The sequence below is a fragment of the Microbacterium sp. R1 genome, assembly GCF_015159725.1.
Lineage (GTDB): Bacteria > Actinomycetota > Actinomycetes > Actinomycetales > Microbacteriaceae > Microbacterium > Microbacterium oxydans.
In genome coordinates, this window is record NZ_JADDUD010000001.1 from 278419 (window position 1) to 393495 (window position 115077).

At 69.2% G+C, this 115077-nt stretch carries 100 protein-coding genes and 1 pseudogene (2 of these 101 cut by a window edge); 54 read left to right on the forward strand and 47 right to left on the reverse strand.

Annotation, left to right across the window (positions count from 1 at the left end; all coding sequences use genetic code 11):
* Together ILP86_RS01370 and ILP86_RS01375 are read left to right on the forward strand one after the other, a co-directional pair.
* A protein-coding gene (locus ILP86_RS01370) for a hypothetical protein (protein WP_218867275.1) crosses the window boundary here: on the forward strand, positions 1 to 296 show its 3' portion. The gene continues 532 nt to the left of window position 1, outside the view; the window shows 296 of its 828 coding nt (coding positions 533-828); its start codon lies beyond the left edge, outside the window; its stop codon occupies positions 294 to 296.
* A complete protein-coding gene (locus ILP86_RS01375; RefSeq protein ID WP_193761203.1) occupies positions 293 to 1162 on the forward strand; it encodes an alpha/beta fold hydrolase in 870 nt (289 codons plus the stop codon). The genes ILP86_RS01370 and ILP86_RS01375 overlap by 4 nt, the downstream gene beginning before the upstream one ends.
* Here the strand turns inward: ILP86_RS01375 and ILP86_RS01380 are convergent.
* Positions 1159 to 2004, reverse strand: coding sequence for a helix-turn-helix transcriptional regulator (locus ILP86_RS01380; RefSeq protein ID WP_113681051.1), 846 nt, complete (start codon positions 2002 to 2004; stop codon positions 1159 to 1161). The genes ILP86_RS01375 and ILP86_RS01380 overlap by 4 nt on opposite strands.
* Positions 2005 to 2044: 40 nt before the next feature.
* Positions 2045 to 3946, reverse strand: coding sequence for a heavy metal translocating P-type ATPase (locus tag ILP86_RS01385; protein WP_193761204.1), 1902 nt, complete (start codon positions 3944 to 3946; stop codon positions 2045 to 2047).
* 166 nt (positions 3947 to 4112) lie between these two features.
* On the opposite strand from ILP86_RS01385, the gene ILP86_RS01390 reads away from it, so the two are divergent.
* Entirely contained in the window at positions 4113 to 5042 is a 930-nt protein-coding gene (locus ILP86_RS01390; RefSeq protein ID WP_227750888.1) for an endo-beta-N-acetylglucosaminidase H, read from the forward strand.
* A 16-nt stretch (positions 5043 to 5058) separates the two neighbouring features.
* On the opposite strand, the gene ILP86_RS01395 is transcribed toward ILP86_RS01390, so the two are convergent.
* Genes ILP86_RS01395 through ILP86_RS01410 form a run of 4 tightly spaced genes read right to left on the reverse strand, consistent with a single transcriptional unit; the run spans position 5059 to position 11496 of the window.
* Positions 5059 to 8340: a glycoside hydrolase domain-containing protein gene (locus ILP86_RS01395; protein WP_193761205.1), complete on the reverse strand. Its 3282-nt coding sequence runs from the start codon at positions 8338 to 8340 to the stop codon at positions 5059 to 5061.
* Entirely contained in the window at positions 8337 to 9269 is a 933-nt protein-coding gene (locus ILP86_RS01400; protein WP_227750889.1) for a carbohydrate ABC transporter permease, read from the reverse strand. The genes ILP86_RS01395 and ILP86_RS01400 overlap by 4 nt, the downstream gene beginning before the upstream one ends.
* On the reverse strand, positions 9266 to 10153 hold the full coding sequence (locus ILP86_RS01405) for a carbohydrate ABC transporter permease (RefSeq protein ID WP_058632343.1): 888 nt from the start codon (positions 10151 to 10153) through the stop codon (positions 9266 to 9268). Before ILP86_RS01405 ends, ILP86_RS01400 begins: the two co-directional genes overlap by 4 nt.
* A gap of 41 nt (positions 10154 to 10194) precedes the next feature.
* The gene (locus ILP86_RS01410) at positions 10195 to 11496 is read right to left on the reverse strand and encodes an ABC transporter substrate-binding protein (RefSeq protein WP_193761206.1); all 1302 of its coding nucleotides are present in this window, start codon (positions 11494 to 11496) and stop codon (positions 10195 to 10197) included.
* Positions 11497 to 11710: 214 nt separating this feature from the next.
* Between ILP86_RS01410 and ILP86_RS01415 the strand changes: the two genes are divergently transcribed.
* Complete coding sequence (locus ILP86_RS01415; RefSeq protein WP_058632317.1) at positions 11711 to 13021, forward strand: hypothetical protein; 1311 nt, start codon at positions 11711 to 11713, stop codon at positions 13019 to 13021.
* A gap of 36 nt (positions 13022 to 13057) precedes the next feature.
* Here ILP86_RS01415 and ILP86_RS01420 read toward each other — a convergent pair whose 3' ends face one another.
* Entirely contained in the window at positions 13058 to 14089 is a 1032-nt protein-coding gene (locus ILP86_RS01420; RefSeq protein ID WP_193761207.1) for a LacI family DNA-binding transcriptional regulator, read from the reverse strand.
* A gap of 159 nt (positions 14090 to 14248) precedes the next feature.
* Here ILP86_RS01420 and ILP86_RS01425 point away from each other — a divergent pair, with 159 nt between their 5' ends.
* The gene (locus tag ILP86_RS01425; protein WP_193761208.1) at positions 14249 to 17242 is read left to right on the forward strand and encodes a glycoside hydrolase family 38 C-terminal domain-containing protein; all 2994 of its coding nucleotides are present in this window, start codon (positions 14249 to 14251) and stop codon (positions 17240 to 17242) included.
* A gap of 114 nt (positions 17243 to 17356) precedes the next feature.
* Positions 17357 to 17767 carry an MmcQ/YjbR family DNA-binding protein gene (locus tag ILP86_RS01430; protein ID WP_193761209.1) on the forward strand — a complete coding sequence of 137 codons (411 nt, stop codon included), beginning with the start codon at positions 17357 to 17359 and terminating at the stop codon, positions 17765 to 17767.
* 55 nt (positions 17768 to 17822) lie between these two features.
* On the opposite strand, the gene ILP86_RS01435 is transcribed toward ILP86_RS01430, so the two are convergent.
* The gene (locus ILP86_RS01435; RefSeq protein WP_046748723.1) at positions 17823 to 18410 is read right to left on the reverse strand and encodes a hypothetical protein; all 588 of its coding nucleotides are present in this window, start codon (positions 18408 to 18410) and stop codon (positions 17823 to 17825) included.
* A 125-nt stretch (positions 18411 to 18535) separates the two neighbouring features.
* Here ILP86_RS01435 and ILP86_RS01440 point away from each other — a divergent pair, with 125 nt between their 5' ends.
* Entirely contained in the window at positions 18536 to 19768 is a 1233-nt protein-coding gene (locus ILP86_RS01440; protein ID WP_061018016.1) for a glycosyltransferase, read from the forward strand.
* Positions 19769 to 19774: 6 nt separating this feature from the next.
* The gene (locus ILP86_RS01445) at positions 19775 to 21019 is read left to right on the forward strand and encodes a glycosyltransferase (protein WP_193761210.1); all 1245 of its coding nucleotides are present in this window, start codon (positions 19775 to 19777) and stop codon (positions 21017 to 21019) included.
* A gap of 40 nt (positions 21020 to 21059) precedes the next feature.
* On the opposite strand, the gene ILP86_RS01450 is transcribed toward ILP86_RS01445, so the two are convergent.
* Together ILP86_RS01450 and ILP86_RS01455 are read right to left on the reverse strand one after the other, a co-directional pair.
* Complete coding sequence (locus ILP86_RS01450; RefSeq protein WP_193762035.1) at positions 21060 to 21563, reverse strand: hypothetical protein; 504 nt, start codon at positions 21561 to 21563, stop codon at positions 21060 to 21062.
* Positions 21564 to 21598: 35 nt separating this feature from the next.
* The gene (locus ILP86_RS01455; RefSeq protein WP_193761211.1) at positions 21599 to 21760 is read right to left on the reverse strand and encodes a hypothetical protein; all 162 of its coding nucleotides are present in this window, start codon (positions 21758 to 21760) and stop codon (positions 21599 to 21601) included.
* 85 nt (positions 21761 to 21845) lie between these two features.
* Between ILP86_RS01455 and ILP86_RS01460 the strand changes: the two genes are divergently transcribed.
* A complete protein-coding gene (locus ILP86_RS01460) occupies positions 21846 to 22820 on the forward strand; it encodes a GlxA family transcriptional regulator (protein WP_046748727.1) in 975 nt (324 codons plus the stop codon).
* A gap of 115 nt (positions 22821 to 22935) precedes the next feature.
* Here ILP86_RS01460 and ILP86_RS01465 read toward each other — a convergent pair whose 3' ends face one another.
* On the reverse strand, positions 22936 to 23640 hold the full coding sequence (locus ILP86_RS01465; protein WP_193761212.1) for an NRDE family protein: 705 nt from the start codon (positions 23638 to 23640) through the stop codon (positions 22936 to 22938).
* A gap of 68 nt (positions 23641 to 23708) precedes the next feature.
* Here ILP86_RS01465 and coaBC point away from each other — a divergent pair, with 68 nt between their 5' ends.
* Both coaBC and ILP86_RS01475 read left to right on the forward strand, forming a co-directional pair.
* A complete protein-coding gene (coaBC, locus tag ILP86_RS01470) occupies positions 23709 to 24908 on the forward strand; it encodes a bifunctional phosphopantothenoylcysteine decarboxylase/phosphopantothenate--cysteine ligase CoaBC (protein WP_193761213.1) in 1200 nt (399 codons plus the stop codon).
* Between the two features lie 127 nt (positions 24909 to 25035).
* Complete coding sequence (locus ILP86_RS01475) at positions 25036 to 27258, forward strand: ATP-dependent Clp protease ATP-binding subunit (RefSeq protein WP_082738409.1); 2223 nt, start codon at positions 25036 to 25038, stop codon at positions 27256 to 27258.
* A gap of 118 nt (positions 27259 to 27376) precedes the next feature.
* Here ILP86_RS01475 and ILP86_RS01480 read toward each other — a convergent pair whose 3' ends face one another.
* From ILP86_RS01480 to ILP86_RS01490, 4 genes and pseudogenes are all read right to left on the reverse strand, one after another.
* Positions 27377 to 29653 (reverse strand): excinuclease ABC subunit UvrA, encoded by a 2277-nt coding sequence (locus ILP86_RS01480; RefSeq protein WP_218867278.1) that lies wholly within the window; start codon positions 29651 to 29653, stop codon positions 27377 to 27379.
* Positions 29654 to 29717: 64 nt separating this feature from the next.
* Positions 29718 to 30305, reverse strand: a complete 588-nt coding sequence (locus tag ILP86_RS19525; protein WP_308431921.1) for a nitroreductase family protein — start codon at positions 30303 to 30305, stop codon at positions 29718 to 29720.
* 138 nt (positions 30306 to 30443) lie between these two features.
* Positions 30444 to 31364 (reverse strand): annotated as a pseudogene (locus ILP86_RS19530) (transporter); the annotation flags it as partial.
* A gap of 77 nt (positions 31365 to 31441) precedes the next feature.
* Positions 31442 to 32350: a LysR substrate-binding domain-containing protein gene (locus tag ILP86_RS01490; RefSeq protein WP_058631741.1), complete on the reverse strand. Its 909-nt coding sequence runs from the start codon at positions 32348 to 32350 to the stop codon at positions 31442 to 31444.
* A 147-nt stretch (positions 32351 to 32497) separates the two neighbouring features.
* Between ILP86_RS01490 and ILP86_RS01495 the strand changes: the two genes are divergently transcribed.
* Complete coding sequence (locus ILP86_RS01495) at positions 32498 to 35968, forward strand: bifunctional proline dehydrogenase/L-glutamate gamma-semialdehyde dehydrogenase (protein WP_193761215.1); 3471 nt, start codon at positions 32498 to 32500, stop codon at positions 35966 to 35968.
* Between the two features lie 107 nt (positions 35969 to 36075).
* On the opposite strand, the gene ILP86_RS01500 is transcribed toward ILP86_RS01495, so the two are convergent.
* The 6 genes from ILP86_RS01500 to ILP86_RS01525 all read right to left on the reverse strand — a co-directional run bounded on the left by ILP86_RS01500 (position 36076) and on the right by ILP86_RS01525 (position 42407).
* Entirely contained in the window at positions 36076 to 37164 is a 1089-nt protein-coding gene (locus ILP86_RS01500; protein ID WP_058631739.1) for an ABC transporter permease, read from the reverse strand.
* Positions 37161 to 38045: an ABC transporter ATP-binding protein gene (locus tag ILP86_RS01505; protein WP_058631738.1), complete on the reverse strand. Its 885-nt coding sequence runs from the start codon at positions 38043 to 38045 to the stop codon at positions 37161 to 37163. The genes ILP86_RS01500 and ILP86_RS01505 overlap by 4 nt, the downstream gene beginning before the upstream one ends.
* 96 nt (positions 38046 to 38141) lie before the next feature.
* Positions 38142 to 39314 carry a benzoate/H(+) symporter BenE family transporter gene (locus tag ILP86_RS01510; RefSeq protein ID WP_193761216.1) on the reverse strand — a complete coding sequence of 391 codons (1173 nt, stop codon included), beginning with the start codon at positions 39312 to 39314 and terminating at the stop codon, positions 38142 to 38144.
* Between the two features lie 38 nt (positions 39315 to 39352).
* Complete coding sequence (locus ILP86_RS01515) at positions 39353 to 40183, reverse strand: SDR family oxidoreductase (protein WP_058631736.1); 831 nt, start codon at positions 40181 to 40183, stop codon at positions 39353 to 39355.
* A 272-nt stretch (positions 40184 to 40455) separates the two neighbouring features.
* Positions 40456 to 41145 (reverse strand): response regulator transcription factor, encoded by a 690-nt coding sequence (locus tag ILP86_RS01520; protein ID WP_061016741.1) that lies wholly within the window; start codon positions 41143 to 41145, stop codon positions 40456 to 40458.
* A complete protein-coding gene (locus ILP86_RS01525) occupies positions 41142 to 42407 on the reverse strand; it encodes a sensor histidine kinase (RefSeq protein ID WP_193761217.1) in 1266 nt (421 codons plus the stop codon). Before ILP86_RS01525 ends, ILP86_RS01520 begins: the two co-directional genes overlap by 4 nt.
* A gap of 149 nt (positions 42408 to 42556) precedes the next feature.
* Here ILP86_RS01525 and ILP86_RS01530 point away from each other — a divergent pair, with 149 nt between their 5' ends.
* From ILP86_RS01530 to ILP86_RS01560, 7 genes are read left to right on the forward strand one after another with little or no spacing between them, the layout of a single operon-like run.
* The gene (locus tag ILP86_RS01530; protein WP_171011015.1) at positions 42557 to 42994 is read left to right on the forward strand and encodes a VOC family protein; all 438 of its coding nucleotides are present in this window, start codon (positions 42557 to 42559) and stop codon (positions 42992 to 42994) included.
* A 1-nt stretch (position 42995) separates the two neighbouring features.
* Positions 42996 to 43688 carry a helix-turn-helix domain-containing protein gene (locus tag ILP86_RS01535; RefSeq protein WP_193761218.1) on the forward strand — a complete coding sequence of 231 codons (693 nt, stop codon included), beginning with the start codon at positions 42996 to 42998 and terminating at the stop codon, positions 43686 to 43688.
* Positions 43685 to 44356: a dihydrofolate reductase family protein gene (locus ILP86_RS01540; protein WP_193761219.1), complete on the forward strand. Its 672-nt coding sequence runs from the start codon at positions 43685 to 43687 to the stop codon at positions 44354 to 44356. The genes ILP86_RS01535 and ILP86_RS01540 overlap by 4 nt, the downstream gene beginning before the upstream one ends.
* A 35-nt stretch (positions 44357 to 44391) precedes the next feature.
* Entirely contained in the window at positions 44392 to 44949 is a 558-nt protein-coding gene (locus ILP86_RS01545; RefSeq protein ID WP_179515749.1) for an RNA polymerase sigma factor, read from the forward strand.
* A gap of 51 nt (positions 44950 to 45000) precedes the next feature.
* Positions 45001 to 47859 (forward strand): LamG-like jellyroll fold domain-containing protein, encoded by a 2859-nt coding sequence (locus ILP86_RS19855; RefSeq protein WP_193761220.1) that lies wholly within the window; start codon positions 45001 to 45003, stop codon positions 47857 to 47859.
* 16 nt (positions 47860 to 47875) lie between these two features.
* Entirely contained in the window at positions 47876 to 54112 is a 6237-nt protein-coding gene (locus tag ILP86_RS01555) for an RHS repeat domain-containing protein (RefSeq protein ID WP_193761221.1), read from the forward strand.
* A 48-nt stretch (positions 54113 to 54160) separates the two neighbouring features.
* Complete coding sequence (locus ILP86_RS01560; RefSeq protein WP_061015049.1) at positions 54161 to 54391, forward strand: hypothetical protein; 231 nt, start codon at positions 54161 to 54163, stop codon at positions 54389 to 54391.
* Positions 54392 to 54678: 287 nt separating this feature from the next.
* On the opposite strand, the gene ILP86_RS19860 is transcribed toward ILP86_RS01560, so the two are convergent.
* From ILP86_RS19860 to ILP86_RS01575, 3 genes are all read right to left on the reverse strand, one after another.
* The gene (locus ILP86_RS19860) at positions 54679 to 57564 is read right to left on the reverse strand and encodes a LamG-like jellyroll fold domain-containing protein (protein ID WP_193761222.1); all 2886 of its coding nucleotides are present in this window, start codon (positions 57562 to 57564) and stop codon (positions 54679 to 54681) included.
* A 93-nt stretch (positions 57565 to 57657) separates the two neighbouring features.
* On the reverse strand, positions 57658 to 58467 hold the full coding sequence (locus ILP86_RS01570) for a Cof-type HAD-IIB family hydrolase (protein WP_061015383.1): 810 nt from the start codon (positions 58465 to 58467) through the stop codon (positions 57658 to 57660).
* 11 nt (positions 58468 to 58478) lie between these two features.
* Positions 58479 to 59339, reverse strand: coding sequence for an exodeoxyribonuclease III (locus ILP86_RS01575; protein WP_193761223.1), 861 nt, complete (start codon positions 59337 to 59339; stop codon positions 58479 to 58481).
* 227 nt (positions 59340 to 59566) lie between these two features.
* Here ILP86_RS01575 and pyrE point away from each other — a divergent pair, with 227 nt between their 5' ends.
* Positions 59567 to 60127 carry an orotate phosphoribosyltransferase gene (gene pyrE, locus ILP86_RS01580; RefSeq protein ID WP_349885036.1) on the forward strand — a complete coding sequence of 187 codons (561 nt, stop codon included), beginning with the start codon at positions 59567 to 59569 and terminating at the stop codon, positions 60125 to 60127.
* A complete protein-coding gene (locus tag ILP86_RS01585; protein WP_046746377.1) occupies positions 60124 to 61026 on the forward strand; it encodes an ROK family protein in 903 nt (300 codons plus the stop codon). The genes pyrE and ILP86_RS01585 overlap by 4 nt, the downstream gene beginning before the upstream one ends.
* Before the next feature lie 57 nt (positions 61027 to 61083).
* On the opposite strand, the gene ILP86_RS01590 is transcribed toward ILP86_RS01585, so the two are convergent.
* From ILP86_RS01590 to ILP86_RS01605, 4 genes are all read right to left on the reverse strand, one after another.
* Positions 61084 to 61320, reverse strand: coding sequence for a hypothetical protein (locus ILP86_RS01590; protein ID WP_113681204.1), 237 nt, complete (start codon positions 61318 to 61320; stop codon positions 61084 to 61086).
* A gap of 4 nt (positions 61321 to 61324) precedes the next feature.
* Positions 61325 to 61552 carry a hypothetical protein gene (locus tag ILP86_RS01595; RefSeq protein WP_113681205.1) on the reverse strand — a complete coding sequence of 76 codons (228 nt, stop codon included), beginning with the start codon at positions 61550 to 61552 and terminating at the stop codon, positions 61325 to 61327.
* Positions 61553 to 61671: 119 nt separating this feature from the next.
* The gene (locus tag ILP86_RS01600) at positions 61672 to 62820 is read right to left on the reverse strand and encodes a sugar MFS transporter (protein WP_193761225.1); all 1149 of its coding nucleotides are present in this window, start codon (positions 62818 to 62820) and stop codon (positions 61672 to 61674) included.
* A complete protein-coding gene (locus ILP86_RS01605) occupies positions 62817 to 63719 on the reverse strand; it encodes a MurR/RpiR family transcriptional regulator (RefSeq protein ID WP_058631721.1) in 903 nt (300 codons plus the stop codon). Before ILP86_RS01605 ends, ILP86_RS01600 begins: the two co-directional genes overlap by 4 nt.
* 164 nt (positions 63720 to 63883) lie before the next feature.
* Between ILP86_RS01605 and ILP86_RS01610 the strand changes: the two genes are divergently transcribed.
* From ILP86_RS01610 to ILP86_RS01650, 9 genes are all read left to right on the forward strand, one after another.
* Positions 63884 to 65431 (forward strand): ABC transporter substrate-binding protein, encoded by a 1548-nt coding sequence (locus tag ILP86_RS01610; protein WP_061015757.1) that lies wholly within the window; start codon positions 63884 to 63886, stop codon positions 65429 to 65431.
* A 66-nt stretch (positions 65432 to 65497) separates the two neighbouring features.
* Positions 65498 to 66469: an ABC transporter permease gene (locus ILP86_RS01615; protein WP_193761226.1), complete on the forward strand. Its 972-nt coding sequence runs from the start codon at positions 65498 to 65500 to the stop codon at positions 66467 to 66469.
* The gene (locus tag ILP86_RS01620; RefSeq protein WP_058631719.1) at positions 66466 to 67353 is read left to right on the forward strand and encodes an ABC transporter permease; all 888 of its coding nucleotides are present in this window, start codon (positions 66466 to 66468) and stop codon (positions 67351 to 67353) included. Before ILP86_RS01615 ends, ILP86_RS01620 begins: the two co-directional genes overlap by 4 nt.
* Positions 67350 to 68255 (forward strand): N-acetylmuramic acid 6-phosphate etherase, encoded by a 906-nt coding sequence (gene murQ, locus ILP86_RS01625; protein WP_193761227.1) that lies wholly within the window; start codon positions 67350 to 67352, stop codon positions 68253 to 68255. Before ILP86_RS01620 ends, murQ begins: the two co-directional genes overlap by 4 nt.
* Positions 68255 to 69445: an anhydro-N-acetylmuramic acid kinase gene (locus tag ILP86_RS01630; RefSeq protein WP_193761228.1), complete on the forward strand. Its 1191-nt coding sequence runs from the start codon at positions 68255 to 68257 to the stop codon at positions 69443 to 69445. The genes murQ and ILP86_RS01630 overlap by 1 nt, the downstream gene beginning before the upstream one ends.
* Positions 69442 to 69990, forward strand: a complete 549-nt coding sequence (locus tag ILP86_RS01635) for a GNAT family N-acetyltransferase (RefSeq protein WP_179515753.1) — start codon at positions 69442 to 69444, stop codon at positions 69988 to 69990. The genes ILP86_RS01630 and ILP86_RS01635 overlap by 4 nt, the downstream gene beginning before the upstream one ends.
* Positions 69987 to 71174, forward strand: a complete 1188-nt coding sequence (locus ILP86_RS01640) for an enolase C-terminal domain-like protein (RefSeq protein WP_193761229.1) — start codon at positions 69987 to 69989, stop codon at positions 71172 to 71174. The genes ILP86_RS01635 and ILP86_RS01640 overlap by 4 nt, the downstream gene beginning before the upstream one ends.
* The gene (locus ILP86_RS01645; RefSeq protein WP_193761230.1) at positions 71171 to 72298 is read left to right on the forward strand and encodes a serine hydrolase; all 1128 of its coding nucleotides are present in this window, start codon (positions 71171 to 71173) and stop codon (positions 72296 to 72298) included. The genes ILP86_RS01640 and ILP86_RS01645 overlap by 4 nt, the downstream gene beginning before the upstream one ends.
* Positions 72295 to 73923 (forward strand): ABC transporter ATP-binding protein, encoded by a 1629-nt coding sequence (locus ILP86_RS01650; RefSeq protein WP_061015772.1) that lies wholly within the window; start codon positions 72295 to 72297, stop codon positions 73921 to 73923. Before ILP86_RS01645 ends, ILP86_RS01650 begins: the two co-directional genes overlap by 4 nt.
* Before the next feature lie 44 nt (positions 73924 to 73967).
* Here ILP86_RS01650 and ILP86_RS01655 read toward each other — a convergent pair whose 3' ends face one another.
* Genes ILP86_RS01655 through ILP86_RS01675 form a run of 5 tightly spaced genes read right to left on the reverse strand, consistent with a single transcriptional unit; the run spans position 73968 to position 76860 of the window.
* A complete protein-coding gene (locus ILP86_RS01655) occupies positions 73968 to 74132 on the reverse strand; it encodes a hypothetical protein (protein WP_164734122.1) in 165 nt (54 codons plus the stop codon).
* Positions 74129 to 74707 (reverse strand): YdeI family protein, encoded by a 579-nt coding sequence (locus ILP86_RS01660; protein ID WP_046747459.1) that lies wholly within the window; start codon positions 74705 to 74707, stop codon positions 74129 to 74131. The genes ILP86_RS01655 and ILP86_RS01660 overlap by 4 nt, the downstream gene beginning before the upstream one ends.
* Before the next feature lie 3 nt (positions 74708 to 74710).
* Complete coding sequence (locus ILP86_RS01665) at positions 74711 to 75532, reverse strand: HAD-IIA family hydrolase (RefSeq protein WP_046747460.1); 822 nt, start codon at positions 75530 to 75532, stop codon at positions 74711 to 74713.
* A 32-nt stretch (positions 75533 to 75564) separates the two neighbouring features.
* Positions 75565 to 76194 (reverse strand): metal-dependent transcriptional regulator, encoded by a 630-nt coding sequence (locus ILP86_RS01670; protein WP_046747461.1) that lies wholly within the window; start codon positions 76192 to 76194, stop codon positions 75565 to 75567.
* Between the two features lie 9 nt (positions 76195 to 76203).
* Entirely contained in the window at positions 76204 to 76860 is a 657-nt protein-coding gene (locus tag ILP86_RS01675; RefSeq protein ID WP_082682592.1) for a TetR/AcrR family transcriptional regulator, read from the reverse strand.
* A gap of 81 nt (positions 76861 to 76941) precedes the next feature.
* On the opposite strand from ILP86_RS01675, the gene ILP86_RS01680 reads away from it, so the two are divergent.
* Positions 76942 to 78555, forward strand: coding sequence for an amidohydrolase (locus ILP86_RS01680; RefSeq protein ID WP_193761231.1), 1614 nt, complete (start codon positions 76942 to 76944; stop codon positions 78553 to 78555).
* 62 nt (positions 78556 to 78617) lie between these two features.
* A complete protein-coding gene (locus ILP86_RS01685; protein WP_046747464.1) occupies positions 78618 to 80063 on the forward strand; it encodes a Na+/H+ antiporter NhaC family protein in 1446 nt (481 codons plus the stop codon).
* Positions 80064 to 80078: 15 nt separating this feature from the next.
* Here the strand turns inward: ILP86_RS01685 and ILP86_RS01690 are convergent, their stop codons facing one another.
* Positions 80079 to 80378 carry a hypothetical protein gene (locus ILP86_RS01690; protein WP_046747465.1) on the reverse strand — a complete coding sequence of 100 codons (300 nt, stop codon included), beginning with the start codon at positions 80376 to 80378 and terminating at the stop codon, positions 80079 to 80081.
* Positions 80379 to 80397: 19 nt separating this feature from the next.
* The gene (locus tag ILP86_RS01695) at positions 80398 to 81666 is read right to left on the reverse strand and encodes an Nramp family divalent metal transporter (RefSeq protein WP_193761232.1); all 1269 of its coding nucleotides are present in this window, start codon (positions 81664 to 81666) and stop codon (positions 80398 to 80400) included.
* 94 nt (positions 81667 to 81760) lie between these two features.
* On the opposite strand from ILP86_RS01695, the gene ILP86_RS01700 reads away from it, so the two are divergent.
* Complete coding sequence (locus ILP86_RS01700; RefSeq protein WP_113680366.1) at positions 81761 to 82399, forward strand: TrmH family RNA methyltransferase; 639 nt, start codon at positions 81761 to 81763, stop codon at positions 82397 to 82399.
* A gap of 19 nt (positions 82400 to 82418) precedes the next feature.
* On the opposite strand, the gene ILP86_RS01705 is transcribed toward ILP86_RS01700, so the two are convergent.
* Positions 82419 to 82730 (reverse strand): hypothetical protein, encoded by a 312-nt coding sequence (locus tag ILP86_RS01705; protein ID WP_113680365.1) that lies wholly within the window; start codon positions 82728 to 82730, stop codon positions 82419 to 82421.
* A gap of 118 nt (positions 82731 to 82848) precedes the next feature.
* Positions 82849 to 84171, reverse strand: coding sequence for an MATE family efflux transporter (locus ILP86_RS01710; RefSeq protein ID WP_058631709.1), 1323 nt, complete (start codon positions 84169 to 84171; stop codon positions 82849 to 82851).
* 84 nt (positions 84172 to 84255) lie between these two features.
* On the opposite strand from ILP86_RS01710, the gene ILP86_RS01715 reads away from it, so the two are divergent.
* Positions 84256 to 84825 carry a DUF1992 domain-containing protein gene (locus ILP86_RS01715; RefSeq protein ID WP_227750891.1) on the forward strand — a complete coding sequence of 190 codons (570 nt, stop codon included), beginning with the start codon at positions 84256 to 84258 and terminating at the stop codon, positions 84823 to 84825.
* Between the two features lie 66 nt (positions 84826 to 84891).
* On the opposite strand, the gene ILP86_RS01720 is transcribed toward ILP86_RS01715, so the two are convergent.
* Positions 84892 to 85380: a DoxX family membrane protein gene (locus tag ILP86_RS01720; RefSeq protein WP_113680646.1), complete on the reverse strand. Its 489-nt coding sequence runs from the start codon at positions 85378 to 85380 to the stop codon at positions 84892 to 84894.
* Positions 85377 to 85832: a DM13 domain-containing protein gene (locus tag ILP86_RS01725; protein ID WP_113680645.1), complete on the reverse strand. Its 456-nt coding sequence runs from the start codon at positions 85830 to 85832 to the stop codon at positions 85377 to 85379. The genes ILP86_RS01720 and ILP86_RS01725 overlap by 4 nt, the downstream gene beginning before the upstream one ends.
* A 167-nt stretch (positions 85833 to 85999) precedes the next feature.
* Here ILP86_RS01725 and ILP86_RS01730 point away from each other — a divergent pair, with 167 nt between their 5' ends.
* The 5 genes from ILP86_RS01730 (at position 86000) to ILP86_RS01750 (ending at position 91398) form a co-directional block, all read left to right on the forward strand.
* Positions 86000 to 86734 carry a response regulator transcription factor gene (locus ILP86_RS01730; protein WP_193761234.1) on the forward strand — a complete coding sequence of 245 codons (735 nt, stop codon included), beginning with the start codon at positions 86000 to 86002 and terminating at the stop codon, positions 86732 to 86734.
* A complete protein-coding gene (locus ILP86_RS01735) occupies positions 86731 to 87885 on the forward strand; it encodes a sensor histidine kinase KdpD (RefSeq protein WP_082738548.1) in 1155 nt (384 codons plus the stop codon). The genes ILP86_RS01730 and ILP86_RS01735 overlap by 4 nt, the downstream gene beginning before the upstream one ends.
* Positions 87886 to 87895: 10 nt before the next feature.
* Positions 87896 to 89860 (forward strand): M13 family metallopeptidase, encoded by a 1965-nt coding sequence (locus tag ILP86_RS01740; protein WP_193761235.1) that lies wholly within the window; start codon positions 87896 to 87898, stop codon positions 89858 to 89860.
* Positions 89861 to 89970: 110 nt separating this feature from the next.
* Positions 89971 to 90936 carry a serine hydrolase gene (locus tag ILP86_RS01745; RefSeq protein ID WP_193761236.1) on the forward strand — a complete coding sequence of 322 codons (966 nt, stop codon included), beginning with the start codon at positions 89971 to 89973 and terminating at the stop codon, positions 90934 to 90936.
* 42 nt (positions 90937 to 90978) lie between these two features.
* On the forward strand, positions 90979 to 91398 hold the full coding sequence (locus ILP86_RS01750) for a hypothetical protein (protein ID WP_046747476.1): 420 nt from the start codon (positions 90979 to 90981) through the stop codon (positions 91396 to 91398).
* Positions 91399 to 91410: 12 nt separating this feature from the next.
* Here ILP86_RS01750 and ILP86_RS01755 read toward each other — a convergent pair whose 3' ends face one another.
* On the reverse strand, positions 91411 to 92853 hold the full coding sequence (locus ILP86_RS01755; protein ID WP_179515758.1) for an MFS transporter: 1443 nt from the start codon (positions 92851 to 92853) through the stop codon (positions 91411 to 91413).
* Positions 92854 to 92922: 69 nt separating this feature from the next.
* Here ILP86_RS01755 and ILP86_RS01760 point away from each other — a divergent pair, with 69 nt between their 5' ends.
* Positions 92923 to 93612, forward strand: a complete 690-nt coding sequence (locus ILP86_RS01760; protein ID WP_058631699.1) for a GNAT family N-acetyltransferase — start codon at positions 92923 to 92925, stop codon at positions 93610 to 93612.
* 19 nt (positions 93613 to 93631) lie between these two features.
* On the opposite strand, the gene ILP86_RS01765 is transcribed toward ILP86_RS01760, so the two are convergent.
* Complete coding sequence (locus tag ILP86_RS01765) at positions 93632 to 95101, reverse strand: peptide MFS transporter (protein WP_058631698.1); 1470 nt, start codon at positions 95099 to 95101, stop codon at positions 93632 to 93634.
* A gap of 116 nt (positions 95102 to 95217) precedes the next feature.
* Between ILP86_RS01765 and ILP86_RS01770 the strand changes: the two genes are divergently transcribed.
* Entirely contained in the window at positions 95218 to 96603 is a 1386-nt protein-coding gene (locus ILP86_RS01770; protein ID WP_046747479.1) for a glycine--tRNA ligase, read from the forward strand.
* Between the two features lie 119 nt (positions 96604 to 96722).
* On the opposite strand, the gene ILP86_RS01775 is transcribed toward ILP86_RS01770, so the two are convergent.
* Positions 96723 to 97679, reverse strand: a complete 957-nt coding sequence (locus ILP86_RS01775; RefSeq protein ID WP_193761237.1) for a YafY family protein — start codon at positions 97677 to 97679, stop codon at positions 96723 to 96725.
* 69 nt (positions 97680 to 97748) lie between these two features.
* Here ILP86_RS01775 and ILP86_RS01780 point away from each other — a divergent pair, with 69 nt between their 5' ends.
* Complete coding sequence (locus tag ILP86_RS01780) at positions 97749 to 98903, forward strand: epoxide hydrolase family protein (RefSeq protein WP_193761238.1); 1155 nt, start codon at positions 97749 to 97751, stop codon at positions 98901 to 98903.
* Between the two features lie 149 nt (positions 98904 to 99052).
* Here the strand turns inward: ILP86_RS01780 and ILP86_RS01785 are convergent, their stop codons facing one another.
* From ILP86_RS01785 to ILP86_RS01795, 3 genes are read right to left on the reverse strand one after another with little or no spacing between them, the layout of a single operon-like run.
* Positions 99053 to 99478, reverse strand: coding sequence for a DUF1801 domain-containing protein (locus tag ILP86_RS01785; RefSeq protein ID WP_061017816.1), 426 nt, complete (start codon positions 99476 to 99478; stop codon positions 99053 to 99055).
* Positions 99475 to 100047 carry an HhH-GPD-type base excision DNA repair protein gene (locus ILP86_RS01790; RefSeq protein ID WP_193761239.1) on the reverse strand — a complete coding sequence of 191 codons (573 nt, stop codon included), beginning with the start codon at positions 100045 to 100047 and terminating at the stop codon, positions 99475 to 99477. The genes ILP86_RS01785 and ILP86_RS01790 overlap by 4 nt, the downstream gene beginning before the upstream one ends.
* Before the next feature lie 33 nt (positions 100048 to 100080).
* Complete coding sequence (locus ILP86_RS01795; RefSeq protein ID WP_193761240.1) at positions 100081 to 101376, reverse strand: glutamyl-tRNA reductase; 1296 nt, start codon at positions 101374 to 101376, stop codon at positions 100081 to 100083.
* 87 nt (positions 101377 to 101463) lie between these two features.
* On the opposite strand from ILP86_RS01795, the gene hemE reads away from it, so the two are divergent.
* From hemE to ILP86_RS01845, 10 genes are all read left to right on the forward strand, one after another.
* Positions 101464 to 102486, forward strand: coding sequence for a uroporphyrinogen decarboxylase (gene hemE / locus ILP86_RS01800; RefSeq protein WP_046747485.1), 1023 nt, complete (start codon positions 101464 to 101466; stop codon positions 102484 to 102486).
* A 96-nt stretch (positions 102487 to 102582) separates the two neighbouring features.
* Positions 102583 to 104175 carry an NAD(P)/FAD-dependent oxidoreductase gene (locus ILP86_RS01805; protein ID WP_193761241.1) on the forward strand — a complete coding sequence of 531 codons (1593 nt, stop codon included), beginning with the start codon at positions 102583 to 102585 and terminating at the stop codon, positions 104173 to 104175.
* A 180-nt stretch (positions 104176 to 104355) separates the two neighbouring features.
* Positions 104356 to 104802 carry a hypothetical protein gene (locus ILP86_RS01810; protein WP_046747488.1) on the forward strand — a complete coding sequence of 149 codons (447 nt, stop codon included), beginning with the start codon at positions 104356 to 104358 and terminating at the stop codon, positions 104800 to 104802.
* 1 nt (position 104803) lies between these two features.
* Entirely contained in the window at positions 104804 to 105211 is a 408-nt protein-coding gene (locus ILP86_RS01815) for a phage holin family protein (RefSeq protein WP_046747489.1), read from the forward strand.
* The gene (locus ILP86_RS01820; RefSeq protein WP_046747490.1) at positions 105198 to 105470 is read left to right on the forward strand and encodes a hypothetical protein; all 273 of its coding nucleotides are present in this window, start codon (positions 105198 to 105200) and stop codon (positions 105468 to 105470) included. The genes ILP86_RS01815 and ILP86_RS01820 overlap by 14 nt, the downstream gene beginning before the upstream one ends.
* A 113-nt stretch (positions 105471 to 105583) precedes the next feature.
* Entirely contained in the window at positions 105584 to 106264 is a 681-nt protein-coding gene (gene hemQ, locus ILP86_RS01825) for a hydrogen peroxide-dependent heme synthase (protein WP_046747491.1), read from the forward strand.
* Between the two features lie 4 nt (positions 106265 to 106268).
* Positions 106269 to 107264, forward strand: a complete 996-nt coding sequence (hemC, locus tag ILP86_RS01830) for a hydroxymethylbilane synthase (protein ID WP_058631692.1) — start codon at positions 106269 to 106271, stop codon at positions 107262 to 107264.
* Positions 107261 to 108058, forward strand: coding sequence for a uroporphyrinogen-III synthase (locus ILP86_RS01835; RefSeq protein WP_046747493.1), 798 nt, complete (start codon positions 107261 to 107263; stop codon positions 108056 to 108058). Before hemC ends, ILP86_RS01835 begins: the two co-directional genes overlap by 4 nt.
* The gene (gene hemB / locus ILP86_RS01840; RefSeq protein WP_193761242.1) at positions 108055 to 109032 is read left to right on the forward strand and encodes a porphobilinogen synthase; all 978 of its coding nucleotides are present in this window, start codon (positions 108055 to 108057) and stop codon (positions 109030 to 109032) included. Before ILP86_RS01835 ends, hemB begins: the two co-directional genes overlap by 4 nt.
* 22 nt (positions 109033 to 109054) lie before the next feature.
* Positions 109055 to 110377, forward strand: coding sequence for a glutamate-1-semialdehyde 2,1-aminomutase (locus ILP86_RS01845; protein ID WP_193761243.1), 1323 nt, complete (start codon positions 109055 to 109057; stop codon positions 110375 to 110377).
* A 91-nt stretch (positions 110378 to 110468) separates the two neighbouring features.
* Here the strand turns inward: ILP86_RS01845 and ILP86_RS01850 are convergent, their stop codons facing one another.
* A complete protein-coding gene (locus ILP86_RS01850) occupies positions 110469 to 111968 on the reverse strand; it encodes an HNH endonuclease signature motif containing protein (RefSeq protein WP_193761244.1) in 1500 nt (499 codons plus the stop codon).
* A 133-nt stretch (positions 111969 to 112101) separates the two neighbouring features.
* Between ILP86_RS01850 and ILP86_RS01855 the strand changes: the two genes are divergently transcribed.
* Entirely contained in the window at positions 112102 to 112551 is a 450-nt protein-coding gene (locus tag ILP86_RS01855) for a hypothetical protein (RefSeq protein ID WP_046747664.1), read from the forward strand.
* Positions 112552 to 112654: 103 nt separating this feature from the next.
* On the opposite strand, the gene ILP86_RS01860 is transcribed toward ILP86_RS01855, so the two are convergent.
* A complete protein-coding gene (locus tag ILP86_RS01860) occupies positions 112655 to 114700 on the reverse strand; it encodes an ATP-binding cassette domain-containing protein (protein ID WP_193761245.1) in 2046 nt (681 codons plus the stop codon).
* A gap of 112 nt (positions 114701 to 114812) precedes the next feature.
* Between ILP86_RS01860 and ILP86_RS01865 the strand changes: the two genes are divergently transcribed.
* Positions 114813 to 115077 carry the beginning of an enoyl-CoA hydratase/isomerase family protein gene (locus tag ILP86_RS01865; protein ID WP_193761246.1) on the forward strand. Its footprint extends 797 nt past the window's final position, so only the first 265 of its 1062 coding nucleotides appear in the window; its start codon is at positions 114813 to 114815; the stop codon falls past the right edge of the window.

Consider the following 115077-nt stretch of genomic DNA (forward strand, 5'->3'; position numbering starts at 1 on the left):
GCCCGTCGCACGTCGAGCTCTCCGGCCCGCAGTCGCTCTCGTTCGCCGAAGCCGTCGAGATCGTCGGGCGGCGCACCGGGCGTGCCCTGACCTTCGCCGACATCGGGGTCGACGAGTGGCGGGGATCCGTCGCGCCCTACCTGAAGCCGCGGATGGTGGATGCCCTCGCCAACCTGTTCGACGCGATCCGCGCCGGGCGCGATGATCATCTCTCCGACGGCGTCCACGATGTGCTCGGCGAACAGCCGCACTCGCTGGAGGCCGTGGTCGCCCGGGAAAGCGCGGTGGCGCGGTGACCGGCGAAGTGGCCACCGGGCCGATCCCCCGAGGGGTCAACAGGCGGATGGTGCAGGGCGCGGCACTGGGGGTGACCGCCGCGGTCGCTGCGGGAGCGGGCGGGGCGATCGTCCCGTCCGGCAGTGCTTCCGCCTCCCGTTCCCGCGCCGACCTCGTGCTCATCCACGGCGGATCGCACGGCGGCTGGGCCTGGCGGCGCGTCGTCGACGAACTCGATCCTCGCCGGGGACGGATCCTCACGCCCACCCTGCCGGGAGTCGGCGATCGTGCACACCGTCTCTCGCCCGACATCCGCTTCCAGGACGGCGTGGACGACATCGTGGCGACGATCGATGCCGAGGAACTGCGTGACGTGGTGCTCGTCGGACACAGCATCGGTGGTGCCTATGTCTCCGCCGTCGCCGAGCGGATCTCCGATCGCCTCCGCGGCGCGGTGTACCTCGACGCGGTCGTCGTCGATCCCGGGGAGCGGATCCTCGACGTGCTCACCCCCGCGAGTCGGGCCGCGCTGCCGACCGTGGTCGCGCAGGCGGGTCAGGGGTACTACGTCCCCAAGCCGCAGGATCCGACGATGTTCGGGGTGACGCGTCGGAACGACGTCGAATGGCTCGACCGCAGGCTCACCGGGCACCCGTGGAGCAGTTGGAGCGACGTCGTACCGATCACCGGCCCGATACCCGATGTGCCCCTGCTCTACATCGACTGCACGGCCCCGCCGTTCGCCGATGTCGGCCCGTCGAAGGACCGTGTGCGTGCGCGGCCGGAGCGATGGTCCGTCACGAAGCTCGCGGCGGGACATGACGCCCTCGTCACGGCCCCTGCCGACGTCGCGCGTCTGATCCGGCGCTTCAGCGCGGGGGTCTAGCCCCGGACGCGGCTCGGCGCGGGATCCACGTAGTTGCGCGGACTCGCGCCGAAGCGGCGTTTGAACGCGGTGCTGAGCGCGAACTCGTCCGAATAGCCGAGCCGATCCGCGACGTCTTTCAACGGCATGTCGGGAGAGGCCTCGAGGAGTTCGAGCGCGTGCGCCATGCGCCACCGGGCGAGGTGCGACGACGGCGTCGAGCCGACGACCTCTCGGAAGAGCTTGGCGAACGCGGAGCGGGACATGTGGGCGTGCGCAGCCATGTCGGAGACCGTCCAGACCGTTCCGAGCTCGCTGTGCACCGCCTCGAGTGTGGCCCCGATCCTCGGATGCGCGACGCCGCCGATCCAGCCCGGTGGTGTCGGCGCCGTGTCGATCCAGGCGGCGACCGCCGCGCACACCGCGACTTCGGTGAGCTTGCAGAGCAGGCTGTCGACGACGGGATCGCGCCTGCCCTCGGCGTGCAGCAATGCGACCACGGAGGCCAGCAGCGGTGTGCTGTCGACCACGATCGTCCGGGGGAGCTCCTGCTCGAGGAGCGTGTAGACGTGTCCGCGACTCTTGAACGTGATCGCTTCGACACCGAAGACAGACCGCATCTCGGAGCTGCTCTCGGCCTGGATCTCGCGGGTCAGAGCGATGGTGTCTCCCTCGGCCGGGCACACCACGGCGAGCTGGTCCGAGCGGACGAGGTGGCGTCGTCCTCCGATATCGACGTGAAGGTCGTCGTGCTCCGGGATGACGAGGAGCTGCGGGGGTGCGCCATCGCTGGGGACCGGCGGTCGATGGGCGTCGCAGCGCCGCGACGAGATCACTCTGATGCTCGAGAGGGCGCGATCCACCGAACTCACTCGACCCCCTCGCTGCGCGGCGGACGCCCCGTCACTCCATTCTCTCCCCGTGCCGGGGCGACGGCTCCGGGGTCGATGCCGGGCGCAGCCCGCTGGGTGGTCCGCTGAGCGCCCGCAGGGCGTAGAGGATGGTCGCGAGGTCGACGAGTTCCTGGACGAGCGCACCGACGACCGCCGGGATGACGCCGGTCATCGCGACGATCATGAGCCCGACGCTCAACCCGATGCCGATCCAGATCGCGGTCAGCGCGACCCGGAGCGTGTGGCGGCCGATCGAGACGGCGTCGACGACCTTCGCGAGCGAATCGACGAGGATCACGACGTCTGCGGCATCGCCGGCGGCAGTGGCTCCCTTCGCCCCCATCGCGATACCGATGTCTGCGGCTGCCAGCACGGGCGCGTCATTGACGCCGTCGCCCACCATGAGCACCGGGCGCGGCTGCATCTCGGCGGCGAGCCGCACCTTCTCGGGCGGCAGCAGCTCCGCGTGGATCTCATCGATGCCGAGCCGGCGTCCCACCGATTCCGCCGTCGAATCCACGTCGCCGGTGAGCATCGCGACGCGATCGACGTCGTGCAGCCGCAGCCACGAGATGACGGCGGACGCTTCGGGGCGGGCGGCGTCGGCGAGCACGAGCACGCCGGCGAAGCGCCCGTCCACCGCCACGTAGGCCGCGGCTTCGCCGGGTTCGAGCTGCGCCCGGACGGTGTCGGGTGCGAGCGAGGCGACGTAGGCGGGCTTTCCGACCACGACGGTGCGCCCGGCGATCGTTGCGGCGACCCCGTTCGTGGCGGTCTCGCTGGCTTCCCGAGCCGCGTGCAGGACGAGCCCCCGCGCATCGGCGGCGCGCCGGATGCCGTCGGCCAGCACGTGCGAGGAGTACTGCTCCGCGGATGCGGCCAGCTGCAGGATCTCGTCGGCGTCGAAGCCCGCAGCGGGGCGGACCTCCACGAGCTCCGGGCGGCCCTGCGTGAGCGTCCCGGTCTTGTCGAACGCGGCGGAGCGCACCCGGGCGATCTGTTCGATCACGGCCCCGCTCTTCATGATCACCCCGGATTTCGCCGCCCGTGAGAGGCCGCCGAGGAATGCCACGGGCGCCGCGATGAGGAGGGGGCACGGCGTCGCCAGCACGAGCACCTCGGCAAAGCGCGTGGAGTCGCCGGAGATCGCCCATGCGGTGCCGGCGAGCACGAGCGACACGGCGGTGAACGGGATGGCGAAGCGGTCGGCGAGGCGGACGATCGGCGCGTGCGACGACTCGGCGGAGTGCACCAGCGCGACGATCTGCTGGTACTGGCTGTCGGCACCGGTGCGCAGTGCTCTGATGCGGACGGCGCGGCTTCCGTTGATCGCCCCGGACAGCACCTCCCCGCCCGCCTCGCGCGTGACCGGCATGCTCTCGCCCGTCAGCGAGGACTCGTCGAACGTCCCCGTGTCGGTCAGGAGCGTCGCATCCACCGGCACGATCTCGGAGGGGCGCACCAGCAGCACGTCGCCGACCGCGACATCGTCGATCGGCACGTCGCGAGCGTCGTCGGAATCGGGCGAGTCCGGGTGTACCAGAACATGGGCGATGCGAGGCGAGCGGTCCAGCAGCGCCGACAGATCCCGCTTGGCCCTGCGTCCGGCGAAGTCCTCGAGCGCCTCACCGCCGGAGAGCATCAGCACGATGATGAGCGCAGCGATGTACTCGCCGACCGCCAGCGTGGCGACCATCGCGACGACGGCCAGGATGTCGAGCCCGACGTGTCCGTGCAGCACGTCGCGTACCATGCCGACCAGTGTCCAGACCACGACGGCCGACACATACACCGTGGCGAGCCAGCGGCCGATCCCCGCTTCGTCCACCGCGTGCAGCACCCCCACCGCAGCGAAGACCAACACGGTGAGCGTGATCACGGGATACCGCCACAGCGGTCGAAGCGCGCGCATGCGTCCAGCATCCCGGGAAAGCGGTATCGGCGCCAGTGCCCGTGCGAGGCACTGTTCATGACAGTGGCCGGCACTCTTTCGACCACATCGCTTAAGCGATATAGTCGGCCGCGAGACGCACCGATGCGGCTCGATCTGGACACGACGACGAAGGAGACGAACTGTCATGAGTCAGCCGAAAGCCAGTAACCACCGGTTCCGTAGAGCACTTGCAGCCGCTGCGGCCCTCGCGCTCGCGGGGATGGGGGCGGTCGCCGGATCGACCGCGGCCGCTGCGGACGACACGGCCGCCGAGCCGAAGCTCGCTGTCTACGTGGAAGTCAACTCGAACGATTTAGCGAATGTCGCCGACTACACGCTCGCCGATTCGGGTCGGCCGGCCGTCGACCTGGCGATGATCTTCGCCGCCAACATCAACTACGACGGCGAGAAGGCCTACCTGCACTTCAACGAGCGCGTCACCGAGACGCTTCAGGATGCGCAGAACCAGATCCGACCGCTGCAGGCCCGCGGCACGAAGGTGCTGTTGTCCGTGCTGGGGAATCATCAGGGTGCCGGGTTCGCGAACTTCACGTCGTTCGCGGCCGCGGACGCCTTCGCCGCCCAGCTCGCCGACGCGGTCACGACCTACGGCCTCGACGGCATCGACTTCGACGACGAGTGGACGAACTACGGCGCGAACGGCACGCCGCAGCCCAACGCGCAGTCCTTCGGGTGGCTCGCCTCGGCGCTGCGTGATCGCCTCGGCCCTGACAAGATCATCACCCTGTACGCGATCGGCGAGACCTACACCGTGACGGACTTCACCCGGTTCGATGCCGCAGCGGTGATCGACCACGCCTGGAACCCCTACTACCCGTCCTACAACGCTCCCGCGGTGCCGGGTCTCGAGGACAGGGCGCGCCTCGGCGCGGCCGCGATCGACCTGTCGAACGTGAGCTCCGCGACAGCCGCGGACTACGCCCAGCGCACGGTCTCCGACGGCTACGGCGTCTATGTGGCGTACAACCTGACCGCGACCGACCAGTCGGGGCTGCTCTCCGGGATCACGCAGGCGCTCAAGGGAGAGGCGACCGAGTACCGAGCGGCTCCGTGAGCGGCACGAGACCCGATCAGTCGAGATCGAAGAGCTCGATCTGACGGAGCGTGACCTCGGCTTCCGCCCGGACGCGGATCGCCGAGGTCACGACTCGTGCCGTGAACGTGAAGGGCGTCGTACGGTCTGCCGGGAGCTCGCAGACATGGGTCGTCGCGACGGTCTCCCACTCACCCGCAGTCGTCAGGTGCTCCCACAGCAGCGAGGAGGAGGAGGCCTCTGAGGTCGTGGTCACCGTGACGTCGCTGACACTCTGCGGCGAGGGGAACCGCCATCCGATCCAGTCCCCGGTGTGCAGGGTGCTCTCCTGCCGACCTTCGAGGGCGAGGCCCGCGCCATCGTCGAAGAGGTGCTCGGGGTTCGTGACCCCTGACGAGGCGAGGGCGTATCCGTCGCGCGACGTCAGATCCTGATGCCAGGGCACCGAGTGCTGCTGCGGACCCGCGACTTCCAGCGCCAGGAGGGGGTCGGTACCGAACCGCAGCTCGAGAGCGGAGTCTCCGACCAGCGCATCGATCGGCAGGTCTGCCGACGTCAGGGTCACGCCGTCGAGTCGCGCCTCCTGCAGCACATGGGCGGACGGAGCGGAGCGTCGTGACCGGATCCGCAGCGTCGAGCCGTCGCCGCGAGCCACGCGGATGTCGTCGAACAGCGGGGACCCGATCCGGAGTCGTCCCGAGGCGAGCTCCAGCGGATAGAGCCCGAGTGCGGCCCAGAGCCACCACGCGCTCATCTCGCCGTTGTCCTCGTCGCCCGGGTACCCCTGGCCGATGTGGGCGCCGGCGAACAGGCGCCCGGCGAGGTCGTGCACGACGGACGCGGTCTGCCACGGGCGGTCGGAGAACGCGTACATGAAGGGGATGTGGTGGGCGGGTTGGTTGGAGATCGCGCACATCCCCGACCGCAGGGCGCGTGCCTCCCGCTGCTCGTGGATCACGGTGCCGTATGCACCGCCGAAACGCTCGTCCGCGGTCTCGGGTTCGGCGAAGAGCGCGTCGAGATGGCGGCCGAGGCGTTCGGGGCCGCCGTGGAGGTCGGCCAGTCCTGCGCCGTCGTGCACGGCTCCGACCGACATGCCCCAGGCGTTCGTCTCGACGTTGTCTCCGCCCCAGGAGCGGGGGTCGAAGCCTCCTGCGAACTCGCCGAGGGAATCCCTGCCGCGGAAGAATCCGGTGTCCGGGTCGAACAGGGTGCGATACGACCGCGCGCGGTTCGCGAAGTAGCGGGCGAAGGATCGATAGCGGGCAGCATCCGATGCGGACTCGCACTCGGCGGCCAGCTGCGCGGCGAAGTGGCCGAGGGCGGCATCGCTCACCGCGTTCTCGATGCTCCAGCTCATGCCCTCGGGCACCTCCGAGGAGATGTACCCGGTGAACCGGCCGGTCGCGATCCCCTTGCGGCCACGGCGTGCGTCGGGCCCCGGCTCGCAGGCGTTCCGCCACCCGCTCTCGAAGGCGGCCGCGCGGTCGAACCCGACGCCCCAGCGGGCGGCATCTCCGAAGATCTGGTCGCTGGAGGTGCCGACCATGCTGTCGACGTAGCCCGGGGCACTCCACCTCGCCATCCAGTCGCCGCGGCGATACTGCTCGAGCTGCCCGTCGAGCAGCTCTCCCGCGAGGGCGGGGTCGAGCAGGGCGAGCGCCGGCCACTCGGTGCGATAGGTGTCCCAGTAGCCGTTGTTGACGACGAGCTCACCGTCGACGATCGGTGGGGTATCGCCCCAGGACGCACGCGCAGCGAACACGTCGGCGAACCGCCAGACGGGCGCCTCCGCCGTCCCGACGTTCTCCGCGGCGCTGTTGGGGTACAGGTGCATCCGGTGGAGGGCGGCGGCGATCCGGGAGCGGTGCTCTTCGTCGGCGAGCGAGCGATAGGGGAGGTCGGCGTCCGCCAGCGGGGGGATCGTCACACGCGACAGCAGCCGATCCCACTGGGCAGCGGTCGCATCGCGCAGCTCCTCGTAGGCGATCGACGCCGGCGCCTCGGTCTCCAGGGCACGTCGGGCCTGTTCCACGGAGAGGAAGGAGATGCCGATCCGCACCTCGAGTGAGCCCCGTCCGGAGACGTGGCCCGCGACCGCACCGCGTCCGTCGTCATCGAGCGGACCGTGTGCGAAGGTTGGCCCGTCCCCACTGGCGTCCTGGTCGGGGTGCATCACCACTCCGGCGAAGAAGCAGCGGGGAGCGTTGCCCCACTCCTCGGAGCCTTCAGGGATCCAGCCCTCGAACCCCCCGGCGTCCGTCCAGGCGAGGCACCCTTCGTCGCTGAGCTGGTCGATGACGAAGCCGATGCGGGCGTCGGCGTCGGAGCTGCACACGCGGAACGCGCCGGTGTGGGCGGTCGCCGTCAGCTGGACGCGCAGGCCATCGCCGAGCTCTGCCGCGTACTCGTGCGGCCGCGCCCGTTCGGTGCCCGGTGTTATCCAGCGCCGTCGCCCTGCACGGCTCGATGTCGGGTCTCCGAGGAAGGGCATCAGCTGCAGCACGGAACGATCGCCGATCCAGGGGCTGGGCTGATGCGAGAACTGCAGGGCCTCGAGTCGTCGCCCCTGCGGGTCGTCGTGCACGAACGGGCGATACGGCCAGCGGGAATCCTCCGCATCGGTCGCCGGCGTGACGAACGTGAACCCGTGGGGCACGGCGACCGCCGGGATGGTGTTGCCGCGGGAGAACCGTGCACCCGAGTGCGAGCCGCGGCGGGTGTCGACGCGTTCCGCGGGTGCGAGGTCGGCCGGCGCCGGCACCCTCTCCTCGACCATGAGCTGCACGAAGCCCGTGCAGCGCGAGGGGAGATCCGCGGCATCGGCACGGGAAGCATCGGCACGGGAAGCATCGGCAGGGGAAGTATCGGCAGGCAGAGCCGCGGTGCCGAACACGACCTCGACCACCCCCGCGTGACCGGCGAAGGGAGCGAGGGCGACGGTGTCGGCGTTCCATTGCTCCGGCAGGCTCCACCGGGCGTCGAACTGCGCCTGCGGGGTGACCGGGAAGTCGTAGCGGTCCCGCACGGCCGCGTCGTCGCTCAGCCGCGAGCCGTCGGCGAAGCGCACATCGACCGTCACAGCGAGTGAGGCGTGCGGTGCCAGCGTCGCCGCCGGCCCGTCCGCGTAGAACGCCCAGTGCAGCACGGTGTCCTGGGTGATCTCGACAGCGGGGAGATCCGGAACGTCGAGCCGCTGCTCGCCGGCGGACGGATCGAACGAGAAGGCGAAGACCGGAGCCCGGAGCACGCCGCTGCGGGGGCGGGAAGACGGGGGATCGGCCGGGCCGTCCGCCGGGATGAGGTGCACGCTGCTCACCCCTTGATCGCGCCTTCCTGCACGCCCTTGAAGAAGAACCGCTGCGTGAACGAGAACATGATCACGATGGGGACGAGGGCGATCATGGTGCCGGCCGCGACCAGACGCGGGTCGACCGAGAAGCTGCTGTTGAGGTAGGCCATGCCGACCGTCAGCGTGTACTTCGCGGGATCGGAGAGCACGATCAACGGCCAGAGGTAGTCGTCCCAGGCGCCGATGAAGGCGAAGATCGCCACCACCGAGACCATGCCGCGGATGTTCGGCCACACGATGTGGCGGATGCGCTGCCACGTGGTCGCGCCGTCGACGGTGGCCGCGTCGAGCACGTCCTTCGGGATCATGCGGCACGCGGTGGCGACCAGCAGCACGTTCATGGCGCTGATCGCTCCGGGCAGGAACACTCCCCACAGGGTGTCGGCGAGGCCGAGCGCACGGATCGTGAGGAAGTTGCTCGTCACGGTCACCTCGCCGGGGAACAGCAGGGTCGACAGCAGGATGCCCATCACGATCCACTTGCCGCGGAACTTCATGCAGGCGAGCGCATAGCCGGCGAATGTGGCCAGGATCACGTTGCTGATCACGGTGCCGACGGAGACGAGCAGCGAGTGCCACGCATACAGGTACACGGGCACGACGTCGGCGACCCTGGTGTAGTTCTGCAGGGTCGGCTCGCGCGGGATCAGCTCCGGGGGGAAGGAGTAGATGTTCTCGGTCGCGCCCTTGAACGAGGTCGACAGCTGCCACACGAACGGTCCGATGACCAGGAAGAGCACGAGCACCAGCAAGGCGTATCGGCCGATCAGCCCGCCGAGAGTCGGCTTGCTGAAGTCGCCGGAGCCGCGGTGCCGGAAGATGCGCTCGCGCGCGGGAGCGGGAGCGTCCTGTGGCTTCTCATCGCGTTCGGGCGCGGTGATCGTCTGAGCGGTCATGCGGGAGCCTTCGCCTTCTTCTCGCGGTTCATGAACGCGATCGCCGCGAGCGGTATGAGCGTCAGGAGGAACAGGGCGACGCTGATCGCAGAGGCGTAGCCGATGTTGCCGTTCAGGCCGGAGCCGACCTGGCGGATGAGCATCACGAGCGACATGTCGTAGCCGCCGGGGCCGCCCGTGCTCTTGGACAGCACGTCGAGCTCGGCGAACACGCGCATGGCCGAGACGGCGATCAGCACCGCGATGAGGAGCATCGCGCCGCGGACCGACGGGATCGTCACCGAGAGGAAGCGGCGGAACGACCCGGCGCCGTCGAGCATCGCGGCCTCGTGCAGTTCCTTGCCGACGTTCCCGAGGGCAGCGAGGTACACGACCATGTAGTAGCCGAGTCCCTTCCACACCGTGAGCAGGATAGCGCACCCGAGCAGCAGCCAGCGGTCGACGAGGAAGGGCATCGGCTTGTCGATCAGGCCGAGGAAGTCGAGCGTCTGGTTGATGATGCCGCGGCTGTCGAACAGCCAGGTCCAGATGAGGGCGACCACCACGACCGAGGCGATCACGGGGAAGTAGAACGTGGTGCGGAAGAACGAGATGCCCGGCAGCTTCTTCTGCACGAGGAGGGCGAGCAGCAGCGGCAGGATCGTGAGCAGGGGCACGCACACCACCACGTAGATGAGACACGTGGTGAGGGCGTTCCAGAACATCTCGTCGCCGAACATGCGCTCGTAGTTGGCTCCACCGACGAAGCCGGGCGTGCGCAACGGCCTGGCGTCGGTGAAGCTGAGGAAGACCGTGTTCAGGAAGGGCCAGAGCGCGAACACCAGCACCCAGATCACGGCGGGGGCGATGAGCAGCCACGGTGTGTACCACTTGTGGGATCTCATCGTCTTCCTCCGGCTCCTGGTGCCGGTGTCCGCGCGCATGCTCACTGGTCCACGCGGTTGGCGTTGGCGTACTCGACGATCTTGTCGAGCTGGGCCTTCGGGTCCGCTTCGCCGTTGACGGCGAGGGCGATCTGCTGGGTCATGTAGGTGGCCATGTCGGACGTCCACTGGAACGGCAGGGCCTTGGCATCCTTCATCGCACCGAACACGGTGTCGATCGCGGCGAGCTGCTTCTCGTCGGTGACGGTCGAGGCGATGCTGTCGACGACCTGGTCTCCACCTTCGGCCGTGCCCGGCGCGGTGCCGACGGCCAGCGACGAGAACGCGACCTGGTTCTCCTGGTTCGTCGCGAACTCCGCGAACGCGAGCGCGGCTTCCTTGTTGTCGGAGTCGGCCGAGACGTTCAGTCCCTGCACGTACAGGGGTGCGACCCCGAGGCGGGGCGTTGCGACCGTGTTCTCGAGCAGTGCCGGGGCGTCCTTCTGCAGGTCGGTCGTGAACCCGGTGCCGCCGGTCGTGAAGGCGACCTTCTCCTGGATGTACGCCTCGGCGTTCCCGCCGTAGTCGCCCGTGAGGGCCTCGGCGGGCATGGCGCCCGCGGCGTAGGCGTCGGCGTACTTCTGGATGATCGCCGCCGCCTCGTCGGTGTTGAAGTCGAACTCGCCCTTGTCGTCGATGACCTCCATGCCGGCGGCCGTGAACGTGTCGAGGGCCGGGATGGAGGAGAGCAGCTGCACCTTGCCGCCAGACTCCGTCGCCACGTCTTCCGCGAGGGTGAGGAGCTCGTCGACCGTGGTCGGCAGGTTCTGCTCGGTCACCCCGAACGGCGCGAGCTGCGCGAGGTTCCACCACGAGGCGTCGCTGGAGAGGTAGCAGGGGAGGCCGTAGGTTCCCTCGACACCGGGGTAGGCGCTGTACGCCTCCCATGCGCCGGTGTTGTAGGTCGACTTCAGATCGGGATCCGCGGTCTCCAGGTCCACGAGCTTGCCTGCCGCGACGAGCGGGTAGGCGATGTCCGGCGGCAGGTTCAGCACATCGGGCAGGGTGTCGGCGTTCGCCTGGCTCAGGATCTTCTCCTGGTAGCCGTCGCCCGGCTGGTCGAGCCACTCCACCGTGACGTCGGGGTGCTCCTTCTCGAACGCGGCGATGAGGTCTTCGAAGTACGGGGTGAACTTCTCGTTCTTGAGCGACCAGGTCTGGAACTGGATCTTCCCGCTCAGCTCGCCCGACGTGTCGATGGGGCCGGAAGCACCGGAGGATGCGCCGCCTCCCGTGCAACTCGTCAGCGCCAGAACGCCGATGGTGAATGCTGCCAGAGCGACAATGCGTGTGGGAACTTTCATCGTGCTTCTTCCTCGAGGCGGGCGAATCCGCGCGGCAGCCCGATCGGGGACTACAACGCTTTAGCAGATGAAACCATCCGATTCCGTCCCTGTCAAGACACCCGGCCGCGAGATCACTGTCTGCGCGTAGGACAGGGTGCATCGTCTGTTGCTCAAGCGTTATAGTGGTGCGAAATCCGCCCTCTCCGGAGGACACGTCCGAAAGGCCTGACACATGACGCAGCGCGGCGCCCTCGATGCTCCTCTGAGGTTCGGGGCGAACTACACGCCGTCGAAGAACTGGATGCACTCCTGGCTCGACTTCACCCCCGACGACGTGCGTCGCGACTTCGCCGCCCTCGCCGAGCTCGGGCTCGACCATGTGCGCGTCTTCCCCCTGTGGACCGTGCTGCAGCCGAACCGCACGCTGATCCGCGAGAAGGCGATCGACGACGTGCGCGCCGTCGTCGACATCGCCGGCGAGTTCGGGATGGATGCCAGCATCGATGTGGTCCAGGGGCATCTCTCGAGCTTCGACTTCGTGCCGTCGTGGTTGTACACCTGGCACGACAAGAACATGTTCACCGACCCCAGGGCGCTCGAGGGGCAGATCGCGCTCGTCGACCGCCTGGGGCGAGCGCTGAGCGAGGCGTCGAACTTCCTCGGGCTGACGCTCGGCAACGAGACGAACCAGTTCTCCGCGCACACGCATCCGTCGCCCTGGCCGGTCACGCAGGACGAGGCCGGGGGGTGGATCTCCGCGCTGCTGTCGGCGGCGGAGGCGGCAGCGCCAGGGCTCCCGCACGTCCACAGCGAGTACGACGCGGTCTGGTACATGGACGGGCACGGCTTCACCCCCGCCCATGCCTCCCGTCTCGGCGCGATGACCACGATCCACTCCTGGATCTTCAACGGCACCGCCCAGCGTTACGGCGGGCGTTCCGTCGCCTCCGACCGTCATGCCGAGTACCTGATCGAGCTCTCCCGCGCCTTCGCGACAGACCCCGACCGGGTGGTGTGGCTGCAGGAGGTGGGCGCCCCCTCGAACTGTCTCACCGACGACGAGATGCCCGGCTTCCTGGAAGCGACCGTGCGCTCGGCCGTGCGCACCGAGAACCTCTGGGGCATCACGTGGTGGTGCTCGCACGACGTGAGCCGTGACCTCGGAGACTTCCCCGAGCTCGAGTACACCCTGGGGCTGATCGGTCAGGACGGCGCCGCGAAGCCCATCGGTCGGCGTCTCGCCGAACTCATCCCCGAGCTGCGCCAGCGCGTCGCCCCGCCCGCGCGGGACACCGCGATCGTGGTCGACGTCGACGAGCGTGAGGTTCCCGTGAGCCGCGCGGCACTGAGCCCAGGGGGCGCCGTTTTCCAGGCATGGGTGGACGCCTGCGCCGCCGGACTCGATCCGACACTGGTCACCTCGCACGACGCACTCGACCCTGTCGCGCTCGACGCGCGCGGTATCCGCCGCCTGATCCGCCCCGACCTCTCGGCGGATGTCGTCGACCCCTACGGCTCGGTGAACACGGTCGTTCCCGGCTGATCCGGGTCGGGCGTTCGTCTCAGCCCGTGCGGGCGCTCAGCCCGTGCGAGCGGGCGGAGCCGTGCTCTCGCGCGCCGTGAGCACGGGAGTCGGGCCCTCGACGCTCGGCAGATTCGCTCCCGCCTCGATCTGCTGCAGCAGCAGGGTGGCGGCACACTCTCCGAGTTCGAAGGTGTCGCGGGTCATCGCCGTGATCGACGGATTAATGAGCCCGGCGATGACCGAGTCGTCGAAAGAGGCGAGGGAGACATCGCGAGGGACGGCGCGGCCCATCTCCTGGGCCACACGGAGACCTGCGACCGCCATCACGTCGTTGTCGTAGACGATGGCCGTCGGGCGCTGTCGCCCCGACAGCAGTGTCCGCGTCACCGCGGAGGCGCGTGCGGGTGAGAAGTCGGTGGTGATGACCTCGCCCTCGAGGCCGTCGGCGGTCATGCGCTCGAGCACCTGGGCCCGCAGTCGCGTGTGCTCGAGCTCGGCAGGCCCAGCGACGTAGGCGATGCGGGTGTGTCCGAGCGCGGACAGGTAGGAGAAGAGGGTCTCGGCCACGGTGTCGTCGCCGATCCAGACGCTGGGCACCGAACCCTCGGGCGAGGGCTCCGACCCGATCATCACGGCGCGGGCGTCGAGGGCTTCGATGCGCCCGACCCTGGGATCGTCTTCGCGGGGGTCGATGAAGATGAACCCGTCGACCTGATTGGAGGAGCGCCACTGCCGGTGCACCTCCATCTCCTCCGCGACATCGGCGACGAGTCGCAGCTGCAGGCTCACCTTGCTCTCCGACAGACGCGATTCGATGCCGGCGATGAGGTCGGTGAAGAAGGCCTCGGAGCCCAGGGAACGAGCGGGGCGGGCGAGGGCGAAGCCCACCGTGTTGGCGCGTGCACCGACCAGTGCGCGCGCCGCGGAGCTCGGCTGCCAGCCGTTCTCCTCGACGATCGCGAGGATGCGGTGCCTGGTCTCCTCGCTCACGCCGGGGCGCCCGTTGAGGGCGAAGGAGACGGCACCGGGGGACACGCCAGCCATGCGCGCGATATCGGCGATCGTGACGCGTTTCGCCGGACTCATAGTCCCTCACCCTACTTGATCGGTTTAGCCTCGGGAAAGAAGCCGGATCGTGCCCTAGACTCGTGCACTAGATCGCTTTAGTACAACAGATAGCATTCAGTCACAGCGCATCACCGCAGACCCGAATCAGCCCTCACCGTCGAGCCCGGAGACCCACTCATGCATGACGACACCTCGCTCACCGTCGGCCGCGTCAAGCGCGTTCTCGAGGAGCGCATCCGCCCGGCGATCCACTCGGCCTCCGTGCCGCTCGGCGTCGAGATCCACGAGCTGCCCGGCGAGCCCATCGCCCCCGCCGAGGGACTCGCCCTCGACTACGCGCCCGGCGTCGTCGGGGCGCCGTGGGGGCCCGCCTGGGGCACCACCTGGTTCAAGCTCACCGGACGAGTCCCGGCAGAGTGGGCGGGCCGCCGGGTCGAGGCGCTCATCGACCTCGGCTTCGACGTGAACATGACCGGCTTCCAGTGCGAGGCCCTGGCTTATCGTCCGGACGGCTCGCCGATCAAGAGCATCAACCCGCGCAACCAGTGGGTGCCGATCGCCGAGACCGCCGCGGGTGACGAACCCATCGAGCTGTACCTCGAGGCGGCGTCCAACCCGGTGCTGCTGGACTACCACCCCTTCCTGCCGACGCAGGAGGGCGACATCCTCACGTCCTCGAAGGAGCCGCTCTACCGCGCCCGCCGGATGGACCTGGCGGTGTTCGAGCCCGAGGTGTTCGACCTGTCCCTCGACCTCGAGGTGCTGTTCGAGCTGCAGGCGGAGCTCCCTGCCACGTCGCCGCGCCGCATGCGCATCCTGCAGGCCATGGACGACGCGCTCGACGTGCTCGACCTGCAGCACATCGTGGAAACCGCCTCCGACGCCCGCGCCCGCCTCGCCGATGTGCTGGCCGCTCCCGCAGAGGCGAGCGCGCACCGCATCTCGGCCGTCGGTCACGCGCACATCGACTCGGCCTGGCTGTGGCCGGTGCGCGAGACGATCCGCAAGGTCGCGCGCACGACCTCGTCCATGACCACGCTCATCGAGGAGCAGCCCGAGTTCCAGTACGGGATGTCGAGCGCGCAGCAGTACGCCTGGATCAAGGAACACCGCCCCGAGGTGTGGGAGCGGGTCAAGGCTGCGGTCGCCGCCGGACGCTTCCTGCCGCTGGGCGGCATGTGGGTGGAGTCCGACACCGTCATGCCGACGGGAGAGTCGCTCGTGCGGCAGTTCTCGCACGGGCAGCGCTTCTTCGAGCGCGAGTTCGGCATCCGCTCGAAGGGCGTGTGGCTGCCGGACAGCTTCGGCTATTCGCCGGCCCTTCCGCAGCTGATGCGCCGTGCCGGGTTCGAGTGGTTCTTCACGCAGAAGATCTCGTGGAACCAGCAGAACGTGTTCCCGCACCACTCCTTCCTCTGGGAGGGCATCGACGGCTCGCAGGTGTTCACGCACTTCCCGTCGATGGACACCTACAACTCGCAGCTGAGCGGTATGGAGGTGGCGAAGGCCTCCCGTCAGTTCAAGGAGAACCGCCTCAGCTCGCGGTCGATCGCTCCGGTCGGCTGGGGCGACGGCGGCGGCGGCACGACCCGTGAGATGACCGGCAAGGCCGAGCGTCTGCGCGACCTCGAGGGCAGCGCGCAGGTCGTATGGGAGCACCCCGACGTGTTCTTCGACGCCGCCAAGGCCGAGCTGCCGAACCCGGCGGTGTGGGTCGGCGAGCTCTACCTCGAACTGCACCGCGGCACGCTCACCAGCCAGCACGCCACGAAGGCCCTGCACCGCTGGGCCGAGCACGCTCTGATCGAAGCAGAGCTGTGGGCCGCCACCGATGCCGTGCGCACCGGTGCCGAGTACCCGCAGGCGGAGCTCGACCGGCTGTGGCAGGCCGTGCTGTTGCACGAGTTCCACGACATCCTGCCCGGGACATCGATCGCGTGGGTGCACCGCGAGGCCGTCGCCGTGCTGTCCGACGTGCTGTCGGATGCGCGCGACATCGCCGACGCCGCGCGCCGGTCGCTCGCCGGCGAGGGTGACCGCGAGCTGCAGTTCGAGCCGAGCTCGGTCGCCGGTGGTCGGGCGCTGGGCGCCGCGCTCGTGGGGGAGTCGACGGTCGCACCCGTGACGCTCGTCGAGGAGGCCGATGGCTGGCGGATCGAGAACGACCTCGTGTCGGTGTTCGTCTCGGGCGAGGGGCTGATCGTGTCCGCCGTCGACAAGGCGTCGGGCAGGGAGACGGTCGCCGCAGGCAGGGCCGCGAACCTGTTCCAGTTGCACCAGGACTTCCCGAACATGTGGGACGCCTGGGACATCGACCGGTACTACCGCAACAGCGTCGACGACCTCACGGAGGTCTCCTCCATCGAGGCATCACTCGTGAACGGTGTCGCGCAGATCGTCGTCGTGCGCCCGTTCTCGGAGTCGACCATCACGCAGACGATCGTGCTCGCGCCGAAGTCGCGCACCGTGCTGCTGCGCAATGACATCGACTGGCACGAGACCGAGAAGCTGCTCAAGCTGGCGTTCCCGCTCGACATCCAGGCGTCGCACACCGAAGCCGAGACCCAGTTCGGCTACCAGGCGCGCGTCACGCACACGAACACCAGCTGGGAGGCCGCAAAGTTCGAGACCTCGATGCACCGGTTCGTGCTCGTGCGCGAGCAGGACTTCGGTGCGGCCCTCGTGAACGACTCGATCTACGGGTACGACACGACGCGCGAGGTCGGCGAGGACGGGGTCACCACAACCGTGCGCCTCTCCCTGCTGCGGGCGCCGCGCTTCCCCGACCCGGACACGGATCACGGTCCCCACGAGATCGAGGTCGGCTTCGTGATCGGCGCCGACGCCGCGATCGCCACAGCCGAGGGCATCCGCATCAACAGCCTGCCCACGGTTCTCCGTGGGGCGCGCGAGGTCGAGCCGCTGGTCTCGGTGACGGGCGAGGGCATCGTCGTGTCGGCCGTGAAGCTCGCCGACGACGGTTCCGGCGACGTCATCGTGCGTGTGTACGAAGCGCTCGGGCGTCGTGCGGTCGGCGAGCTGTCCGTGGGCTTCGACCACCGTGAGGTGCGCGAGGTGAGTCTGATCGAGGACGAGATCGACGATGCACGGACGGGCGGTGCGCTGCGACTGCGTCCCTTCGAGGTGCGGACGCTGCGCATCGTGCGTTGAGCATCGTGCGCTGAGCCTCGGGCGCTGAGCCCGCGTGTGCTCCTGCTCTCGCGTGGGTGGGCGATGTGCGCGGGCCCGTTGTAGTGGCAGGGCGAACGGGTGCACGATGGCGGGATGGTGAGCATCGACGATGTGCGCGCGATCGCCCTCGCCTTGCCCGGCGCCGAGGAATCCGTCGGCGGTCACACCGGAGCGGCGGCCTGGCGGCTGAAGAGCGGCCAGTTCGCGTGGCTTCGCGGACCGAGAACGACCGATCTGCGACAGCTCGCCGAGGCCGGGCGTGAGTGGCCCACCGGTGATGTGCTCGCGGTGCGGGTCGCCGACCTCGAAGAGAAGGATGCCCTTCTGGGCGCCGAGCCGGATGCGCTGTTCACGATCCCCCACTTCGACGGCTACCCGGGACTGCTCGTCCGTCTCGATGCCGTCGACCGGGGCCGGCTCGAAGAGATCATCACCGATGCATGGCTGGCGCGTGCCCCTGCGAGAGTCGCGAAGGCGTGGTTGGATTCGCACGGACTGGAATGACGCGGGATGCGATCCGCGGCCTCCCGGGAATCACACGGGGAGCGGGAGAGCGATGTCAGGCAGGCGGCAGTCTCAGCACGTCGGGGGACTCGCCGCCCGTGAGGTCGTCGGCGATGCGGAGGCTGCGCGCGAGGTCGTCCAGCGCGCCGATCAGCGTGCCGAACCGCTCCTTGTCGCTGCACACGGCCGTCAACGTCACCAGGTGCGTACCCGTGTCCCAGGTGTAGGTCGCGAACGGCGGCGAGGCGGGCGACGGCGGCATCGGGACGAGCAGTTTCTCGCCGACGCCGAGCCTCGTGGGGAACGACTCCGTGTCGTCGTAGTCCATCGGCATCGAGGCCCGGGCGATGCGCACATCAGGCGTCAGCACCTGTGCGGTCGCCATCGCCACGACGAGCTCGGGCTCCGCCTTCCACGTCCACACCAGCACGCGTCCGTCCGCACGCTTCATGAGCATCGGCGCCGCCTGGCTCATCGCCCACGCGCCGAACCTCGAGCCGGGTCGCTCCGTCGCTCCGACCGCGGCGTTGACCTGGCCGAGCAGCATCCGGATCGCGGCCTTCCGGTGGCGGCGGCCCTTCCAGCCGAGCGAGTCCGTCACGGGAATCCACAGCTGGGGATCGGCGTCGGCACTCAGTCGCATGACTCCACGGTAGCCGGTGCGTCTGAGTGATGCCCGGTACGCCTCGGCGGCACGATCAGGGCCCTCCGGTAGAGTGGCCAGCGCCCGACCAGGGCTCTCCCTTGGCCGCCACATCGTAAGGCAGCATGTCTGTGACCTCCTCCGACGATCCGATCGATCCGTCGAGCGGCTCCGCCGCCGAATCCGCGCCCCGACCGTTGAAGATCGTGATCGGCTGCGACACGTTCGCGCCCGACATCAACGGCGCCGCCCGCTTCGCCGAGCGCCTCGCCGCCGGCCTCGTGCAGCGCGGACACGATGTGCACGTCGTCGCCCTCAACCAGGCCTACCGCCGCGCCGAGCCGCGGACCGAGGTCATCGAAGGCGAGCCGATGACCCTGCACCGGCTGCCGTCGGTCCGCTGGCCTCCGCACGACTGGCTGCGTTTCGTATGGCCCTGGCGCTCGAAGCACTACGCCCGCAAGGTGCTCGACCGGGTGCAGCCGGACGTGGTGCACATCCAGTCGCACATCGTGATCGGTCGCGGACTGGCGCGCATCGCCCACGAGCGCGGCATCCCCGTCATCGCGACCAATCACGTGATGGCCGAGAACATCCTCGATCACACGACCATGCCCAAGTTCATCGACGACCTGGTGCTGAAGTTCGCCTGGGCCGACGCGAAGCGCACGTTCGACCTGACCAGGGCGATCACCACGCCCACCCGCCGTGCCGCCGACTTCCTCGAGAACACCGTCGAGGTGAAGGGGGTCATCCCCGTCAGCTGCGGTATCGACCGTTCGCAGTACACGCCGGTCATCGGTCCGCGCGAGAAGAACCGCATCGTGTTCGTCGGACGCCTCACCGCCGAGAAGCAGGTCGAGGTCATCCTCCAGGCCATGACGAAGCTCGACCCCGCGCTCGAGACCACGTTCGACATCGTGGGCGGGGGCGACCAGCGCAAGCAGCTGGAGCACCTGACCGCCCAGCTCGGTCTCTCCGACCGGGTGACCTTCCATGGGCGCACCACCGACGAGGAGCTGCGAGCCCTGCTGTCGCGGGCGAGCCTGTTCGTGATCGCCTCGATCGCCGAGCTGCAGTCGATCGCGACCATGGAGGCCATGGCTTCGGCCCTGCCCGTCGTCGCGGCCGATGCCGTGGCCCTCCCGCACCTGGTGCACGACGGCGAGAACGGCTACCTGTTCGAGCCGGGGAATGCCGACGAGCTCGCTGCGCGCCTCACCGACGTGCTCACGGCGGAGCCCGCGGAGTACGAGCGGATGCAGCAGGCCTCGCTCGACGGCGTCCTGATCCACGACATCAACCGCACCCTCGACACCTTCGAGGCGCTGTACCGCGACGAGCCGCTGCCGGAGTAACCCGCCATGCACATCGTCTTCTTCGGCGATCAACACCTCGACTCCCTCGGGGGAGCGCAGGTGTCGATGCGGCTCCAGCGGGAGTTCCTGGAACGCGCCGGTCACACCGTGACGGTCGTGGCTCCGAAGATGCACGGGTCGCGCGCGTCGGCCGGCACCCACGGCGGCGCGTACGTCGACCTGCCGTCGATGCCGATCACGACGGATCGCGAATACTCGATGAGCTGGCCAGGGCGCGGCACCGATCGCTTCCTCGACAAGGCCATGACCCGCCGTCCGCCCGTCGACCTGGTGCACGTCCAGGCCGACTTCTGGGGAGCCTTCATCGGACACCGGTATGCGCAGCGCCACGGCATCCCGGTCGTGCACACCATGCACAACCGGGTCGACGTCGGTATCGCCGCCGTCACTCCGCTGCACCGCCCGGTGCTCGCGGCGCTCAACGCCTGGCGCGGCATCGCCCTGCGCGGCATCGCGGTTCCGTCGAAGGGGCGATACCCGGCGAAGGGAAGCGACGGGTGGGCGTTCCTGCGCGGCCTCGCCGCCGGGGCGTCCGCCGTGACGGCCCCCTCGACGCACTTCGCCCGCCGCCTCGAGCAGCACGACGTCTTCCCGCATGTGGACGTGATCTGGAACGGCATCGACGACGACGTCCGCGAGCAGACGCTCGCGGACAAGCCCGCAGACCGCGTGCCGGGGATACCGCGGTTCGTCTGGCTCGGCCGGATGAGCCCGGAGAAGCGTCTCCTTCCGTTCCTCGAGGCGTTCGTCGCTTCGGGAGTCGTCGCCGATCTGGAGATCATCGGGGGAGGCGCTCAGCGCGCAGCCGCCGAGAAGATCGTCCGCGCACGCGACGGCGTGCACTTCGCCGGACGCCTCACCTACTCGCAGACGTTGGCGCGCATCGCCGCCGCCGACGCGCTCGTGCAGACGTCGATCGGCTTCGAGACCCAGGGGATGACCCCTTTCGAGGCAGCCACCCTCGGAACGCCGTCGGTGATCTGCGACCCCGACATCGCCGCGGAACTCGGCGGCGGGCTGTGGGCCGTACCAGAGCCTGATGCGGAAGCAGGATCCGGGGTGGACCGGGAGGCTCGCCGACGCGTCGCGCTGGCTGAGACGCTGCGACGTGCGGCAGACGACATCGCGCGTGGGGCGGCTCCTGTTCCGCTGCCCGAGGTGGCCGAGGCGTTCCGACAGTCATCGCGCACGGCGGCGATGGTCGAGGTCTACGAACGGGTGCTCGCATGATCACGACGGCGCCGGCAGTCGTGTCTTCGAGCAGGCAGCCTCAGAAGAACTGGTAGAAGAGCGACGACATCCAGGTGGTCGCCATGCCGATGGCGCCCACTCCGGCGATGCCGATCGCGATGCCGGCGAGCAGGTGCGGGCCGGGCCGGCGTACGGCGACGAGCCCGAGGATGAACGCCAGGACGTATGCGACGAGGCTCACCACGCCGACCAGGCCGGAGAGGGCGTTGTACCAGCCGTAACCGTCAGCGGCGAAGTAGGCGAACGGCGCCGTCAGCGAGATGACGAGATTGACGGCGAAAGCGATCACCGCGATGAGGAACGCGACCGTTCCGAGCGGGTTCCCCGTGTCAGCGGGGTGCTGCGGCGCACCATAAGACGGAAGCGGTGCCGGCGGGTACTGGGGTGCTGCGGGGTGCTGCGGGGCGGGGTACTGCGGGGAGGGGTTCTGCGGTGCTGCGGGGTTCTGCGATGTCGTCGGGTACTGCGGAGACGCGGGCAGGTGCGGGGCGGGGGGACCGGAAGGTCGCTGAGACTCGCTCATGACGACGAGCGTAGCCCCCGCGGTCATGGTGCTGGTCAGCGGTAACCGTGCCCCGACTCGGCCTGCTGCCCGACATCGCGTCCTGCGAGGCGCGTCCAGTCGGTCGGGGTGCGACGGTATCCGTCGCGGCGCAGTTCGACGAAGGTGGCGATCGTGGCCCACGCGGCGAGGGCGAGGAGTGCGATGACGAGTATCATGGCAGAAACGCTACGTTCGATGCTGAACCGCCACGAGTGGCAGAATAGACTCTGAACGTATGAAAACTGCCAACCGGGAGTGTGTATGAAGACGGTCGCCTGTGTCATCCAGGACGGGTTCGCGCCCTTCGAGTTCGGCGTCGCCTGCGAGGCGTTCGGCCTCGACCGCGCCGATGACGGGGTGCCGAACTTCGACTTCCGCATTGTCGCTCCCCGTGCCGGCGTCGTGACGTCGAAGATCGGCTTCTCGGTGAACGTCGAGCACGATCTGGCCTTCGCCTACGAAGCCGACCTCGTGGTGTTCTGCCCTCTTCCCCGGGAGAACTGGGGCGACGTGGATCCGCTTCTGGTCGACGTCGCCCGCCATGCGGTCGACCGCGGCGCGTGGGTGATGAGCGTGTGCAGTGGATCGTTCATCCTCGCCGCTGCCGGGGTGCTCGACGGTCGACGCGCCACCACGCACTGGATGTACGCGCACGTCATGGCCGACATGTATCCGCAGATCGACATCGACCCCGACGTGCTGTTCGTGCAGGACGGCAAGATCATCACGAGTGCCGGCACCGCGGCGGGCATCGACGCCTGCCTGCATCTGCTCCGGCAGGAGGTGGGTGCCGAGCTCACCAACCGCATCGCCCGCCGGATGGTCGTGCCCCCGCAGCGCGACGGAGGCCAGGCACAGTTCATCGATCGCCCCATCCCCGTCGTCCCCACCGATTCGCTCGCCGCGGTCGCCGACTGGGCTGTCGAGCACCTGCGCGAAGACCTCGGTGTCGACCAGCTGGCGGCCAGGGCCCTCATGTCGCCGCGCACGTTCGCCCGCCGGTTCAAAGCCGAATACGGCGCGACGCCGGCGGCCTGGCTCGCGCGTCAGCGCATCATCCACGCGCAGCGGATGCTGGAGCGCACCGACCTGCCGCTCGAGCACATCGCCGACGAGTGCGGATTCGGTTCAGCGGCTGTGCTGCGGCAGAACTTCGCGAGAGTGCTCGGGCTGACCCCCACCGCCTACCGTGCGCGGTTCTCCTGTGCCGAGGAATCCGCGGTGCCCGCGGCCTGAGCCGGGCGGGTCCATCACGCAGCCGGATTCAGTGTCCAGGCCGGATTCAGTGTTCAGCCGGGGCCGCTGCTCAGCCAGGGTCGCTGCTCAGCCAGGGTCAGTGTTCAGGCCGGATTCAGTGTTCAGACCAGTGCGCCGGTGCGGGCAGTGCGACGTCGCGCACCTCGACCCCGTCCTTGGTGACGGCGGCGGTGCAGTAGAGCAGGGACTGCGTGGGGTAGCCGTGCGGCCGGTTGTCGCGGATGATCGCCCTGTCGTCTTCCGGAGGGAGCGCGGTCGAAGATGCGAGCAGGGCCGTCCACTCGGCCGTCCAGTCGTCGCTGTCGGCGGTCGGACCCAGGGCGCGGAATTCGGGCAGCCACGCCTGGATCCGCGGAGTCGTCGCATCGTCGAGATCGTCGTGCGCGATCATGTGCGTTCCGGGGTCGATGGGTGTCTCGCGAAGCTCGACGCCGTCCCACGAGAGCACTCTCGCGCCGGCGGGGCCCACCTCGAGCAGGTTGAAGCCGTGCATCGGCAGTGGCGCGACCGGCGATCGGCCCGTCACCGACTCCAGGGCGAGGGCGCCGCGGGACACCGCGTGAGCTGCGGGGAGGTCACGCACGTCCGCGCGGTTCAGCAGCACGGCGAGTCGTCCTTCTGCCGGGTTCGCGGCCAGCCACGCGCCGCCCGCTCGGCGGTCGCGGATACCCACCACGCCCGGGAAGTCGTCCGGCCACCAGGCTCCGAGGGAGTCCCAGGCCCGCAGCGGGTCTTCGTCGCGGACCGCCAGAAGTCGTGCGGATCCGGCATTCTCGACATCGATCACGACCGTGCACACGGCATCAAGTCTAGGTCGGCGGAACGATCGTCGGCCCGCGGCGGTGGATGCTGGGGCAGAATCGAGACGTGAACATCGTGGTCGGAGTCACAGGCGGCATCGCCGCGTACAAGACGGTGCATCTGGTGCGCCTGCTCACGAAGGGCGGCCACGACGTGACCGTGGTGCCCACCGCGGATGCGCTGCGCTTCGTCGGGCTGCCTACATGGGAGGCGATCAGTCGTCACCCCGTGACAACGAGCGTGCACGAGGATGTGGCACGGGTGCGGCACGTGGCTCTCGGTCAGGCGGCCGACCTCGTGATCGTGGCGCCGGCGACCGCGAACTCGATCGCGAAGATCACTGCCGGGCTCGCCGACGATCTTCTGGGGACCACCCTGCTCGCGACCGAGGCCCCGGTGCTGATCGCTCCGGCGATGCACGCCGAGATGTGGCGGAACAGGGCGACACAGGCGAACATCGCGACCCTGCGGGAGCGCGGTGTGCACCTGGTGGGTCCTGCCGACGGTGAGCTCGCCGGTGGTGACAGCGGTCCCGGCCGGATGTCGGAACCCGAGGAGGTCTTCGCCGCCGCGCAGGCGCTGCTGGCTCCCGGTGACCTCGCAGGCGTGCGGGTGGTGGTCTCGGCCGGCGGCACTCGCGAGCCGATCGATCCCGTGCGTTTCCTCGGCAACCGCTCCAGCGGCCGGCAGGGTGCGGCGCTCGCCGCGGAGGCGGCCGCTCGCGGAGCCGAGGTGACCCTGGTGTCGGCGAACATCTCGGGTGACGTGCTCGCCGACGTGCGGCATCCGTCGATCCGCGTCGTCGGCGTGGGCTCCGCGATCCAGCTCGCAGAGGTGATGAAGCGTGAGGCCGCAGAGTCGGACGTGATCGTGATGGCCGCCGCGGTCGCCGACTACCGACCGGTCGCGGTCTCGGAGCGCAAGCTCACCAAGGAGGGCGGCGGGGTACCCGCCATCGAGCTGATCGAGAACGAGGACGTCGTCGCAGCCCTGGCCTCTGCACGTCGCCCGGGTCAGCTCGTCGTCGGCTTCGCAGCCGAGACTCCGGAGGACGAGGCCGAACTGCTCGCTCGCGCTCGCGGCAAACAGCAGCGCAAGGGTGTCGACCTGCTGGTGGTGAACGAGGTCGGCTGGGAGCGCGGGTTCGAGAGCGCGGAGAATGCCGTGCACATCCTGGGCCCCGGGGGTGCGGTGGCGGCGATCGTCTCCGGCTCCAAACGCGCTGTCGCGTCCGCGATCTGGGACGCGATCGGACGGGAGCGCTGACGAGGCGGACGGACTGGAGGAGAATCTCGGCGAGTGCTAAACTTGAGTCAATAAGACTCAACTTTGATCCCGTCCTCCGACTTGGTGGACGGGAGACGACCAGAAGGAGCAACTCCAGGAGGAGCGCATGACCACCCCGCAGACCGGCAACCAGAACCAAGAGCAGCAGTCCGCCCTCGAGCAGTTCGGCATCAACCTCACCGACCGTGCCCGCGAAGGCAAGCTCGACCCCGTGATCGGACGCGACAGCGAGATCCGTCGGGTCAGTCAGGTGCTCACCCGACGCACGAAGAACAACCCCGTGCTGATCGGCGAGCCCGGCGTCGGTAAGACCGCCGTCGTCGAAGGCCTCGCCCAGCGCATCGTCGCCGGCGACGTCGCCGAGTCCCTCAAGGACAAGGAGCTTGTCACGCTCGACATCTCCGCCCTCGTGGCCGGCGCCATGTACCGCGGCCAGTTCGAGGAGCGGCTGAAGCAGGTGCTCAAGGAGATCACCGAGTCCGACGGGCAGGTCATCACGTTCATCGATGAGCTGCACGTGCTGATGGGCGCCGGTGGCGGTGAAGGCTCGGTCGCGGCATCCAACATGCTGAAGCCGATGCTGGCCCGCGGCGAGCTGCGACTGATCGGCGCGACCACCCTCAACGAGTATCGCGAGTTCATCGAGAAGGACGCAGCGCTCGAGCGCCGCTTCCAGCAGGTCTACGTCGGAGAGCCCACGGTCGAGGACACGATCGCGATCCTCCGCGGCCTCAAGGGTCGGTACGAGGCGCACCACGGGGTGACCATCTCCGACAGTGCTCTCGTTGCGGCTGCGGCCCTGTCGAACCGGTACCTGCCCGCGCGTCAGCTGCCCGACAAGGCGATCGACCTGATCGACGAGTCGATGTCGCGACTCAAGATGGAGATCGACTCGTCTCCGGTCGAGATCGACCAGCTCAAGCGTCAGGTCGACCGGATGAAGCTCGAGGAGCTCGCCCTCAAGCGCGAGAAGGACGCTGCGTCGAAGGAGCGACTGAGCGCCTTGCGCGAGCAGCTCGTCGGCATGGAGCGACAGCTCGCCGAGCTCGAAGCCCGCTGGGCGCGCGAGCGTCAGGGGCTGAACCGGGTGGGCGAACTCAAGAAGCAGCTCGACGACGCGATCACGCAGCGCGACCTCGCCATGCGCAATGCCGACTACACGAAGGCTTCGAAGCTCGAGTACGAGACGATCAAGCGCCTGGAGCGCGACATCGCGGAGGCCGAGCAGGCGGAGGACACCGCGTCGAGCGAGCCTCGCATGGTCAACGAGCAGGTGACCGAGGAGGACATCGCGGCCGTGATCGCCGCGTGGACCGGCATCCCCGTCGGCCGGTTGCTGCAGGGTGAGAGTGAGAAGCTGCTGCACCTGGAGAACGAGCTCGGCAAGCGCCTGATCGGGCAGAAGGACGCCGTGAAGGCCGTGTCCGACGCCGTCCGCCGTTCGCGCGCGGGGATCAGCGACCCCGGTCGTCCGACCGGATCGTTCCTGTTCCTCGGCCCGACCGGTGTCGGCAAGACCGAGCTTGCCAAGGCGCTGGCGGAGTTCCTCTTCGACGACGAGCACGCCATGGTGCGCATCGACATGTCGGAGTACGGCGAGAAGCACTCGGTGTCCCGGCTCGTCGGCGCCCCTCCCGGGTACGTCGGCTACGAGCAGGGTGGTCAGCTGACCGAGGCCGTGCGTCGCCGGCCGTACAGTGTGATCTTGCTCGACGAGGTCGAGAAGGCGCACCCCGAGGTGTTCGACGTGCTGCTGCAGGTGCTCGACGACGGTCGGCTGACCGATGGGCAGGGGCGCACGGTCGACTTCTCGAACGTGATCCTGATCCTCACCTCGAACCTGGGCTCGCCCATCCTCATCGACCCCGTGCTCGCACCCGATGAGAAACGCGACCAGGTGATGGCGCTCGTGCGGCAGGCGTTCCGTCCGGAATTCCTGAACCGCCTCGACGACATCGTGATGTTCTCGGCGCTGAGCGAAGACGACCTCGCACAGATCGTGGAGCTCTCGGTCGACCAGCTGCACGACCGGCTGAAGGACCGGCGACTCACCCTCGCGGTCACTCCGGATGCGCGGGCCTGGCTCGCCGAGCGCGGGTACGACCCCATGTTCGGTGCTCGTCCGCTGCGCCGCCTCATCCAGAGCGAGGTGCAGAACAAGCTCGCGACCGCGCTGCTCTCGGGCAACGTGCACGACGGCGACACGGTTCGCGTCGACGTGGCCGCCGACGGGATGGGCCTCGTGCTCACCTCGACGACGCCGGAGCCCGAGGCCGACTCCGACTCCGACGAGGATGACGTGATCGAGGCGGAGCTCCTCGAGGACTGACACGCCACGACTGAGCTGAACCGCTCGGACACAGAAGAGGGACCAGCGGGTGATCCGCGGGTCCCTCTTCTCGTGGGGTCTCGGCTTTGACGTGCGGGCTCAGCACTCTCGTGCAGGCTCAGCCGCGCAGACCGGAGGCCGCGGCGAGTGCGCGACCGGTGAGGGAGTCGTCGTCACGCACGATCTCGGACGGCGTCCCGCTGAAGATCAGGCTCCCGCCGTCGGATCCCGCCCCCGGACCGATGTCGATGATGTGATCGGCACGGGCGACCACTCGCAGGTTGTGCTCCACGACCACCAGCGTCGCTCCCTCCTCGAGCAGGTCGTCGAAGAGGAGGTTGATGGTGTCGACGTCGGAGGGGTGCAGGCCGGAGGTCGGCTCGTCGAGGATGATGCGGTCCGCCCGGTCGCGGTGCGGATCGCTGAGGTGGCGGGCCAGCAGCAGACGCTGCTTCTCCCCGCCGGACAGCGTGTCGAGCGACCGGCCGACCGGGATGTATCCCAGTCCGGTGCGCTGCACCCAGGCCAGGGCCTCGACCACGTCGGCATGGGCGGAGAAGAGGGCGCTGACCTCGGCCGGTGGTGCCGCCAGCACGTCGGCGATCGTGGCGCCGTCGACCTGCACGGCCAGAGCGGTCGGGTTGAAGCGCAGCCCGCCGCACGCATCGCAGGGGAGGGACACGTCGTCGAGGAACGCGAGCTCGGTCGTGATGTGGCCGCGGCCGCGACAGGTGGGGCACGCCCCGCGGGAATTGAAGCTGAACCAGGAGGGGTCGAGGCCGGAGGCATCCGCGAACACCGCCCTGACGGTGTCGGCGATGCGAAGGATGCTCAGGGTCGTGGATCGGACGCCGCCGCGCAGCGGTTCCTGTCCGACGACCGTGAAGTCCGGGTGCTGGCGTGGCAGCTCCGCGGTCGCGAACGAGCTCTTGCCGGAACCGGCGACTCCCGTGACGGCCGTGAGCACGCCCAACGGGATGTCGACGTCGAAACCTCGCAGGTTGTGCGAGCGCGCATCCCGCACCGTGATCCGGCCTGACGGTGCCCGTGTCGCTCGACGGATCGGCAACGGCTCGGCGAGCAGGCGCCCCGTCAGTGTGTCGCCGGCGCTGAGCTCGGCCGGCGTCCCCTCGAACTGCACGAGCCCACCGGCAGACCCCGCACCGGGACCGAGGTCGATGATGTGGTCGGCGACCGCGATCACCTGCGGGTGATGCTCGACGACGAGGATCGTGTTCCCGGCATCGCGCAGTCGTTGGAGCAGGGCGACGAGGCGCTGGATGTCGGCGGGGTGCAGCCCGGTGCTCGGCTCGTCGAACACGTAGGTGACGTCGGTGAGCGCGCTGCCGAGGTGTCGCACGATCTTGACGCGCTGCGCCTCGCCGCCGGACAGCGTCGCCGACTCGCGGTCGAGCGCGAGGTAGCCGAGGCCGACCGAGAGCAGGGCGTCGAGCGCATGACGGATCCCTTCGACCGCCGGTGCCACCCGTGGGTCGTCGAACTCCTCGAGCAGCGCGTGCAGCTCGGAGACCGGCATGCGCATCCAGTCCACGATCGAGCGCCCGGCGATGAGGCTGGCCCTCGCGGCTTCGTTCACGCGCGCGCCGCGGCAGTCGGGGCAGGTGTGATGCGTCACGAGTCGGTCGAGCTCTTCGCGCACGGAGGCTGACATCTTCACCGGACGCTGCTTGAGGAACACGTCGCGCATCCGCGTGATGACCCCGTCGAAGCGCGCGCTCTGCGGGAAACGCGGGTCGGGGTCCTCGAGCTTGAGCTTGTCGGCATAGAGGAATTGGTCCATCTCCTCGGCCGTGTAGTCCTTGAGCGGCTTCTCGCGGTCGAACAGTCCACAGTAGGCGAAGCGTTTCCAGCGGTACACGCCTGGACGGAACAGGCTGAACCGCACCGGGCCCTCGTCGATGTTCTTCTCGGGGTCGATCAGTTCATCGATGTCGATGTCGTACACCGTGCCGAGCCCTTCGCAGGTCGGGCACATGCCGGAGGGGTCGTTGAACGAGTACGCGGGGGAGTAGCCGGCTGACGGCTCGCCGACGCGGGAGAAGACGAGGCGCACGAGCGAGGCCAGATCGGTCGCGGTCGCCACGGTCGAGCGCGCGTTGCCCGTGAACCGACGTTGGTCGATCAGCACCGTGAACGTCAGACCGTCCATCGCCTGCACGTCCGGAGCGGGCAGCTGCGGCAGTCGCGAGCGGATGAACGTCGAATAGGAGTCGTTCACGAGCCGCTGCGCCTCGGCGGCGATCGTGTCGAGCACCAGCGACGACTTGCCCGAACCCGAGACGCCGGTGAAGACGGTCAGCAGCTTCTTGGGGACGTCGACGGAGACGTCGCGGAGGTTGTTCGTCCGTGCGCCGGTGATGCGGAGCATATCCATCCGCACACGCTAACGGGGCCCCCGGACAAACCGGAGACCCCGTTGACAGCGTCGGCGGGATCGGTCAGGCGCTGAGGACGACCGTCTCGTCGATGGGGCGACGCACGCGCGGGGCGACCTCGCGCTGCTGCAGCACCTCGGGCAGGGCCTCGATGTCGCCGAACTCGCCGACGGCGAAGACCGTGACCGGCGCGAACCGGGCCTCGAGGTCCGCGAACTCACGGACCACCTCGGGGTCGAAGCCGCTCATCTGGTGCACGAGCAGGCCGTCGTGGTGGGCCTGCACCGAGAAGTGCGCGACCGCCTGGCCGAGGTCGTAGAGTGCGTGCGTGATCGGGGTGCCATCGGCGGCGGCGGTCTCCGCGATCGCGACGACGAGCACCGCGGCGTTGCCTGCCCATGCCTGGTTGAAGCCCATCAAGGCGTCGACGACCTGGGCGTGGAGTGCAGTGCCGCGACGGGCGACGATGAAGCGCCAGGGCTGGATGTTGTTGGCGGACGGGCTCCAGCGGGCGGCCTCGAGGGCGGTCGCGAGCTTGGCCTCGTCGATCGAGTTCTGCGCGTCGAAGGCGCGGGGGCTCCAGCGGCCGGCGAGGACGTCGAGGACGGGGTGCTCGGTCGGGGCGGTGCGGTCGATCACGGGGGTGCTCACAGAAGTGCCTTTCGGAAGGAGTGGATCGGACTCCTTCGTCCGGGTACACGGGAGCAAACAGATGTATGTGCATGCATATTCCCGGATCGTCCGGATGCCCTCGATGGCCGGATCCCGCAGCGACCGGATGCCGATCGCGGTGACGAACAGCGTGACGGCGATCGCGAGCGCCACGGCCACGGGGCCGGCGGACGACACCTCGGCGACGTCGAGCCAGGCGATCGTGTAGGTCGCGACGGCCGCGACCGGGAAGGTGAACGACCAGAAGCCGAGTGTGAAGGGGAGCCGACGGTAACGCGGGATGGTGGCGACCTGCGCGGCGACGAGGAGCGTCATGAGACCGGCGAACGCGAACGAGAGCGGCGATGCGATGCCGTCGGTCAGGGCGAAGAGCGCGAGTCCGCCGACGGCCGGCGGGGCCATCAGCACCGCCAGGCTGGGGGTGAGCGCATCCGGCAGCGGGGGGCCGGCGACCAGGCGCACGAGCACGAGCGTCGTCATCACGACCCAGAAGAGGCATCCGACGCCGAACGCCGCCCATCCGAGCCCCGGCAGCCCGAGTGCCTCCGCGGCGGTCGCGGTGATGAATCCGCCGGCGACCGGCGGCAGGATGTACCCGCCGTGGATCGCGGCGAGCTCGATCCGGCCGGCCATCCAGGTGCTCACCAGCCAGCCCGCCCACACCGCGGTGCTGGTCATCGAGGCGATCACGATCGTCGAGCCCGCGACGGGGAGCGAGGGAAGCAGCCGGATGCCGATGAGCATCCATACCAGAGGGAGGATCACGGCGAACGGTGCCTGCACGGGGTCGCGGAGCTGCGCGCGCAGAGGTGTGCTGCTGCGCACGCCTCTCACGGTGTGCGCGGCGAGCAGTCCGATCGTCGCCATCGCCGACAGGCCCCAGAAGGCAGGGCCAACGGAAGCGGGCACCGGGGCGACGGCGGTGGCCGCCGACCAGGTCGACGCGACGCCGGCGAGGCCCAGCGCGATCGCCAGGGTGTTCAGCGGGATCCGTGCGGGAGGGTTCCGGCCGGAGCGGGTGCGCGTGGAAGAGGACATGTCGAGGTAACCTCTGACATTTTACTCCGCGGTTCACGAAGGTGGCGCGGATGCCGAAGGCGGCGCAGACCCCGAGGCTAGGCGGCGAGGTCGTGCGAGGCCGCGTCGGCGAGTGCGCTGCGCACGGCGCGAATCGAGGGAGCGTCCGCAGACACACGCCTCGCGGAGGAGAAGATCTCGCGCCGAGGCTCCTGCGGCAGCGGTGCCAGGTCGACCGTCGGGGTGTCACCCGCCCATACGAGCTCCGGCAGCAGTCCCACTGCGAGTCCGGCATGGATCAGCCGCACGTGGGCGGTGAGGTCGGCGATCTCGAAGCGCACATCGGGCTCGAACCCGGCGGTGCGGCACAGCTGCTCCGCCCAGGCGCGCGACGCGGTGCCGGCAGGTTCCAGCACCCAGGGTTCGTCGCGGGTCGACCACAGCGCGGCGACGGCGTCGGCGTGCGCGGGGGTCCCTGGCCGCCGCGCGAGGGCGATCGCGTCGTGTGCGAGCGCCACCCGGTCGAGGTCGGCGTGGATCGGGCGTGTGCGGCCCGGGTACTGCTCGGCGAGGATGAGGTCGAAGTCGCGGCTGGACACTCCGACGAGTCCGGTCTCCGGGTCGGACTCCGTGACCTCCACTCGCAGGGCAGGATGACGTTCCTTGAGGGCTTCGAGCCCGCGGGGCAGGAGCGAGTGTGCCGTGGACTGGAAGACCGCGATGCGCACGGTGCCCGTGACCTCGGTCAGGGACTCGGCGACGGCGACCTGGGCGTGCTCGAGCTGGTCGAGGATGCCGATGGCCTCGGCGACGAGCACGTTCCCCTGCGGCGTGAACTGCACCCCGCGCCCGACCCGGCGCAGCAGCGGCACGCCCACGTCGCGCTCCAGCGCACTGAGCTGCTGCGACACCGATGCCTTGCTGTAGGACAGGGCGTCGGCGACGGCCGACAGTGTCCCGCGACGCGACAGCTCCACCAGCATCCGCAGTCTGTTCACGTCGAGCACGGCGGGTCCTTCGTTCGGCGCCTATCGTTCAGAGGAACTGAACAGAATCCACGCAAATCGGTTGATAGACGGAGCCTACCGAGCGGCAGGACAATGATCCAGCCGCACACGAAATCCCGGTGTGCGCTCTCTTGGAAGGTCCCACCGATGCCTGTCGCCGCCGACACCACCACCCCCCGCACCGAAGACGTCGCCGCCCTGGTGCAGCGCTGGCTCGCCGAGAGCGAGACCCACCCCGTCGAGCCGGCCGCCCAGCGCCTCTCCGAGGTGCTCAAGGACCCGAACGGACTCGCGTTCACGGTCGGCTTCGTCGACGGCGTCATGCGCCCGGAAGACCTGCGCGTCGCCGGCCGCAAGCTCGCCGAGCTGAGCGACATCACCCCGTCGCTGCTGCCCGGATACCTGCGCGCCGCGATCAAGACCGGCGGCTTCTGGGCGCCGAAGCTCCCCGGCGTTGTCGTGCCGATCTCGCGCCGCGTGCTGCGCGCCATGGTCGGGCACCTCGTGCTCGACGCCACTCCGTCCAAGCTCGGCCCCGCCATCGCGAAGCTGCGCAAGAGCGGCAACCGCCTGAACCTCAACCTGCTCGGCGAGGCCGTGCTCGGAGAGCGGGAAGCCGGACACCGGCTGCAGGGCACCCGTGACTTCCTGGCCCGCGACGACGTCGACTACGTGTCGATCAAGGTCTCCAGCGTCGTGAGCCAGCTGTCGATGTGGTCGTTCGACGAGGCCGTGGCGGACGTCGTGGAGAAGCTCACCCCGCTCTACGAGCTCGCCGCGCGTGCCGAGGCCAAGGGCAAGGCCAAGTTCATCAACCTCGATATGGAGGAGTACCGCGACCTCGACCTGACGATCGCGGCCTTCACGAGCATCCTCGACCAGCCGGGCTTGGAGAACCTCGAAGCCGGCATCGTGCTGCAGGCGTACCTCCCCGACGCGCTCGGCGCGATGCAGCACCTGCAGGAGTGGGCAGCCGCCCGCCGCGCCAAGGGGGGAGCGCCGATCAAGGTGCGCGTCGTCAAGGGCGCGAACCTCGCGATGGAGGAGGTCGACGCCGCGATCCATGGCTGGCCGCTCGCCACCTACGGCACCAAGCAGGACTCGGACACCAACTACAAGCGGGTGCTCGACTGGGCGATGACGCCGGAGCGCCTGGACGCCGTGCGCATCGGGATCGCCGGCCACAACCTTTTCGACATCGCCTACACCTGGCTGCTCGCACAGGCCCGCGGGGTGGCAGACCCGACCGGCGCCGATCCCCTCGTCGAGTACGAGATGCTGCTGGGCATGGCGACCGGTCAGGCCGAAGCCGTCCGCAAGGACGTCGGCCGTCTGCTGCTCTACACGCCGGTCGTGAACCCGGCGGAGTTCGACGTGGCGATCGCGTACCTGGTGCGCCGCCTCGAGGAGAACGCCAGCCCGGAGAACTTCATGTCGGCGGTGTTCGAACTGGCCTCCAACCCCACGCTCCTCACCCGGGAGCGGGAGCGCTTCGAGCGTTCGCTTGCCGCGCTCGCGAACGACGATCCGCAGTACGTCCCCGCCGCCCATCGGGTGCAGGATCGGACAGCTGAGGCTCCCGCGGGAACGACCACGGGCTTCGCGAACCAGGCCGACACTGACCCCGCCATCGCGGCGAACCGTGCCTGGGGTCGCGAGATCCTGAGCCGTTCGGTCGGCTCGACGCTGGGTCTGGACAGCATCGCGCTGGCCAAGGTCGAGACGGACGCCGAACTCGACGGCATCTTCACCGCAGCGACCGCCGCCGCCGAGAAGTGGGCAGCGCTGCCGGCCGCCGACCGTGCCGCCGTGCTGCACCGCGCCGGCGACGAGCTCGCCGCGCGCCGTGGTCAGCTCATCGAGATCATGGCCCACGAGGCGGGCAAGACCATTGCCGAAGCCGACCCCGAGATCAGCGAGGCCATCGACTTCGCGCACTACTACGCCGAGCGCGCGAAGGACCTGGAGACCGTCTCCGGTGCCGAGTTCGTGCCGTCGAAGGTCACCGTGGTCACTCCTCCCTGGAACTTCCCGGTGGCGATCCCCGCCGGCGGTGTGCTCGCGGGCCTGGCCTCGGGTTCGGCCGTGATCATCAAGCCGGCCAAGCTCACCCAGCGCTGCGGTGCGGTGATGGTGGAGGCGCTGTGGGCCGCCGGTGTGCCGCGCGACCTGCTCGCGCTCGTCGATCTGGCTTCCCGCGACCTGGGCACGCGCCTCGTCGCCGGCCCCGCGGTGGACCGTGTGATCCTCACCGGGGCGTACGAGACGGCGCAGCTGTTCCGCTCGTTCCGCTCCGACCTGCCGCTGCTCGCCGAGACCAGCGGGAAGAACGCGATCATCGTCACCCCCTCAGCCGACCTCGATCTCGCGGCCGCCGACGTGGCCCGCAGCGCGTTCGGCCACGCAGGGCAGAAGTGCTCCGCCGCGTCGCTCGCGATCCTCGTCGGATCCGTCGCCGACTCGAAGCGGTTCGAGCGTCAGCTGGTGGATGCGGTGACCTCGATGCGCGTCGGCCTGCCCGACGACCCGGCCACGCAGATGGGTCCGATCATCGAGCCCGCGAACGGCAAGCTGCTCACCGCGCTCACGAAGCTCGAGAAGGGCGAGCGCTGGCTGGTCGAGCCGCGCAAGCTCGACGACGAGGGCAAGCAGTGGACGCCCGGCGTGAAGACCGGTGTGCGCGAGGGATCGTACTTCCACCTGACCGAGTTCTTCGGGCCGGTGCTCGGCATCATGCACGCCAAGGATCTGGACGAGGCGCTGCGCCTGCAGAACGCGGTCGACTATGGCCTGACCGCGGGCATCCACTCGCTCGACTCCGACGAGGTCGCCACCTGGCTCGACCGTGTCGAGGCCGGCAACCTGTACGTGAACCGCGGCATCACCGGGGCGATCGTGCAGCGTCAGCCGTTCGGCGGCTGGAAGCGCTCGGCGGTCGGCGCGGGCGCCAAGGCCGGTGGCCCGAACTACCTCTTCGGTCTCGGCGAGTGGACGCCGGCCGAGCTCCCGGCCGCGGCGCCGGGTGCGGCCGTCGTCCCCGTCGTGCGGGCACTGCTGGAGGCGGCGTCCTCCGAGGTGGACGCGACCGAGGCCGAGTGGCTGCAGCGTGCTGCCGCATCCGACGAGCATGCCTGGATCGACGAGTTCGGCGCCGTGAGCGACAAGTCCGGCCTCGGGGTCGAGCGCAACCTGTTCCGCTACCGTCCCGTCGCCGTCGACGTGCGCATCGCCGACGACGCTCCTCTGGTGGATGGCCTCCGTGTGCTCGCGGCCGCCCTGCGCAGCGGCAGCCCGTTCACGGTGTCGGCTCCCGCTCTGCCCTCTCGCGTCGAGAAGGCCCTGCGCGCGCACGGCGTGACCGTCAAGCACGAATCGGACGCGGCGTGGACCAAGCGCTACGCCAAGGCCGCGAACTCGTGGCACCGCGTGCGTCTGGTCGGCGGCGACGCCGCGGCCCTCCACGAGGCGCTCGGCGGAAGCCCGGATGTGGCGGTCTGGTCGCACGCCGTGACCGGGGCGGGACGGGTCGAGATGCTTCCGTTCCTGCACGAGCAGGCCGTATCGATCACGAACCACCGCTTCGGCAACCCCACCACCCTGGCCGACGGCGTGATCTGACCTGACCCTTCGCCGAGACCCATCGGCCACAACGAAACCCACCGTCGCTGACGTCTGCGACGGTGGGTTTCGGCGTGCGGGATGGGTCTCGGCGTCAGGGGAGGGGGCTAACCGCGCAGCGCCTCGCGGAGCTTGACGCGGGAGCCCATGCGCAGGAGCGAGTTCTCGTAGATCTTCGCGCCGATGACGATCGCGGCCACGCAGCTGGCGAGCAGGATCACGAGGCTCAGCAGCGGCTCCCACCACTGCGCCTCTCCCACGAACAGGCGCATCGGCATGCCGACCGGGGCGGAGAACGGCACGTACGACATGATCGTCAGCACCAGCGGGTTGTCGTTGAAGACGATGACCAGGATGTACGGCGCCATGATGAGCATCGTGATCGGTGTCGTGGTGGACCCGATGTCCTCCTGGCGAGAAACCATCGACGCCGCGGCCGCGAACATCGCCGCCAGCAGGATGAAGCCGAACAGGAAGAAGATCGCGAACCAGATGATGGGCGCCCCCAGCGTCGTGAGCACCTCCCGTTGACCGGTGACGATCAGACCGATGGTGGCGACCGCCGCCAGGGCGAGGATCTGCCCCATCGCGAGCACGGTGTTGCCGATCACCTTGCCGGCGAGGAGCGTGCGGGCCGGGATCGCCGAGAGCAGCACCTCGACCACGCGGGTCTGCTTCTCCTCCACGACGCTCTGTGCGATCGTGCCGCCGAACGTCGCCGCAGCCATCATGAAGACGAGCCCGAACGCGATCGCGATGAAGTAGCGCAGCAGCGGGTTGGTGGTCGCCGGCTCGAGGCTGACGATTTCGGGAGCGATCGACAGGGCCGAGACGATCTCGCCCGGGGGATCCTGCATCGCGATGATCGTGTATCCCGACGGTCCGTCGCCTTCGATCACCGCGGCATCGACCTTGTCATCGCGCACGAGCTGTTCGGCTGCGGCCCGGTCGGCGACCGTGGTGACCTCGACGTTCGGGATGGCCGAGACGGCGGAGGCGGTCTCCGCGGTCACGGCGATCGGCGTGGTCTCGGTGTTCTTGCTCGCGAACCCGCCGAACAGGATGCCGGCGAGGGCGAGGACCAGCAGGATGCCGGTGGAGATCAGGAAGGCCTTGCTGCGCAGCTTCGATCCGATCTCGCGCTCGGCGACGAGCCAGATGCCGTTCGAGCTGCGAACGGGGGAGGGGGTGCTCACTGGATGACCTCCTTGAAGATCTGGGCGAGGGACGGATGCTTGGGGGCGAAGCTGGCGACATCGCCACGCTGTACGGCGGACTGCAGCACGCGCTGGGCCGTCTCCGGGCCGTCCGCGTCGAACAGGGCGTAGCCGCCCTCGAAGTCGACCACCGTGACACCGGGCTCGGTGCGCAGCCACCCGGCGTCTCCGGCCGAGACCAGCTCATACCGGTCGCGCGCGTGCTCGGCGCGGAGTGCGTCGCGTGAGCCCGCCGCGCGGATCGTGCCACCGGCGAGGATGACCAGGTCGTCGCACAGCCGTTCCACCACGTCGAGCTGGTGGGAGGAGAACAGGATCGACGCCCCCTTGGCCGCGCTGGACTGCAGGACACCCGCGACCACGTCGACGGCGAGGGGATCCAGGCCGGAGAACGGCTCGTCGAGGATGAGCACCTCGGGGTCGTGCACGAGCGAGGCGGCGATCTGCGCGCGCTGCTGGTTGCCGAGCGACAGAGATTCGATGGTGTCGTTCAGCCGCTCACCGAGCCCGAGTTCCGTGAGCAGCGAGGTCGCCCGCTCCATCGCCTCCTGCTTGCCGAAGCCGTGCAGGCGTGCGAGGTAGACGATCTGCTCGAGCACCTTCATCTTCGGGTAGAGGCCGCGCTCCTCGGGCATGTAGCCGAAGCGGCGCCGGTCGGCGGTCGTCAACGGAGCACCGTCCAGATCGACGCGTCCGCCGTCCGACGACAGCAGCCCCAGCACGATCCGCATGGTGGTGGTCTTGCCGGCGCCGTTGCCGCCGACGAAGCCCGTGAGCCGCCCGGGGGCGACCGTGAAGGACACGTCATCGAGCACGCGCCGAGAGCCGTAGCTCTTGGTGATGCCGGAGAGTTCGAGCATTCCTGTGGTCATACCCTCACGCTACGGAGCACACGTGTCTCGGACATCCCCCGCATGGCGGACTCCGCAGGATCACCCGAGCGGGGGAGGAGGAGGTCAGTTGCGCGCGGTGTGCAGCACCGTGCGCACGAGGAGGCCGGCGACGAGGGCCCAGAACGCGGCGCTGACCCCGAGCACGGCGATCCCTGACGCGGCCACGAGGAACGTCACCACGGCGGGGATGCGCTCACCCGGGTCGTCGATGGCCTGCTGCACGGACGATCCGAACGCGGCGAACAGCGCGAGGCCCGCGACCGCCGGGATGACGGCGGCAGGTGCCAGCACCACGAGCGCGGCGAAGGCCGCCGAGAACACGGCGAGCACGAGGTAGGACACTCCGGTCGAGACCCCGGCGACCCACCGCCGTTTCGGGTCGGGGTCGGCGTCCCGCGAGGCGGCGAGCGCGGCGCTGATCGCGGCGAGGTTGATGGCGTGCCCGCCCGCCGTCGCACCGAGCGCCGTGCCGACCCCGGTGACGAGCATGGCCGGGCGCCACGGCACCTCGTATCCGAAGCTGCGCATGATCGCGACGCCAGGGACGTTCTGAGACGCCATCGTCACGATGAACAACGGCAGCGCGAGGCCCACGAGGGCGCCCACCGTGAACGTGGGAGCGGTGAATTCGAGGCGCGGCAGCAGCAGACGCGGATCGAACGAAGCGCCATCGCCGATCAGGGACACCGCGACCACCACGGCCGCAGCGGCGAACGCGAGCGGCACGGCCCAGCGCGGGGCGAGCCGCGCGAACACCAGCCAGGTGAGGACGACGGGCACCACACCCCAGGGATTCGCCACCAGACCGGTGATCGGGGCGAGGCACAGGGGCAGCAGCACTCCGGCCAGCATCGCCTGCGCGATGGACGGAGGGATGCGGGCGATCAGGGCGCCGAGTGCGGGCCACAGCGCCGTGAGCAGGATGAGCGCGGCGGTGACCAGGAACGCACCGACCGCGGCAGGCCAGCCGCCTTCGACCGTGCCCGTGGCCACGAGGAGGGCGGCCCCCGGCGTGGACCAGGCGACGGTGATCGGCATCCGATACCGCCATGCGAGCACGACGCATGCGAGACCCATCATGAGGCTGACCGCGAGCAGCCCGCTGGCCGCCTGCGCCGCGTCCGCCCCGACGGCGTCGAGTCCGGTCAGCACCACCGCGAACGAACTCGTGAACCCGACGAGTGCCGTCACCACTCCCGCCAGGATCGGGCGGGACAGGGGTGCGGCGTCGGGCATGGCTTCGAGGCTACCGCGGGTGGTGCACCGTCGCCCGGTCAGTCGCCGAAGAACAGCCGCGTCGACTCCGCGACGAAACCCGTCTGTCCCAGGTGTTCTCGCAGTCGGTGGTACTCGTGGGCGTCGACCCCGGCGACGTACGTGATCTGATCGGTGCCATCCGTGACCGCGCCGTAGGCGATCTCGGCGATCTCTTCGGCAGAGGAGCGCGTGGCGTCGCGAGCCGGGTCGCGGAATCGCCGAGTCGCGGCGACGAGCGCATCAGCGTACACGGCGTGGCTCGACTGATCGAGGCTCCGACCACCGAAGTCGGTGCGGATCCCTCCGGGGGCGAGTGTCTTGACGCGGATGCCGAACGGCTTGAGCTCGTAGGACAGGCTCTCGCTCCAGCCCTCCACGCCGAACTTCGCCGCGTGATAGACCGAGTTGAACGGCATCGTGACGAGACCGCCGATCGAGGTCGTGGTGAGGATCACTCCCGAGCCCTGCTCTCGGAATGCCGGAATGAACTCCTTGGTGACGCGCATCGGGCCGAGCAGGTTCGTCGTGAGGTTCTTCACGATCTGCTCGTCGCTGCTCGCCTCGAACGGTCCGGCGAGGCCGTATCCCGCGTTGTTGAAGAGCACATCGACCGGATGTTCGGCGAGGGTCTCCGCGACCACGCGCACGATAGCTTCGGCATCGTCGACGTCGAGCCGTTTGAGGATCACCCCGGGCAGGGCGCCGAGTTCCTGCTCCTTCTCGGGGTCTCTCATCGTCGCGATCACCCGCCAACCCCGTCCTGAGAACAGCGTGACGGCCGCGCGGCCGAGTCCGGTCGACGTGCCGGTGATGAAGATGGTGCCGGGTCTCGGCTCCGAAGCGCTCATGCGAGTCGCCGCACGCGGGGCGTCAGCACCCGGGAACAGTCCTGACCGCCGACGCGGAAGAGGGCCTGGTGTGACGACGCCGGGGCCTTCCCGTGCGGATGCTCGACAGTGGATCTCATCTCCGGCAGTGCTGGCGCGTTCATTCTCATCCCTCGGGCGTCGGTGGTCTCCAACGTCGGAAGAGATGGGGAATCCGCGCGTTCATAACGGAGAACGGGCGGATTGCTTCGACGGCGGTGTCGTGGGGGACCGAGACGGTGCGACGGCCGTGGCTAGGCGAGCCCCATGCGATGGGCGAGCACGACCGCCTGCACGCGATCGCGGGCGCCCAGCTTCTGCAGGATGCGTGAGACGTGCGTCTTGACGGTGGCTTCTCCGATGAAGAGCGCCTGCGCGATCTCGGCGTTGCTCCGAGCGTCGGCGAGCAGCGTCAGCACCTCGGCCTCGCGCTCGGTGAGAGGCTCGGCGAGCACGACCGGGATGGCGCCGCCCGAGGGAGGAACGGAGCTGGGGGCGGACACCGGCGGGGGCGTCGCGGCGAAGCGTGCCAGCACACGGCGCGTCACCTCGGGGGCGAGCATCCCGTCGCCGGCGGCGAGCGCCCGGACGGCCGCGATCAGATCTTCGGGACCGGCGTTCTTGAGCAGGAAGCCGCCGGCTCCGGCCTCCAGTGCCCGGTACAGGTAGTCGTCGCGGTCGAAGGTCGTGACGATTGCGATGGCCGCGTGGACCGCGGGGTCGGCGACGATGCGTCCGGTCGCTTCGATCCCGTCCATGTCGGGCATCTGCACGTCCATCATGATGACGTCGGGACGGAGGGCGGATGCCTGCGCCACCGCCTCCGCACCGGTCGACGCCTCGCCGACCACCGCGATGTCGGGCTGCGTGTCGAGAATCGTGCGGAAGCCGGCGCGCAGCAGGGCGTGGTCGTCGACGAGCAGCACGCGGATCGGATCGTTCATCGGCTCGCACCCGTCCCGGTCGCCGCGGCGAAGGGTACGCGGGCGCGCACGCGCAGGCCCCCGAACGGCCGGGGGGTCACCTCGAGCGTGCCACCAGAGGCCGTGGCGCGCTCGCGCATGCCCAGTTGGCCGAGTCCTGGCCGCAGCTGCGCCACCGGTCGTCCCGTGTTCACGATCTCGACCTCGACGCCGTCGTCGTCGTAGCGCACGCGGACGTCGGCGGTCGCGTCGGGTCCGGCGTGACGGCGGGCGTTCGTCAGCGATTCCTGCGCGATGCGGTACAGATTCACGGCGACGACCGAGGGAACGGGCGCGGGCTCGCCGATCACCGTGTACGCGGTCGGCAGTCCCGCCTCGGTCGAGGCCTCGGCGAGTTCTGCGATGTCGTCGAGAGCCAGGGTCGAGGCGCCGTCGGTCGGCTCTCCTCCCGGGGTCCGCAGAGTCTCCAGCAGTTGGCGCAGCTCGTGGATGGCGTCGCGCGCCGACCCCTCGATGCCCGTGAGGATGCGAGAGGCCTCCACCGGATCCCGCTCCAGCACCAGGCGCGCGGCCCCGGCCTGCACGCCCATGACGGACACGTGATGGGCGACGACATCGTGCAGCTCTCTGGCGATGCGCACCCGGTCGAGCGCGACGGCCTGGGCCGAGGTGACCTCGCGTTCGCGCTCGAGCTCGGCCGTCCGCTGCTCGAGCACGGCCAGCTGTGCCGCCGCTGCCCACGAGCGCTCACCGAAGTAGTAGGCGCCGCCGAAGTAGAGCACGTTCAGCAGCAGTTGGATGAGCATGAAGGCCACGTAGGGCGACATGGCTCCGGCGATCACATCCGCCTTGTCCGCCTCGCGGATCGCGTCGCGGTACATGGTGATCAGCAGCCACACGAACATGCTGACGATGATCCCGACGCGCACGATGAGCGCACGCCGGCGGTTGTTCATCCAGGCGCCGACCGTGTAGATCGCGATGAACATGGCGATGTTGCCGACGTAGATCTCGGGGATGCGGATCGTCACGGCGGTGAAGTAGGCGGCCACCACGATGACGGCGACGGTGCCTGGCCAGCGCCGGCGCACGGCCAGGGGAGCGGTGACGACCACCGCGTACACGAGGGCGGTCCACAGCGGCGCCTGTTCGTCGCCGTACATCTCCGCGATCGAGGAGAGCGCTGCGCTCAGCACGGCACCGACGAACAGCACGGTGGCGAGCACGAGATCGCTGCGCCGTTCGCGCTCGGTCGGCGTGCGGATGAACGGGGCGGCGGACATCCCTCCACCGTAGGGCGGGCCGTGGCGGCGCCGCATCCCTCGTGTGGGGGATCGTTCCGAACTTGCTATTGACAAGCGTGATTGCTTTTAACAAGCTTGTCCTCAACGAGCTCACCGACCGATGAGCTCACACCTCCGGAGGAGCCATCATGACCAAGGTGTTCGTCAACCTGCCCACCACCGACCTCGAGCGCGCGAAGGCCTTCTACACCGCGCTCGGCTGCGAGATCAGCCCCCAGTTCACCGACGAGAATGCGGCGTGCGTCGTGTGGAGCGAGGACATCTACTTCATGATCCTCAAGCGCGAGTTCTTCTCGACCTTCACCGACAAGCCCATCGCCGACCCGAACGAAGTCGTCCAGGTCTCGGTGGCGTTCAGCCAGGACTCCCGCGAGGAGGTCGATGCGATCCTCGCGAAGGGTCTGGCGGCCGGTGGCGCCGAGCCGAAGCCCGTACAGGACTACGGCTTCATGTACTCGCGTGACCTCGACGACCCCGACGGCAACTCGCTCGGCTTCCTCTACATGACGCCCGAAGCCATCGAGAACGGCCCGGATCACGTGGCCGACACCGCCACGTCGGCCTGACATGGCGGCGCGCAGCTACGGCCAGTACTGCGGTGTGACGACGGCCGTCGAGCTGATCGGGGAGCGGTGGGCGCTGCTCATCGTCCGTGATCTGCTCGTCGGACCGCGTCGGTACACCGACCTCAAGCAGGGCCTGCCGCGCATCCCCACCAACATCCTGTCCACGCGACTGAAAGAGCTGCAGGAGGGTGGGGTCGTGCGACGTGTGCCGCTGTTGAACTGCGGACTCGTGTACGAGCTCACCCCCTACGGGCGCTCCTTCGAGCCGATCATGCTCGCCCTCGGACGCTGGGGCTTCCAGGCGATGGGAGACCCGGACGAGGGCGACGTCGTCACGGCCGATTCCCTCACGATGGCGCTGCGCACGGCGTTCGTCACCGAGAGCGCGCTGGACGCGGAGTACGAACTGCACGTCGGCGATGTCGCCCTCCGTGCATCGGTGCGCGACGGCGAGCTCCGCGTCGCGCAGCTCGCTCCTCCGGCGCCTCCCGTCGGCGGGCGCACCCCCGAAGGAGAACCGGATGCGGTGATCGTCGCCGGTCCCGGCATCCGCCGCCTCATCGGCGGCGACATCACCCCGGCCGAGGCGTTGGCGCAGGACGTCGTCGCGGTCGTCCGTGGCGATGCATCGCTGTTGGACTCGTTCGCCGACACCTTCCACATCGCACGACTGACAGTGGGGAGCACGACATGAACAACCAATATGCCGATGAACAACAGGCGCCCGATGAACAACAGACACCCGGTCGCATCCTGATCGACCTCTTCACCTCTCTCGACGGAGTCGCCCAGGGTCCCGGCGGCACCGATGAGGACACGTCGGGCGGATTCCGGTTCAGCGGGTGGCAGGCCGGATACCCCTCCTCCGGCGTCGGACCCGAGATCGAGAAGGGCATGCGCGGTCTCGATGCGCTGCTGCTCGGGCGGCACACGTACGACATCTTCGCCTCGTACTGGCCGCATCACACCGAGGGCGAATCCGGCGACATCGGCACGCTCTTCAACCGCGTGCCGAAGTACGTCGCGACCCGGGATGCGGATCTCGCGCTCGACTGGGAGGGCAGCACGCGCGTCGGTGTCGACCTCGCCGCGGAGATCGCGGCGATGCGGACGGCCCATCGCGAGGTGCATGTGATCGGCAGCATCGATTTCGTGCACACGCTGCTCGCCGACGGGCTCTTCGACGAGCTGAACCTCTGGGTCTACCCACTGCTGCTCGGAGCGGGCAAGAAGGTGTTCGACGACAACGCGTTGCCGAGCGTGCTGCGTCTGCTCGAGCCGCCGATCACCGACGACGCCGGGGTGACACTGCTGCGCTACGCACGGACCGATCGGGTGCCGGAGGTCGGCACGTTCGATTGACATGAAGCGCGCCCCTGGTGCAATACGATCCGAACGTGGGGGTTGGAAAGCAGTCGCGGCAGGCGGAGCGCGTCGCAGCCTTCCAACGGGTCTTCGAACAGAATTGGGCTCGTGTTCGACACCACATCGAGTGCGTGGTCGACGACCCGGATGAGGTATCGGATCTCGTCTCCGACGTGTTCACGCTCGCGTGGTCGAAGCTGGATGAGCGCAAGCCACTCGGCTTGATCTGGCTGCTGCGCGCCGCGGACAACAAGCTCAAAGATCGTGAGCGCAGGAGACGATCCGAGGTCAGGGCGATGGATGCCCTGCGTCACGGCGTCGGGGGCCGACGCCAGTCCGACGTCCTCGATGCCATCGCGGTGCGTCATGCGATCGAGACCGCCTTGACCCCACGGGAGAAGAGGATGGTCGTCCTCTTCTACTGGGACCGATTGGCCGCGGGGGAGATCGCCGAGCTGCTGCGTTGCTCGCAGTCGGTGGTCTTCACGACATTGAGCAGGGCGCGGGTGAAGCTGGAACGGGAGCTCGGACTCGACCGCCTCCCCGAAGCCTCCATTGCCCGAGCGGCGAATACCTTACAAAGGGATTGATCGAAGAGATGGATATTGCGCACGCTCCCAGCTGAACCATAGCTTTCGTCTGTGAATCTCCTTCCTTCGGGTTCGCGCAGGCTCGCGCGTTCCGGCCTCGGGTCTGTCTGCGTCCTCGCCATCGTCCTGAGCGGGGGAGCGTTGTCGGCATCGGCCGCGCCGACGGCAGGTGCAGCAAGAGAGCTGTCGGTGCAGTCGTTCCGCGATATCCGGGAGCGTGCGGTCTCGTCTGCGGCATCTGCGGCTCGCGCTACCGGGGAACCGGTACCGGTCGTGGGGATGATCACCCCCACAGAGCAGACGCTGGCGATGCCGGATGGGACGATGCGGTACGAGGCATCGAGCGTGCCGGTGCGGGTCGAGCGGGGCGGTGACTGGGTACCCGTCGACACGACACTCGCATCGACCGGCGAGTGGTTCGAGCCGATCGCCTCCGCGGCTCCCGTGCGCTTCTCGTCAGGCGGCACCGACCGGCTCGCTCAGGTGCAGGCTGAATCGGGCGAGTGGATCACCGAGATCTGGCCCTACGGGATCCTGCCGACCCCGGCGGTCGAAGGGGACACCGCGACCTATTCTGAGGTGCTGCCCGGTGTCGACCTGAAGATGGTCGCGACGAAGACCGGGCAGGCGTCGATCTACGTCGTCAAGACCGAGGAGGCAGCGCAGTCCGCGAAGCTCGACGGTCTTCACGTCGTCGTCGAGAACGCAGAGCTGAGCGCGGACTCGACGGGCACCGTCACCGCGGAGACAGGGGATGAGTCGAGCATCGTCGCCGGTCAGCCGCTGTGGTGGGACTCCTCCGAGGGGGGCACCTATCGCGAGCCGGGCGGCGAAGCACCGCCGTTGCCCGTGACGCACGACGTGGGGGCGGACCGAGTGCTGCTCGACGTGGGCGATTCGGTGACGAAGCACGAGAAGCGCGACGGGGATGTCGTGTATCCGATCTTCGTCGACCCTGACTGGTCGTCGGGGATCACAGCCTCCTGGTACACGGACGCGGCCTATCCGAACCAGTCGTACCTGTCGGCGGGGGCTTCCGATGTGCTGCGCGTCGGCATCTACCAGCAGTATCGCTCGGACATGTTCTTCCAGTTCCCCATCGGCGCTCTGGCGGGCAAGGTCGTGACGAGCGCCCGACTGAACACCACTCAGCTCGCGGTCGCGTCCAGCGGGGCGGGTGCGATCCAGGTCCACACCTATGGGATCAAGCCGACCGGGTTCACCTGGGCGCAGGAACAGGCGTGGAACGCGGCAGGAACGGGTGGGTGGAGTGCCCCGCTGCAGGCTCCGTGGTACGGCCCCGGCCTGGGCTCGGCGCCGATGGCGGTGGGCTGGAACGTGACATCGGGCGTGCAGGCCAAAGTGGGGGCGTCTGCCATTCAGTTCGCCTTCACTTACACGAATGCGAACCTGCCGTCGCGTCGTCACTACAGCCGCGCGGCAACGCTCATCGTCTCTTACAACACCCTGCCGAACACGCCCACCGCCCCGTCGTTCACCTCCCCTTCGCGTGCGTGTGGCACCGCTGCGGCTCCGGCCGCGGTCGGTCAGACGGACGTCGCGGTCGCGGTGAATCAGACGGATCCCGACGGAGGAAGCGTCGGTACCAACTTCTACCTGGCCAAGGCCGGCGATCTCGGTGTCCTCGTGCAGACACTGGGGTCCGGCCTCGCCGCCGGAGGGACGAAGACAGTGACGTTCACCGGCCTGGTCGATGGCGAGACGTACGCGTGGCGCGGGAGAGGTCAGGACACGACGCATCATGGCACCGGCTACAGCGAGTGGTGCTACTTCACGGTGGATACGACGAAGCCGGCTGTGCCGGTGGTGGAGGCCCCGACGGGTGCTTCCTATGCCGTCGGGACTGGAGTCCCGTTGTCGGTGACCGGGGCAGCGGATGTCGCGGGATACGTCTACTGGGTGACCCCCACGCAGCTGGTCGCCCCTGCACCTCCGGTGCCGGCTGACGGCACGGTCTCCGTGGCTGCGGCCCTTCCGAACTGCGCGACCACAGTGACCAACAGCGTCCGGTGGGCCTGCAAGACCGGCAGCGGGGCGACGACCGTCACCGTCGCGCCTGTCGACTCGCTGTCGACGGTGTGGGTCTCCGCCTACGACAAGGCGGGCAATCAGTCTGCTCCCACAGGGCATCCGCTCTATCCCGGCGGGAACACCGGGACCCCGGCCACCGCCGCGAACCTCGACGCGGGACACGCCTGGCAGCTCACGACGATGTCATCGCCGCTTCCGGAGGCGATTCCGGACTCCAACCCATGGATCGGTGCGAACGCCATCGACCTCATGATCCCCGCGACTGCGTCGACGACCACGACGGACCTCCCCGACTTCCCGGTCGCCTCGCCCGTGCTCTCCACGAACGTGGCGACCGCAGGATACGAGATCACCGCCCTGGCGGCTCCCGTCGACGCGTCCAAGAGCTTCTCCTTCAGCCTCTGGGTCAAGCCGGCACACGTGGCGCCGACGTCCCAGATCATCGCCATCCAGCGGGGCCAGGGCATCGGGACGATGCAGTTGCAGATCACCAGCACCGGCAAGTACGCCTTCTGCCTCGGCGAGCAGTACGTGAACATGAGCAACACCGCCCGCGACAACAACTGCGTCACCGGGGGAACGGTCCTGCCCAGCACTTGGCAGATGGTCACCGGGATCTGGGATGCCGCGAACCAGCAGCTCCGCCTCCACATCGGCAACTCCATCACGCCGGTCGCCGTCAACAGCCACGTCAACGGCAGCGGTGATCGCTCGGCGAACGGAAGCTTGATGTTCGCCCCGGGCCCCGACAGCCTCCGGTTCATCGGGCTCATCACGAACCCCGTCATGGTCCCCGGTGTCGTCGACCATGCGCAGCTGGCGCGAATGGCCGCCTTCGAACTCCCCTTCACCGACTGAGTACCGGAGACTGACCATGGCGCGTCGGAGCACCCGCACGATTCTTACTGTTCTCACCACCTCGGTGCTCGCGTGTGGAGTGCTGGTCGCGGCTCCGGGAGCAGCCTTCGCCGAGTCGCCGACACCGACCGTCGAGACCCCGGTCTTCGGCGATCCGGTACCGGGTTCGACGGTCAGCGAGGCGGATGCGGGCGCCGACCCGCTCTCGTCGGTGAACTCGGCCACCCCCGAGGTCATGGAGATGCCGTCGCTGGAGAGCACCGACGTGGTTCTCGAGCAGTCGGATCTGGAGGGCGTCACGACCGACGCGGCGGAAGGCGCGGAGGGGGCTGCGCCGGCGACTGTGGCCGGGGAGTGGAAGCCGCTCGGCGATACGGGGCTTGCTATCGCACCCGCGTCCGGCATCGGGGCGGCCGAGAAGGAGAACGCAGCAGAGAACGATGCCGAGAACGATGCCGAGAACGCGGAGGGGGAGGAAGGCGACGCGGCGTCTCAGAGCCCGTCCGTGGTCGTGGAGATCCTCGACGAGAAGGCGGCGGCCAAGAAGGGGCTCGACGGCATCGTCGTCTCTCTGGCGCAGCAGGACGCGGAGGAAGAAGGGGAGCCGGTCGCGGTGCGGATGCCTCAGCAGCTGCTCGCCGGTGCCTATGGCGGCGACTTCGCGAGTCGCCTGGAGTGGGTGCAGGTGCCCGCGTCGACGAAGCCGGAGGACGTGTCGGAGAAGGCCGTCCCCGTGGCGACCGCGGCGACGGACGAGGGGCTGGTGCTCACACCGAAGGTCTCGAAAGAGCCGATGATGCTCGCGGCGGTGTCGGGCGCGAGCAGCGCGAACGGCACGGGCTCGTATGCGGCCACACCGTTGAAGTCGTCGTCGACGTGGGACGTCGCAGAGCAGACCGGCGCGTTCACGTGGAACTACGACATGGCCGTCCCCGCTCCCGGTGCGGGGCCGACGCCGTCGGTGGGCCTGTCATACAACTCGCAGTCGGTGGATGGGCTCACAGCATCGACGAACAACCAGCCGTCGGTGGTGGGTGAGGGATGGGACCTCACCGCCGCCGGGTTCATCGAGCGCAGCTATATCCCGTGCGCGAAGGATGACGGTGCCAGTGGTGCGGTCACGACATCCGGCGACCTGTGCTGGAGAACCGACAACGCCACGGTATCGATGGCCGGGCGGTCGGGCGCGCTCATCAAGGACACGGCCAGCGGTGTCTGGAAGCTGCAGAACGATGACGGCACCCGCTTCGAGCGCCTTGTCGGTGCCGCGCAGGGCTGTGCGGCGAACGGAACGGTGAACAACGAGTGCTGGCGGATGACAACGACCGACGGCACCCAGTACTACTTCGGTCTCAATCAGCTCCCCGGGTGGTCCGCGGGCAAGGCGACGACGAACTCGACCTGGACGGTGCCGGTGTTCGGCAACGATGCGGGGGAGCCGTGTCATGCCTCGACGTTCGCGGCGTCTTCCTGCTCGCAGGCGTGGCGGTGGAACCTGGACTACGTCGTCGACGTGCACGGCAATGCGCAGACGATGTACTACACGGCGGAGACGAACAAGTATGCCAAGGGCGGTTCGGGAGCGACCGCGTACCAGCGTGGCGGTGCCCTCACGCGCATCGAGTACGGGCTGCGGGCCACGGACCTCTTCGCATCGAAGGCCGCGGGGTACCGCGTTCTCTTCAGCTACGACGGGAAGGGCCGATGCAACGACGCCACCGGGTCATCGTGCACGGCTGCGGCCCTCGACAGCGCGGTGATGCCGGCGAATCCGGCCAAGTATCCCGACGTGCCGTTCGACCAGCTGTGCACCGGAACCTCGTGCAGTGCTTCGCAGATCGCACCCTCGTTCTTCACGAACGCGAGCCTCGTGAAGGTGGAGTCGCAGGCGAAGGTCTCGGGCGAGTACTCGACCGTCGACTCCTGGGCGCTCGGGCACTCGTACCCTGATCCCGGCGACGGGACATCGGCCGCGCTCTGGCTCACGCAGGTTCAGCGGACGGGCACAGCGGCAGGGCAAGCGGCGATCGTGGAGCCGGCGACGGTGTTCTCCGGCGTCACGATGCAGAACCGGGTGTGGGTCGTCGATGGTCTGGCCCCGCTCGACAAGTGGCGGTTGAGCTCGATCAAGACGAGTCTCGGCGGCGTGATCAGCGTGAATTACCAGGGCCAGCAGTGCACGCCGGCTCAGGCTGCAGGAATCCTCGGCGACCTGCCGAACAACACGAACTGGTGCTTCCCGGAGTGGTGGGTGCCGCAGTCGACCATCCCGCTCGGCGGACGGCAGGACCTGTTCCACAAGTACCCGGTCTCCTCGATCCTCGTCAACGGTGTGACGGGGGGCCCGCTGAGCCAAGTGCAGCAGACGCAGTACTTCTACGGCACGCCGAAGTGGCGGTACAACGATTCGCCCCTGACAGTGGCGAACTCGCGCACGTGGAACGTGTTCGCGGGGGTGAACACCGTGGAGGTGCGTGAGGGCGACCCGGCCGTACCCGCGGCCCAGAAGGTGTCGAAGTACACGTACTACCAGGGCATGAACGGAGACAGGGCGGCTGCCGGCGGAGGCACGAAGACGGTGAACGTCACCGGCACCAGCATCCCGGACGACCGCTGGTTCGCCGGACAGCCGTATCAGCAGCAGACGTTCAACGGTGTCGGCGGAGCTCTGGTGTCGACGCAGGTCAGCACGCCGTGGGCCTCGAACGTCACCTCCAACGACGGCGCGCGGCAGGCGCGGATGGGTGGCGTGCAGAGGACAGTCGTCACCGAGCCACTGTCGACCGGTGGTAACCGCACGCTCGAGACCCGTACGACGTTCGACGGAACCTACGGCTATCCATTGACGGTGTCGACGATCCCGTCGGATGCCACGGGCAAGTGCGTCACGACGACATACGCCGCCGCGAACACCTCCGCCTGGATCATCGGTCTCCCGAGCGAGGTGCGCACGGTCAACGTCGCGTGCGACGGCGTGGCCGGCGCGCAGTTCCCGCGCGACCTGGTCAGCGACGTGAAGACCAGCTACGACGGCCTGGCCTGGGGTGCGGCCGCAACGAAGGGGCTGCCGACGTCCGTGCAGGTGGTGGACAAGTACGACAACGGTCAGCCGCATTGGGTCACGAAGGAGTCGTCGACCTATGACTCCCTCGGACGCCTGCTCACGAAGACGGATCCGCTGGGGCGTTCGACGTCGACGGCCTACACTCCGGCGACGGCCCTACCGCTGCTGTCCACGACCGAGACGAACGCGGCGCCGTTCTCCTGGCAGACTGTGACGACGCTCGAGCCGACGACCGGCGCGAAGACGAAGATCGTCGACCCCAACGGGTCGACCACGACGATCGCGATCGACGGTCTCGGGCGTTCGACGAAGGTCTGGCTGCCGCTGCAGCCGCAGGCCGCGAACCCTGCGGCGCCATCGATGTCGTTCTCGTACACGTTGTCGCAGACCGCTCCGAACGCGATCAAGACCGACACCCTGACCGGTGGTGGCATCGTGTCGAAGTACCAGCTCTTCGACGGTCTCGGGCGAGAGACCCAGACGCAGAGCCTCGCCGTCGGAGGCGGCACGGTCGTGAAGACCACGAACTACGACAACCAGGGTCGGGTGCACTTCGTCGACAACGACTACTGGACGGCATCCATCACTCCGGGAACAGCGTTCTTCACGCCGGTGACGGAGAACAACATCCCCTCGCAGGTCATCACGGCGTACGACGCCGTCGGGCGCGCGCTGACGTCGACCCTCAACACCACGGGGTCCGTGCACTCGCAGACGGTCAACGCCTACCCCGGTGCAGATCGGGTCGACACGGTTCCGCCGGTCGGGGGCACCTCGACGAGCACGTTCACGAACTCCCTCGGGCAGAAGACCAAGCTCATCCAGTACCTCGCGGCCGGCATCACCGGCACCGGACAAGCGACGACGTTCGCCTACGACGGTGGCGATCGGATGACGAAGATGACCGATCCGGCTGGCAACGATTGGACCTGGACGTTCGACCTGCTCGGCAACCGTATCGGCCAGGACGACGCCGACTCGGGCGTATCGACTGCGACATACGACCTCGCCGGGAACATGACCTCGACGACGGATGCCCGTGGCAAGACCGTGACGACGACCTACGACGAGCTCAACCGCAAGACGGCCTCGTACGCCGGTACATCTTCGGGGTCGATGCTCTCATCGTGGACGTACGACACGGTCAAGAAGGGTCTCGTCACGACGTCGACCGCCTACACGGGGTCGACTCCGGGCACCCCGGGGCTTGCGTACAAGACCACGGTCGGCTCGTACGACGCGGCGGGCAATCCGCTCGATTCGACGCTGTCGATCCCGGCAGGTGCACCCGCGTTCGCGGGCACGAGCTACAAGACGACGCTCTACTACAACGCGGACTCGTCGTTGCTGGCGAAGCAGATGCCCGCCATGGGCGGCCTTCCGGCGGAGACGATCCGCTACAGCTACGACTCCTGGGGCAAGCTGAGCGGAGTCCGTGGCACCTCGATCATCCTCGCGAACACCGTGTACTCTCCGATCGGGCAACTGTCGCAGTTCAACCGGGTCAACGGCTCCACGAGCACCGCATACTCGACCTACGGCTACGACGCCGCGACGGGGGCGGTGCTGTCGATCAAGGACAACGCGGTGTTCGGCGATCTGGGGCACTATGTGGCCGATCGGGCGTATACCCGCGACGCGGTCGGCAATGTGACCTCGGCGACGATGAGCTCCGTGCTGCCGACGGAGGGGACGCAGAAGGCCTGCTATTCCTACGATTCGTTGCGGCAGCTGACGCGGGCCTGGACTCCGAACGCATCGACGGAGTGCGGGGCCACGCCGTCGGCGAGCGGGATGGGTGGGCTCGAGCCGTATTGGCACGAGTACACGTACGACAACGCCACCGGAAACCGCACGGGGCTCGTGAAGCGTTCCTCGATGGGGACGGCCACGACCGCGACCTACACCTACGCGGCAGCGGGCGGCGACCGTCCGCACGCGGTCAACGCTGTGACAGGCCCGGCCGGAGTGGGGCCGGGTTCGTACTCGTACGACGCGGCCGGCAACATGACCGGGCGCCCCGGCCAGACGATCACGTTCAACGACGCGGGCAAGGTGTCGAAGGTCGTGGCCGGGTCCACGACGCAGGACACGGTCTACAACGTCGACGGCAGCATCCTGCTGCGCACCAACACGACGGAAGGTTCAACGCTGTTCGTAGGTGACACCGTGCTGAAGCAGGCGACGGGATCGACGGTAATGGCGGGCGTACGGACGTACAGTGGTGCCGAGGGCAAGCCGATCGCGGAGAAGTCCGCGAAGACCGTAACCGCCGGCACAACGCTGACGTGGTTGTTCTCGAACCTGGAGGGGACGGTGGACGTGCAGACGGTGGCGAACGCGACGGGTACGACCACGCGCATGCTCCGTGATCCGTACGGTGCCCCGATCGGATCGTCCGGAGTGTGGGGCAGTGGGACCGGGTACATGAACAAGCCCGTGACCGCGTCGACGGGCCTGACCACGGTCGGTGCGCGCACCTACGACCCCGTGCTAGGGAAGTTTCTGTCCGTGGACCCTGTGATCGACACGAACCTGCCGCAGCAGAACACCGGTTACACGTACTCGGGCAACAACCCCACCACGTACATGGACCCGAGCGGGATGAAGTTCGCCTTTGAGATGGCTTCTTCGAGCCCGAGCGCTTGGAAATACGACGCCGGATTCAAACCTGGTTCAAAACTGAATGAGATGTTCGGCCAGCAGTGGACGTTCAAAAAGCCCAAACTGGCGACCTCGCCGAAGACGATGCTCGAGAAGAGAACGCGAGCCATCGTTCCTCCGTCGCCATGGGCTCCCCGAGGTGGCCCTTACATTGCCATCAATCCCGATTGGAAGCCGCCCACACCCGAGGTGGGCGTCGCCGGAACTGTTTGTGTGATCCTTTGCGTCGGGTACCAACGAGGGATCCGAGGGAGCCATGCGATTAACGTTTCAGCAGGCCTTCGGGTAGAGGCCAGCTTCGGAGTTCAGACCACTATGGAAGAGTCTGCGGGGCAAATCGGGCCCTACATCGTGGGTGAGTGCGGAGCCACTGGTGGGATCGGCCCGACTGCCTCCGTTGGTCTAGGTTTCACGACTCAGCAGGATAAGCCTGACGGGTTTCGTATGAACACCACGAGTTCGGGCGGTATAAGGTTCGGAGGTGGTGGTGGGTGTTCAGCTGGACTGAGTTTCCCCCTGCCTTGAGCGAGAGGGGCAACCACGGGGTTGTATCTGAGCGAGACGAAACTGCACGTGTCTGCTGAGTCAGTGATTGGGCCGATACTGATCGTGATCGGGCTTGCCCTGATGCTCTTTCGCGGTCCTGTTTCACAGATCTTCCATCACGGCATGGAGAGGATGTACGGAGAGCCGCTGGCGGATGATCTAACGTCGCCCGAGAGGACACCGCGGAGGATGCTCATCGTGGGGATACTCTTCATCGGCTTCGGCATTTTTACTCTCGTCGGCGCACTTCTGCGGTAGCGGTGGCTGCGATCGATATCGTTCAGGCAGCGCTGTGCCAGGCCCCTGCTCGGCATGCGAGCCAACGCGCGGCCGCTCCGGGTGCTTGGTGCCGTTTGTGGCGTCTTCCTAATCTGACTGTTCGTGTGAGCCTGACTTCAGGCCATTCGGTCGTCGTGGCGTCAACGGGAAAGCAAGGCACCCCGTGGGCCGCGCGTGCTGATTCCTAGGTGAGAAGACGCGTGCTGAATCATAGGTGAGAGAACTGAGAGCGCGAGAGCGTTTCCCTCCGAGAAGCGCTCTCGTGCTCAGTCGGTGAACGGCAGCTCGAAGGCGTTGAGCCGGGCGAGCTGGACGTGATTGATGACGCCGGGGACCATGACGGGGTTGGCGATGAGACCTTCGAATCGTCCTGTCATGGGGGCGGGGCCGAAGACGAGGGGTCCGCTGGCTGAGCGGTCGCCGGCTCCGTTGATGTGTGAGTTGACGGCGACCGGCGTGATCGAGTTGCCGACGAGGAGTCGGAGCTGCTTGTTCGTCGCATCCCAGATGCCGGTGAGCATCTGCCACGATCCGGGCGTCGCGGCTCCGCCGGTGGCGCAGTTGCTCGTCGGTGTCGTGCTGGCGGAGTTGACGGGGTAGTCGCCGAGGCAGAACGCGTAGGTGCCTGCACTGGTGACCTGAAGCTGGACGGAGCCGCTCGAGCCTCCTCCCTGCATCGCGATCTTCTGGGAACCTGTGGCAGGCAGATACCGGGTCTTCACCCACACGCTGAACGTGAAGCTGTTCATCGCGTTCACGGCGGGATACATCGTGCTCACCTCCATGGCGCTTCCCCCGGCGGTCGACAGCACCGGGGTCTCGATGGGCGGGTCGGGCAGATCCGTCGAGGTGGTGGAGCTGGTCTCGGGTATCAGCAGGTCGATGCCATCAGCGCCGATCCACGGGTTGGAGTCCGGGATCGTGTTCGGCAGCGGGGTGGACATCTGCGTGACCTGCCACGCGTGTCCCGCGTCGAGGTTCGCCGCAGCAGCGGGGGTTCCGGTGTTGCCGCCAGGGTAGAGCGGCCGGCCGACCGCGGCGGACTGATTACCTGCCTTGTCGTAGGCCGACACCCAGACGGTGGACAGTGCGTCCGTCGGCGCGACGGTCAGAGTGGTCGCTCCGGACGGGGCTTTGCATGCCCAGCGCACGTTTCGGGTGATCGCGGTGGCGCAGTCGGGGAGCGCGGCCGCGATGGAGACCGTCCCGTCGGCGGGTACGGGCGGGGCGGGCGCGACGAGCTGGGTGGGAGTCACCCAATAGACGTATCCGGCGACGTCGGCCGCCCCGGTCACGGCCAGGTTGAGGCCCGTCCCGACGGTGTAGGAGGCGTTGGTCGGCGCGGTGACGGTGGGAGTGGCCGGCTTCGTCTTGTCGACGGTGAAGTAGCACCAGGCTGTCGGGGCGACGCCGTTGCTGCGGTGATCGCTGCCCCAGGCGCGCCACGCGTATGTCTCACCATCGGTCAGTGTGGTGAACGTGACCGACTTGTACCCCTGCGCACCGAGCCCTCCGGGCTTGTCCTGAACGGCAGCGTTCAGGTTGGAAGCCTTCATGAGGTGGAAGTTGGTGTCGACATTGCCGGGGTCGGGGTCGGTCTGGTGCACGCGAACGGTGACGTCGCTCTGCCCGATCGGGGTGGGGGCCGCGGCGGTTCCGCACTGTCGGCTCGGCGACGTGAAGACCGGGTCGGTCGGGGCGTTGGGGCGTGTGTTGTAAGACACGGTCAAGGTCGCGGCGCGGCTGAAGTGGCGTCGCGAGACGACCGTCTCGTTCTGGGGCGCGAGCCCGAGCTGGAACCAGGTCTGTCCGACGTAGGCCTGAACGCCTGCCGTGACGTTCCAGCCGACGGCCTCTGGTCCGCTGCTGCACGATCCCGGGTTCTGAGTGTCCAGAACCGGTCCCCACAGCGAGTGGTTCTGCTGGTTCCACGTGAACCCTCCGGCCTGTGGGCCGAAAGCACGCACCTGGACGGGGCTGTTCGGGCAGGAGGCCCATCTGATCTGCGTCGCGCCGAGCTGGGCCCCGAGGATGTCCTTGCCGGCGAGCGGGCTGATGATGAACTGGTAGAAGATGTTGCCTCGGAAGTTCTGGTACCGGCCCATGCGGAGCACATCCGACGTGCTCGCGTTGAGGTACGACTGGTCGGGATAGGCGGCGTCCGTGTACCAGGATGCCTGAGCGCCGGCCGACCAGTCGGGGTCGATGAAGATCGGGTAGGTCACGTCCTGGCCCGAGTCCTTCTCATGAGTAGCGACGGAAGCTCCGACGTCGAGCATCACGCGATCCTCACCGACGTCGTGCGTGACCGGCAGCACCGGCTCGGTCGCTCCGGGCTCGCGGAAGTCGCCTCCCGAGGAGGAATCCCACCAGAGGGGCTGCCCCGCGACGATCTGCGAACCGTCGGCCGCCTCTGCTTCGACGGAGCCGTTCTTCTTGGTGGTCAACGCGGCGTCCTGGATCACGACATGAAGATCGTCGAGCGCCGCCGACCGCGCGGCTTTCTCCGTCTTGACTACGTAGACCGATGCCTGCCCGGTCTTGGTGGCCACCATCTTCAGGTCAACGTCGGGCAGCACGTTCGCGTAGGTGGCCGTGTCGCCGTCGACAGTCGGGGCGGGGAGGGTGCCGTAGGGCCAGGTCTCGGTGACCCACTCTCCGGAGGCGGTCTGCACCTGTGCGAGTTCGTTGTTCCCGCCGGCGGAGAAGCGGACGGGTGCGGCCGACGCGATCGGTTCCCACCACCCATCCGTGCGAGCGAGTGTCGTGTCCACCGGGACCCACGTGGAATCCTGCTCCACTCTGACGGGCACTGTCGACGTCTCGTAGCGCATCGTCCCATCGGGCATCGCCACGTGCTGCTGGGTGGGGGTGATCATCCCGTCCACGGGGACGGGCTCGCCGGTCGCCTGCGCGGTGGAGATCGCCGCCGTGACCGCAGCCTGTTGGGCAGCTCGGAACGACGTGGCGGACAGGGCCTTCCCCACTCCCGGCCCCACTGCCGGGGGTGCCGCACTCGCGGAGAGCGACCCGCCGCCGAAGACGATCGCGGCAGCGCACACGCCGCCGAGGAGAGCCAGGCCTCTGCTGCGGCGGTCTCTGGCGGGAATGGATGCGGGATAGCGGGTGCGCGCGGCGCGGGGGAGCTTCACAACCGCAAACTATGGGCGTCGTCTGCCGCCCCGCAATATCGATTCACTCGATGAATCCGATTGTCAGGTATTCGCTCGACGTGCAATAGCGGCTCAGCCGAGCAGGCGCTCGATCACCCGCGCCACACCGTCCTCGTCGTTCGAGGCGGTCGTGTCGTCGGCCGCATCCTGCACCAGGGGTTCGGCGCCTGCCATCGCGACGCCGTGCCCTGCCCAGCGGAGCATCTCGACATCGTTGAGCGCATCGCCGAAGGCCACCACGTCAGCGCGGTCGATGTCGAGATGCTCGCAGAGTCGCGCGAGGCCGGTGGCCTTGGTGACGCCCTCCGCCATGACCTCGACGAACGGGGCGCCCGACAGCGTCGCCTCGAAGCCGGTGAGTCCGAGCGAGCGCAGGGTGTCGAACAGGGCGGCGGGGGCGAGCTCGGGGTGGCGGATCACGAACTTCAGGCTCGGCGCGGACAGCACCTGCTCCAGGGGAACGCCTCCCATCGCGGCGGGGTCGCGCTTGTGGTCGGAGAGGGCGGCGATCGCGGCGTAGCCGTCCTGGGCCACGAACGTCTCTCCGGCATCGCGCACACTCGCGAACAGCAGGCCGGGGATGCTCGCGCGCAGAGCTTCGGCGAGCGCGCGGATCGTCTGGGGCGGCAGCTCCTCGGCGAACAGCATCCGCCCGTCGTCGAGGCGCACGGCATAGGCGCCGTTGCTGCACAGCGCCCACCCGTCGAACCCCGCGTCCGCAGCGATGGCACGCAGGCCGATCGGCTGGCGCGCGGTGACCGGGACCACGTGGATCCCGCGGGCTCGGGCGGCGTCGAGCGCGGCGCGGGTGCGCGGAGTGACGGCCGACGACGAATCGAGCAGGGTGCCGTCGAGATCGGTGGCGATCAGCCGCACGCGCACGTGATCGGCCCTCAGGAGAAGATCATCGGCATGTCGTCGTCGTCATCGGCGCCGCCCGTCCCGAGACGACGGCTGTCGAGGTCGACGACCACTGGGACATGGTCGCTGGGCTGCTCGCCCTTGCGCTCGTCGCGGTGGATGGACGCGCCCTGCACGGCCTCGGCCAGGGTGCGCGAACCGAGTACGAAGTCGATGCGCACACCCTCGTTGCGCGGGAACTTCAGGCGCTGGTAGTCCCAGTAGGTGAAGCCCTCCGGGATCAGCGGGCGCACCACGTCGGTGACCCCGGCATCCTGGAACGCGAAGAACGCGTCGCGCTCCTGCGGGGACACGTGGGTCGAACGGCCGACCACGATGTCGGGGTCGCCGTTGTCGACGTCGAACGGGATGATGTTGAAGTCGCCCACCAGCGCGAGGGGCAGATCGGGGTTCGCCGACAGCTCGGCCGCCGTCGAGTTCTTGAGCTGCTCGAGCCAGTGCAGCTTGTAGAGGTAGTGCGGGTCTTCCAGCGAGCGGCCGTTCGGCACGTACAGGCTCCACACCCGCACGCCGTCGACCATCACGCCGAGCGCACGTGCTTCGAGCGGCGCATCCGGCCCCTCATGCCCCTTCGCGAAGCCCGGCATGCCGTCGAACGAGGTGCGCACGTCGGTGACCGGGAGGCGGCTCGCGATCGCCACGCCGTTCCACTGGTTCAGCCCGTGCACCTCGACGTGGTACCCGGCCTCCTCGAACGGTCCGTAGGGGAACTGTTCCGGCTTACACTTGATCTCCTGCATCGCCAGCACGTCGATGTCCTCTCGGACGGCGAACTCGACGGTGCGGGTGACACGGGTGCGGATGGAGTTGACGTTCCAGGTGGCCAAGCGCATGCGTCAAGCCTAGTTGCGTCATCCGACACCCGAGCCCGCGCTGGGTCCGTCGCCCGCGACCTGTGTGGCGGCCACCTGCATGGCCACCACCTGCATGGCCACCACCTGCATGGCCACCACCTGCATGGCCACCGAACGGATGCATGAGCCGCATGGCCGGACGTTCATGCATACGGTCAAACCTCATGCATCCGCGCAGTGCGCCCCAGGCTCCTACACTGGATGCCGTGACCGCACTCGACGCAGACCGCCAGACGCTCCTCGACCTCATCAAGGACGAGGCGGTGTTCCACGGCGACTTCACCCTTTCCAGCGGCAAGAAGGCGACGTACTACGTCGACATGCGAAAGCTCACGCTGGACCACCGCGCCGCTCCCGCGATCGGTCGCATCATGCTCGACCTGATCGGCGACCTCGACGTCGTGGCCGTCGGTGGCCTCACGCTCGGTGCCGATCCGATCGCGAACTCGGTGCTGCACGCTTCGGTCGCAACCGGCACCCCGCTCGACGCGTTCGTCGTGCGCAAGGAGCCCAAGGACCATGGGCGCGGCCGCCAGATCGAAGGCGCCGACGTCAAGGGCAAGCGTGTCGTCGTGCTCGAAGACACCTCGACCACGGGGCAGTCGGCGCTCAAGGCCGTCGAGGCCCTCCGCAAGGAAGGCGCAGAGATCGTTGCCGTTGCCGTGATCGTCGACCGCAAGACCGGGGCGCAGGCCGCGATCGAAGCCGAGGGCCTCGAGTGGCGCGCCGCCTTCGACCTCGACGACCTCGGACTCGACCCGCAGTGACGCGCTACGCCCTGGCCGTCGACGTCGGCGGAACGAAGATGGAAGCCGCGCTCGTCGGCGAAGACGGCCGGCTCGTCGAGGGAAGCCGGAGTCGACAGGCGACGGGTCGCGAAGCCACTCTCGATTCACTCGATGCGTCGGTGGTCGCGATCGTCGAGCACGCGCTGGCGGCTCTACCCGCGGACGCCGAACTCGTCGGGGCCGGCGTCGGCAGCGCCGGACCGATCGACCGCACGGTCGGGGCGATCATGCCCGTGAACATGCCCCTGGCACGCGGGTTCCGTCTCGAGGACTCGGTGCGCGCGGCGGCGTCCACGGTGCTGGGGCGCGACGTGCGCACTCTGCTCGGTCACGACGGCGGTGCGCTCGCCCTCGCCGAATCCTGGCTCGGGGCCACGCAGGGCGCCGGTGCCTCGCTGTCGATCGTCGTCTCGACCGGTGTCGGCGGCGGGTTCGTCGCGAACGGCGCCTATATCCCCGGGGCCACCGGCAACGCCGGCCACCTGGGTCAGGTGCGTCGCGAGGGTGGTCTGACCCTGGAGGAGATCGCCTCCGGGCCGGCGAGCGCCGCCTGGGCGCAGACGCAGGGCTGGAGCGGTGCCACCGGGGAGGATCTGGCCCGTGACGCAGCCGCCGGAGACACTGTCGCTCGTGCGGCGATCGAGCGCTCCGCCCGCGAAGTAGGCGGTGCGTTGGCGGATGCCGCGACCCTCGTCGACCTCGACGTCGTCGCGATCGGCGGCGGATTCTCGCGGGTGTCCGAGGACTACATCGACCTCGTGCAGACAGCGCTCACTGCCAGCGCGGCGCACGAATACTCGCGGCGCGCCCGAGTCGTGCGCTCTGGGCTGGGCGACGAGGGGCCGCTCATCGGCGCCGCCGCGCTCGTGCTGCGGTAGCCGCCGCCCTCGTGCTGCTGTAGCTCCCTCCGACTGCGCAGCTCAGCTCAGCTCAGCTCAGCGGTGGGCGCTGAGCAGGTGCCGGGGTGGCCCTTCGAGGCGGGCCACGGAGATCTTGAGATCGGTGACGTCGGCGGCAACGGCGTCGATGCGGGTGCTGAGCTTCTCCTCGACGGCGTCGATACGGTCGTCGATGCGGCGGACCATCCAGGCGCCCGCGGCGAACAGGCTCGTACCGAGGGTGAGCACGACGCCGATCGCGCTGAGGACGATGGTGACGGTCTCCGTGCTCACTGTCTCATCCTCGTCCCGCGGTGAGCAGGTGCCGGGGTGGCCCTTCGAGGCGGGCCACGGAGATCTTGAGATCGGTGACGTCGGCGGCAACGGCGTCGATGCGGGTGCTGAGCTTCTCGTCGACGGCGTCGATGCGGCGGACCATCCAGGCGGCGCCGACGAACATGCTCGTGCCGAGCGTCACCACGACGCCGACGGCGCTCATGATGGTCGCGAGGGTCTCCGTGGACACGCGTGCTCTCCTTGCTCGGCCGGGTACATCGACGACGTTACGCCGCTCATCCCGGTGTGCGCGCCGGTATTCCAGCATCTGTGAAGAGGTGGCGGAGGTTGCGCGATGTGGAGAAGAGGTCAGTGCGCCGCAGGCGTCTTCCGCGGTGCCCGGCCGGCGACGAGCATCAGCACCGGCACCAGCGCGCACAGCACCGCCGACACGAAGAACGTCGCGCTCGACGCGGGGTCGCGTCCGATCAGGAGGATCGCCGTCGGCACGAACGTGCCGCCGACGGCGCCGCATGCGACGAGAGCACCGGTCACGGCGGCGCTGCGAGCGGGATCGAGGCGGTCGAGCGCGAGGCCGACGATGAGCCCGTAGCTGGGGGCCAGCAGCACGACCACCACAGCCAGCGCGATGAGCGCGCCCCCGGGGGCGGACTCCACCAGCATCCCGGTGACGGCCATCAGCACCGCAGCGGTGCTCGTCGCGGCGACCAGGATCACCACCGGCGACACCGCGAGTCGGCGCAGGGTCGCGGCACCGAAGCGCCCGATCGCCATGAGCGCCCAGAACGCCGAGGTCCCCAGGGCCGCCACACCGGGGTCGAGCGCGAGCGTCCGTGCCGGGATCACGGCCGACCACCCCGAGAGCACGGTCTCCACGCCGACGTAGAGCGGCAGCGCCACCGCGAACGGGAGCAGCGCGAGCAGGCCACGCGCATCGCGATGGGTCGGCTTCTCGGAGCGCGTGAAGGCAGTCGCCGGCCCTGCGAGCATCACGACGGTCAGGAGGGGTACGAGTGCCAGCACTCCGAGCACCGGCCGGATGTCGGATCCGGCGGCGACAAGCAGTGGCGTGACGGCCGCGCTCACGGCGACCGTGCCGAGGAGGGCGCTGAGCAGACCCGTCGCGCTGCCGACCGCCGCGGACTTCGCCGCCACGGATCCCGAGGCCTCCACCAGCCCGAAGCCGAACCCGGCGACGGCGGCTGCGGTGATGAACATCACCGGCGTGCCGGCCAGAGCCACCACGACGATGGCAGCGGCCTGGAGCGCGCTGCCGAACATCAGAGCGCTGCGCGGCGGCCGGTGCATCAGCAACGGCCCGGACACCAGCACTCCGACGAGGAGCCCGGCGAACAGTGCGGGCACCGCGACGCTGAGGTCGGCCGCCATCGCCCGTTCGGCGGAAGGCAGGATCGCCGGCAGGAAGGCGGCCGTGACGCCGAGTCCCGCGAAGGCGGTGAACAGCCCGGCCCGTGCGCGTCGGGCGTCGTCGATCACGCCCCGGTCGTCCGCACGCGGTGCACGGCGGCGAAGGTGTCGCGCAGCGCCTCCATCGAGCGATCGTAGTTCGACTGGGCGACACCGATGAAGATGCAGTCGACCACCATCAGCTGGGCGATCCTGCTGCCGAGAGCTCCGGAGCGGAAGCCGGTCTCGCGCGCGGCGGTCGTGAGCACGATGTCGGCCTGATCGGCCAGCGGAGCGCCGGCGTGGTTGGTGATCGCGATGGTGGTCGCTCCCGCCTGACGGGCCAGCAGCAGGAACTCGATGGTGTCGGTCGTGGCACCGGTGTGGGAGACCGCGATCGCGACGTTGCCCGGCCCGAGCGTCGCCGCCGAGGTCCAGGCGGCATGCGGGTCAGACCACTCCAGAGCGGTGCGCCCGATGCGGGTGAGCTTGCGCTGCAGGTCGAGCCCCACGATGGAGCTGGCGCCGACACCGAAGATGTCGACCCTGGTCGACGAGGTGATGGCATCGACGGATGCGCGCAGCGATTCGGTGTCGAGCACCTTGGCGGTGTCGGCGAGGGAGAGGGTCTCGGCGAGAGAGACCTTCGCGACGATGTCGGTCAGGGTGTCGTTGCGATCGATGTCTCCGGAGACGGCGGGCAGCGCGGCCGTGTCGAAGGTCTCGCGCTCGACGTCGCGCAGCACGTGATTGCGGAGTTCCCGCACGTGCTCGTAGCCGAGGCGCTTGCAGAACCGGACGACCGAGGTGGTGGACGTGTCGCAGCGCTGGGCGAGCTCGGCGACCGAGAGGCCCGCGGTTCCCGCGGGGTCGGAGAGGAAGAGATCGGCGATGCGCTGCTCGCTCGGACGCAACTCGGGGCGGATCGCCCGCATGCGGACGAGCACGGGGTGTGCGCCGGCTTCGTCGCGGGCGGCTTCATGAGGCATGGGGTCTCCGATCACTGTTCATAACAGTAGAGGAACTTCTGTTACATCAGTAGTGGCGTTCGTGTACTTTTGGTACCAACCAAGACCGACGACGTTCACGGGGCGGCAGGCAACAGCGCCTGACCCGACGCCACGGCGGCCGTCACACTCAGGAGGATCCAGCAATGAGCACAGCACGCTGGGCGTCACTCGGCGCTCTCACGGCGACGGGCCTCGCCTTCGCCCTCGTCATCACCGGGTGCTCCGCACCCGCATCCGACCCGAAGCCCTCAGAAGGCGCTGCCGGAGGCGACCTCGTCATCGGCGTCACCAGCGACCCCGACACCCTGTTCCCCTGGAAAGCCACCCAGTTCCAGGCCGTCAACGTGCTGCAGAACCTCTACGGCACGCTGACCGAGTTCGACGAGGACCTGAACGTGGTTCCCGGCCTCGCCGAGTCGTGGGACGTCTCCGAAGACGGCCTCACCCTGACCTTCCACCTGCGCGAGGGCGTCACGTTCGCCGACGGCAGCACGTTCGGTTCGGAAGACGTGAAGTACTCGCTCGATGCGATCGCGGCCGAGGCCACGGCTGCCGTCGCGCGCAGCTCTCTCGCCTCCGTCACCGCGGTCGAGGCCACGGACGAGAACACCGTCACCCTCACGCTCAGCGCTCCGGACGCCGCCCTGCCCGCCAACCTCGCCGTGATCAACATGGCGATGCTGTCCTCGGACGACACCGAGGAGGGTCTGAACACCACGCCCAACGGCACCGGGCCCTTCATCCTGGATGACCGCAAGGCGAGCCAGTCGCTCACGCTCGCCAAGAACGAGGACTACTGGGGTGACGCCGCACTGCTCGACACCGTCGAGTTCCGCGTGATCCCCGACGAGTCGTCGATCGTCTCGGCGATGCAGTCCGGCAATGTGCAGCTGGCCGTGTTCGACGACCCGCTCGTCGCACAGACCGCCGAGGGCGCCAACGTCGAGGTCGCCACGACCCCGCAGCTGAGCTACCACGCCCTGCAGCTGAACGCGCAGCGCGGCGACCTCGCCGACGTGAACGTGCGCCTCGCCATCCAGTGCGCGATCGACCGCCAGGAGGTGCTCGACACCGCGGCCCTCGGCGAGGGCGAGGTCACCGGCCCCATCACCTCTCCCGCATACAAGTCCGACCCCGATGCACGCCCCTGCCCGGAGCGCGACCTCGACAAGGCCGCCGAGTACCTGAAGAAGGCGGGCAAGGAGGACGGCGTCACCATCAAGACGATCGTCTCCCAGGGCGAGTACGCCACCTCGGTGAACGAGGCGCAGAACCTGAAGGCGCAGTTGGCCGACGCCGACATCACCCTCGACCTCGAGGTGCTCGAGTCCGGTGCGTTCGTCGACCGCTGGATCGCGGCCGACTTCGATGCCGCGGTCGCCCTCAACGGCGGTCGTCCCGACCCCGACGGCATGTACGGCCGCTACTTCACCAGCACCGGAAACCTGAACAAGGTCGCCGGCTACTCCTCGCCCGAGCTCGACGCGCTGTTCGCGGAGGGACGCCAGACGGCCGACCCCGACAAGCGCAAGGACATCTACGCGCAGGTCTCCGAGAACCTCGAGGACAACGCGGCGTGGATCTGGCTGTTCACGAGCTACACCTACACGGCGACCGCGTCGACCGTCGACGGCTTCGTCCCGATGGTGAACGGCTCGCTGCAGTACCTGCGGACCACCTCCATCAAGTAGCGGATCGAGGGGGCGCGGCCGCCCCGCGTCCCCTCCTTCCCCGACGACAGGCACCCACACACGCGCATGTTCAGCCAGCTCCTCCGCAACAGCGTGCTGCGACGCATCCTCGCAGCCCTCGGCACGCTCCTCGGCGTCGCCATCTTCGTCTTCCTGATGCTGCGCGCCATCCCCGGCGACCAGATCAGCTCCGGCCTCGGCACCGAGGCAGCCGCGCTCACGCCCTCGCAGCGCGCCGCCCTCGAGGCGTACTACGGCCTCGACCAGCCGCTCATCGTGCAGTTCTTCTCCTGGCTCGGCAACATCTTCACGGGCAACCTCGGATTCTCCTCCCGGGCACAGACGAGCGTCCTCGACCTCACGGCCGCAGCCCTGCCCGTGACGTTCGAGCTCGCGATCATCTCGATCGTGATCGCGCTGGCCATCGGCATCCCGCTCGGCATGCTCTCCGCCTCGAAGCCCGACTCGTTCCGCGACGGCGTCGGACAGGTGGTGGGTCTCGCCGGTCTCTCGATCCCCGCGTTCCTGCTCGGCACCGCGTTGCTCGCCATCCTCGCCCAGTCGTTCGGATTCAACCCCAACGGGCAGGCGTACGCGACGCTCTTCGAGGACCCGCTGCTGAACCTGCAGCAGATGCTGCTGCCCTCGATCGTGCTCGGCTTCGGCATCGCCGCGCCGATCATGCGCACGACCCGCACCGCGGTGCTCGAGATCCGCTCCAACGACTTCATCCGCACCGCCAGGGCGAAGGGCGTGCCCCCGCGTCGACTGCAGGTGCGCCATGTGCTCGGCAATGCCCTGGTGCCGATCGTCACGATGACCGGTCTGCAGTTCGGCTACCTCCTCGGAGGTGCGGTCGTGGTGGAGCAGATCTTCTCGCTCCCCGGTATCGGACGCCAGGTGCTGCTGGGCATCCAGCAGAAGGAGTACGCGCTCGTGCAGAGCACCGTGCTCGTGATCGCCCTCGCATTCGTCATCGTCAACCTGTTCACCGACCTGCTCTACCGGGTCATCGATCCTCGGGTGCGTGCCGCATGACCGACATCTCTCAGACTCCGACCATCGCGCCCGGCGGCGGGCGCACCATGGAGCGCGTGCGTCTCCTGCTGCGCAGCCGCAGCGGTCTCGCCGGCCTCATCATCGTCGTGCTGCTCGCGGTGCTGAGCCTCGTCTCGGCGTTCGGCCTGCTGCCGTTCGATCCGCTCGCGCAGGATCCGCCGTCCCGTCTGCAGCCGCCGTCCGCCGTGCATTGGTTCGGCACCGACCAGTTCGGCCGTGACGTGTTCTCGCGCGTCGCAGCCGGCGTCGCCAACTCGGCGCTCATCTCCGTGGTCGCCGTGGCGTTCGCGACCGTCGTCGGCACGGTCTGCGGACTCATCGCCGGGTTCTACCGCGGGTTCTCCGACGGGGCGATCACCGCGATCACCAACGTGCTGTTCGCCTTCCCGCCGCTGCTGCTCGCCCTGTCGCTGGCGTCCGTGTTCGACCGCAACTGGTTCACCATCGCCGTGGCCATCGCGATCGTCTACGTGCCGATCTTCATCCGCGTCACGCGCGGACCCGTGCTGTCGCTGCGCGAGGTGGAGTACGTCAAGGCGGCCAAGAGCACGGGGCAGAGCCGCATGGCCACCATGTTCCGACACGTGCTGCCGAACATCACCTCGATCATCATCGTGCAGGTCACCCTCTCCCTCTCGTGGGCTGTGCTGACCGAGGCCTCGCTGAGCTTCCTCGGACTCGGCACGCCGCCGCCGGCGCCCTCGCTCGGGTCGATGATCTTCGAGGCGCGGACGCTCGTCACGATCGCCCCGTGGACGATGATCGCGCCGGGCGTGATCGTCGTGCTCCTCGTCGTCGGTCTGAACCTGCTCGGCGACGGCCTGCGCGACAGCCTCGACCCTCGGAACAGAGGAAAGCGATGACCATGGAGGATCTCGGCGCACTGGCCACCGAGGCCAGCGACCCCCGTTACGCGGAGCTCGACCGGATGAGCGTCGCCGAGCTCGCGCAGACCATGAACGAGGCGGATGCCACGGTGCCGGCCGCGGTGCAACGCGCTCTGCCGCAGATCGTGCCGGCGATCGAGGCGACGGCCGCCCGCATGGCGCAGGGCGGACGCCTGGTCTACGTCGGCGCAGGAACTCCCGGACGCATCGGCGTGCTCGATGCCTCCGAGTGCCCACCCACGTTCAGCACCCCGCCTGAGCTCGTGTTCGCGATCATGGCCGGCGGTCCGGGTGCGATCGTGAACCCGGTCGAGGGTGCGGAAGACGACGCGGAGGCGGGAGCTGCGGCCATCGACGCGGCGGGGATCGGTCCGCTCGACACCGTGATCGGCATCGCCTCCAGCGGACGCACGCCGTACGTGATCGCGGCAGTGCGCCGGGCACGCGAGCGCGGGGCGCTCAGCATCGGCCTTTCGTGCAACGTCGACACCGCGCTGAGTGCCGCCGCCGAACACGGCATCGAGGTCGAGGTCGGTCCGGAAGTGCTCTCCGGCTCCACCCGTCTCAAGTCGGGTACCGCGCAGAAGCTCGTGCTCAACATGTTCTCGACCATCTCGATGGTCCGGAACGGCAAGGCCTACGGCAACCTGATGGTGGATGTGAAGGCCACCAACCACAAGCTGCGCGAGAGGGCGATCCGGATGGTGCAGACCATCGCGGACGTCGACCGCCCCGCCGCCGTCGCCGCCCTCGAGGCCGCGGCCCACGACGTGAAGCTCGCGTCGATCATGATCCGCCGCGGTGAGGACCTCGCCGCGGCCACCGCACGACTGGACGCGGCCGATGGTCGGCTGCGCACCGCACTGGAGGAGAACTGATGCGCGTCCTCGGACTGATCTCCGGCACCTCGCACGACGGGATCGATGCCGCCGTCGTCGACTTCACGACCAGCGGAGGGTTCACCGACCACGGCGTGGATCTGCGCGGGAGAGTGCTCGCGGCGACGAGCGTGCCCTACGCGCCCGAGCTGCGGGCACGGCTGATCGCGGCACTGCCGCCGGCGCAGACCACCCTTGCCGAGGTCGCCGAGCTCGACACGCTCATCGGCCAGGCGTTCGCCGAGGTCGCCGCCGACATCGCCGCAGAGGTCGGCGGCGTCCATGCGGTCTGTTCGCACGGTCAGACCGTGTACCACTGGGTCGACGGCGCCCACGCGCTCGGCACCCTGCAGATCGGTCAGCCCGCCTGGATCGCCGAGAAGGTCGGCGTGCCCGTGGTGTCCGACATCCGCATCCGCGACATCACCGCGGGAGGACACGGAGCTCCGCTGGTGTCGTTCCTGGACGAGCTGCTGCTGCGCGGCCGCGCCGGCGTCTCGGCGGCGCTGAACCTGGGTGGCATCTCGAACATGACCGTGGTGCGGCCCGACGGCCTGGTCGCCTATGACATCGGACCGGCGAACGCGCTGGTCGACGCGGTCATCGTGGAGCACGGCCTCAATCCGCTCGGCTACGACGACGACGCCGCGATCGCCCGCACCGGACAGGTCGATGAGGCGCTCCTGGCCGCTCTGCTCGACGACCCGTACTACGCGCTCACTCCGCCGAAGAGCACCGGCAAGGAGCACTTCCACCTCGGCTACGTGCACGAGCACCTGGCAGCGCAGGGCCGCGAGATCGCGGTCGCCGATGTCGTGCGCACGCTCACCGAGCTGACCGTGCGCACCGTCGCGCGCGACGTGGAAGCCGCCGGGATCGGATTCCTCGCCGTGTCAGGTGGCGGCTGCCGCAACCCGCTGATCCTCGAGGGGCTGCGCGCCGCGCTCCCCGGGACCGAGGTCGTGCTGGCGGACGAGCTGGGGGCTGCGGCCGACAGCAAGGAGGCGATCCTCCTGGCGCTGATCGGCTGGTCCACGATGCACGGCGTGCCCGCGATCGTCCCCGGCGGCACGGGAGCGCGCGAGCCCCGGATCCTCGGCACCATCACGCCGGGCGTCGGCCCGCTGCAGATGCCGGAGCCCGTCGCCGCCATCGACTCCCTCGTGCTCACGGAGGCCCCGGCATCGTGAGTCTCCAGGTGCGCCCCGCCACCCCGGATGACCTGTCCGGGGTGCTCGGCGTGTTCCTCGCCTGTTGGCGGGAGAGCTATCGCGGCGTGCTCTCGGATGCGGCGATCTATGCGATGACCGACGAGCGGGCGGAAGCGCTGTGGCGTCGGGTGCTCGCCGACCCGCGGGGCGTCGTGCTGCTGGCCGAACGCGAGGGCGAGATCGTCGGGATCACCCGCTACGCCGCCCCCACCGGTGACGCCACCACCGGTGATGACACCGCCGGTGATGACACCACCGCAGACGACGACCGTGTGGACGGGGCCGTGCACTCGCTGTACGTCTCGCCCCGAGCCCACGGCGGCGGGATCGGCGGCGCACTGCTGGCACGCGCGTCCGACGACCTGCGGGCGGCGGGGGCCGAGGCGGCGACGCTCTGGGTGTTCGCGGCCAATACCCCCTCGATCGGGTTCTACGAGTCGAAGGGCTGGCACGCAGACGGGGCCACCCGCACGCAGCCGGAGTTCGGCGAGCCGGAGCAGCGTATGCGCAAGGAGTGGGCATGAGTGCGGGATCGAACGCCGTGGTGGGTCTCCGCGTGCTCCGGGTCTCGTCGCCCCTGGTGCGCCCCTTCGTCACGGCCGTGCGCCGCACCGACCACCTCGACGTCGTGCTCGTCGAGGTCACGGATGCCGACGGTCGCCACGGATACGGGGAGGCCGCCACGAGCTGGCGTGTCACGGGGGAGAGCCCGCCGAGCGTGGCCGCTGCCGTGGCGGGGCCGCTCTCCGAGGTCGTCCTCGGCCGTCGCGCCGATGACGCAGGGATCGCAGCCGACATCGCACGGTCCGTCTGGGGCAATGCCGCCGCCCGCAGCGCGGTCGAGTGCGCCGTCGCCGACCTCGCCGCCCGGCAGCGGGGATCGTCGCTCGTCGCCGACCTCTCTCGCAGCCCCGCTGCCGTGCACAACTCCTCAAGACCGTCGCGCATCCGCACCGACATGACCTTGTCCGCGGGGGAGCCGTCGGCGTTGGCGCTGCTTTCCGAGGAGCACGTCATCGCCGGCTTCGGCTGCCTCAAGATCAAGGCCTCCGCCGCGCACGACACCGTCGCCGGACTCCGTGCCGTCCGCGCCGCGGTCGGGCCCGAGATCACGCTGCGCGTCGACGCGAACCAGGCCTGGGACGCCGAGACGGCGATCCGCATCATCCGTGCCGCAGAGGACGCGGGGCTCGGGGTCGAGCTGGTCGAGCAGCCGGTCGCCGCGCACGACCTGGACGCGCTCGCCGCCGTGACCGACGCGGTGGACACCCCGATCATGGCCGACGAGTCGGTGCGTACGGCGCGCGATGTGCGTCGGATCTCCGACCGCGGTGCCGCCGACCTCGTGAACATCAAGCTCGCCAAGACCGGCGGTCTCGCCGAGGCGCTCGCTGCCGCTGAGGCTGCGCGTGCGGCCGGGCTCGGCCTCGTGATCGGCTGCATGATGGAGTCGCACGTCGGAGTGAGCGCCGCCGCCCATCTCGCGGCCGCCGTCGCCCCGGATGTCGTGCACGATCTGGACGCGGCGTTCTGGCTGCAGAGCTCGCCGGTGACCGGCGGAGTCGCGCTGACCCGGGATGAGTTCGATCTCGGCATCGAACTCGGCATCGACCTCGGCAGGGGGAACGGCATCGGCGTCACGGGTCTCGTCGCCGAAGAGTCGGAGATCCTCCTCGACCTCTCCGCGGGAGCAGGGGTGAGTGCATGAGCGCCGACGCAGCGGTCTCCGTGGTCCTGGCCGCACCCTCCGCCCCGCGCGGCGTCGTCGCGGGTGTCATCACGGACGCCGGGCGGGATGTCGCCGCCGGCGGTCTGGCCGACCTCGCCGGGACCGCCATGACCACCGGCACCGCCTTCGACATCGCCTCGGTGTCGAAGGTCGCCGCGACCACCACCGCGGTCCTCCGGCTGGTGAGCGGCGGCGAGCTGGGCTTCGACGACCCGGTCGACCGCTTCGTCCCCGGCACCGCCTGCGCGCCCGGGACGACCGTCCGCCACCTGCTGCAGCACCGTGCCGGTCTCTGGGAGTGGCAGCCGCTGTACCTCGACCGCGAGCATGCCGGGGATCCGGCGAGGGCGATCGACGCGATCCCGCTCCGATACGCCCTCGACGAAGGTCGACACTACTCCGACCTGGGGTTCATGCTGCTCGGTCGAATCATCGCCGCGATCGCCGGACAGCCCCTGGACGCCGCAGTGCGGGAACTCGTCACCGCGCCGCTCGGTCTCGCCCGTACCGGCTACGGTCCCGTCGGTCAGCCCGTCGCCTCCTCCGCTGTCGGCGATGCCGCCGAGCGCCGGATGGTCGCGACCGGAGTGCCGTACCCCGTGCTCACCGCGGACACCGACTTCGCCTGGCGCACCGACGAGATCAGCGGTGTCGTGAACGACGGGAACTGCTTCCACGCCCTCGGTGGCGTGTCCGGGCATGCGGGGTTCTTCAGCACCGCCGACGACCTGTTGACCCTCGGTGCCGCGCTCGCCGCACCCGAACGACACCCGGAGCTCTGGGAGCCGGATGCCGTGGCCGAGCTGTTCCGAGACGGCCCCGACACCGGCCAGGCACTGGGGTGGCGCAGCGACACGGTGGCCGTCGCCGGTCGGCCCACCCGGATGCTCTGGCATCCCGGCTTCACCGGATGCGCGCTCGGGATCGTGCCGGGGACCGGTACGTCCGCGGTGCTGCTGACCAACCGACTCTTCGCCTCCGAACCCGTGCCGACCGAGACGCTGTGGCGCGCAGCGCTCCCCGCGCTCCTGCCCTGCGGCACCGACCCCGGCAACAACGCTTCTGACAACGCTTTCGACACTGAAGGAACGAGTACCCCATGAGCACCACCGAGCCCGTGCTGAGCATCAGCGGCCTCGCCGTCGCCTTCCGGACCGGTTCCGAGCTGGTCACCGCGGTCAGCGACGTCACCATCGACATCGCCGCAGGTGAGACCGTCGCGGTCGTGGGGGAGTCGGGGTCGGGCAAGTCGACCACTGCGGCCGCGGTCAACCGTCTGCTGCCGGAGAACGGCGTGATCACGGCCGGCAGCATCCGCTTCGACGGTCGTGAGCTGACCGATCTGCCCGAGAACGCGATGATCTCGCTGAGGGGCGCCGGGATCGGGCTCGTGCCGCAGGATCCGATGTCGAACCTCAACCCGCTCATGCGCGTGGGCGAGCAGATCGGCGAAGCGCTCGAGGTGCACGGGTACACGCGCGGCGACGCCACCACGGCACGGGTCGTCGAGCTGCTGGAGATGGTGGGGATCGCCGATGCCGCGCAGCGCGCGCACCAGTATCCGCACGAGTTCTCCGGCGGCATGCGTCAGCGTGTCCTGATCGCGATGGGCCTGGCCTGCAAGCCGCGCCTGCTGATCGCCGACGAGCCCACCTCCGCGCTCGACGTGACCGTGCAGCGCCGCATCCTCGACCAGCTCGATTCGCTCACCGACGAACTCGGCACTGCGGTCTTCCTGATCACGCACGACCTGGCCCTCGCCGCCGAGCGCGCCGACCGCATCGTGGTGATGTTCCGCGGTCGTGTGGTCGAGGAGGGCACCTCCGCCCAGGTGCTCGGCGCCCCGCAGCACGAGTACACCAAGCAGCTGCTCGCCGCGGCTCCGAGCCTCGCCTCGCACCGTGACGCCCTGCCGCAGCGCGAGACCTCAACGGGTACGCCGTTCGTCGAGATCCGCGACCTCCGCAAGGAGTTCGCCCTGCGCGCGCCCAAGCCGGGGGAGCCCGAGACGTTCACCGCCGTCGACGGGGTCAGCTTCGAGATCCGCCGCGGCACGACGGTCTCGATCGTGGGCGAGTCGGGATCCGGCAAGTCGACCACGGCGAACATGGTGCTCGGCCTCGAGGATGCCACGTCGGGGTCGATCCTGTTCGACGGGCTCGACCTGACCACGCTCCGGCGCAAAGAGCTGTTCGCCCTGCGCCGTCGCGTGCAGCCCGTGTTCCAGAACCCCTACGCCTCGCTCGACCCGCGTTACACGGTCGAGCAGTCGATCGCCGAGCCCCTGCGCGTGCACCGCATCGGCACCGCGGCCACCCGGCACTCGCGCGTGCTCGAGCTGCTGGAGCAGGTGGCCCTGCCCGCGGCCATGGCCGAACGACTGCCGCATGAGCTCTCCGGAGGGCAGCGTCAGCGCGTGGCGATCGCCCGGGCACTCGCGCTCGAACCCGAGCTGGTGGTGCTGGACGAGGCGGTGTCGGCCCTCGACGTGCTGGTGCAGGCGCAGATCCTCGACCTGCTCGCCGACCTGCAGAAGCGGCTCGGGCTCAGCTACCTCTTCATCAGCCACGACCTCGCGGTGGTGCGCATGATCTCCGACGAGGTGCACGTCATGCAGCGCGGTGTCGTGGTCGAGAGCGGCACCCCCGAGCGCATCTTCGACGCCCCGCAGCACCCGTACACGCGAGAGCTTCTCGCCGCGATCCCCGGGGCGTCTCTGGCGTCCTGATCGCGCTCGGTCGTCGACCACCGCCGTCGTCGACGACCGCAGGTTCAGCGCTTGCGGTCGTCGTCGTCCCAGGGGCCTTCCCACCAGCCGGCGCGGTCGTCGTCGCCGGGGCCGCGCCGACGGGAGCGGACGAACTGCACGATGAAGACCGTCAGCGTCGACAGTAGGATCACGAACATCACGAGGAACAGCAGGTCGCTCTGGTTCATGGGCGTCTCCCTTCCGCAGCGTCCGCCACGATCTTGGCGATGCGCGCCGCCCGGGTCTCCGGTCTCTTGGCCATCGCGATGTGGGTGAGTCCGAACTTCTTCACCGACTTCGGGAATGCGTCCCAGTTCGCGCGCGCGACGGGCAGAGCATCGAGCGCGGTGGTGAGTTCGTCCGGCTCGATACCCGCCTCCGGTCCGTCGAGCACGGTCCACGAGCCGTTGGCCTTCGCCGTCTCCAGCGCTCGGATGCCGGCGGGTGCGAGCATTCCTGCCGCTTCCAGTTCGGCGATGCGCGCCTTGTTGGTGGCCGCCCACCCGCTGCCGGGACGCCGCGGCGAGAACCACTGCCCGTTGGCGCGGTCGTCCGTCCCGTCGCCGAACACGCGCACGGGGCCGTCGATCCATCCGAAGCAGAGCGCCTGACGGACGGCATCCTCGTAGCCGACGCCGTCCGACGCCCCGCGCACGCTCAGCAGCCAGACCCCCGCCGTGCGCTCGTGATTCTCCTCGAGCCAGGCGCGCCACGCCGCCGCATCAGCGGCCCGGAACCGTTCCCCCTCGTCCAGCGCGCCCACGGGCTACTTCTTCGTCTTGCCCGGCTTCACCGTCGTGATCGTCTCGGTGATCCGCGGCAGCAGGTCGGCCACCGACTGCACGATCTCGTCGGGGCGGAACGGGTACTTCTCGATCTCGGCCTGGTCGCTGATCCCGGTGAGCACCAGCACGGTGTGCAGGCCCGCCTCGATGCCGGCGACGACGTCGGTGTCCATGCGGTCGCCGATCATGCCCGTTCGCTTCGAGTGCGCGCCGATCTTGTTCAGCGCCGAGCGGAACATCATGGGGTTCGGCTTGCCGACGACGTAGGGCTCCTTGCCCGTGGCCTTCGTGATGAGGGCGGCGATGGCTCCGGTGGCCGGCAGTGGACCGTCGGTGCTCGGCCCCGTGGCGTCGGGGTTCGTCACGATGAAGCGTGCGCCGCCGATGATGAGCCGGATCGCCTTCGTGATCGCCTCGAAGGAGTAGTTGCGCGTCTCGCCGACCACCACGAAGTCCGGGTTCGTCTCGGTCATGATGAAGCCGGCGTCGTGCAGGGCGGTGAGGATGCCGGCCTCGCCGATCACGAAGGCCGAGCCGCCGGGGAGCTGCTGCTTCAGGAAGTCGGCTGTCGCGAGCGCCGAGGTCCAGATGCGCTCCTCCGGCACATGCAGGCCGCTGATGCGCAGGCGTGCGGACAGGTCGCGTGCGGTGAAGATCGAGTTGTTGGTGAGCACCAGGTACGGGATGCCGGCGCTCTCCCATCCGGCGAGCAGTTCGGATGCTCCGGGGATGGCGTCGTTCTCATGGACGAGCACGCCGTCCATGTCGGTGAGCCAGCATTCGATGTCGTCACGTTTTGCCATGTGCACAGCCTAGGGGCCGCACCTTTCCGGCGTCAGGCCGTGAGCCAGATCGCGTCGGCGGCGTGCGCGACCTCGGCCTCCGCGCCGCCGACGGAGAAGCCGCCGTCGGTCACCTCGACCTCGACGCCCACGGCGATCCCGGCAGCTTCGACGGCGCGGAGCACCTCGGGGTCCTGGTCGCTCACCCGCAGCACGCGGCCGACGTGTCCGACAGGGGCATCGGCGAGCAGCACGAACGGAGCGCGTTCGATGCGGCCCTCGGCGTCCGGGATCGCGTCGCCGTGCGGGTCGAAGCGGGGGCGTCCCAGGCGCGCATCGATGCCCTCCAGCAGCCGGTCGCTGATGGTGTGCTCGAGCACCTCGGCCTCGTCGTGCACCTCGTCCCAGCCGTAGTCGAACTCCTGCACCAGCCAGGTCTCGACCAGGCGGTGCCGGCGCACCATGGCCAGCGCGCGCTTCGTCCCTGCCTCGGTCAATCGCACCGCTCCGTAGGGCACGTGCGAGACGAGTCCGGCGGCGGCGAGCTTCTTCACCATCTCGGTGACCGACGATGGCGCGATGCCGAGCTTCGCGGCCAGCACCGAGGGGGTGATCGGTGCGTCCTGCCACTCGGTATGCGCGTAGACGGTCTTCAGATAGTCGTCAGCTGCAGGGGATGCCACCCGCCCAGCCTACGTGGTGCTCTCGCGCGCCCATGCGGTGAGTCCGTGGATGAGCGCCCGCACCCCGATCTCGAACGTGCGGCGGGCGGGGTCGGTGCTGAGCCGGGCCCTGGCGGCCTCGGCCTCGGCGAAGGTCGGGAAATGCGGGGCGAGCTCTCCCGGTGCCATGTTGTCGGCGGGGGCGAGGGCGTCCAGCGCGGAGCCGATGATGAACGACTCCAGTGCCACGATGGCGTCCACGATGGTCTCGGTGGGCCACCCGTCGTGCGCGAGCAGGCGTGCGATCTGGTCGTAGTCGGCGAACGAGCCTTCGTCGGCGTCGATCGGCGAGGTGGCGAGCATCACCATGGCCTCCGGTGCGGCGATCGCGGCGTCGCGGTAGCTGTGCGCCCAGGTGAGCAGTGCGTCCTCGACGGGCAGCTCGTGGAGGACGGGGGAGACGAGCGCACGGCTGACCTGCCCGCGCATGGCCCGGATCACGGCGTCCCGGTTGGCGAAGTGGTGATAGAGCGCGGAGGTGCGCACGCCGAGCGATTCCGCGAGTGCGGTCATGGTGAACTGTCGCGGCGTGCGCTGGGCGCTCAGCCGGAACGCGGCCTTGAGGATGCGCTCCTCGGTGAGCACCTGGGTCGACGGCCGCCCGACGCTGCGCGGAGATTTCGTCATCGTGCTCGATTCTGCTCAGGTGTCTGGTATTTTATTGAAACTCTTTCAATACTGAACTCTTCAACGGACGAAGGCACAGTCATGACCGGTTTCGACGCCGACACCATTGTCACCGGCGCACGCGTGGTGACGATGGACCCGCGCCGCCCGTTCGCCACAGCCTTCGCCGTGCGCGAAGGGCGCTTCCTCGCGGTCGGGGACGATGCGCTGGTCCGAGAGCTGCGCGGACCTCGCACCCGCGTACGCGATCTCGGTGGAGCGGCCGTCACGCCTGGCCTCATCGACGCGCACCTGCATCCGATCCAGGGGATCGAGCTGACGGCGGGCATCGACCTCGGCGGTCTGACCACCGGGGCGGCGCTGCTCGCCGCCCTTCGCGTCGAGGCCGACCGCGCGCTCGCCGAAGATGCGGACCCGTGGGTGCGCGGCTGGAATCTCGACTACGACGTGTTCCACGACCTGCCGATGACCGCCGCCGCGATCGAGGACGCGGTGCGCGGACTCCCGGCGCTGCTCATCGTGTTCGACGGGCACACCGCTCTCGCCAGCCACGCCGGCCTGGCCCGGGCGGGCATCACCGGCGCACGCGCGTTCGAGGATTCGTCGTGCGTGGTCGTCGATGCCGACGGCCACCCCACAGGGGAGCTGCGCGAACTCGGCGCCTACGAGCCGGTACGTCTGAGCGCGCCCGCCCGGACCCGTGAGCAGACCCTTGCCATCGGGCACGACCTGCTGCGCGGACTGCGCGACTCCGGACTCACCGGCGGCACGATCATGGACGGCGGCTTCGCCACGCTCGATCTGCTCGATGCTCTGGAGCAGGGTCCGGGTCTTCCCGTCCGCATCGTCTCGGCGATCGACCACGAGCCCGGCTTCGACGAGGAACGGACGATCGAGAACCTGCGGATGCGGGACCGACGCGGCGAGCGCTGGCGGGGCGGATCGGTCAAGCTCTACGCCGACGGCGTGGTCGAGACGGGGACCGCCTGGCTGCACGCGCCCGATTCCGCCGGCGAGGGACTGGAGCCGTTCTGGAAGGACGTGGCCGCGTACGGCCGCACCGTGCGCCGATACACCGAGGCCGGGTTCCAGGTCGCGACGCACGCGATCGGCGACCGGGCGGTGGGCGAGGTCGTCGACGCGTACCTCGCGGCCGGCGTACGCAGCGCTTCCGGCGCCCCGCATCGTATCGAGCACCTCGAGACGACGACCGACCGCGATGTCGCTCGCATCGCCGCCGCCGGGATCACCGCCTCGATGCAGCCCCTGCACATGCAGTGGCGCAAGGCGGACGGCTCGGACGACTGGTCCCACCGGCTCGGACCCGAGCGTGCCGCGCGCGCGTGGCGGGTGCGCGACTACTGGGACGCGGGAGCCCCTCTCGCCCTCGGGTCGGACTGGCCCATCGCGCAGAACGATGCTCGTATCGGCCTCGCATGGTCGATGCTGCGCCGACGGCCCGGTGACCCTGATGCGCCCGTGTTCGAGCCCGACCAGGTGCTCACCCCGTACCAGGCGCTGCACGGCTACACCGTGGGCGCCGCCCTGGCTCAGGGAGATGCCGACCTCGGCCGCATCGCCCCCGGGTTCAAGGCCGACTACGCCGTGTGGGCGGAGAACCCGCTGCACGTCTCCCCGGACGACCTCCCCGTCCTTCCCGTACGGGGGACGGTCGTCGGCGGCGTCGAGCCCTGACCCCGGCTCGCCGCCCCCTCGCGCCCGCATCCTCCACACTCCTTCACACTGAGGTGACCCCCATGCCCGAATTCGGCGCTCTCGCGCTCCTGCCCATCGTGGTGATCCTGATCGTCGCGGTCGCCACCAGACGCACCCTGTTCGCCCTTTTCTGCGGCACCGTCGCCGGGGCGCTGATCCTCGGCGGCTGGGGCGGCTTCGACGTCTGGGTCGAGTACACCGGCACAGCCCTCTCCAACGAGACGGCGCAGTGGCTGCTGCTGATCGTCGCGCTGTTCGGCATGCTGATGATGCTGTTCGAGAAGTCGGGCATCGTCACCGATTTCGCCGACTGGGCCGAGCGGTTCGTCACCTCCCGGCGCAAGTCGCTGGTGCTGACCTTCCTGCTCTCGATCGTGCTGTTCGTCGACGACTACCTCAACGTGCTCACCACCGGCACATCGATGAAGCGGGTCACCGACCGCTACCGGGTTCCGCGCACCCAGCTCGGCGCGATCATGAAGATGACGGCCGCGCCGATCGCCGTCCTCATCCCCGTCTCGACGTGGGCTCTGTTCTTCTCCGGGCTCTTCGAGGCGCAGGGGGTGACCGTCGGCGGCACCGGCTTCGGGGCGTACCTGCAGGCGATCCCGTTCATCTTCTTCGGCTGGGCAGCCCTGGCCGTCGCCCTCCTGATGAGCGTCGGCTGGCTGCCGAGGTTCGGCGCGATCAAGCGCGATGCGATCCGTGCCGAGCGCGATGGCGACGTCTTCCCGGTCGGCACGACCGACGAGGAGCGCAGGGCCGAGGGGGCGGCTCTCCTCGCCGAGCTGAAGGCGGACGACCCGGACGGCTCGACCGCGCAGCGGGTGGCGACAGCCCTCGCGACGTCGACCGAGACCGGGAGAAAGCCGCAGCCGTGGGGATTCCTGATCGCCATGGCCGTGCTCGTCGGAGTGACGATCGCGACGAACGCCAACGTGGTCGCCGGCACCGCCGCGTCTCTCGCGGTGACGATCGTGATCGTGCTCGTGCAGCGCCGACTTCGCATCCGCGGGGTGCTGGACGCCGCGCTCGAGGGCATCGAGAGCATGCTGTTCGTGATGGTGCTCACCGTGCTCGCGTTCATGGTGCAGGAGATGAACATCACCCTGCAGCTGGCGGAGTTCGTGATCCAGGTCACCGAGCCCGTGCTCACTCCGGCCCTGCTGCCGGCGATCGTGTTCGCGGTGTGCGGCGTCTACGCCTACGCGACGGGATCGTTCTGGGACCTGGCCGCCGTCATCACCCCGGTCGTCCTCCCTCTCGCGATCGCGCTCGGAGCGGATCCGATCCTCGCGGGTGCCGCCGTGTTCTCCGGTGCGGCGCTCGGCAGCACCACGTGCCTGTACGGCGACGGCATCATCCTCGCGTCGCGGTCGATCGGCATCAAGCCGATCAATCTGATGCTCGCGATCCTGCCCTACGCGGGGATCGCGGCCGGATTGTCGTTCGTGCTCTACCTGGTGACGGGATTCGTCACGGCGTAGTGCCGTCAGCGCGGGTCAGTTCGCGACGGCGACCAGGATGCCGAACGCGGCCTGACCCGCGAAGAAAACGACGAGGAACCCGAGGAGCGCGGCGGCCAGAGACAGGCGGCCGTCGAAGTCCTCGATGTCGGCCATGCCGATCTTGCGTGCCCGGAACGCCAGCACGAGCGTGGCGATTCCGAGGGCGAGCTGCACCCACGGGCTCGCGAGGTCGATGACCTTCGGGAAAGCGATCAGCACGGCGCCGATCACGCCCGTCGCGAAGCCGGTCCAGGTGAGGATGCGGACGTTGCGGCGGGCGTTCTCGGCAGACATGTGTCGAGCCTATCCGGGCTCAGGCGCCCGTCAGCACCAGCCAGAGCAGGGCGCCGTTGAGCGCGATCAGGAGCACGGAGGCGATCACACCTGCCGCCGTCGTCCAGCGGCTGTTCACCCAGGAGCCGAGGGTGCGTCGCTGCGCGGTCAGGGCGACCAGGGGGATCAGTGCGAACGGGATCCCGAACGACAGCACCACCTGGCTGAGGACCAGCGCGAGCGTCGGGTCGAAGCCGATGCCGAGGATCACGAGCGCCGGGATCAACGTGACCAGTCGACGGGCGAGCAGGGGGATGCGCACATGCAGCAGGCCGTGCATGATCTCCGCCCCGGCGTAGGCGCCCACCGAGGTCGACGCCAGCCCTGAGGCGAGCAGACCCACGGCGAAGAAGGTCGCCACGACCGGCCCGAGTCCGGCAGCGAGCGCGGCGTGCGCGCCCTCCAGGGAGTCGGTGCCCTCGACTGCCGCGAGGTTCGCGGCGGCGAGCAACAGGATGCACAGGTTCACGGAGCCGGCGACCACCATGGCGATCGACACGTCCCAGCGGGTGGCCGTGAGCAGGCGGCGGATGCGCGACGCCTCGGTGCGCACGGCCTCGTCGCCGATGTGGTCGGTCGCGGCGCCGAAGCGGTCGCGGGCCAGGGAGGAGTGTGCGTAGATCGCATGCGGCATGATCGTCGCGCCGAGGATGGAGGCGGCGAGCAGGACCGAGCCGGTGTCTTCGAACCGGGGCACCATGCCGCCGATGACGCCCGCCGGGTCGGGGGGCGCGACGAACACGCCTGCGACGAAGCCGATCGTGATGATCGCCATGAGCGCGATGATGACGAACTCGAACGGACGGGCACCGCGACGGCTCTGCACCGTGAGCAGGATCATCGAGACCGCGCCGGTGATGAGGCCGCCGAGCAGCAGCGGCACGTCGAACAGCAGGTTGAGGGCGACCGCGCCTCCGATGACCTCGGCCAGGTCGGTCGCCATCGCGACCAGCTCCGCCTGCAGCCAGTATGCACGGCGGGCCCAGGGGCGCGTGAGCCGTGAGCCCAGCAGCTCCGGGAGGCTCTGCCCGGTGACGACCCCGAGCTTGGCCGACAGGTACTGGATCAGCCAGGCCATCACGTTGCCCGCGACCACGACCCACACCAGCAGGTAGCCGTACTGCGCCCCCGCGGTCATGTTGCTGGCGACGTTGCCGGGGTCCAGGTAAGCGACGCCCGCGACGAGGGCCGGCCCGAGCAGCCACAGACTGCGCGGAGCCCTGGCCGGGGGAACGGTCGGGTTCGTCATCGGAGCGGAAGCATTTTTAGGCACACCGAAACCGTAGCGTATTTTTCGGTGGACCTAAATATCCCCGGACGTGTGGCGGCGCTAGCCTGGCGGGATGGATGACGCGAGCACAGGATCGATCGCCCAACCCGGGTACGGCGTGGGCCCGTGGCCCGGAGGCGAGACGGCCTGGCCGGAGGGCGAGCAGTACGACCCTGAGCTCCTGGCGGCGGGGGACACCCGCAACGTGATCGACCGCTACCGCTACTGGCGGATGGAGGCGATCGTCGCCGACCTCGACACCCGGCGGCATCCGTTCCACGTCGCGATCGAGAACTGGCAGCACGACATGAACATCGGGTCGATCGTGCGCAGCGCCAATGCGTTCCTCGCCGACACCGTGCACATCATCGGTCGCCGCCGCTGGAACAAGCGCGGTGCGATGGTCACCGACCGCTACCAGCACGTCGTGCACCACGAAGACGTCGAGACGTTCGCCGCCTGGGCTGCGGCCGAAGGAGTCCCGATCATCGCGGTCGACAACGTCGAGGGAGCGGTACCCGTCGACAAGGCCGATCTGCCGCAGCGCTGCGTGCTGCTGTTCGGGCAGGAGGGTCCCGGCCTCTCGGCCGAGGCGCTCGCCGCTGCGTCCGCCCACATCGAGATCACCCAGTACGGATCCACGCGCTCGATCAACGCCAGCGCCGCGGCCGCCGTGATCATGTACGAGTGGTGCCGGAGACACGCGGCCTGAACCCGGCTCGTGTGATCGGTCAGCCGCGGTCGATGCCGAAGATGTGGCGATAGATCGCGCTCACGTCGCGATCGAGATGATCCATGCGCTCATGCACCGCCCGGATCTCCGTGCGCACGCCGGCGAACTCGCTGCCCGTCTCGGTGCGCACGCTCGCGAACTCGCTCCGGAACTCGGTGCGCACGCTCGCGAACTCGTTCCGCATCTCCGTGCGCACGCCATCGAACCCGTTCTGCATCGTGCGCAGGAACATCGTCGAGATCAGTGTGATCGTGCCGAACATCCCCGCGGCGAAGACGCCGATCAGAGTCCATACCTGTGGCTCCGTCATCCCCAACATCCCTTCAGTGTCCCTCGATCCTCGTCGAGGGCGCCAGGGGTCGGAGACGTAGTATTCCGCGGATTCCGGGCGTTGTGGAGAAGGCGTGATCGCCGGGTTCGGTGCAGTGTCAGGCTGTGGCGGAGAGCCAGCGCCCCGAGCGCACCCGCCAACCCAGAGTCCCGAGTCGCGCGAGCAGGTACACGCCGAAGAAGGCGACCGCGAGCCAGACGAGTCCCGCAGTGCCGTCGACCCCCGTCGCCGTGACGATCCACAGGGCGGGGAGGAACGGCACGAGGTTCAGGCCGCCGGCGATCGCGAGGTATCGGGCGTCGTTCGCGCCCATGAGCACCCCGTCGAGCACGAAGACCACACCGGCGATCGGCTGGGCGACGGCGAGCACGAGCAGCGCCGGTTGCACGAGGGAGGCGATCTCCGCTGATCCGGTGAAGACGATGCCGAGCACCCCCGACAGCGCGGCGATCAGCGCGCCGACGATCACGCCGAACCATGCGCCCCAAGCGACGGTGCGGGCCAGCACACGGTGCACCTGCTGCTCGTCTCCGGCTCCGAGTTCCTTGCCGATGAGCGCTTGCGCTGCGATCGCGAGGGCGTCGAGCGCGAACGCGGCGGCCGAGAAGATCGTGAAGACGATCTGCCATCCGGCCAGCTCGTCCGTGCCGATTCCGGTGGCGACGCCCACGGTCGCGAGCAGTGCGACGCGCAGGCTCACGGTGCGCAGGAACAGCCAGCCGCCCGATGTCGCGGTGCTGCGAAGACCCGCGCCCTGTGCGCGCAGCGAGGCGCTGTGCCGGGTGGCGAGACGACGGACGACCAGCACGTAGGCGGCGACCATCCCCCATTGCGCGGTCACGGTGCCGGCGGCGGAGCCCGCGATGCCCCAGCCGAGTCCGTAGATGAAGAGCCAGTTGAGCAGGGCGTTCGCGCCGAACCCGAGGCCCGCGATCCACAGCGGCGTCATGGTGTCCTGCATTCCGCGCAGGAGTCCGGTCGCGGCGAACACGATGAGCATGGCGGGAAGACCCCACATCGAGATCACGAGGTACTCGTTCGCCTGGGCGGCCACGGCTTCGCTGGCACCGAACAGCGAGACCAGCCACGGCGAGGAGACCGCTCCGATGACCGCGAGCACGGCGCCGAGCCCGAGGGCCAGCCACATGCCGTTGACTCCCACCGAGACGGCCTCTCCCGGCTGCCCCGCTCCGAAGCGCCGGGCGACGGCCGGCGTCGTGGAGTAGGCGAGGAAGACCATGAGTCCCACGATCGTCTGGAGCACGGCTCCTGCGATGCCGAGCCCGGCGAGCGGTGTGGTCCCGAGGTGCCCGACGAGCGCGGCATCCACGATCAGGAACGCGGGCTCCGCGATCAGCGCGCCGAGAGCGGGGATAGCCAGCCTCAGGATCTCTCGGTTGAGGGAGGCGCGCGCGGTCATCCTCCGAGCCTATGACCTGGCGCCGACCTCGCCCGCTGCCATGGACGTAGGGTGAAGGAGACCCGGATGTCACGGAGGTGCATCATGACGGACCCCAGAGACGCGGCGGCGCGGTACCTCGCACGCAGGAGCGAGCGTGCGGACGCCGACGCGAGCGCGGACGGCGACGCGAGCGAGGAGTCGGGGGCCGCACCGGGTTTCGCCGCTGCCGTCGATCCTGCGGCGTTCATCGAGACGGCGATCCAGGTGGCGATCCGTCGCGGAGAGTTCGACGATCTCCCCGGCGCGGGCAAGCCTCTCGAAGGGCTCGGGACCCACCACGATCCCGACTGGTGGATCCGCCGCAAGATCCAGACCGAGAACCTGACCGGCCTCGGGCCGCCCGCGATCCTGCTGCGCACCGAGGACAGGGAGTTGGACGACCAGCTCGACCTGCTCGGGCGCGAGTCCGATGTGCGCGACGTGCTGGAGGACTTCAACCGTCGCGTGCGGGAGGCGCGTCGCCAGCTTCAGGGCGGTCCGCCGGTCGTGACACCCCTCCGTGACGTGGATCACGAGGTGGCCGCCTGGGCCGAGCGCCGTGCCGCACGCCCGGCCCCCGCCCCTGCCGAGCAGCCGCGTCGCCGACGCTTCCGCGCGCGACGACGCGACTGACCCGGACGCCCGCCCCTCCGCGACGCGATCCGGTCCCCTCTCGGCAGGTTCAGCCCTCCCGTCGCTTCAGCCCTCCCACAGGCCTGAAGCCGTCTCGGTGCCTTGTGCGCGACGCGCACGAAGCCATCCATCCACTCCGAGCCGTGCAGCGGCCGGGACGAGGAGCACGACGGCGGAGAGCATGACCATCGCCGGATACTGGGCGATCAGCTGATCGGCGCTCCAGTAGAGCATCAGTGTTCCGATCGACAGGAAGGCGGTGATCCTGGTCAGCAGGCCCGCGACCAGCAGCACGCCGAGGGCGACCTCGAGGGCGGGCATCACCACGCCGAACAGCTCGGGCGCCGTCCCCATGAACGACCCGAGCGGGGCGAAGAACCACGGCACCCGAGGGTTCCCCTCCGTGCTCTGTGCCACCAGCTCGATGTCGGCCGCCCCGAACCCCGCGCGGTACTTGAGGATGCCCTCGATCAGCCAGAGCACCCCGACCGCCACCCTGGCCCCGCCGCCGAGCAGCGAGAGGACCAGGGCGCGTGCCGGCCGCGCTCCGCTCATGAGAGCTCGGCTGCCCCGAACACGGCCTTCGCCTTGTCGCAGTGGATCACGACGTAGGAGTACTCGGACGTGTCGATGCCGTCGAGGGCGAAGGTCTGCGTCGTGGTGTCGAACGAGACCGCATCGACGAGCATGCCGGCGGAGACCGCGGCCTCGTCGGTGCCGTTCGTGAGGTAGACGTGCAGGTCGGGTCCCTCGTCGGAGGAGAACCCGGACAGGGCGATCTCGTCGTCGGACACGGTCACGGTGCCCGAAACCTTCTTCTCGTTCAGACCCATGAAAGTGCCGGTCTTCTCGGACATCTTCATCTCGGTCGTCGACGTGCCGGGATCCGCGCTCTGCGACGCCGACGACGAGGGCTTGGTGTCCTCGGTGGTGGCGGGGGAGCTGCACGCCGCGAGGGCGAGAGCGAGGGTGACGGCCGCGGTGGCGGCGAAGGCGGTCTTGCGCATGAGGTTCTCCTGTTCACGGTGTGTGCGACTGTGTGTCCGGAGCGACGGAGGCCGCGGCGGATCGCACTTCGAAGAACGCTACGAACGCGCGGAGGGCGATGGGGGAGACCTTTCAGAACCGTAAGGAACCGCCCGACGGCGCTGAGCCCGCGACTAGTGTCGACCCCATGCAGCAGGAGACCCCCAGGGGGCAGGAGGCACCCGGGCAGCAGACGACCGAGGTGGTGGTCGTCGAGGACGACCCCACCGTCAGAGCGGCCGTCGGCGCGTACCTGCGGGCCAACGGCTACGAGGTGTCGAGTTTCGGAGACGGCGTCTCGGCGCGCACAGCCCTGCGCGAGAGGACGCCGGACGTGGTGATCGTCGACCGCATGCTGCCGGGGATCAGCGGGGACGAGCTCTGCCGCGACCTGCGCTCTTTCTCCGATGTGCCGATCATGATGCTGACCGCTCTCGGGCAGGTGGACGACCGCATCGAAGGGTTCGAGTTCGGCGTCGACGACTACCTTGCCAAGCCCTTCTCGCTGCGGGAGCTGTCGATGCGCGTCGGCGCCCTGGTCCGCCGCGCGCAGGCCGTCCAGGCCGCGGCGGGCGAGGTGCGCGCCGGAGTGTTCGCGATCGATCCGCTGCGTCGCCGTGTCTGGGTGCGTGGCGAGGAGATCGCCCTCACCGGCCGCGAGTACGATCTGCTGCTCTTCCTCGCGCGCAACGAGGGGCGAGCACTCGAGCGGGAGGAGATCCTGCGCGAGGCGTGGGGGTGGAGCTTCGGCGAGGCATCGACCGTCACGGTGCATGTGCGCCGGCTCCGGGAGAAGATCGAACAGGATCCGCGCGACCCCGTCCACCTGCGCACGGAGTGGGGCGTCGGCTACCGGTTCTCGACCGACGGGGACCGATCATGATCGTGCTCGCCGCACCCGATGTGCTGCTGATCGTGCTGACGTGCCTGCTGGCGGCCGTGGTCGTCGCGGCGCTCACCCTCGCCCTGTTGCGAATGCTCCGGCGCCGGTCGGTCCGTGCGCAGCTCATGCTGGTCGCCAGCGCAGGGGTCGTCACGATGGCGGCTTCGGTCGTCGCGATCGCGGTGGAGATGTACATCTCCACACACGACCTCACGGTGCTGCTCGCCGTGATCGGGGTGTCCCTCGTCCTGGGGCTGGCGACCGCCTGGGTCGCGGCGAGAGCGATGAGGGCGTCGTTCGACCGTTTCTCGGCATCGCTCGAGGAGATGGGCCGCGGCGGAGTGATCGTCGCGGGAGCCGGCGGATCCCGCGAACTGGACGGCCTGTCGATGCAGCTGGCCGAGGTCTCGGCGAAGGTGGATGCCGCCAACGCCGAGCTGGAGCGTCTCGATTCGGCCCGGCGGCGCTTCTTCGCCTGGATCTCTCACGACCTCCGCACTCCCCTGACGGCGGTGCGCGCGCTCGCCGAGTCGATCGAGGACGGGGCTGCCGACGCACCGGAGCGCTTCGCCGGGCAGGTGCGGGCGCAGGTGGAGACGATGAGCCGCATGGTCGACGAGCTGTTCGAGCTGTCGAAGCTGACGTCCGGCGCCGTGCAGCTGCAGACGCAGCAGGTCGAGCTGCTCGATGTGGTCTCCGACGCGGTCGCCGACGTCGCGGTCGCGGCTGCCGCACACGACGTGCGCATCGTCGAGCGCGGGGTGGGTGGGCACGTGCTCTGGGCCGACCCGCATCAGCTCGGGCGCATCATCGTCAATCTGCTGACGAACGCGATCCGGCACGCGCCACGCGGCACGGAGATCGTCATCTCCGCCACCGAGGCGGACCGGAACAGACTCGTGCTCGGCATCCTCGATCACGGAGCCGGAGTTGCGGTGGAAGACCTCGACCGCATGTTTGACGTGGGCTGGCGCGAGGACGCCGCCCGCACCTCGGCCGGCGATCAGGGCGGTGTCGCCTCCGGAGCGGGGCTCGGACTGTCGATCGCCCGCGGCCTCGCCCGTGCCCACGGCGGCGAGGTGTTCGCCGAGCGCACCGACGAGGGATTCCGCATGAACGTGCTCCTGCCGTTCGGGGGAGGCGGGTCATAGGCTGGAGCGCATGACTGACGTTCTTCCCGTGGGCCTCGCCCTTGATGAGTTCAGCTCCGACATCCGCCCCCAGGACGACCTGTATCGCCACGTGAACGGCGCCTGGCTCGCCCGTACCGAGATCCCGGGCGACAAGGCGCGCTGGGGCTCGTTCCACCTTCTCGCCGAGCAGGCGGAGAAGGATGTGCGCGCCATCATCGAGGAGTCGCAGGACGCCGCGGAAGGCACGCTCGCCCGCAAGATCGGCGACCTGTTCGCGAGCTTCATGGACACCGAGCGCATCGATGCCGCCGGTGTCGCCCCGCTCGCCGAGACGCTCGCCGAGATCGATGCGATCGCCGACGTTCCGACGTTCCTGCGCACGGTGGGCGCCTACGACCGCGACGGCCGCGCCTCGATCATCGGTCTCTACGTCGACGGCGACCCCGGCAACCCCGAGCGCTACCTCCCCGTGCTCGTGCAGGCGGGTCTGTCGCTTCCCGACGAGAGCTACTTCCGGCTCGACACCTTCGCCGACACGAGGACCGCGTACCGCGCGCACCTCGAGCGTCTGCTGACCCTGGCCGGCGTGGGCGATGCCGCGGCGAACGCCGACCGCGCGATCGCTCTCGAGACCGAGTTGGCGGGCCACCACTGGGACAACGTGCGCAGCCGTGACGCCGTGGCGACGTACAACCTCAAGACCTGGGACGAGCTGCAGGCACTCGCGGGCGTCGACCTGGCTCCGTGGCGCGAGGCGGTCTCGCCGTCGAACCCCACCGCTTTCGACGAGGTCGTCGTCGCGCAGCCCAGCTTCTTCGAGGGGCTCGGTTCGCTGCTGACCCCCGAGCGGCTGGACGACTGGAAGGCCTGGCTGCGGGCGAAGGCCGTGCACGCCGCCGCCCCGTACCTGACCGACGACCTCGTGCAGGAGAACTTCTCGTTCTACGGCACCGAGCTCACCGGAGTGCCGACGATCCGGGAGCGCTGGAAGCGTGGCGTCTCGCTCACCGAGGGGGCGCTCGGCGAGGCCATCGGCAAGGTCTACGTCGAGCGGCACTACCCGCCGACGGCGAAGGCCGCCATGGACGAGCTGGTCGCGAACCTGATCGAGGCGTATCGGCGGAGCATCACCGACCTCGAGTGGATGACGGCCGAGACCCGCGAGCGCGCGCTCGCCAAGCTCGACTCGTTCACCCCGAAGATCGGGCATCCCGAGGTGTGGCGCGACTACTCCAGCCTCGAGATCGACAGGGGAGACCTGTTCGGCAACGTGCGCCGGGCGTCGATCTTCGAGCACGACCGCAACGTCGACAAGGTGGGCAAGCCCATCGATCGCGACGAGTGGCACATGCCGCCGCAGATGGTCAACGCGTACTACAACCCGTCGATGAACGAGATCGTCTTCCCCGCGGCCATCCTGCAGTACCCGTTCTTCGACGCAGGGCGTGACGCCGCGGCGAACTACGGCGGCATCGGCGCGGTCATCGGTCACGAGATCGGGCACGGCTTCGACGACCAGGGCAGCCGCTACGACGGCGATGGACGCCTGCAGGACTGGTGGACCGATGCCGACCGCTCGGCGTTCGAGGAGCGCACCAAGGCGCTCATCGCGCAGTACGACGCGCTCGTCCCGGAGGGCCTCGATGCCGAGCACCACGTGAACGGCGCGCTCACCATCGGCGAGAACATCGGCGACCTCGGCGGTCTCGGCATCGCGTTGAAAGCATACGAGCTGTCGCTGGACGGCCAGGAGGCCCCGATCATCGACGGGTACACGGGGGTGCAGCGCCTGCTGCTGTCATGGGCGCAGGTGTGGCAGCAGAAGAGCCGTGACGCCGAGACGCTGCGCCTGCTCACGATCGACCCGCACTCGCCCAACGAGTTCCGCTGCAACCAGATCGTGCGCAACATCGACGCCTTCTACGAGGCGTTCGGCGTGACCGAGTCCGACGCGCTGTGGTTGCCTGCGCCGTCGCGTGTGACCATCTGGTGACAGATCGTCGCACTCTGTGAATCATCCCCCGGCGGTGGGGTTACGATAGCCCTGCCGCCGGGGATCGCCTTCCCGCGGTATCCCGCACATCCACCCCCCTAAGGATCAGCGTGGGCGCTCTCGAGCCTGGTGAAGGCTTCCGCAACTCCTCGGCCCCCGAGTCTCTCGACGGTGCCCAGGAGGCCTCGGGTGCTGGGCGCCGTTCGCAGCGCACCAGTCGCCGGCTTCCGCGCCGCGCGGCGGCGGGACGACGCTCGTTCACGGCCACGTTCCGTGCGCTGGAGGGGCTGGTCGATTCCGGAGCGCAGGTCTCGGTGCACGTGGTCGACCTCGACAACCATGTGCATGTGCTGGCCGGCGACGACCACGTGACGATGCCGATCGCCGGTCTCGGCGTGGTGCCGCTTCTGATCGAGGTCGCTGCGGGCTTCCAGAGCGGTGCTCTCGATCCGTTCGAGATCGTCGAGCGCGAGAGTGTCGACGCCGTGGAGACCTCGGGGTTGTGGCGGCATCTGCACGCGCCGGCGCTGCCCCTGGAAGACCTCGCGGTGATGGCGGCGACCGCGGGCGATCCGATCGCGGTGAACGCCCTGCTGCAGCGGGTGGGGCATGATCGCGTGCGTGAGCGCATCGAGTCCCTCGGACTGCGCCGCACGGCTCTGCTCGATCGCTTCCGCGACCGCCGCGGCCCCGACGACGCCCCGCAGGTGGCCGTGGGGTCGGCGCGCGAGCTCGCCGGGCTGTTCTCCGCCCTCGTGAACTCGCAGGTGGTCGATGTCGCCGTCAGCGCACAGGTGTCCGAGTGGCTCAGCCTCAACCAGGATCTGAGTCTGGTCGCGGCCTCCACCGGCCTCGACCCTTTCGCACACGATCACGATGCGCACGGCCTGCTGTTCGTGAACAAGACCGGCAGGGATCGCGGAGTGCGGGCTGAAGCCGGCGTGCTGGCCGGGCCCCGAGCCGGTGTCGCGTACTCGCTCATCGTGTGCTTCGACGACCTCTCGATCACCCACCGTCTGCGCGCGCACGACGCCTTCCGCGTGCTCGGCGTCGAACTCATGGAGTACACGCACTGACGACGACGCGGGCGAGCTCACCCGCACCGCTAGCATCGGGGGATGCCTCGATCTGACTGGACCCCGCATCGTCGCGACGACGGCGAGCTGCTCGGGTGGATCCATCCCGAGGGTGAGGGCTGGGTGGCGGTCGACGTGCTCGGACGCCCCGCGTCGGTTCCCACCGAATGGCTCGACGCCGAAGCGGCACTCGAGGAGCACGGCATCGCCTGGCTCGCCGACCCCTGGATGCTCGAGGGCGAGGCGCTGTCGGACGGCGAGGCCGACCGTCCGCTCCGGGTGCGCATCCTCGAGGTGACCCCCGACGAAGACGGTTCGCCCGGTCGAATCGTCGTGAAGATCGACGACTTCGGCGACATGACGCGTCCGGCTGCTGCGCAGTTCGTCCTGGCATGGCCGATCCCGGACCGCCTCCGCCCGCCGCGCGCCGACGACCCCGACCCCCGCACGATCGCCGGCTGACGCCGACGCGTCTCAGCCCGGCAGCGAGGGGCGCTGCTCGGAGCTCCGCTGCTTCGGGATGAACAGCGACAGCACCACCGCGATGATGCCGGCGGCGATGGCGAGCCAGAAGCACACCTCGAAGGCAGCGCGTGTCGGGACGGCGACTCCGCCGACGTCGACGCTCATCGCGGCGAGGACACCGCCCATCACCGCCGAGGCGCTGGATGTGCCGACCGATCGGAACAGGGCGTTCAGTCCGTTGGAGGCTCCGGTCTCGTTCGCCGGGACCGAGCGCATGATGATCATCGGCATGGCCGCGAACGTGAACCCGATGCCCACTCCGATGAAGATGTTGGCCACGAAGATGTGCCACACCTCGGAAGACCACAGCAGCACGAAGACATAGGCGAGCACGATCGCGCCGGCACCGACCGTGAACAGCGGACGCGGTCCGACGGTGCGCTCGAGCCAGCCGGAGAGGGGCGAGATGACCATCATCACGAGACCGGCCGGCATGATCACGAGGGAGGCGGCGAGCATGTCGAGACCGAACCCCGCACCGCCGATCGTCGGCATCTCGAGCAGCTGTGGGAACGTGACGTTCGAGGCGAAGAGCGCGAAACCCATCCCGATCGCGGCGATGTTCGTGAACAGCACCGCGGGGCGGGCGGCGACACGCAGGTCGAGCAGCGGATCCTTCGTGCGCAGCTGATACCAGCCCCACACCAGCAGCACCACGAGTCCGCCGATGATGCAGGTGAGCGTCAGGGGAGACGTCCATCCCCATTGCGCACCCCGCGAGACGAAGAGCAGGATGCCCGTGAGACCGATCGCGAGTCCGATGGCTCCGATCACGTCGAGCCGCCCGGGAGAGCGCAGCACATCTTCGGGGATCACCGCCAGCACCAGGGCGAGGCCGACGACACCGAGTGCCGCGGCGAGCCAGAAGAGCATGTGCCAGTCGGCGTTCTGGGCGAGGAGTGCAGCCACGGGCATCCCGATCGCGCCGCCGACGCCCATCGTGGCGCTCATGAGGGCGACCGCGGTGCCCAGCCGTTCGGGAGGGAGCACGTCGCGCATGATCGCGATGCCGAGTGGGACGACGCCGGTCACCGCACCCTGCAGCGCGCGGCCGATGATCACGCCGACGATCGAGCCGGAGACGGCGGCGATCATGGACCCGAGGATCAGGATCGCGAGCAGGGCGATCACGACTCGACGCTTGCCGTACATGTCGCCGAGCCGGCCGGAGATCGGAGTGGCGACCGCGGCGACGAGCAGCGTGATCGTCACGACCCAGGTGGTGTCCTCACGGGAGGCGTTCAGCAGCTGCGGCAGCTCGGCCTGCAACGGCACGACCAGCGTGAACATGAACGACGAGCACAGCCCCGCGAAGGCGAGGACTGCGACGATCGCCCAACGGGGAGGAGTGCGGGAGAGACGCTTCCTCGCTCTGTCATCGCTCGCGCCCATCGGCTCAGGCTATCGCCGAATCCTCGTGCCGGATTCCTCGAACGGGCCGAGGAGGGGCAGACTGGGTGCGTGCGAACCATCCGTGATCTCGACACCGTTGAACTCATCCTCGACGCCCAGGGCCTGCTCGACTCCATCAGGGGTCCGCAGCGCGTGGTGGATGCCGGAACCCTGCGCGCCCTGCAGCAGTCGGGCAACTACGTCGTCGGCTTCTTCGACGGCGAGGGCGAAGACGAGCGCATGGTCGGCGCGTCCATCGCCTTCTTCGGCGAGCCGGCCCGACGTGCGATGCACTCCCACATCACCGCCCTGCTGCCCGAGTACCGCGGGCGGGGCTGGGGCCGCGAGCTCAAGGAGCATCAGCGACAGTGGGCGTTCTCCCGCGACGTCGGCCGCATCACGTGGGTGTTCGATCCGCTGGTGGCGCGCAATGCGCACTTCTTCTTCACGGTGCTGGGTGCCCGTGCCACCGGATACTCGGTCAACCGCTACGGCATCTTCGGCGGCGGTGACGCGGGCGACGAGAGCGACCGACTCGACGTCGAATGGGCACTCGCCGACATCGCCAAGCCCCCGGCCGACGACGCGGTCGTGGAGACCCTCGAGATCCCGGCCGACATCGAGGCGCTGCGCGTCTCCGATCCTGCGGCCGCCCACGAGTGGCGCCTGCGCCTGCGTGCGCAGATGGAGGGCCTGCTCGGCAGCGGCCTCCGGATCGCCGGGTACGACACCGAACGCGGCTACCTCTTCACGGCGTGATGCGGGATGCGCGGAGTGCTCAGCGCACCCCGCGCATCAGCTTCAGCACGGGCTTCACGCTGAGCAGCAGTCCGATGCCGACGACGATCGCGATGCCGCCGAGGATCGAGAAGAACGGCACCTCGTCGTCGGGGTTGTAGAACCGCACGAGCTCGCCTGAGATCGCCGTGCCGAGCGCGATCGACAGGAAGAACAGCGCGACCATCTGGGTGCGGAAGACGGTCGGTGCGAGCTTGGTGGCCGCCGACAGACCGACGGGGGAGATGAGCAGCTCCGCCACGGTGAACACGAAGAGGATCCCGACGATCGCGAGCAGCGGTGTGGAGTTCTCCCCGCCACCGGCGAACGGCAGGAAGAGCAGGAACGCCGACCCCATGATGATCGCCGCCAGGGCGAACTTGACCGGCGTCGAGGGCTGACGCTTACCCAGACGGGTCCAGATCGCCGCGAAGACGCCCGACAGGATGATGATGAAGACCGGGTTGATCGACTGCACCCACGACACGGGCATCTCCCAGCCGAACAGGTTCCGGTCCAGGCGCTGGTCGGAGTAGATCGTCAGCACCGTGAACTGCTGCTGGTACAGCGACCAGAACGCGACGCTGGTGATGAAGAGCGGCAGGAAGGCCCACACGCGCGAGCGTTCGGTGGCGTCGATCCGACGGCTGCCGAGGATCACCGAGAAGTAGGCGACGGCGGCGATGATCGTGACGCCGATAACCAGGGCGGCCAGGTTGTCCGGGCGGATCACCCCGGTCAGCACCAGGACGGCGATGACCACCACCGCGGCTCCGGCGATGACTCCGACCAGGAGGTACCGGGACTTCGGGAGCGGATTCGGCACCTCACGCGCTGAGGCGGGGAGCGACTTGCGGCCGAACGAGTACTGGATGAGTCCCAGCGTCATGCCGATGGCCGCGAGGCCGAAGCCGTAGTGGAAGCCCAGCGACGACTGCAGGATGCCGGTGAGGATCGGGCCCAGGAACGCGCCGAGGTTGATCCCGAGATAGAAGAGCGAGAAGCCCGCGTCGCGTCGAGGATCGTCTTCGCTGTAGAGAGTGCCGACGACGGACGACGCATTCGCCTTGAGTCCACCGGATCCGACGGCCACGAGCACGAGACCGACGCCCACACCGACCGCGCCGGGGAGCAGCGCGAGGGCGAGGTGTCCCGCGACGATGACCATCGCGCTGACGAACAGCACCCGCTCGGCGCCGAAGAGGCGATCCGCGAGCCAGGCTCCCAGGATCGTCGACAGGTAGACCGATCCTCCATAGGCGCCAACGATGCCGCCGGCGACCGCCTTGGGGATGCCGAGGCCGCCCTCGGTCACCTCGAAGTACAGGTAGATGAGCAGGATGCCCTGCATGCCGTAGAAGCTGAAGCGCTCCCACATCTCGACGCCGAAGATGTGCACCAGTGCCCACGGCTGCCCGAAGAAGCGGGTGTCGTCGTCGCGGGTCCGCGGTGTTCGCGCTGCAGTGCTCATCCCCAGGACGCTACTCCGGCGCAGCCGCGGAGGCCAGGGAGCGCGCGGGAACGACGGATAGAATGGGATGCCCGTGTTCGCGGGTTCTCCTCCCGCATCCGACCATTGGAGCCACCATGGCCGAACAGTCCCGCCTCGACAAGGTCATCGCCCTCGCCCGCCACCGCGGGTTCGTGTTCCAAGCGGGTGAGATCTACGGCGGTTCCCGGTCGGCCTGGGACTACGGCCCCCTGGGCACGGAGCTCAAGGAGAACATCCGCCGCCAGTGGTGGCAGACCTTCGTGCGGGGTCGCGGCGACATGGTGGGCCTGGACTCCAGCATCATCCTCCCCAAGCGCGTGTGGGAGGCGTCGGGCCATGTCGCGACCTTCACCGACCCGCTGGTCGAGTGCCTGCAGTGCCACAAGCGCTTCCGTGCCGACAACCTCATCGAGGACTTCGAGGCGCGCAAGGGCCGCAAGGCCGAGAACGGTCTGGCCGACATCCCCTGCCCGAACTGCGGCACCAAGGGGCAGTACACCGAGCCGAAGGCCTTCTCCGGTCTGGTGAAGACGTATCTCGGCGTGGTCGACGACGAGTCCGGCCTCTACTACCTGCGCCCCGAGACCGCGCAGGGCATCTTCGTGAACTTCTCGAACGTGCTCACCGCGAGCCGCAAGAAGCCTCCGTTCGGCATCGGCCAGGTCGGCAAGGCCTTCCGCAACGAGATCACTCCCGGCAACTTCATCTTCCGCACGCGCGAGTTCGAGCAGATGGAGATCGAGTTCTTCACGCCGCCGGCTGAGGCCCAGGAGTGGTTCGAGCACTGGGTCGAGGCCTGCTGGAACTGGTTCATCGACCTCGGCATCGATCCGGAGAACATGCGTCAGTTCGACGTGCCGGAAGACGACCGCGCGCACTACTCGGCCGGCACGATCGACGTCGAGTACAAGTTCGGCTTCGCGGGCAAGGAGTGGGGCGAGCTCATGGGCGTCGCCAACCGCACCGACTACGACCTCTCCAGCCACAGCGAGGCATCCGGCCAGAGCCTGACGTACTTCGACCAGGCGACGGGCGAGCGCTACACCCCGTACGTGATCGAGCCGTCGTTCGGCCTCACCCGCGCGATGATGGCCTTCCTGGTCGACGCCTACGTGGAGGAGCAGGTGCCCAACGCCAAGGGCGGTACCGACGTGCGCACCGTGCTCAAGCTCGACCCGCGTCTCGCACCGGTCAAGGCCGCGGTGCTGCCGCTGTCGCGCAACGAGAAGCTGTCGCCGCTCGCCCGCGAGGTCGCCGACACCCTCCGCAGCTCGTGGGCCGTCGACTTCGACGACGCGGGTGCCATCGGCCGCCGCTACCGTCGCCAGGACGAGATCGGCACCCCGTTCTGCGTCACGGTCGACTTCGACTCTCTCGACGACCGTGCGGTCACCGTGCGCGACCGCGACACCATGGCGCAGGAGCGCGTCTCGATCGACGAGCTGCACGCCTACCTCGCGGAGCGTTTGCGCGGCGCCTGAGCGCTCTCACCTCTCTCTCCCTCTCGCCCACCGCCGAGACCCATCCCCACCGCCGAGACCCATCGTGATCGGAGCACGTAGGAGTGGGTCTCGAAGGGGAGGGTGGGTTTCGATCCCCGTCATGATCCCGCCACGGCGCGCGCGTAGCGCTCGGAGAGGAGCTGCAGGCGGGGGAGCAGCTCGGGCGGACTCTCGACCGTGAAATCCATCATCAGCATCCCGATGTAGGCGGCGATGGTGTCGAGGCTGTCGGCACCGGTGACGAGGATGCAGTGCTCGTCGTCGACGGGTTCGACCATCCCGACCGCGGCGTGGATGCGGTCGAGCACGGCCTCCGCCGGCGCGTCGATGCGCAGTCGGGCGTGCACGATCCACCCGCTCACCGCGATGGTCCGCATCGCGAAGGCCGTGTAGTCGCCACCCGGGAGCGGTCGCGCGTCGAAGCGGCGGTGCGTCGGCATCCGCAGGTCCATCCAGTCGACCCGGTACGTTCCCCACTCGTCGGCGTCGGGGTCGCGTGCCACGAGGTACCAGCGCCGCACCCAGGTGAGCAGCCGATACGGCTCGACCAGCCGGGGAGCCCCCTCGTAGTCGAAGCGCAGCCACTCCTGGTCGCGGATGGCGCGCGCGATGGCCTGCAGCGACGCGGCGTCGACTTCGGGGTCGGGCGCGTCGGTGTCGTTGTTCTCCGGGGCGCGGTCGACGCTGGATCGGAGCGCGTCGACGGTGGGGCGCAGGTGCGACGGCAGCACCTGCTCCAGCTTGGCGAGCGCTCTCGCCCCCGACTCTTCGACCCCCGCGATGCCGGCGGCGGCGCGGAGTCCGACCGTGACCGCCACGGCCTCCTCATCGTCGAGGAGGAGCGGAGGGAGGGTGCCGCCCGCCCCGAGACGATATCCGCCGACGGATCCGCGCGTGGCATCGACGGGATACCCGAGTTCGCGCAGTCTCTCGATGTCGTGCCGCACGGTGCGCGAGGAGACACCGAGTCGGGCCGCGAGGTCGGTGCCGGAACGCCCGGGGCCGGTCTGCAACAGGGCCAGCAGCGCGAGCAGTCGAGCGGTCGGATCGGCCATCGGAACTCCTCGAAAAGTCATGCATCCATTAGGAACGAATCCAACCTAATGCGCTCCTATCTTCGAGCTATGGACAACACGACGCTCAGCTTCCGCCCCTTCACCGTCTCGGTCTCCGCTGCCGAGGTCGCCGATCTTCAGGATCGCCTCGCCCGCACCCGCCTTCCGCAGCCCTCGCCGACGGACGACTGGGATGCGGGCACCCCCAACTCCTACCTGCGTGAAGCCGTCGCCGCCTGGCGCGACTTCGACTGGGCAGCCGCTCAGGAGAGGATCAACGCCGTCCCGCACTTCACCACCGAGATCGACGGCCAGACGATCCATTTCCTCCACGTGCGTTCGGCTCACGAAGGTGCGACCCCGCTGCTGCTCGCCCACACCTACCCCGGCTCCTCGATCGACTACCTCGACCTGATCGATCGGCTGGTCGATCCCGTGGCGCACGGCGGTCGAGCCGAGGACGCGTTCGACCTCGTGATCCCGGATGCACCGGGCTACGGGTTCTCTCAGCCTCTGGCGTCGGCGGGGTGGACGACGGCGCGGGTCGCGGAGGCGTACGACCGCCTCATGCGCGGTCTCGGTTACGAGAGCTACGGCATCCACGGTTCCGACAACGGCGCCATGGTGGCTCGAGAGCTGGGCCTTCGGGAGCCCGAGGGCTTCCTCGGACTGCACGTGCTGCAGCTGTTCTCGTTCCCGTCGGGCGACCCCGCGGAGTTCGAGAAGCTCGAGCCTGCGGACTACGCCGGCCTGGAGCACATGCAGTGGTTCCAGTCCGTCGGCGGCTACAACGCGATGAACTCGTCGCGTCCGCAGACAGTCTCGGTCGGGATCAGCGATTCCCCGGTGGGGCTGCTGGCCTACAGCGAGCTGTTCAACTCGTTCGGCAACGGTACGTCCTTGGTGCCGCTGGAGAAGATCCTGCTCGAAGTCAGCGTGAACTGGTTCGCGAACGCGGCATCGGGCATGAGCCGCAGCTACCTCGAGAACGCCAGGTCGGATGCCGCTGCTGCTGCCGAGGGCGTAGAGCCGCAGATCAACGCCGCGCGCACCGGGGTCGCGGTGTTCGCGGATGACTTCCAGACGATCCGGGTGTTCGCCGAGCGCGACAACTCGAACATCGTGCACTGGAGCCGCTTCGACGAGGGCGGGCACTTCGCCGCCCTGGAGCGCCCCGACCTGCTGGCGGGCGACATCCGCGCGTTCTTCGCCCCGCAGCACTGACTCCTGTCACGTCGGGCCAGACCCACGCTCCTCGCCGAGACCCATCCGCGCAAACGCTGTTGCGGATGGGTCTCGGCGCGCAGCATGGGTCTCGAACCTCGAACCTCGAACCTCGCGAGCATGCTCGTGGCGCGACTCTTCGCCCGGACTCAGCCCGTGACCGTGAGGCGCACGCCCTCGCTGCCGCCGGCCTCGACCCAGGCCAGCGAGCGCTCCAGGATGCCGCGCAGCACGTCCAGATCGACCTGCTCCAGGTCTTTGATGTACAGGCAGCCGACACCGGTCGTGTGGGGGCCGAGTTCCGCCAGAGCTTCGGTGTGCGCGTCCACTCCGTCGAACAGGTAGATCGTCGTCGCGGCCTTGCGCGGGGCGAAGCCGAGCAGCCCGCTGTCGCCCTCCGTGCCGGTGGGGTAGCGGTAGTGGCAGGAGCCGAATCCGATGATGGTGCCCCAGGTCTGCGGCTCGCGACCGGTGATCTCCTGCATGAGCGCGGTCAGCGTCTCGGCGTCCCTGCGGCGCACTGCGGGGGAGGAGCGGGCGATGAGCCCGGCGACGTCATCCCCCGTCGGCTTCACTTCGTGGCCTTCGCCGCCGCCTTCATGGCCTTCTTGTGCTCGCGCACCTTGGCGAGGGAGTCGGGCGAGACGATGTCGGCCACGCTGCGGTACGACCCGTCCTCGCCGTAGGGGGCTGACGCCTCGCGCCAGCCCTCGCCGGTGAAGCCGTACTGCTTGCCGAGGAGGGCGAGGAAGATCTTGGCCTTCTGCTCTCCGAACCCGGGGAGTGCCTTGAGCCGCTTGAGCACCTCGGGTCCCGACGGGTCGCCCTGGGTCCACAGCGCGGCCGCGTCGCCGCCCCAGTCGTCGATCAGGGTCTGGCACAGCGTCTGAACGCGCGTCGCCATCGACCCGGGGAACCGGTGCACGGCGGGGGTCTGCTTGAAGGCCTCGAGGAACTCGTCCGGCGCCATGCCGGCGATGGTGGCGGCATCAGCCGCTCCGGTGCGCTGCTCGATCTTGAGCGGACCGGCGAACGCGGTCTCCATCGGCACCTGCTGGTCGAGCAGCATCCCCACCAGCAGAGCCAGCGGGTTGTCGGTCAGCAGCTCGTCGGCGGCGGTGTCTCCGGTGATGTGAAGGGCCATGCCTCCAGTCTGCCACCGCGTGGGCTGAGCGTGTCAGGCGCTGGCGGCGTCGTCCACGGAGCCGGCCTCCGGCGCGATGCCGTACAGGGCGGCCAGCGCGGCGGTGAACTCGTCGGCGCGGCCCGCGGCGGCGAGTTCGTGCGCACGCACCGTCGGGGTGTGCAGCAGCACGCCGGAGAGGTGTCGCAGGGCCTGCTCGACCTTGCCGTCCTCGTCGCCGCGTGCGCGGGCCCGGGCGATCTCCCGCTCGAGCAGCTCGAAGATGTGCGAGCGGAAGGCCACGACCGACGGGGTCACGCTCTGGCGCGCGCCCACCACGTGGAAGGTCTCGGCGGCCTCGCGGACGACGCTGCGAGCGGCATCCGTCGCCTGCAGCTCTTCGAGGGGCGCGTGCAGTCGGATGGTCTCGAGGTCGAGCAGTGCGACGCCCTCGAGCGACGCGACGGCGGGGTCGACGTTGCGGGGCATGCCGAGGTCGACCACGAGCTGACCGTGCGTGCCGACGGGGCAGCCCGCCGCGGCGGGGCCGGTCGGCAGCTGCAGGTGCTCAGGGCCGAGGACCGGTTCCGTGGCGGTGGTGCAGGTGATGAGAAGGCTCGACCGTGCCGCGGTGCGGGCGTACGCGTCGGCGGTGATCGGCCGGATGCCGTGCTTCGCGGCGAAGACCTCGGCACGGCCGGAGGGCGAGTACACCGAGATGTTCACGGCGCCGCGCTCGCGGAGCGTCGCGAGGGTGACGGCCGCGTAGGCGCCGGTTCCGACCAGCAGCACACGCTCCGCCGACCAGTCGGCGATGCGGCTGTCGGCGAGTTCGAGCGCGAGGCGCACCAGCGAACGACCGGCGCGGCCGAGGGCGGTCACGTTCTTGACCTTGCGCTGAGCCTGGCTGGCGCGCTGGAAGAGGCGCTCGAGCTCGGGCGAGGTGGTGCCGTCCTTGCGAGCGGACTTGAGGGCGCGGCGCACCTGACCGGCGATCTCGCCCTCTCCGGAGACGACGGACTCGAGCCCGGATGCCACGGAGAACAGGTGCTCGGCGACGCGGCGTCCGGCGTGGACGGTGTAGGCGCCGTCGAGGTCGGCGGCGGGGATGCCGGTGGCGGACTCGACCGCTTCGATCACGGCTTCGACGCCGATGGCGCCTGCGGCGGTGACCGGTTCGTCCATTTCCACGTACGCCTCGAAGCGGTTGCACGTCGCCAGCACGACCGCACCCTGCACACACGGCGTCATGCCCACGATGGTGGGAGCGACGTCGTCGGGGGTGCGGCTCAGGCGTTCGAGCAATTCGAAGGAGGCGGTCTTGTGACTCGCCGTGACACACAGCAGCACAGATCGATTGTACCGGAGCGTCTGCGGGCGAAGGGTCGGCAGCTCGAACTCGGCGGCTCCATAAGGGGTGGATGGGAGGATGGGAGTATGGCCCTCTCCGATGCCCCGCTCCTGCGCGCCCTCGCCGGCGACCGTCCCGCACACGCCCCCGTGTGGTTCATGCGGCAGGCCGGCCGCTCCCTCCCGGAGTACCGTGAGCTGCGTGTGGGCACCCGGATGCTCGACGCCTGCCTGACTCCCGACCTCGCCGCGGAGATCACCCTGCAGCCGGTGCGCCGACACGGTGTGGACGCGGCGGTCTTCTTCAGCGACATCGTCATCCCGCTGCGTCTCGCCGGGGTCGAGGTGGAGATCGAGCCGGGTCGCGGTCCGGTGTTCGCGAACCCGGTGCGCACGGCGGCCGACGTCGAGCGCGTCACCGCGATCGATCCGGACGATCTGGACGGCACGGCCATCGCCGAGGCCGTGCGGCTCGTCACGGCCGAGCTCGGCGACACCCCGCTGATCGGATTCGCGGGCGCCCCGTTCACCCTCGCCGCCTACCTCGTCGAGGGTGGGCCCTCCAAGGAGCACCTGCGGGCCAGGGCCATGATGCATTCCGACCCGGAGTCGTGGAACCGCCTCGCGGGCTGGTTGGCGCGTGTCTCCCGTCGCTTCCTCGAGACCCAGCGCGACGCCGGGGCATCCGTCGTCCAGCTCTTCGACAGCTGGGCCGGTTCCCTCAGCACGGCGGACTACCGCGCCTTCGTTGCCCCGCACTCGCACGCCGCCCTGTCCGGCATCGGCCTGCCGACGATCCACTTCGGGGTCGGGACAGGTCCCTTCCTCGCCGACATGCGCCTCGACGGTGTGGCCGACGGCGTGGGTGTCGACTGGCGGCTGCCCCTCGACGAGGCCGCTGCGATCCTGGGGCCGGATGTCACGGTGCAGGGCAACATCGACCCCGCGCTGCTCTCCGCACCGTGGCCGGTCCTGGAGGCCCATGTGCGCGACGTCGTCGAGCGGGGTCGCGCGGCGCGCGGGCACATCCTGAACCTCGGCCACGGCGTGCCGCCGGAGACCGACCCGGATCAGCTCACCCGCATCGTCGAGCTGGCGCACACGATCTGACCGTCACCCCCCCCTGCGGAATCGTGCGCCTGATCCGTAGATCCGTGACGGTGAAGCGTCCGGGCGGGAGAACGGGGCGGTGCGAGAATTGACGGCATGAGCCCTGAGTCCTCGTCCGCCGAGCCCTTCGACCTGGCCGCCCGCGCGGCCGAGAAGCACGTGGTGGTCGTCGGCGGGGGCATCGGAGGGCTCGTCGCCGCGCGCGAATGCGCCAAGGTCGGGATGCGCGTCACCGTCCTCGAGGCCGAAGCGGCGCTCGGGGGCGCGATCCGCCGGGTCGACCTCGACGGGGTCACGGTCGATGCCGGGGCGGAGAGCTACGCCACCAGGGGCGGCCTCGTCCGCGCCCTCGTCGAGGAGCTCGATCTCGCCGATCGCATCGTGGTGCCGCAGGCCGGTGGCGCCTGGCTGGCCGGCATCCCCGGTGTCGGAGCTGCCCCGCTTCCGGCGGGCGGCATCCTCGGCATCCCTTCGAATCCGTTCCAGCCCGACGTCCGTCGCATCATCGGGTGGTCGGGTGTCTGGCGCGCATACCTCGATCGGGTGCGTCCGCCCCTCACGATCGGGCACCAGCTGAGCCTCGGGAAGCTCGTCGCGTCGCGCATGGGGGCGAAGGTGCGGGATCGACTCGTCGCCCCCGTGACGACGGGCGTCTACTCCGCGTCTCCGGACGACGTCGACATCGACGTCGCGGCCCCGGGGCTCAATGCCGCCCTGACCAGGGTCGGCTCGCTCTCCGGCGCGGTGCAGACCCTCCGCGACGAAGCCGCGGCGAAAGCTGCGGCGACAGCGCCGGAGGCCGACGGCACCGCCCCAGTCGTGGCGAAGACTCCTGGAGCTGCCGTCGAGGGCCTCTCCGGGGGGATGAGCACCCTCATCGATGCGCTCGCCGCCGACCTGAAGCGCCTCGACGCCGACGTGCGCACGGGCGTTCGGGTGCGCAGTCTCCGCAGGACGGGTGCGACGTGGTCTGTCGAGGCCGAGTCCGCGGCGGATGCGGAGCACGGCGGTGAACCGGCGCTCGAGGGTGCACCGGCCGATGAGGAGGTCGCGGCGGAATCCGCGCCACCGGTGATCGAGGAGCTCGACGCGGACGCCGTCATCATCGCGACGCCCGAGTCGACGGCGCGAGGACTCCTCGCCGCGGTGATACCGGACCTCCAGAAGACGCAGGCCGCGGCCTCGCCGGAGATCGAGATCGTCACGCTCCTCCTCGACGCCCCCGAGATCGCGTCCGCCCCACGGGGAACAGGTGTGCTCACCGTTCCGGGGAGCCACACGGCCAAGGCCCTGACGCACTCGACCGCGAAGTGGGGCTGGGTGGGGACTGCGGCGGGTTCCCGGGAGATCGTCCGCGTGTCGTTCGGAGCTCAGGGCGAGCCGGCCGCCACCGCTCGGCTGACCGACGACGCGGCGGCTGCACTGGCGCGGAGCGAGGCAGCCGCCCTGCTCGGAGTCGCCATCGCTCCCGAAGCCGTGATCGCCTCGCATCGCGGTCGGTTCGTCCAGTCGCAGCCCGCATCGATCATCGGATCCGGTGAACGGCGCACGGCCGCGCGCGCGGCGATCGAGGCGGTGCCCGGCATGGCCGTGGTCGGCGCCTGGCTTGCGGGGACAGGGCTCGCCCAGGTGATCCCCGACGCCAGGGATGAGGCCGACCGCCTCCGGCGCTTCCTTCTGTGGGACTGAGCGCTTCGACGGACTGAGCGCCATGACGGAGAGAGCGCTCCGTGTCAACCCTCTGACCCATAGATGCCGAAATCGGCATACGGGGTTACGCTGGGTACCTGGCCGCGGGGTGCGAGAGCCTGCGACCGATCCCAACCGGGCGAATCTGGCCGGACTACCGGAACAAGGTGAGGAGACCCCATGAAGGGGAAGATCGGACTCGTCGTCGGACTCGGCGTGGGCTACGTCCTCGGCACCCGTGCCGGACGTGAGCGCTACGAGCAGATCAAGACGCAGTGGCTCAAGGTGTGGCACCTCGATCCCGTGCAGGAACAGGTCACCAAGGTCAAGGGCTTCGTCGGCGACAAAGCCGCAGCCGTCCCCGGTGCGCTCTGGACCGGCGTCGTGAAGGTCGCGAAGTCCGTCAGCGGCAACGGCACGCCGGGTCAGCGCCTCGACTCCGCGATCGCGACCGGTCGTGAGGCCGCAGAAGACCTGGCCGAGGCGACGGAGGAAGCGGTCGAGGCGGCGAAGGCCACGGCTTCGTCCAGCAAGACCTCGACGTCCGCCTCTTCCAAGCCCGCCGCGAAGAAGCCGGCTGCCAAGAAGCCCGCCGCGAAGTCGGCCACCAAGAAGTCCGGCGCCTGACATGCCCCGCGGATACCGTGATCGTGCCGACGACAGTCTGCTGACTCTCCTCGGGGATCTGCCGGAACTCGTCACGAATCTGGTCAAGGCCGAGATCGACGCGGCGAAGGCGTGGATCTCGCGCACCTCGAAGGACGCCGGCATCGGTTCCGTGTGGTTCCTCGTCGCGCTGTTCTTCCTGTTCTGGGCCGTGCCGGTGATCCTGGTCTTCGCGATCGCGGGTCTGTCGTCATGGTGGCCCGTATGGCTGTCCGCGATCGCGGTGTTCGGCATCCTGATCCTCGCGGTGCTGCTGTTCGCTCTGCTGGGCGTCCTCAAGTTCCGCAAGGTGCTCGCGCGCCAGAATCCGGCTCAGGCCGTAGCCGAAGACATCCGAATCGTGAAGGAGGCCGGCGATGACGAATTCTGAGTCGCTGCCGCGCACCGCCGTCCCCGGCGGGATCGTCGACCCGGTCGCCTCGGCTCGTGCGGAGCTGAAGGCCGCCCTCGCCGCGATCGAGATCAAGGGGAACATCCCGCGCCGGGTCGAGAAGGCGTCGACGCGAGCGGTGGCCAGGGCGCGCGTGTTCGCCGACCGCAACCCGATCGGGGCGGTCGCCGCCACCGTCGGCATCGCGGCGGCGGTCGGCGGCGCGGTCTGGGCGATCGCACGCTTCATCTCGCGCTGACACGCATCTCGCACTGACACGCATCTCGCACTGGTGCGCAGCATTCCAGGATGTCGTGAGGCACCCGTCCGGGTGATTAGCGGCTCCTGCGTAAACGAGGCAGACTGGGGAGCATGATGTCCGAAGAGCGCGATGAGAACCCGTCCGGCTTCACCCTCTGGGCCGTCTGGCGACGAAACCCCGACGTCCCCGTGACGGAGAACGACTCGACCGAGCTCGAGACGATCGTCTCCTACATCGAGGATTCGGGCGTGACCGTCCGCGGCTTCTACGACGTCTCCGGGCTCAAGGCCGACGCCGACCTCATGGTGTGGCTGCACGGTGACACGGCGGAGGAGCTGCAGAAGGCGCTGCGCCGCCTGCGTCGCACCGAGTTGCTGCGCTCCCTCCTCCCGGTGTGGAACGTGATGGGCGTGCACCGCGACGCCGAGTTCAACCGTTCGCATGTGCCGGGCTTCCTCCGCGGCATCGGCCCCAAGGACTGGCTCTGCCTCTACCCGTTCGTGCGCACGCCGGAGTGGTACCTCGCCCCGGAGGAGGAGCGTCGCACCATGCTCGCCGACCACGGACGCAAGGGCGCGGCATTCAAGGGCGTGCTCGCCAACACCGTCGCCTCGTTCGCGCTCGGCGACTACGAGTGGCTGCTTCCGCTCGAGGCCGATGAGCTCACCGACCTCGTCGACATGATGCGCGATCTGCGGTACACCGACGCCCGCCTGTACGTGAAGGAGGAGGTGCCCTTCTACACGGGGCGCAGGCTCCGGTTCGACGAGATCGCGGACGTCCTCCAGTAAGCGCATGAGCACTCCCATCCGTCTCGGTACCCGTCGAAGCGCGCTCGCGCAGGCGCAGTCGGGTCATGTCGCCGCGGCTCTCGAGAAGCTGTCGGGGCGCCGGGTCGAACTCGTCCCGATCACCAGCGAAGGCGACACCAACCGCGCGTCGCTCTCCGAGATCGGCGGGCAGGGCATCTTCGCGACGCGTCTTCGCGAGGCGTTGTTCGCGGGGGAGTGCGACTTCCTGGTGCATTCGCTGAAGGATCTCCCCACCGCCATCCCTGAAGGGCTCGTGATCGCGGCGACCCCGAAGCGCGAAGACCCGCGTGACGTGGTCCTGACCCGTGACGGCACCGCGTTGCACGAACTCCGCTCGGGAAGCACCGTCGGCACCGGCTCACCGCGACGCATCGCCCAGGTCCACCGGCGAGCACCCGGCGCCGAGGTCGTCGACATCCGCGGGAACGTCGATTCCCGGCTCGCCAGAGTCGTCTCCGGTGAGCTGGACGCGGTGATCCTCGCGGCAGCCGGTCTCTCGAGGCTCGACGCGAAGTCGCCGCTCCGACGCGAAGAGCTCGGTCTCGCAGAATGGCCCACCGCGCCGGGACAGGGTTCGCTCGCGGTCGAGACCCGGGCGGACGCCCCGCAGGAGCTGCTCACGGCCCTCGCCGGTCTCGACGACACCGACACGCGTCTGGCCATCACCGTCGAGCGCGCGATCCTGCAGGGCCTGGATGCCGGGTGCCAGGCACCGATGGCCGCTCACGCCGTCGTCGACGGCTCCTCGATCCGCGTCAGGACCGTCGTGTACGCCGCTGACGGGGGTCGCCGGATCGGCCTCGACGTCACGGAAGACCTGAACGGGGAGTATATTCGTCGAAACGGCAGTGGCAATGGAGCGGATGCTGCCGATGGTGCAGACCCGATGCACGCAGCGCGCGAGCTCGGGTTCACTGTTGCCCGTCGGCTGCTCGATCAAGGGGCGGCCGGCCTCGTATCCCGAGAGCAATCCTCATGACCACTTCCGAAATCAAGCAGGACCGACCGCTGGACGGCTGGCGCATCCTCGTGCCCCGTGGCGGGCCGTGGGGCGACAGCGTCGCCGCGAGCCTGCGCGCGCTGGGCGCGGTCCCCGTCGTCGCCCCGCTCATCAACTTCGCGCCGACGACCGACCAGGCGACGCTCGACTCGGCGTTGGCGCAGCTGGCCGCCGGGGAGTTCGACTGGCTGACGGTCACGAGCGCCACCACCGTCGACGTGCTCTTCGCCCACAGGGCGGTCGTGCCGCGTTCGACCAAGATCGCCGCTGTCGGCGAGACGACCGCGGCGGCTCTGCAGGCGGTCGGCTACGAGGTCACGCTGGTCCCGGAGCAGGACAACTCCGCAGAGGGGATGGCACAGCAGCTCATCGCCCTCGAGAAGGAGCCGCGCCGCATCCTCGCGCTGCGCAGCGAGATCGCGAAGCCCGTGCTCAGCCGACTGCTCTCCGAAGCGGGCCATGATGTGCACGGTGTCGTGGCGTATCGCACGGTCGGCGTCCCGGTCACGGAGCGGATCCGCCGCGATGTGGAGAACGGTCGGATCAACGCGATCCTCATCACGAGCGGTTCGGTCGCCGAGCAGGTGCGCGAGCAGTTCCCGGAGATCCCCGACGACACCCTGCTCGCGGCTATCGGCCCCCGCACCGCGAAAGACGCGCAGCGCGCCGGGCTTCCCGTGTCGGTGGTTGCCGACCGTCAGACGATCGACGCCCTGATCGAGGCCGTCTCGCACTTCACCCTTCCGCACGCGGCCGACGAGTTCGCGCCGTGAGCTTCCCCGACGTGCGACTGAGACGACTGCGGCAGTCTCGCGCAGTGCGCGATCTGGTGCGCGAGACCTCGCTGCTGCCGGGGCAGCTCGTCCTCCCGCTGTTCGTGCGAGAGGGCATCACGGAGCCCGTGCAGATCGGGTCGATGCCCGGTGTCGCTCAGCATTCTCTCGATTCGCTGCGTGCGGCCGCGGTCGAGGCTGCGGATGCGGGGGTCGGCGGCGTGATGCTGTTCGGCGTCCCCGAGGTGCGCGACGCCCTCGGCTCGGGTGCCGATGATCCGCATGGGATCCTCAACGTCGCAACCGAAGCGCTGGCGGCAGAGGTCGGCGACGCGCTCGTCGTGCAGACCGATCTGTGTCTCGATGAGTTCACCGACCACGGACACTGCGGCGTGCTCGCGGCCGACGGCTCCGTCGACAACGATGCGACGCTCGAACGGTACACCGCGATGGCTCTCTCCCAGGCGCGCGCGGGGTCGCAGCTGCTCGGGCTGTCCGGCATGATGGACGGCCAGGTCGCCGTGATCCGCAGGGCGCTCGACAGTGAGGGCTTCACGGACACGCTCCTGCTGGCCTATGCGGCGAAGTACGCGAGCGCGTTCTACGGACCTTTCCGGGAGGCAGTGGACTCTCAGCTGAAGGGCGACCGTCGCACGTACCAGCTCGATCCGGGAAACCGTCGCGAGGGCGTGCGCGAAGCAGTGGTGGACGAGGCCGAGGGTGCGGACATCGTCATGGTGAAGCCGGCGATGGCCTTCCTCGACGTGCTCCGCGAGGTGCGCGACACCGTGAGCATTCCGGTGTGGGCATATCAGGTCTCCGGCGAGTACGCGATGATCGAGGCCGCCGGTGCGAACGGGTGGATCGATCGTCGAGCAGCCGTTCTCGAGTCCCTTCTCTCCATCCGCCGCGCCGGTGCGGATGCGGTGCTCACCTACTGGGCCACCGAAGCGGCCGGCTGGCTGCGCGACTGATTCACCGAGGAGCACTCCTTTCATGAACGACCGTAACGACGACCTGTTCTCCGCTGCCCGCGCGGTCATCCCCGGTGGGGTCAACTCCCCGGTGCGTGCTTACGGTTCGGTGGGCGGGACGCCGCGGTTCCTCGCTTCGGCGAAGGGGGCGAAGGTCACGGATGCCGCCGGCCGCGACTATGTCGACCTCGTCGCGTCGTGGGGCCCTGCGCTGCTGGGGCACGCGCACCCGGAGATCGTCGCCGCGGTGCAGGAGGCCGCAGCTCGTGGCCTGTCGTTCGGCGCTCCGACGGAGGGCGAGGTCGAGCTCGCCGCGTTGATCGCCGACCGTGTGCGGTTCGGCGAGATCCGTCCTGTCGAGCGCGTGCGTCTGGTCTCCACGGGTACTGAGGCGACCATGACGGCCATCCGCCTTGCGCGGGGCGCCACGGGTCGCGACCTGTTGGTGAAGTTCGCCGGTCACTATCACGGGCATTCGGATGGCCTTCTCGCCGAAGCAGGTTCCGGCGTCGCGACGCTCGCGCTTCCGGGGTCGGCAGGTGTCCCGGCACCGATCGCGGCGCAGACGCTCGTGATCGGGTACAACGATCCCGAGGCGCTGGCTGCGGTGTTCGCGGAGCATGGCCAGCGCATCGCCGCGGTCATCGTCGAAGCCTCGGCCGCGAACATGGGCGTCGTGGCCCCGCTGCCCGGTTTCAACCGTCTGATCGCGGAGACTGCCCACGCCCACGGAGCGTTGATGATCCTCGATGAGGTGCTCACCGGATTCCGGGTGCACCCGGCAGGGTTCTGGGGTCTGCAGGCAGCTGCGGGCGAGGACTACCTGCCGGACATCTTCACGTTCGGCAAGGTTGTCGGTGGAGGCATGCCCCTGGCCGCGCTCGGTGGTCGAGCCGATGTCATGGATCTGCTCGCTCCCCTCGGGCCGGTCTACCAGGCGGGCACTCTCTCGGGGAATCCGCTCTCGGTCGCAGCGGGTCTCGCGACGCTGCGGCTCGCGACACCGGAGGTCTATGCGACGGTGGACGCCGCATCTCTTCGAGTCTCTACCGCCCTCGACGCGGCCCTCACCGACGCCGGCGTGACGCACGCGGTGGCCACCGCGGGCAACCTGTTCAACGCCTCGTTCCGGGCGTCGGCGCCGAGGGACTACGCCGAAGCTCAGGCTCAGGAGTCGTTCCGCTACGCGCCGTTCTTCCACTCGCTGCGTGAGCAGGGGGTGGCGCTTCCCCCGAGCGTCTTCGAGGCGTGGTTCTTGACCGCGGCCCACGGTGAGGACGAGCTGCAGCAGATCGAAGCCGCTCTTCCTGCCGCGGCCGCTGCGGCCGCAGCTGCTCGTCCATAACCGCGCGTTGGTGACTGTGCGTTCGTGAGGGCGCGTCCCAGGACCGCGCGTTCGTGACCGCGCGTCCGTGTGGGCTCGTTCGGGACCGCGGTCAGACGAACATGACGCGGCGCGGTGATGCGTCGGTGTAGCACCGGCCGAGCGGGCTGGTCCACTCGATGTCGCCGCCGGGGGTCTGTCTCGCGCGCCATCGGTGCTTCTCGGCGATGTCGGGATGCTTCAGCGCGTGGTGCCCGACGCAGAAGTGGCTCAGGTTGTCGATCGACGTCGCTCCGCCCTTCGCATGGTCGTGATTATGGTCGATCTGACACCGGTGGACGGGTGTGCGGCACCCGGGGAATCGACAGTGCTGGTCTCTGGCCTGGAGATGCCGCCGCATCGCCGCCGTCGGGGCGTAGGCGGCTGTGGCCGTCACGATGCCGGCGCGGTCGAGGAAGAGGCGGGACCAGCCGCCGTTGCGTCCGGCGAGGTCGCGGGCGATGTCGGGGTGCAGTGCACCGATGCCGTCGAGCTCGGCAGGCCGTTCGTCGATTCCGGCCAGCGTCTCGGCAGCGATCGTGACCTGGATGCGGGCGTGGATGCCCTCCAGAGCTGTGCCCGCCGCGGCAGAGGGATCCGTGGTCAGGAGCAGGTCGCTGAGCAGGTCGGTGCGGACCGCATCGATGCCTCGCTCATCGGTCGGGGCGGATGGGACACCGAGTGACGGATCCGTCGTGAAGGTGTCTCCGTCGCCGAAGATGACGTGGGCGTCGACGCGTGCGTCGCCGGTGTCCGGTCCGCAGGGTGGCTCGCTGTCGTACGGGTGGCTGTTGAGCACAGGGTCTTCGCGATGGGAGTCGTCGGCTCGCAGGTCCTGCAGAAAGACCCGATCGGCGCCCGAGTCGAGGTCGTCCGAGGACAGCGCCGGTGTGTCATCGCCCGGAGAGGGATGGTCGCCTCGTGTGGCGATGACGTGCTGTGCGAGCCGGGTCAGTCGGTCGAGGATCGCGTGGGCGAGATGCTCCGGCAGCACGACCTGCAGCAGCGCGAGGCCGTCGTCGAGCGACCGCAGCGTGACTGACCGCTCCCCGTATGCCCGCCGATGGCGCTCGACCGCGGTCTCGCAGGCGAGGGACGACGCGACGCGGCGCACCATCGCGCGGGTGCGTGCGGGAGAATCCTGCTCCGCGACGACGAGTGCGGCAGTGTCGTACAGGGTGAGCGCCTCGGTGGCGGCTCGACCATCGCGAACGGCCTGCCGCACGATGGCGCCCTCGCGCACGATCTCTCGAACGTGTGCCGCACTGATCGCGCCGCGTCGGAACGCGTCTCTGACGACCGGGTGCTCGGCCTCGAGGAAGAGGGCGTCTGTGAAGGCGTACTCGATGCTGCCCTTCGACACGCGACCGGCCGCCGAGTACTCGGCGATCATCGAGCGGTGGATCGCCTCGCGGTGCTGCGGCTGCTCGTGGACATCTTCTTCCTGCAGCCGCAGACGATCGGCGAGCAGCGCAGACGCTTCTGCCTCGAGGATCGCGATGCGTCGGCGCTTCTCCACCCACGCGTCGAGCAGCGTCTCGCGCTGATCGATGTCGTTCGTGGAGGGAGGCATGAGTCGAGTATAGTACATATGTTCGAATAGAGGAAGGGGATGTGGATGACTGGTGCTGATCGACAAGGGATCGTTGCGTTCCTGTGAGCAACTTCCAGACAACTGGCAGGGCCACGCTGGCAGACTGGGGGACATGGTGACGTTGTTGCTGGACCAGACGCAACTGGAGGTCGTGCTCTCGCCGATCGAACGTGCCGCCACCTTCCACCGTGACAACCTCCGGATCGCGCGCGACACCATCGCCAAGGTGCAGCTGACCGAAGATGCCTGGACCTGGCTCCGCGGCGTGCCGAACCCCGGCACGCACATCCCCGGCGTCCTCGCTGCCGGCAGCTGGAAGGCCGCGGGCAGCCTCGACTTCGTGCTGATCCGTCGCCGTCGTCCGAGCGTCGTGATCGATCTCGAGGGCGACGAGCAGTACCGCCGTCTGATCCTCACCACGAGCCACGGGCTCGCGCTCACGCAGGCTCTGCGACTCGACGTGTCGGATGAGCCCGCCAACGTCGAGGAGATCGTGGCGACCGCGCCTGTGCCGGTCTCGAAGGGGCGCCGTCGTCCGGTCATCCGTCCTCGGCCTGCCTGACGCGAGGCGGCTCAGGATTATGAATCCACGGTAGACCCGCTTCTGAATGCGGAACGCCCTCCGGGCCGAGAGGCCGGAGGGCGTTCTTCGTCAGCCGAGTCGCTCAGTTGCGACCGTGTTCGTCGTGGCCGTGCTCGTCGTGACGGTGTTCGTCGTGACGGTGTTCGTCGTCAGGCTCGCTCTGCTCGCCGGCACCGGCGTCGGCGGTTCCGGACTGCTCGGTGCCGTGTTCGTCAGCGCCGAACCCGTCGGGCAGAGACTCCTCGGTGGGCGACTCCTCCGTGGGGGACTCCTCAGCGCCCGGCTCCTCGGCTTCGGATGCGGCGGTGTCGCCCGCCTCTCCGGAATCCGTCGATGCGGCCAGCGGCACCGTGTCGATGACACCGGTGGATGCGACGGTCCAGTGCGCGCCCTCGTCGGAGACGCCGCCCTCGCCGTGCTGCTCCTCGGCCGTCTGGTTCTCGGCGCTCAGCGGGTAATCCCTGGGTTCGTCCTCGTAGTAGGCGCGCGCAGCCGCCGCGAGCATGGAGCTCACCGCCGCGGAGCGCGGATCCTCGTCGTCGGCGGTGACAGCAGCGACATCGTCGGAGGAGTCGGAGTCGGATTCGGATTCGGATTCGTCAGAGGTGGACACGAGAGCGTCATCGTCCGTGGGGCCTGCGCCGAGCTGGTCGTCGGACTCGTCGGTGTGCGTCGATTCGGGTGCGTCGTGAAGATCGGCGAAGACCTCGACACCGCTGTGGTGCTCGTTTCCGTTCGCCGGATCCGCTGCCTGATCGCCTGCTGCCTCGGCCGGTGCGGCGGAGCCGAACAGGATCTCATCGAACGATCGTTCCGGAGACTCCTCGGAGGGTGCCTGCTCGGCCTGCGCATGCTCCGCGTCGTGTTCGGCGGCAGGAGCTTCGTCCGTCGAAGCCGAGGCGTCGGACGAAGGCACGTCCGATTCGTCCGACGTGTGCTCGGAGCGGTCGCCCGTGTCCACGGATGCGGCGAGGTCGTCGACAGGGGCCTCGCCCGCAGGGGCGGCTGCGGCCTCAGCCGCCCAGGCGGCAGCGGCTGCCACCGGGATCGCGACCACGGAGTCGGCCGGAGCCGGCCCGGCCACGGCGGTCTCCGCCGCGGTGACCTCCGCTGCGGTGTCTTCGGAAGCGGTGTCTTCGGAAGCGATGTCCTCCGCCGCGGTGACCTCCGCTGCGGTGTCTTCGGGGGCCGTCGCAGCGAGCTGCGGTGGCGTCGCCGAGATGCTCGGGGCGAACCGGCCACCTCGCATCAGGTCGATGAAGACGTCTTCGAGTGTCGGCCCTCGCTGGACGAGGGTGCTCAGGGCGATGCCCGCGTCGGCGGCGACCGCTCCCACCGTGCCGGCGTCTCCGCCGCGCACCGTGAGGCCCGAACGCAGCACCTCGATGTCGAAGCCGGCCTCCTGCAGCGCGGTCGTCAGCGAGCTACGGTCCGCGGCGTCCACGATGACGGATCCGCCCTTGGGGTCGGCGAGAGTCTCGATCCCGCTGGAGAGCACGAGCGTGCCCTTCGAGAGCACGAGCACGTTGTCGGCGACCTGCTCGACTTCGCTGAGGACGTGCGACGACACGAGGACCGTGCGCCCTTCGTCCGCGAGGCGACGCATCAGGAGTCGCATCCAGCGGATTCCCTCGGGGTCGAGTCCGTTGGCCGGTTCGTCGAACACGAGCGCGCCGGGATCGCCCAGCAGGGCGTGGGCGACGCTGAGCCGCTGACGCATGCCGAGGGAGAAGCCCCCGATGCGGGAGCCGCCTTCACCCTCGAGGCCGACCAGGGAGAGCACTTCGCCGACGCGGGCCAGGGGGATGCCGTTCGCCTTGGCGGCGATGGTCAGCTGACGCTCGGCGGTGCGTCGAGGGCGGTAGACCGTCTCCTCGAGCACGGATCCGATGGTGCGCAACGGCTGCCGCAGCTCGGCGTACGCCGTACCGCCGATGGTCGCCGTGCCCGAGGTGGCGCGCACCTGGCCGAGGAGGATCCGCAGCGTGGTGGTCTTGCCGGCACCGTTCGGGCCGAGGAAGGCGGTCACGGCACCGGGCTCCACGCGCGCGGAGAAGTCCGAGACGGCGGTCACCTCATTGAAGCGCTTCGTCACGTGCGTGAACTCGAGCACCTGTCCTTCAGGCATCCGTGACCTCTCGTCGCATTTGAACAGTTCCTCCCTATCCTGCCGGAAAAGCCTGTCGGATCCCGCATTTCGCGCGGAATACCGCCCATCCGGAAGGGGTAGCCTGGCGATCGTGACCGAATCCCACGCTGCAGACCGCGTCCTCGTCCGCACCGAAGGCGCGCTCGGACGACTCACCCTCAACCGTCCCGAGGCGATCAACGCTCTCGACGTCGACATGATCGAGAGCCTCACCGTGGCCTTGGATGCCTGGCGCGACGATACCGATGTGCAGATCGTGCTGATCGACGGGGCAGGAGAGCGCGGCATGTGCGCGGGCGGTGACGTGCGGGCCCTGCACGCGCAGATCGTCGGGGGTCACGCCGATCAGACCGCGG

Coding starts and splice junctions, on each gene's coding strand:
- ILP86_RS01805 (WP_193761241.1), top strand. CDS start 102,583: ATGAGCCCTGAGTCCTCGTCCGCCGAGCCCTTCGACCTGGCCGCCCGC.
- ILP86_RS01575 (WP_193761223.1), bottom strand. CDS start 59,339: ATGCGCTTGGCCACCTGGAACGTCAACTCCATCCGCACCCGTGTCACC.
- hemE (WP_046747485.1), top strand. CDS start 101,464: ATGGCCCTCTCCGATGCCCCGCTCCTGCGCGCCCTCGCCGGCGACCGT.
- ILP86_RS01655 (WP_164734122.1), bottom strand. CDS start 74,132: ATGAACCAGAGCGACCTGCTGTTCCTCGTGATGTTCGTGATCCTACTG.
- ILP86_RS01695 (WP_193761232.1), bottom strand. CDS start 81,666: ATGACGAACCCGACCGTTCCCCCGGCCAGGGCTCCGCGCAGTCTGTGG.
- ILP86_RS01615 (WP_193761226.1), top strand. CDS start 65,498: ATGTTCAGCCAGCTCCTCCGCAACAGCGTGCTGCGACGCATCCTCGCA.
- ILP86_RS01730 (WP_193761234.1), top strand. CDS start 86,000: ATGCAGCAGGAGACCCCCAGGGGGCAGGAGGCACCCGGGCAGCAGACG.
- ILP86_RS01535 (WP_193761218.1), top strand. CDS start 42,996: ATGGCGGCGCGCAGCTACGGCCAGTACTGCGGTGTGACGACGGCCGTC.
- ILP86_RS01690 (WP_046747465.1), bottom strand. CDS start 80,378: ATGTCTGCCGAGAACGCCCGCCGCAACGTCCGCATCCTCACCTGGACC.
- ILP86_RS01700 (WP_113680366.1), top strand. CDS start 81,761: ATGGATGACGCGAGCACAGGATCGATCGCCCAACCCGGGTACGGCGTG.
- ILP86_RS01530 (WP_171011015.1), top strand. CDS start 42,557: ATGACCAAGGTGTTCGTCAACCTGCCCACCACCGACCTCGAGCGCGCG.
- ILP86_RS01675 (WP_082682592.1), bottom strand. CDS start 76,860: ATGACGAAATCTCCGCGCAGCGTCGGGCGGCCGTCGACCCAGGTGCTC.
- ILP86_RS01385 (WP_193761204.1), bottom strand. CDS start 3,946: ATGCGCGCGCTTCGACCGCTGTGGCGGTATCCCGTGATCACGCTCACC.
- ILP86_RS01765 (WP_058631698.1), bottom strand. CDS start 95,101: ATGAGCACTGCAGCGCGAACACCGCGGACCCGCGACGACGACACCCGC.
- ILP86_RS01440 (WP_061018016.1), top strand. CDS start 18,536: ATGTCTGTGACCTCCTCCGACGATCCGATCGATCCGTCGAGCGGCTCC.
- ILP86_RS01750 (WP_046747476.1), top strand. CDS start 90,979: ATGCCTCGATCTGACTGGACCCCGCATCGTCGCGACGACGGCGAGCTG.
- ILP86_RS01735 (WP_082738548.1), top strand. CDS start 86,731: ATGATCGTGCTCGCCGCACCCGATGTGCTGCTGATCGTGCTGACGTGC.
- ILP86_RS01740 (WP_193761235.1), top strand. CDS start 87,896: ATGACTGACGTTCTTCCCGTGGGCCTCGCCCTTGATGAGTTCAGCTCC.
- ILP86_RS01780 (WP_193761238.1), top strand. CDS start 97,749: ATGGACAACACGACGCTCAGCTTCCGCCCCTTCACCGTCTCGGTCTCC.
- murQ (WP_193761227.1), top strand. CDS start 67,350: ATGACCATGGAGGATCTCGGCGCACTGGCCACCGAGGCCAGCGACCCC.
- ILP86_RS01725 (WP_113680645.1), bottom strand. CDS start 85,832: ATGCGCAAGACCGCCTTCGCCGCCACCGCGGCCGTCACCCTCGCTCTC.
- ILP86_RS01555 (WP_193761221.1), top strand. CDS start 47,876: ATGGCGCGTCGGAGCACCCGCACGATTCTTACTGTTCTCACCACCTCG.
- ILP86_RS01845 (WP_193761243.1), top strand. CDS start 109,055: ATGAACGACCGTAACGACGACCTGTTCTCCGCTGCCCGCGCGGTCATC.
- ILP86_RS01450 (WP_193762035.1), bottom strand. CDS start 21,563: ATGAGCGAGTCTCAGCGACCTTCCGGTCCCCCCGCCCCGCACCTGCCC.
- ILP86_RS01540 (WP_193761219.1), top strand. CDS start 43,685: ATGAACAACCAATATGCCGATGAACAACAGGCGCCCGATGAACAACAG.
- ILP86_RS01495 (WP_193761215.1), top strand. CDS start 32,498: ATGCCTGTCGCCGCCGACACCACCACCCCCCGCACCGAAGACGTCGCC.
- ILP86_RS01420 (WP_193761207.1), bottom strand. CDS start 14,089: ATGAGTCCGGCGAAACGCGTCACGATCGCCGATATCGCGCGCATGGCT.
- ILP86_RS01610 (WP_061015757.1), top strand. CDS start 63,884: ATGAGCACAGCACGCTGGGCGTCACTCGGCGCTCTCACGGCGACGGGC.
- ILP86_RS01400 (WP_227750889.1), bottom strand. CDS start 9,269: ATGACCGCTCAGACGATCACCGCGCCCGAACGCGATGAGAAGCCACAG.
- ILP86_RS01640 (WP_193761229.1), top strand. CDS start 69,987: ATGAGTGCGGGATCGAACGCCGTGGTGGGTCTCCGCGTGCTCCGGGTC.
- ILP86_RS01480 (WP_218867278.1), bottom strand. CDS start 29,653: ATGGATATGCTCCGCATCACCGGCGCACGGACGAACAACCTCCGCGAC.
- ILP86_RS01705 (WP_113680365.1), bottom strand. CDS start 82,730: ATGACGGAGCCACAGGTATGGACTCTGATCGGCGTCTTCGCCGCGGGG.
- ILP86_RS01810 (WP_046747488.1), top strand. CDS start 104,356: ATGAAGGGGAAGATCGGACTCGTCGTCGGACTCGGCGTGGGCTACGTC.
- ILP86_RS01645 (WP_193761230.1), top strand. CDS start 71,171: ATGAGCGCCGACGCAGCGGTCTCCGTGGTCCTGGCCGCACCCTCCGCC.
- ILP86_RS01835 (WP_046747493.1), top strand. CDS start 107,261: ATGACCACTTCCGAAATCAAGCAGGACCGACCGCTGGACGGCTGGCGC.
- ILP86_RS01650 (WP_061015772.1), top strand. CDS start 72,295: ATGAGCACCACCGAGCCCGTGCTGAGCATCAGCGGCCTCGCCGTCGCC.
- ILP86_RS01425 (WP_193761208.1), top strand. CDS start 14,249: ATGCATGACGACACCTCGCTCACCGTCGGCCGCGTCAAGCGCGTTCTC.
- ILP86_RS01775 (WP_193761237.1), bottom strand. CDS start 97,679: ATGGCCGATCCGACCGCTCGACTGCTCGCGCTGCTGGCCCTGTTGCAG.
- ILP86_RS01605 (WP_058631721.1), bottom strand. CDS start 63,719: ATGCCTCATGAAGCCGCCCGCGACGAAGCCGGCGCACACCCCGTGCTC.
- ILP86_RS01455 (WP_193761211.1), bottom strand. CDS start 21,760: ATGATACTCGTCATCGCACTCCTCGCCCTCGCCGCGTGGGCCACGATC.
- ILP86_RS01860 (WP_193761245.1), bottom strand. CDS start 114,700: ATGCCTGAAGGACAGGTGCTCGAGTTCACGCACGTGACGAAGCGCTTC.
- ILP86_RS01430 (WP_193761209.1), top strand. CDS start 17,357: ATGGTGAGCATCGACGATGTGCGCGCGATCGCCCTCGCCTTGCCCGGC.
- ILP86_RS01435 (WP_046748723.1), bottom strand. CDS start 18,410: ATGCGACTGAGTGCCGACGCCGATCCCCAGCTGTGGATTCCCGTGACG.
- ILP86_RS01685 (WP_046747464.1), top strand. CDS start 78,618: ATGCCCGAATTCGGCGCTCTCGCGCTCCTGCCCATCGTGGTGATCCTG.
- ILP86_RS01770 (WP_046747479.1), top strand. CDS start 95,218: ATGGCCGAACAGTCCCGCCTCGACAAGGTCATCGCCCTCGCCCGCCAC.
- ILP86_RS01820 (WP_046747490.1), top strand. CDS start 105,198: ATGACGAATTCTGAGTCGCTGCCGCGCACCGCCGTCCCCGGCGGGATC.
- ILP86_RS01755 (WP_179515758.1), bottom strand. CDS start 92,853: ATGGGCGCGAGCGATGACAGAGCGAGGAAGCGTCTCTCCCGCACTCCT.
- ILP86_RS01410 (WP_193761206.1), bottom strand. CDS start 11,496: ATGAAAGTTCCCACACGCATTGTCGCTCTGGCAGCATTCACCATCGGC.
- ILP86_RS01390 (WP_227750888.1), top strand. CDS start 4,113: ATGAGTCAGCCGAAAGCCAGTAACCACCGGTTCCGTAGAGCACTTGCA.
- ILP86_RS01475 (WP_082738409.1), top strand. CDS start 25,036: ATGACCACCCCGCAGACCGGCAACCAGAACCAAGAGCAGCAGTCCGCC.
- ILP86_RS01680 (WP_193761231.1), top strand. CDS start 76,942: ATGACCGGTTTCGACGCCGACACCATTGTCACCGGCGCACGCGTGGTG.
- ILP86_RS01525 (WP_193761217.1), bottom strand. CDS start 42,407: ATGTCCGCCGCCCCGTTCATCCGCACGCCGACCGAGCGCGAACGGCGC.
- ILP86_RS01815 (WP_046747489.1), top strand. CDS start 104,804: ATGCCCCGCGGATACCGTGATCGTGCCGACGACAGTCTGCTGACTCTC.
- ILP86_RS01460 (WP_046748727.1), top strand. CDS start 21,846: ATGAAGACGGTCGCCTGTGTCATCCAGGACGGGTTCGCGCCCTTCGAG.
- ILP86_RS01520 (WP_061016741.1), bottom strand. CDS start 41,145: ATGAACGATCCGATCCGCGTGCTGCTCGTCGACGACCACGCCCTGCTG.
- ILP86_RS01620 (WP_058631719.1), top strand. CDS start 66,466: ATGACCGACATCTCTCAGACTCCGACCATCGCGCCCGGCGGCGGGCGC.
- ILP86_RS01515 (WP_058631736.1), bottom strand. CDS start 40,183: ATGAGCGCTTCGGAGCCGAGACCCGGCACCATCTTCATCACCGGCACG.
- ILP86_RS01855 (WP_046747664.1), top strand. CDS start 112,102: ATGGTGACGTTGTTGCTGGACCAGACGCAACTGGAGGTCGTGCTCTCG.
- ILP86_RS01710 (WP_058631709.1), bottom strand. CDS start 84,171: ATGACCGCGCGCGCCTCCCTCAACCGAGAGATCCTGAGGCTGGCTATC.
- ILP86_RS01405 (WP_058632343.1), bottom strand. CDS start 10,153: ATGAGATCCCACAAGTGGTACACACCGTGGCTGCTCATCGCCCCCGCC.
- ILP86_RS01790 (WP_193761239.1), bottom strand. CDS start 100,047: ATGGCCCTTCACATCACCGGAGACACCGCCGCCGACGAGCTGCTGACC.
- hemC (WP_058631692.1), top strand. CDS start 106,269: ATGAGCACTCCCATCCGTCTCGGTACCCGTCGAAGCGCGCTCGCGCAG.
- ILP86_RS01505 (WP_058631738.1), bottom strand. CDS start 38,045: ATGCTCGAACTCTCCGGCATCACCAAGAGCTACGGCTCTCGGCGCGTG.
- ILP86_RS01445 (WP_193761210.1), top strand. CDS start 19,775: ATGCACATCGTCTTCTTCGGCGATCAACACCTCGACTCCCTCGGGGGA.
- ILP86_RS01630 (WP_193761228.1), top strand. CDS start 68,255: ATGCGCGTCCTCGGACTGATCTCCGGCACCTCGCACGACGGGATCGAT.
- ILP86_RS01510 (WP_193761216.1), bottom strand. CDS start 39,314: ATGCCCGACGCCGCACCCCTGTCCCGCCCGATCCTGGCGGGAGTGGTG.
- hemQ (WP_046747491.1), top strand. CDS start 105,584: ATGATGTCCGAAGAGCGCGATGAGAACCCGTCCGGCTTCACCCTCTGG.
- ILP86_RS01720 (WP_113680646.1), bottom strand. CDS start 85,380: ATGAGCGGAGCGCGGCCGGCACGCGCCCTGGTCCTCTCGCTGCTCGGC.
- ILP86_RS01715 (WP_227750891.1), top strand. CDS start 84,256: ATGACGGACCCCAGAGACGCGGCGGCGCGGTACCTCGCACGCAGGAGC.
- ILP86_RS01415 (WP_058632317.1), top strand. CDS start 11,711: ATGACGCAGCGCGGCGCCCTCGATGCTCCTCTGAGGTTCGGGGCGAAC.
- ILP86_RS01850 (WP_193761244.1), bottom strand. CDS start 111,968: ATGCCTCCCTCCACGAACGACATCGATCAGCGCGAGACGCTGCTCGAC.
- ILP86_RS01665 (WP_046747460.1), bottom strand. CDS start 75,532: ATGGCAAAACGTGACGACATCGAATGCTGGCTCACCGACATGGACGGC.